Source organism: Streptomyces sp. NPDC058464 (assembly GCF_042721035.1).
In the GTDB taxonomy this organism is placed as follows: Bacteria; Actinomycetota; Actinomycetes; order Streptomycetales; family Streptomycetaceae; genus Streptomyces.
On record NZ_JBHXMA010000001.1, the window covers coordinates 170,424 to 268,249 of the forward strand.

Annotated in this window: 97 protein-coding genes and 1 pseudogene (1 of these 98 only partly in view); 51 read left to right on the forward strand and 47 right to left on the reverse strand. The window is 72.6% G+C overall.

The features are described from left to right. Together ACFWPQ_RS00765 and ACFWPQ_RS00770 are read right to left on the reverse strand one after the other, a co-directional pair. Nucleotides 1-376, reverse strand: partial view of a MoxR family ATPase gene (locus ACFWPQ_RS00765; RefSeq protein WP_361282118.1) — the start only. The gene continues 842 nt to the left of window position 1, outside the view; the window shows 376 of its 1,218 coding nt (coding positions 1-376); it begins with the start codon at nucleotides 374-376; the stop codon falls past the left edge of the window. Nucleotides 377-417: 41 nt separating this feature from the next. Then, the gene (locus tag ACFWPQ_RS00770; RefSeq protein WP_384028494.1) at nucleotides 418-1,977 is read right to left on the reverse strand and encodes a hypothetical protein; all 1,560 of its coding nucleotides are present in this window, start codon (nucleotides 1,975-1,977) and stop codon (nucleotides 418-420) included. 220 nt (nucleotides 1,978-2,197) lie between these two features. Between ACFWPQ_RS00770 and ACFWPQ_RS00775 the strand changes: the two genes are divergently transcribed. The 4 genes from ACFWPQ_RS00775 to ACFWPQ_RS00790 all read left to right on the forward strand — a co-directional run bounded on the left by ACFWPQ_RS00775 (nucleotide 2,198) and on the right by ACFWPQ_RS00790 (nucleotide 5,774). Then, on the forward strand, nucleotides 2,198-2,704 hold the full coding sequence (locus tag ACFWPQ_RS00775; RefSeq protein WP_384028496.1) for a SigE family RNA polymerase sigma factor: 507 nt from the start codon (nucleotides 2,198-2,200) through the stop codon (nucleotides 2,702-2,704). A gap of 10 nt (nucleotides 2,705-2,714) precedes the next feature. Beyond that, the gene (locus ACFWPQ_RS00780) at nucleotides 2,715-3,272 is read left to right on the forward strand and encodes a hypothetical protein (RefSeq protein WP_384028498.1); all 558 of its coding nucleotides are present in this window, start codon (nucleotides 2,715-2,717) and stop codon (nucleotides 3,270-3,272) included. Nucleotides 3,273-3,369: 97 nt separating this feature from the next. Then, nucleotides 3,370-4,521: a dolichyl-phosphate beta-glucosyltransferase gene (locus ACFWPQ_RS00785; RefSeq protein ID WP_384028500.1), complete on the forward strand. Its 1,152-nt coding sequence runs from the start codon at nucleotides 3,370-3,372 to the stop codon at nucleotides 4,519-4,521. Next, complete coding sequence (locus ACFWPQ_RS00790; protein ID WP_384028502.1) at nucleotides 4,518-5,774, forward strand: hypothetical protein; 1,257 nt, start codon at nucleotides 4,518-4,520, stop codon at nucleotides 5,772-5,774. The genes ACFWPQ_RS00785 and ACFWPQ_RS00790 overlap by 4 nt, the downstream gene beginning before the upstream one ends. 28 nt (nucleotides 5,775-5,802) lie before the next feature. Here the strand turns inward: ACFWPQ_RS00790 and ACFWPQ_RS00795 are convergent, their stop codons facing one another. Then, complete coding sequence (locus ACFWPQ_RS00795) at nucleotides 5,803-6,603, reverse strand: SAM-dependent methyltransferase (RefSeq protein WP_384028504.1); 801 nt, start codon at nucleotides 6,601-6,603, stop codon at nucleotides 5,803-5,805. A 221-nt stretch (nucleotides 6,604-6,824) separates the two neighbouring features. Here ACFWPQ_RS00795 and ACFWPQ_RS00800 point away from each other — a divergent pair, with 221 nt between their 5' ends. Continuing rightward, nucleotides 6,825-7,214, forward strand: a complete 390-nt coding sequence (locus tag ACFWPQ_RS00800; RefSeq protein WP_384028506.1) for a cold-shock protein — start codon at nucleotides 6,825-6,827, stop codon at nucleotides 7,212-7,214. Between the two features lie 62 nt (nucleotides 7,215-7,276). On the opposite strand, the gene ACFWPQ_RS00805 is transcribed toward ACFWPQ_RS00800, so the two are convergent. Next, nucleotides 7,277-7,402, reverse strand: a complete 126-nt coding sequence (locus tag ACFWPQ_RS00805; RefSeq protein WP_384028508.1) for a hypothetical protein — start codon at nucleotides 7,400-7,402, stop codon at nucleotides 7,277-7,279. Between the two features lie 475 nt (nucleotides 7,403-7,877). Between ACFWPQ_RS00805 and ACFWPQ_RS00810 the strand changes: the two genes are divergently transcribed. From ACFWPQ_RS00810 to ACFWPQ_RS00820, 3 genes are all read left to right on the forward strand, one after another. Further along, complete coding sequence (locus ACFWPQ_RS00810) at nucleotides 7,878-8,465, forward strand: hypothetical protein (RefSeq protein ID WP_384028510.1); 588 nt, start codon at nucleotides 7,878-7,880, stop codon at nucleotides 8,463-8,465. 143 nt (nucleotides 8,466-8,608) lie between these two features. Beyond that, the gene (locus ACFWPQ_RS00815; RefSeq protein WP_384028512.1) at nucleotides 8,609-9,970 is read left to right on the forward strand and encodes a carotenoid oxygenase family protein; all 1,362 of its coding nucleotides are present in this window, start codon (nucleotides 8,609-8,611) and stop codon (nucleotides 9,968-9,970) included. A 142-nt stretch (nucleotides 9,971-10,112) separates the two neighbouring features. Then, on the forward strand, nucleotides 10,113-11,084 hold the full coding sequence (locus ACFWPQ_RS00820; RefSeq protein WP_384028514.1) for an RNA polymerase sigma factor: 972 nt from the start codon (nucleotides 10,113-10,115) through the stop codon (nucleotides 11,082-11,084). A gap of 123 nt (nucleotides 11,085-11,207) precedes the next feature. On the opposite strand, the gene ACFWPQ_RS00825 is transcribed toward ACFWPQ_RS00820, so the two are convergent. Both ACFWPQ_RS00825 and ACFWPQ_RS00830 read right to left on the reverse strand, forming a co-directional pair. After that, nucleotides 11,208-11,705, reverse strand: a complete 498-nt coding sequence (locus tag ACFWPQ_RS00825) for a MarR family winged helix-turn-helix transcriptional regulator (RefSeq protein WP_384028516.1) — start codon at nucleotides 11,703-11,705, stop codon at nucleotides 11,208-11,210. 93 nt (nucleotides 11,706-11,798) lie between these two features. Then, on the reverse strand, nucleotides 11,799-12,689 hold the full coding sequence (locus tag ACFWPQ_RS00830; protein ID WP_384028518.1) for a DUF3152 domain-containing protein: 891 nt from the start codon (nucleotides 12,687-12,689) through the stop codon (nucleotides 11,799-11,801). Between the two features lie 139 nt (nucleotides 12,690-12,828). Here ACFWPQ_RS00830 and ACFWPQ_RS00835 point away from each other — a divergent pair, with 139 nt between their 5' ends. Genes ACFWPQ_RS00835 through ACFWPQ_RS00845 form a run of 3 tightly spaced genes read left to right on the forward strand, consistent with a single transcriptional unit; the run spans nucleotide 12,829 to nucleotide 15,592 of the window. Next, the gene (locus ACFWPQ_RS00835; RefSeq protein WP_361282090.1) at nucleotides 12,829-13,521 is read left to right on the forward strand and encodes a response regulator transcription factor; all 693 of its coding nucleotides are present in this window, start codon (nucleotides 12,829-12,831) and stop codon (nucleotides 13,519-13,521) included. Continuing rightward, the gene (locus ACFWPQ_RS00840; RefSeq protein WP_384028520.1) at nucleotides 13,518-15,005 is read left to right on the forward strand and encodes an ATP-binding protein; all 1,488 of its coding nucleotides are present in this window, start codon (nucleotides 13,518-13,520) and stop codon (nucleotides 15,003-15,005) included. Before ACFWPQ_RS00835 ends, ACFWPQ_RS00840 begins: the two co-directional genes overlap by 4 nt. Beyond that, the gene (locus ACFWPQ_RS00845) at nucleotides 15,002-15,592 is read left to right on the forward strand and encodes a hypothetical protein (protein ID WP_384028522.1); all 591 of its coding nucleotides are present in this window, start codon (nucleotides 15,002-15,004) and stop codon (nucleotides 15,590-15,592) included. The genes ACFWPQ_RS00840 and ACFWPQ_RS00845 overlap by 4 nt, the downstream gene beginning before the upstream one ends. Nucleotides 15,593-15,600: 8 nt before the next feature. Here the strand turns inward: ACFWPQ_RS00845 and ACFWPQ_RS00850 are convergent, their stop codons facing one another. Further along, nucleotides 15,601-17,091: a long-chain fatty acid--CoA ligase gene (locus ACFWPQ_RS00850; protein ID WP_384028524.1), complete on the reverse strand. Its 1,491-nt coding sequence runs from the start codon at nucleotides 17,089-17,091 to the stop codon at nucleotides 15,601-15,603. 140 nt (nucleotides 17,092-17,231) lie between these two features. Between ACFWPQ_RS00850 and ACFWPQ_RS00855 the strand changes: the two genes are divergently transcribed. Then, the gene (locus tag ACFWPQ_RS00855; protein WP_384028526.1) at nucleotides 17,232-18,494 is read left to right on the forward strand and encodes a PucR family transcriptional regulator; all 1,263 of its coding nucleotides are present in this window, start codon (nucleotides 17,232-17,234) and stop codon (nucleotides 18,492-18,494) included. Between the two features lie 62 nt (nucleotides 18,495-18,556). Here ACFWPQ_RS00855 and ACFWPQ_RS00860 read toward each other — a convergent pair whose 3' ends face one another. From ACFWPQ_RS00860 to ACFWPQ_RS00870, 3 genes are all read right to left on the reverse strand, one after another. After that, complete coding sequence (locus tag ACFWPQ_RS00860) at nucleotides 18,557-19,336, reverse strand: crotonase/enoyl-CoA hydratase family protein (protein WP_384028528.1); 780 nt, start codon at nucleotides 19,334-19,336, stop codon at nucleotides 18,557-18,559. A 68-nt stretch (nucleotides 19,337-19,404) separates the two neighbouring features. Next, nucleotides 19,405-20,622, reverse strand: coding sequence for a CaiB/BaiF CoA transferase family protein (locus ACFWPQ_RS00865; protein ID WP_384028530.1), 1,218 nt, complete (start codon nucleotides 20,620-20,622; stop codon nucleotides 19,405-19,407). 31 nt (nucleotides 20,623-20,653) lie between these two features. After that, nucleotides 20,654-21,931, reverse strand: coding sequence for an acyl-CoA dehydrogenase family protein (locus tag ACFWPQ_RS00870; protein ID WP_384028532.1), 1,278 nt, complete (start codon nucleotides 21,929-21,931; stop codon nucleotides 20,654-20,656). 447 nt (nucleotides 21,932-22,378) lie between these two features. Between ACFWPQ_RS00870 and ACFWPQ_RS00875 the strand changes: the two genes are divergently transcribed. Next, nucleotides 22,379-23,371, forward strand: a complete 993-nt coding sequence (locus ACFWPQ_RS00875; protein ID WP_384028534.1) for a 3-hydroxyacyl-CoA dehydrogenase NAD-binding domain-containing protein — start codon at nucleotides 22,379-22,381, stop codon at nucleotides 23,369-23,371. Then, a complete protein-coding gene (locus ACFWPQ_RS00880) occupies nucleotides 23,371-24,264 on the forward strand; it encodes a 3-hydroxyacyl-CoA dehydrogenase (RefSeq protein ID WP_384028536.1) in 894 nt (297 codons plus the stop codon). Before ACFWPQ_RS00875 ends, ACFWPQ_RS00880 begins: the two co-directional genes overlap by 1 nt. A gap of 64 nt (nucleotides 24,265-24,328) precedes the next feature. Here the strand turns inward: ACFWPQ_RS00880 and ACFWPQ_RS00885 are convergent, their stop codons facing one another. After that, nucleotides 24,329-24,955: an isochorismatase family protein gene (locus tag ACFWPQ_RS00885; protein ID WP_384028538.1), complete on the reverse strand. Its 627-nt coding sequence runs from the start codon at nucleotides 24,953-24,955 to the stop codon at nucleotides 24,329-24,331. 200 nt (nucleotides 24,956-25,155) lie between these two features. Between ACFWPQ_RS00885 and ACFWPQ_RS00890 the strand changes: the two genes are divergently transcribed. Continuing rightward, on the forward strand, nucleotides 25,156-25,626 hold the full coding sequence (locus ACFWPQ_RS00890) for a MarR family winged helix-turn-helix transcriptional regulator (protein WP_384028540.1): 471 nt from the start codon (nucleotides 25,156-25,158) through the stop codon (nucleotides 25,624-25,626). Between the two features lie 18 nt (nucleotides 25,627-25,644). Here ACFWPQ_RS00890 and ACFWPQ_RS00895 read toward each other — a convergent pair whose 3' ends face one another. The 8 genes from ACFWPQ_RS00895 to ACFWPQ_RS00930 form a co-directional block, all read right to left on the reverse strand. Beyond that, the gene (locus ACFWPQ_RS00895; RefSeq protein WP_384028542.1) at nucleotides 25,645-26,265 is read right to left on the reverse strand and encodes a hypothetical protein; all 621 of its coding nucleotides are present in this window, start codon (nucleotides 26,263-26,265) and stop codon (nucleotides 25,645-25,647) included. Continuing rightward, complete coding sequence (locus tag ACFWPQ_RS00900; RefSeq protein WP_384028544.1) at nucleotides 26,255-26,785, reverse strand: DUF6114 domain-containing protein; 531 nt, start codon at nucleotides 26,783-26,785, stop codon at nucleotides 26,255-26,257. The genes ACFWPQ_RS00895 and ACFWPQ_RS00900 overlap by 11 nt, the downstream gene beginning before the upstream one ends. 87 nt (nucleotides 26,786-26,872) lie before the next feature. Further along, a complete protein-coding gene (locus tag ACFWPQ_RS00905; protein WP_384028546.1) occupies nucleotides 26,873-27,496 on the reverse strand; it encodes a DUF6230 family protein in 624 nt (207 codons plus the stop codon). A gap of 231 nt (nucleotides 27,497-27,727) precedes the next feature. Further along, the gene (locus ACFWPQ_RS00910; protein ID WP_384029315.1) at nucleotides 27,728-28,870 is read right to left on the reverse strand and encodes an LLM class flavin-dependent oxidoreductase; all 1,143 of its coding nucleotides are present in this window, start codon (nucleotides 28,868-28,870) and stop codon (nucleotides 27,728-27,730) included. 63 nt (nucleotides 28,871-28,933) lie between these two features. Continuing rightward, nucleotides 28,934-30,118, reverse strand: coding sequence for an SfnB family sulfur acquisition oxidoreductase (locus tag ACFWPQ_RS00915; protein ID WP_384028548.1), 1,185 nt, complete (start codon nucleotides 30,116-30,118; stop codon nucleotides 28,934-28,936). A 4-nt stretch (nucleotides 30,119-30,122) separates the two neighbouring features. Then, complete coding sequence (gene ssuE / locus ACFWPQ_RS00920) at nucleotides 30,123-30,680, reverse strand: NADPH-dependent FMN reductase (RefSeq protein WP_384028550.1); 558 nt, start codon at nucleotides 30,678-30,680, stop codon at nucleotides 30,123-30,125. 56 nt (nucleotides 30,681-30,736) lie between these two features. Then, the gene (gene sfnG, locus ACFWPQ_RS00925) at nucleotides 30,737-31,858 is read right to left on the reverse strand and encodes a dimethylsulfone monooxygenase SfnG (RefSeq protein ID WP_384028552.1); all 1,122 of its coding nucleotides are present in this window, start codon (nucleotides 31,856-31,858) and stop codon (nucleotides 30,737-30,739) included. Between the two features lie 150 nt (nucleotides 31,859-32,008). Beyond that, nucleotides 32,009-32,092 (reverse strand): putative leader peptide, encoded by an 84-nt coding sequence (locus tag ACFWPQ_RS00930; protein ID WP_350966533.1) that lies wholly within the window; start codon nucleotides 32,090-32,092, stop codon nucleotides 32,009-32,011. 137 nt (nucleotides 32,093-32,229) lie between these two features. On the opposite strand from ACFWPQ_RS00930, the gene ACFWPQ_RS00935 reads away from it, so the two are divergent. Further along, complete coding sequence (locus tag ACFWPQ_RS00935; RefSeq protein WP_384028553.1) at nucleotides 32,230-33,141, forward strand: LysR family transcriptional regulator; 912 nt, start codon at nucleotides 32,230-32,232, stop codon at nucleotides 33,139-33,141. A gap of 100 nt (nucleotides 33,142-33,241) precedes the next feature. On the opposite strand, the gene ACFWPQ_RS00940 is transcribed toward ACFWPQ_RS00935, so the two are convergent. Then, nucleotides 33,242-33,712 (reverse strand): MarR family winged helix-turn-helix transcriptional regulator, encoded by a 471-nt coding sequence (locus tag ACFWPQ_RS00940; protein ID WP_384028555.1) that lies wholly within the window; start codon nucleotides 33,710-33,712, stop codon nucleotides 33,242-33,244. Nucleotides 33,713-33,793: 81 nt separating this feature from the next. On the opposite strand from ACFWPQ_RS00940, the gene ACFWPQ_RS00945 reads away from it, so the two are divergent. After that, on the forward strand, nucleotides 33,794-34,873 hold the full coding sequence (locus ACFWPQ_RS00945) for an LLM class flavin-dependent oxidoreductase (RefSeq protein ID WP_384028557.1): 1,080 nt from the start codon (nucleotides 33,794-33,796) through the stop codon (nucleotides 34,871-34,873). Nucleotides 34,874-34,892: 19 nt separating this feature from the next. Continuing rightward, a complete protein-coding gene (locus tag ACFWPQ_RS00950; RefSeq protein WP_384028559.1) occupies nucleotides 34,893-35,609 on the forward strand; it encodes an NADPH-dependent F420 reductase in 717 nt (238 codons plus the stop codon). 79 nt (nucleotides 35,610-35,688) lie between these two features. Here the strand turns inward: ACFWPQ_RS00950 and glpK are convergent, their stop codons facing one another. Then, complete coding sequence (glpK, locus tag ACFWPQ_RS00955) at nucleotides 35,689-37,209, reverse strand: glycerol kinase GlpK (RefSeq protein ID WP_384028561.1); 1,521 nt, start codon at nucleotides 37,207-37,209, stop codon at nucleotides 35,689-35,691. 52 nt (nucleotides 37,210-37,261) lie between these two features. Beyond that, nucleotides 37,262-38,029 carry an IclR family transcriptional regulator gene (locus tag ACFWPQ_RS00960; RefSeq protein WP_361282048.1) on the reverse strand — a complete coding sequence of 256 codons (768 nt, stop codon included), beginning with the start codon at nucleotides 38,027-38,029 and terminating at the stop codon, nucleotides 37,262-37,264. Between the two features lie 199 nt (nucleotides 38,030-38,228). On the opposite strand from ACFWPQ_RS00960, the gene ACFWPQ_RS00965 reads away from it, so the two are divergent. Next, nucleotides 38,229-38,654 (forward strand): ATP-binding protein, encoded by a 426-nt coding sequence (locus ACFWPQ_RS00965; RefSeq protein ID WP_384028564.1) that lies wholly within the window; start codon nucleotides 38,229-38,231, stop codon nucleotides 38,652-38,654. Between the two features lie 103 nt (nucleotides 38,655-38,757). Here ACFWPQ_RS00965 and ACFWPQ_RS00970 read toward each other — a convergent pair whose 3' ends face one another. The 3 genes from ACFWPQ_RS00970 to ACFWPQ_RS00980 all read right to left on the reverse strand — a co-directional run bounded on the left by ACFWPQ_RS00970 (nucleotide 38,758) and on the right by ACFWPQ_RS00980 (nucleotide 41,642). Continuing rightward, nucleotides 38,758-40,110, reverse strand: coding sequence for a PP2C family protein-serine/threonine phosphatase (locus ACFWPQ_RS00970; protein ID WP_384028566.1), 1,353 nt, complete (start codon nucleotides 40,108-40,110; stop codon nucleotides 38,758-38,760). A gap of 97 nt (nucleotides 40,111-40,207) precedes the next feature. Continuing rightward, complete coding sequence (locus ACFWPQ_RS00975) at nucleotides 40,208-40,966, reverse strand: IclR family transcriptional regulator C-terminal domain-containing protein (RefSeq protein WP_361282042.1); 759 nt, start codon at nucleotides 40,964-40,966, stop codon at nucleotides 40,208-40,210. A gap of 61 nt (nucleotides 40,967-41,027) precedes the next feature. After that, nucleotides 41,028-41,642 (reverse strand): TetR/AcrR family transcriptional regulator, encoded by a 615-nt coding sequence (locus ACFWPQ_RS00980; RefSeq protein WP_384028568.1) that lies wholly within the window; start codon nucleotides 41,640-41,642, stop codon nucleotides 41,028-41,030. A 135-nt stretch (nucleotides 41,643-41,777) separates the two neighbouring features. Between ACFWPQ_RS00980 and ACFWPQ_RS00985 the strand changes: the two genes are divergently transcribed. The 3 genes and pseudogenes from ACFWPQ_RS00985 to ACFWPQ_RS00995 all read left to right on the forward strand — a co-directional run bounded on the left by ACFWPQ_RS00985 (nucleotide 41,778) and on the right by ACFWPQ_RS00995 (nucleotide 44,544). Then, complete coding sequence (locus ACFWPQ_RS00985; protein ID WP_384028570.1) at nucleotides 41,778-42,575, forward strand: acetoacetate decarboxylase family protein; 798 nt, start codon at nucleotides 41,778-41,780, stop codon at nucleotides 42,573-42,575. Nucleotides 42,576-42,705: 130 nt separating this feature from the next. Further along, a pseudogene (locus tag ACFWPQ_RS00990) lies at nucleotides 42,706-43,002 on the forward strand (sugar phosphate isomerase/epimerase); the annotation flags it as partial. Nucleotides 43,003-43,176: 174 nt separating this feature from the next. Then, nucleotides 43,177-44,544, forward strand: coding sequence for an MFS transporter (locus ACFWPQ_RS00995; protein ID WP_384028572.1), 1,368 nt, complete (start codon nucleotides 43,177-43,179; stop codon nucleotides 44,542-44,544). A 37-nt stretch (nucleotides 44,545-44,581) separates the two neighbouring features. On the opposite strand, the gene ACFWPQ_RS01000 is transcribed toward ACFWPQ_RS00995, so the two are convergent. From ACFWPQ_RS01000 to lnt, 4 genes are all read right to left on the reverse strand, one after another. Then, nucleotides 44,582-46,561: a helix-turn-helix domain-containing protein gene (locus ACFWPQ_RS01000; protein WP_384028574.1), complete on the reverse strand. Its 1,980-nt coding sequence runs from the start codon at nucleotides 46,559-46,561 to the stop codon at nucleotides 44,582-44,584. A gap of 123 nt (nucleotides 46,562-46,684) precedes the next feature. Then, nucleotides 46,685-47,497, reverse strand: coding sequence for a 3-hydroxybutyrate dehydrogenase (locus ACFWPQ_RS01005; protein ID WP_384028576.1), 813 nt, complete (start codon nucleotides 47,495-47,497; stop codon nucleotides 46,685-46,687). A 54-nt stretch (nucleotides 47,498-47,551) separates the two neighbouring features. Further along, nucleotides 47,552-48,031 (reverse strand): NUDIX domain-containing protein, encoded by a 480-nt coding sequence (locus ACFWPQ_RS01010; protein WP_384028578.1) that lies wholly within the window; start codon nucleotides 48,029-48,031, stop codon nucleotides 47,552-47,554. A 67-nt stretch (nucleotides 48,032-48,098) separates the two neighbouring features. After that, nucleotides 48,099-49,712 (reverse strand): apolipoprotein N-acyltransferase, encoded by a 1,614-nt coding sequence (gene lnt, locus ACFWPQ_RS01015; protein WP_384028580.1) that lies wholly within the window; start codon nucleotides 49,710-49,712, stop codon nucleotides 48,099-48,101. A gap of 184 nt (nucleotides 49,713-49,896) precedes the next feature. Between lnt and ACFWPQ_RS01020 the strand changes: the two genes are divergently transcribed. Further along, nucleotides 49,897-50,934: an O-antigen ligase family protein gene (locus ACFWPQ_RS01020; protein WP_384028582.1), complete on the forward strand. Its 1,038-nt coding sequence runs from the start codon at nucleotides 49,897-49,899 to the stop codon at nucleotides 50,932-50,934. A gap of 85 nt (nucleotides 50,935-51,019) precedes the next feature. Here ACFWPQ_RS01020 and ACFWPQ_RS01025 read toward each other — a convergent pair whose 3' ends face one another. Together ACFWPQ_RS01025 and ACFWPQ_RS01030 are read right to left on the reverse strand one after the other, a co-directional pair. After that, the gene (locus ACFWPQ_RS01025; RefSeq protein WP_384028584.1) at nucleotides 51,020-51,577 is read right to left on the reverse strand and encodes a hypothetical protein; all 558 of its coding nucleotides are present in this window, start codon (nucleotides 51,575-51,577) and stop codon (nucleotides 51,020-51,022) included. Nucleotides 51,578-51,666: 89 nt separating this feature from the next. Further along, nucleotides 51,667-52,458, reverse strand: a complete 792-nt coding sequence (locus tag ACFWPQ_RS01030) for a glutamate racemase (RefSeq protein ID WP_384028586.1) — start codon at nucleotides 52,456-52,458, stop codon at nucleotides 51,667-51,669. Nucleotides 52,459-52,497: 39 nt separating this feature from the next. Here ACFWPQ_RS01030 and ACFWPQ_RS01035 point away from each other — a divergent pair, with 39 nt between their 5' ends. Next, nucleotides 52,498-53,691: a glycosyltransferase gene (locus tag ACFWPQ_RS01035; RefSeq protein WP_384028588.1), complete on the forward strand. Its 1,194-nt coding sequence runs from the start codon at nucleotides 52,498-52,500 to the stop codon at nucleotides 53,689-53,691. Between the two features lie 12 nt (nucleotides 53,692-53,703). On the opposite strand, the gene ACFWPQ_RS01040 is transcribed toward ACFWPQ_RS01035, so the two are convergent. After that, the gene (locus tag ACFWPQ_RS01040; RefSeq protein WP_384029317.1) at nucleotides 53,704-55,083 is read right to left on the reverse strand and encodes a TerD family protein; all 1,380 of its coding nucleotides are present in this window, start codon (nucleotides 55,081-55,083) and stop codon (nucleotides 53,704-53,706) included. Nucleotides 55,084-55,362: 279 nt separating this feature from the next. Here ACFWPQ_RS01040 and ACFWPQ_RS01045 point away from each other — a divergent pair, with 279 nt between their 5' ends. The 4 genes from ACFWPQ_RS01045 (at nucleotide 55,363) to ACFWPQ_RS01060 (ending at nucleotide 60,230) form a co-directional block, all read left to right on the forward strand. Next, nucleotides 55,363-55,827 carry a DUF6643 family protein gene (locus ACFWPQ_RS01045; RefSeq protein WP_384028590.1) on the forward strand — a complete coding sequence of 155 codons (465 nt, stop codon included), beginning with the start codon at nucleotides 55,363-55,365 and terminating at the stop codon, nucleotides 55,825-55,827. A gap of 42 nt (nucleotides 55,828-55,869) precedes the next feature. After that, entirely contained in the window at nucleotides 55,870-56,694 is an 825-nt protein-coding gene (locus ACFWPQ_RS01050) for an MOSC domain-containing protein (RefSeq protein ID WP_384028592.1), read from the forward strand. Nucleotides 56,695-57,011: 317 nt separating this feature from the next. Further along, the gene (locus tag ACFWPQ_RS01055) at nucleotides 57,012-57,617 is read left to right on the forward strand and encodes a hypothetical protein (protein WP_384028594.1); all 606 of its coding nucleotides are present in this window, start codon (nucleotides 57,012-57,014) and stop codon (nucleotides 57,615-57,617) included. Nucleotides 57,618-57,791: 174 nt separating this feature from the next. After that, nucleotides 57,792-60,230, forward strand: coding sequence for a right-handed parallel beta-helix repeat-containing protein (locus ACFWPQ_RS01060; RefSeq protein ID WP_384028596.1), 2,439 nt, complete (start codon nucleotides 57,792-57,794; stop codon nucleotides 60,228-60,230). On the opposite strand, the gene ACFWPQ_RS01065 is transcribed toward ACFWPQ_RS01060, so the two are convergent. After that, nucleotides 60,231-62,573 carry a hypothetical protein gene (locus ACFWPQ_RS01065; protein WP_384028598.1) on the reverse strand — a complete coding sequence of 781 codons (2,343 nt, stop codon included), beginning with the start codon at nucleotides 62,571-62,573 and terminating at the stop codon, nucleotides 60,231-60,233. A 293-nt stretch (nucleotides 62,574-62,866) separates the two neighbouring features. Here ACFWPQ_RS01065 and ACFWPQ_RS01070 point away from each other — a divergent pair, with 293 nt between their 5' ends. Together ACFWPQ_RS01070 and ACFWPQ_RS01075 are read left to right on the forward strand one after the other, a co-directional pair. Then, nucleotides 62,867-63,685: a DeoR/GlpR family DNA-binding transcription regulator gene (locus tag ACFWPQ_RS01070; RefSeq protein ID WP_384028600.1), complete on the forward strand. Its 819-nt coding sequence runs from the start codon at nucleotides 62,867-62,869 to the stop codon at nucleotides 63,683-63,685. Nucleotides 63,686-63,773: 88 nt separating this feature from the next. Further along, the gene (locus tag ACFWPQ_RS01075) at nucleotides 63,774-64,244 is read left to right on the forward strand and encodes an SRPBCC family protein (RefSeq protein ID WP_384028602.1); all 471 of its coding nucleotides are present in this window, start codon (nucleotides 63,774-63,776) and stop codon (nucleotides 64,242-64,244) included. 77 nt (nucleotides 64,245-64,321) lie between these two features. Here ACFWPQ_RS01075 and ACFWPQ_RS01080 read toward each other — a convergent pair whose 3' ends face one another. Then, nucleotides 64,322-65,446, reverse strand: a complete 1,125-nt coding sequence (locus ACFWPQ_RS01080; RefSeq protein WP_384028604.1) for a PLP-dependent cysteine synthase family protein — start codon at nucleotides 65,444-65,446, stop codon at nucleotides 64,322-64,324. Between the two features lie 368 nt (nucleotides 65,447-65,814). Between ACFWPQ_RS01080 and ACFWPQ_RS01085 the strand changes: the two genes are divergently transcribed. Both ACFWPQ_RS01085 and ACFWPQ_RS01090 read left to right on the forward strand, forming a co-directional pair. Beyond that, nucleotides 65,815-66,138, forward strand: coding sequence for a hypothetical protein (locus ACFWPQ_RS01085; protein WP_361281997.1), 324 nt, complete (start codon nucleotides 65,815-65,817; stop codon nucleotides 66,136-66,138). Nucleotides 66,139-66,352: 214 nt separating this feature from the next. Next, nucleotides 66,353-66,979: an ATP-binding protein gene (locus ACFWPQ_RS01090; RefSeq protein ID WP_384028606.1), complete on the forward strand. Its 627-nt coding sequence runs from the start codon at nucleotides 66,353-66,355 to the stop codon at nucleotides 66,977-66,979. A gap of 48 nt (nucleotides 66,980-67,027) precedes the next feature. On the opposite strand, the gene ACFWPQ_RS01095 is transcribed toward ACFWPQ_RS01090, so the two are convergent. Further along, nucleotides 67,028-67,318: an SHOCT domain-containing protein gene (locus ACFWPQ_RS01095; RefSeq protein ID WP_384028609.1), complete on the reverse strand. Its 291-nt coding sequence runs from the start codon at nucleotides 67,316-67,318 to the stop codon at nucleotides 67,028-67,030. A gap of 160 nt (nucleotides 67,319-67,478) precedes the next feature. On the opposite strand from ACFWPQ_RS01095, the gene ACFWPQ_RS01100 reads away from it, so the two are divergent. Genes ACFWPQ_RS01100 through ACFWPQ_RS01115 form a run of 4 tightly spaced genes read left to right on the forward strand, consistent with a single transcriptional unit; the run spans nucleotide 67,479 to nucleotide 69,961 of the window. After that, complete coding sequence (locus tag ACFWPQ_RS01100; protein ID WP_384028611.1) at nucleotides 67,479-68,048, forward strand: TetR/AcrR family transcriptional regulator; 570 nt, start codon at nucleotides 67,479-67,481, stop codon at nucleotides 68,046-68,048. Nucleotides 68,049-68,053: 5 nt separating this feature from the next. Beyond that, on the forward strand, nucleotides 68,054-68,443 hold the full coding sequence (locus ACFWPQ_RS01105) for a cupin domain-containing protein (protein WP_384028613.1): 390 nt from the start codon (nucleotides 68,054-68,056) through the stop codon (nucleotides 68,441-68,443). Nucleotides 68,444-68,459: 16 nt separating this feature from the next. Further along, entirely contained in the window at nucleotides 68,460-69,044 is a 585-nt protein-coding gene (locus tag ACFWPQ_RS01110; protein WP_384028614.1) for a DUF4865 family protein, read from the forward strand. Further along, nucleotides 69,038-69,961, forward strand: coding sequence for a phosphotriesterase (locus ACFWPQ_RS01115; protein ID WP_384028616.1), 924 nt, complete (start codon nucleotides 69,038-69,040; stop codon nucleotides 69,959-69,961). Before ACFWPQ_RS01110 ends, ACFWPQ_RS01115 begins: the two co-directional genes overlap by 7 nt. 5 nt (nucleotides 69,962-69,966) lie before the next feature. Here the strand turns inward: ACFWPQ_RS01115 and ACFWPQ_RS01120 are convergent, their stop codons facing one another. Then, nucleotides 69,967-71,439 (reverse strand): ketol-acid reductoisomerase, encoded by a 1,473-nt coding sequence (locus ACFWPQ_RS01120; protein ID WP_384028618.1) that lies wholly within the window; start codon nucleotides 71,437-71,439, stop codon nucleotides 69,967-69,969. An 88-nt stretch (nucleotides 71,440-71,527) separates the two neighbouring features. Between ACFWPQ_RS01120 and ilvY the strand changes: the two genes are divergently transcribed. Further along, nucleotides 71,528-72,382 (forward strand): HTH-type transcriptional activator IlvY, encoded by an 855-nt coding sequence (gene ilvY / locus ACFWPQ_RS01125; RefSeq protein WP_384028620.1) that lies wholly within the window; start codon nucleotides 71,528-71,530, stop codon nucleotides 72,380-72,382. A 105-nt stretch (nucleotides 72,383-72,487) separates the two neighbouring features. Here the strand turns inward: ilvY and ACFWPQ_RS01130 are convergent, their stop codons facing one another. Together ACFWPQ_RS01130 and ACFWPQ_RS01135 are read right to left on the reverse strand one after the other, a co-directional pair. Next, nucleotides 72,488-73,732 (reverse strand): ROK family protein, encoded by a 1,245-nt coding sequence (locus ACFWPQ_RS01130; protein ID WP_384028622.1) that lies wholly within the window; start codon nucleotides 73,730-73,732, stop codon nucleotides 72,488-72,490. A 137-nt stretch (nucleotides 73,733-73,869) separates the two neighbouring features. Continuing rightward, the gene (locus ACFWPQ_RS01135) at nucleotides 73,870-74,517 is read right to left on the reverse strand and encodes an alpha-ketoglutarate-dependent dioxygenase AlkB family protein (RefSeq protein WP_384028624.1); all 648 of its coding nucleotides are present in this window, start codon (nucleotides 74,515-74,517) and stop codon (nucleotides 73,870-73,872) included. A 67-nt stretch (nucleotides 74,518-74,584) separates the two neighbouring features. On the opposite strand from ACFWPQ_RS01135, the gene ACFWPQ_RS01140 reads away from it, so the two are divergent. Continuing rightward, nucleotides 74,585-75,715 (forward strand): methyltransferase, encoded by a 1,131-nt coding sequence (locus tag ACFWPQ_RS01140; RefSeq protein WP_384028626.1) that lies wholly within the window; start codon nucleotides 74,585-74,587, stop codon nucleotides 75,713-75,715. Here ACFWPQ_RS01140 and ACFWPQ_RS01145 read toward each other — a convergent pair. Beyond that, on the reverse strand, nucleotides 75,702-76,574 hold the full coding sequence (locus ACFWPQ_RS01145) for a ketose-bisphosphate aldolase (protein ID WP_384028628.1): 873 nt from the start codon (nucleotides 76,572-76,574) through the stop codon (nucleotides 75,702-75,704). The two genes, ACFWPQ_RS01140 and ACFWPQ_RS01145, sit on opposite strands and share 14 nt — an antisense overlap. A gap of 2 nt (nucleotides 76,575-76,576) precedes the next feature. Continuing rightward, entirely contained in the window at nucleotides 76,577-77,470 is an 894-nt protein-coding gene (locus ACFWPQ_RS01150; RefSeq protein ID WP_384028630.1) for an SIS domain-containing protein, read from the reverse strand. Between the two features lie 134 nt (nucleotides 77,471-77,604). On the opposite strand from ACFWPQ_RS01150, the gene ACFWPQ_RS01155 reads away from it, so the two are divergent. Continuing rightward, nucleotides 77,605-78,384, forward strand: a complete 780-nt coding sequence (locus tag ACFWPQ_RS01155; RefSeq protein WP_384028632.1) for a DeoR/GlpR family DNA-binding transcription regulator — start codon at nucleotides 77,605-77,607, stop codon at nucleotides 78,382-78,384. Between the two features lie 30 nt (nucleotides 78,385-78,414). Here ACFWPQ_RS01155 and ACFWPQ_RS01160 read toward each other — a convergent pair whose 3' ends face one another. The 3 genes from ACFWPQ_RS01160 to ACFWPQ_RS01170 form a co-directional block, all read right to left on the reverse strand. Further along, nucleotides 78,415-78,810 (reverse strand): luciferase family protein, encoded by a 396-nt coding sequence (locus tag ACFWPQ_RS01160; RefSeq protein ID WP_384028634.1) that lies wholly within the window; start codon nucleotides 78,808-78,810, stop codon nucleotides 78,415-78,417. Between the two features lie 204 nt (nucleotides 78,811-79,014). Further along, the gene (locus tag ACFWPQ_RS01165; protein WP_384028636.1) at nucleotides 79,015-79,944 is read right to left on the reverse strand and encodes a carbohydrate kinase family protein; all 930 of its coding nucleotides are present in this window, start codon (nucleotides 79,942-79,944) and stop codon (nucleotides 79,015-79,017) included. Then, a complete protein-coding gene (locus ACFWPQ_RS01170) occupies nucleotides 79,941-80,618 on the reverse strand; it encodes a class II aldolase/adducin family protein (protein ID WP_384028638.1) in 678 nt (225 codons plus the stop codon). Before ACFWPQ_RS01170 ends, ACFWPQ_RS01165 begins: the two co-directional genes overlap by 4 nt. 57 nt (nucleotides 80,619-80,675) lie before the next feature. Here ACFWPQ_RS01170 and ACFWPQ_RS01175 point away from each other — a divergent pair, with 57 nt between their 5' ends. Then, nucleotides 80,676-81,398, forward strand: coding sequence for a TetR family transcriptional regulator (locus tag ACFWPQ_RS01175; protein ID WP_384028640.1), 723 nt, complete (start codon nucleotides 80,676-80,678; stop codon nucleotides 81,396-81,398). On the opposite strand, the gene ACFWPQ_RS01180 is transcribed toward ACFWPQ_RS01175, so the two are convergent. Then, on the reverse strand, nucleotides 81,349-81,651 hold the full coding sequence (locus ACFWPQ_RS01180) for a cupin domain-containing protein (protein WP_384028642.1): 303 nt from the start codon (nucleotides 81,649-81,651) through the stop codon (nucleotides 81,349-81,351). The genes ACFWPQ_RS01175 and ACFWPQ_RS01180 overlap by 50 nt on opposite strands. Nucleotides 81,652-82,078: 427 nt before the next feature. Between ACFWPQ_RS01180 and ACFWPQ_RS01185 the strand changes: the two genes are divergently transcribed. From ACFWPQ_RS01185 to ACFWPQ_RS01220, 8 genes are all read left to right on the forward strand, one after another. Next, on the forward strand, nucleotides 82,079-83,107 hold the full coding sequence (locus ACFWPQ_RS01185; protein ID WP_384028644.1) for a LacI family DNA-binding transcriptional regulator: 1,029 nt from the start codon (nucleotides 82,079-82,081) through the stop codon (nucleotides 83,105-83,107). Between the two features lie 166 nt (nucleotides 83,108-83,273). Next, entirely contained in the window at nucleotides 83,274-84,503 is a 1,230-nt protein-coding gene (locus ACFWPQ_RS01190; RefSeq protein WP_384028646.1) for an extracellular solute-binding protein, read from the forward strand. Beyond that, nucleotides 84,496-85,467, forward strand: a complete 972-nt coding sequence (locus tag ACFWPQ_RS01195; protein WP_384028648.1) for a carbohydrate ABC transporter permease — start codon at nucleotides 84,496-84,498, stop codon at nucleotides 85,465-85,467. Before ACFWPQ_RS01190 ends, ACFWPQ_RS01195 begins: the two co-directional genes overlap by 8 nt. A gap of 7 nt (nucleotides 85,468-85,474) precedes the next feature. Then, nucleotides 85,475-86,341 carry a carbohydrate ABC transporter permease gene (locus ACFWPQ_RS01200; protein ID WP_384028650.1) on the forward strand — a complete coding sequence of 289 codons (867 nt, stop codon included), beginning with the start codon at nucleotides 85,475-85,477 and terminating at the stop codon, nucleotides 86,339-86,341. A 41-nt stretch (nucleotides 86,342-86,382) separates the two neighbouring features. Continuing rightward, the gene (locus ACFWPQ_RS01205; protein WP_384028652.1) at nucleotides 86,383-87,171 is read left to right on the forward strand and encodes a ThuA domain-containing protein; all 789 of its coding nucleotides are present in this window, start codon (nucleotides 86,383-86,385) and stop codon (nucleotides 87,169-87,171) included. Beyond that, nucleotides 87,168-88,289 (forward strand): Gfo/Idh/MocA family protein, encoded by a 1,122-nt coding sequence (locus tag ACFWPQ_RS01210; protein WP_384028654.1) that lies wholly within the window; start codon nucleotides 87,168-87,170, stop codon nucleotides 88,287-88,289. Before ACFWPQ_RS01205 ends, ACFWPQ_RS01210 begins: the two co-directional genes overlap by 4 nt. A gap of 102 nt (nucleotides 88,290-88,391) precedes the next feature. Next, nucleotides 88,392-89,537, forward strand: coding sequence for a Gfo/Idh/MocA family protein (locus ACFWPQ_RS01215; RefSeq protein ID WP_384029320.1), 1,146 nt, complete (start codon nucleotides 88,392-88,394; stop codon nucleotides 89,535-89,537). Between the two features lie 102 nt (nucleotides 89,538-89,639). Further along, the gene (locus ACFWPQ_RS01220; RefSeq protein ID WP_384028656.1) at nucleotides 89,640-90,806 is read left to right on the forward strand and encodes an MFS transporter; all 1,167 of its coding nucleotides are present in this window, start codon (nucleotides 89,640-89,642) and stop codon (nucleotides 90,804-90,806) included. A 38-nt stretch (nucleotides 90,807-90,844) separates the two neighbouring features. On the opposite strand, the gene ACFWPQ_RS01225 is transcribed toward ACFWPQ_RS01220, so the two are convergent. After that, complete coding sequence (locus ACFWPQ_RS01225) at nucleotides 90,845-91,873, reverse strand: threonine aldolase family protein (protein WP_384028658.1); 1,029 nt, start codon at nucleotides 91,871-91,873, stop codon at nucleotides 90,845-90,847. A 257-nt stretch (nucleotides 91,874-92,130) separates the two neighbouring features. After that, nucleotides 92,131-93,813, reverse strand: a complete 1,683-nt coding sequence (locus ACFWPQ_RS01230; RefSeq protein ID WP_384028660.1) for an alpha/beta hydrolase — start codon at nucleotides 93,811-93,813, stop codon at nucleotides 92,131-92,133. 309 nt (nucleotides 93,814-94,122) lie between these two features. Here ACFWPQ_RS01230 and ACFWPQ_RS01235 point away from each other — a divergent pair, with 309 nt between their 5' ends. Continuing rightward, nucleotides 94,123-94,839 (forward strand): CPBP family intramembrane glutamic endopeptidase, encoded by a 717-nt coding sequence (locus ACFWPQ_RS01235; RefSeq protein WP_384028662.1) that lies wholly within the window; start codon nucleotides 94,123-94,125, stop codon nucleotides 94,837-94,839. Nucleotides 94,840-94,877: 38 nt separating this feature from the next. Next, nucleotides 94,878-95,612: a maleylpyruvate isomerase family mycothiol-dependent enzyme gene (locus tag ACFWPQ_RS01240; protein ID WP_384028664.1), complete on the forward strand. Its 735-nt coding sequence runs from the start codon at nucleotides 94,878-94,880 to the stop codon at nucleotides 95,610-95,612. A 26-nt stretch (nucleotides 95,613-95,638) separates the two neighbouring features. Here the strand turns inward: ACFWPQ_RS01240 and ACFWPQ_RS01245 are convergent, their stop codons facing one another. Next, nucleotides 95,639-96,040 carry a MarR family winged helix-turn-helix transcriptional regulator gene (locus ACFWPQ_RS01245; RefSeq protein WP_384028666.1) on the reverse strand — a complete coding sequence of 134 codons (402 nt, stop codon included), beginning with the start codon at nucleotides 96,038-96,040 and terminating at the stop codon, nucleotides 95,639-95,641. 86 nt (nucleotides 96,041-96,126) lie between these two features. Between ACFWPQ_RS01245 and ACFWPQ_RS01250 the strand changes: the two genes are divergently transcribed. Beyond that, the gene (locus tag ACFWPQ_RS01250) at nucleotides 96,127-97,602 is read left to right on the forward strand and encodes an MFS transporter (RefSeq protein ID WP_361281927.1); all 1,476 of its coding nucleotides are present in this window, start codon (nucleotides 96,127-96,129) and stop codon (nucleotides 97,600-97,602) included. The last annotated feature ends 224 nt before the right edge of the window (nucleotides 97,603-97,826 follow it).

Consider the following 97,826-nt stretch of genomic DNA (forward strand, 5'->3'; position numbering starts at 1 on the left):
GCGCGGTGGACAGTTCGTCGAGGAACAGCAGGCCCCGGCCGGCCCGCACGAGCCGTACCGCCCAGTCCGGCGGGGCCATCGGGACGCCCTGGACGGCCGGGTCGTCGCCCACGACGGGCAGGCCGGAGAAGTCGGACGGCTCGTGCACGCTGGCGATCACCGTGGTCAGCGGCAGGTCGAGCGCCTCGGCCAGCCGGTTCAGGGCGGCGGTCTTGCCGATGCCGGGCTCGCCCCACAGGAGGACGGGCAGGTCGGCGGCGACGGCGAGGGTGAGCGCCTCCAGCTGGATGTCGGTCCGGGGTTCGGTGGCGGAGTCGCCGAGCAGCCCCGACAGGGTGTCGGCGACGGCGAGTTGGTCAGAGACGTGCAGAGGCATGAGAGATCACCTGGGGGTGTGAGAAGAAAAGTGGACGGGTGTCAGCGCCGGCCGGAAAGGCGCGGGCCGAGGCGCGGGTCGCGGACGGACCTGCGGCGCCGGGTGCGGACGGGGCCGGTGCGGGATCCGGTGAGGCCCGCCCGGTAGAGGCCGTAGGCGATCCGGCGTCGCGCGGCCGCCTCCAGTTCGTCCTTCAACGGGCCGTCGCGCAGGACCGCTTCGGGCCCCAGCAGTCCCTCGACGACGGCGAGCGCGCCGGCGATGTCCCCGTGGTCGAGGCGTTCACGGACGCCGGTGAGGCAGTCGGGGCGGCGGTGCGCCTCGTCGATGACCCGAAGACAGGGCAGCGGCGGGCCGCCCAGCGCCACCAGCAGCTCCTCGCGCCGCAGTTCGTCCGGGGAGTGGTCCAGCGGGGACAGCACCCCGCCGACCATGCCGATCCGGTGCCGGACGCCCCGGCACTCCACGAGGCGTGCCTGCCGGGCCGGGTCGGGGTACGGGTCCCGGGCGGCCGGTGCGTGCCCGGGGACGAGGGCGTCGGCGACCAGCGGATGCAGCCGCCCGGCATCGACCAACCCGGCGCGCAGCAGCTCCAGATCGGGGAGCGTCCAGGTCGCCGCGTCGGGCAGGACCAGCGGAGCGCCGGGGCCGAAGTCCCGGCCTGCGGTATCCCGCCCTCCGGTGTCCCGGCCGGTGGTGTCCCGGCCTGCTGTCTCCCGGCCTGCGGTCACGGTCCCGTCGGCCGCGAGGTGCAGCGCGAGCCGCTGCCGGCGGCCCAGGCGTACGACGACGGTCCCGCTGTCCCGCCCCTCGGCACCCAGCACGATCCGCGCCTCGTCCGCCCATCGCTCCGTGGCGCACAAGGGCCCTTCGTGGCCGGGGAGTTGCTCGGCGAACGTGAACCCGTGGGCGTACGCGAGCCATTCACCACCCACAGGCCCGTCACCACCCACAGGCCCGTCGCGATCCGCAGGCCCGTCGCCACCAGCAGGCCGGTCGCCGATCGCGCGCTCATCACCGCCCACACGCCATGCGCCGCCCGCGGGCCGGTCGGCGCCCGAGCGGGTCCGTAGTTCGCCGGCGGCGCCCGCGTCCCACAGATGGCGGTGCAGGTCGAAACGGAACCGGCGGCTGGGGCGCGGATGCGGATGGGGATGCGGATGCCCCCGGGCGCCGGGCTCGCCCAGCGTGCCGTCCCACACCGCGAGGCTGATCCGCTGCCCGCCGTCCGCCCAGGCGGGCGGCGTCCGGACCACGAGGCTCAGGGAGCCCTCCCCGGCGTCGTACCGAGCGAGCGGCATGGTCAGCCCCGGCCGCAGCAACCCGTCGGGCGCGATCCTGGGCAGATGCCAGCGCAGCAGGTCGGGCGCCAGCCGCCGCAGGTCGGCACGGATCCGGTCCCGGACGTCCCGGCCGCGGGCCCGGGCCAGTGCGCGCAGATCGAGGTCGAGGTCGAAACCGGCGGCGGCGCACGCCCCCGCCCAGTCGCCGGTGTTCCGGCGGGCGGTCGCGGTCTCGATCATGGCGGGCGGCACGGCGAACTCGCGCACGCGCCGCCACAGGGAGAGGTGGGTGCCCCCGTTCGCGAAGTGAGTGGCCATCAGCACTCACCTGACGCGGACGAGACCCCCGATCTGACAGCAGAATGAGTGGTCATCGCGGGGAGCATACGGCGCCGTCGCCGAGGTCCGCCAGGCAATTACGCACGGGCCCGCACGAGGCCCGCACGTGACGCGGATCACCCCGCCCGGGTGCAGCGTTCTGCCGCCCCCAGGGCCTTTTCCCAGGTGTAGGCAGCCGGGGAGAGCGGGGACCGTGGGAATGGAGCAGGCTCGGGCCGGTGAGTACGACGAGTTCGTGGCGGCCCGCTGGTCGGGGTTGTTCCATCTGGCCCGTCTGCTCACCGGTGGCGATCGGCATCGGGCCGAGGATCTTTTGCAGGAGTCCTTGGTCCGGTTGTGGTTCGTCTGGCCGAAGATCGCCGACGAGGCGCCGGAGGCGTACGTCCGCAAGGTCCTGGCGCGTGCGGCGGCCCGTTCGGCGCGGCGCCGGTGGTGGGGCGAGCGCCCCGTCGAGGAGCTGCCCGAGGTGGTGGCGGCCGGCGACGTGTCGGCGATCGTCGCCGAGCGTTCCCGGCTGGAGGCCGCGCTCGCGCTGCTGACCCCGCGTCAGCGGGCCGCGGTCGTCCTGCGCTACTACCAGGACCTGCCCGACCGGCAGGTCGCGGAGGTGCTGGGGTGCCCGGTGGGCACCGCCCGGTCGCACGCGGCGCGCGGGGTGGCCCGGCTGCGGGAGCTGCTGGCGGACGCCATCGAGCCGGTGGGGTGAGGGAGAGGCCATGGATCACTTCGAGCGGCAGTTGACGCAGTTGATGCACGGCGACCGGGAACCGGCGGCGTTCGAGCCCCGGCACCGGGCGCGGTTGCGGGCCGGTGTGCAGGCACGGCGGCGGGTCCGGGCGGCCCGGCGGGCGGCCGGCGGTGTCCTCGCGGCCGCGGGGCTCGGCCTCGGCCTGTTCCTGTGGCCCCACTCCGGTGTCCGTGACGAGCCGAGCGCACCGCACCCCTGGCCCGCGACCAGCCCCACCGACCGTACGGCCCCGACGCCGGGCCCCTCCCCCAGCGCGCCGCCCTCCGGCGCCACGACCTCGGCCCCGCCGCCCACCGACACCACCACGCCCCAGGACACCCCGTCCTCCACGAACGGGCCTACCGCCTCGTCCACGCCCACCTCGACCGCGACGGCGTCGTCCACCCCGGACGCGGGCACGACCCGGAGCGCGACGGAGGGCTCGTCGGGGAGTTCGACCGCCACCACGTCACCGCCGTCGGCGCCCGCGACCGAGAGTCCCGACCCGTCGAACGGCTCGTCGGCCGCGGCCGGCTCGGCCGGATAGCAGGCGGCCCGCGGGCCGCCCCCCTCTCCTCACCCACCCCACCACCGGGGGTGCCTTCGGCACGCCCCGAGAGCGAGAACGAATGCGAAAAAGCGTAATGAATCACCCTCTGGTCGCGCTCCCGGTCCCCGCGCCGCCGTCTCCGCCGCACCACGAGGAGCCGGTTCTCGACCTGGCCGTACCGGTGTTCAACGAGGAGACGGACCTGGAGCCGAGCGTGCGGCGGCTCCACGCCTACCTGCGGGAGACGTTCCCGTACCCCTTCCGGATCATCGTCGCCGACAACGCCAGCACCGACGCCACCCCCCTGATCGCGGCCCGGCTCGCCGCCGAGCTGCCCGAGGTGGAGTGGATACGGCTGGCCGAGAAGGGGCGCGGCCGGGCGCTGCGGGCCGTCTGGTCGGCGTCGTCGGCGCCCGTGGTCGGCTATCTCGACGTGGACCTGTCGACCGGGCTCGCGGCGCTGCTGCCCCTCGTCGCCCCGCTGCTGTCGGGCCACTCCGACGTGGCCATCGGCACCCGGCTGGCGCCCGGCGCCCGGGTGGTGCGCGGCCCGAAGCGGGAGGCCATCTCCCGCTGTTACAACATCCTGCTGCGCTGCACGCTGTCGGTGGGGTTCTCGGACGCGCAGTGCGGGTTCAAGGCCGTACGACGGGACGCCGCCGCACGGCTGCTGCCGCTGGTGCGGGACTCCGCGTGGTTCTTCGACACCGAGCTGCTGGTGCTCGCGGAGCGGGCCGGGCTGCGGATCCACGAGGTGCCGGTCGACTGGGTGGACGACCCCGACAGCCGGGTCGCGCTGCTGTCCACGGCGCTCGCCGACCTGCGCGGCATCGCGCGGGTCGCGCTGTCACCGGCCCGGGGCGCGCTGCCGCCGGGGCGGCCACCACGGCCGTACGCCGTCCCCGCGGCCGCCCTGGCTCTCGCCCATCTGCTCCTGTACGCGGCGCTGCGCCCGGCCGCCGCCGGGCAGGTGGCCAACGCGCTGTCCCTGCTGGCCTGCTGGACGCTCGCCGTACCGGTCCGCGGCCGCCTCCCGTGGCCCGCCCCGGGCGCCCCGCCCGCCCTGCCCGCCTTGGCCGCCCGTCTGGCGCTGACCGCCGGTGCGCTCGCCGTCCTGCGGCACACGGTCCCCGCCGCCGGACTCCGCGCGGAACTGGCCGCGCTCGCCGCCGCCCACGTGTCCCTCGTCGTCGCGCGGTCGGCCTTGCGCGGGTGGCGTCGCCGGACGGGGTCCGCGGCCTCATGACCACGCCTCTGAAGAGCACCGCGCCACCCCGCCCCGCCGTCTCCGGAATCGCCGCACCGGACCTCGGCCGGCGCCTGCGCGACACGGTCCGCCGCCATGGCCCGGTCCTCGCGCTGTACGGCGTGCTGAAGCTCGTCGGCTTCGGCTCCTTCATGTATCTGCTGGACTCGGCCGGGGACTTCCGCAGGAAGCATCCGCGGTTCGGGGGCGGTGCGCACACCTGGGACGTGCTGGGCACCTGGGACGGCTGGTGGTACCAGCAGATCGCCCTGCACGGCTACCACCCGGCGCTGGTCCCGGTCCCCGGCGCCACCGGCATGATCACCCTCCAGGGCAACTCGGCCGCGTTCTTCCCGCTCTACCCGGCGCTGATGCGGGTGGTCATGGAGGTCACCGGTCTCGGTCCGTTCGGGGCCGGGCTGCTGGTGTCGGTCGTGGCGTCGTTCGCGGCGGCGCTCGGGATCGCCGCCGTCGCCGCGTGGTTCGGCGGCCCGCGGGCGGGCCTGGCGGCGGCCGGGCTGTGGGCCGTGTGGCCCGGCTCCGGCGTGGAGTGGGCGGTCTACTCGGACTCGCTGTACGTGGCCCTGGCCGCCTGGGCCCTGTACGCCGTGCTGACCCGCCGCTGGCTGACGGCGGGGGTGCTGACCTTCGCGGCCGGTCTCAACCGGCCCACCGCCGCCGCCCTGGTCGCCGCGCTCGCCGTGGCCGCGCTCCTCGCGCTGCGCCGCCGCACGGACGGCGTCGCCCGTCCGCTGACCGCGATGCTCGTCGCTCCGCTGGGTCTGCTCGGCTACCTGGGCTGGGTGGGCCACCGCATGGGCGACTACGGCGGCTACTTCGCGCTCCAGTCGGGCGCGTGGGGGCACGAGTTCGACTACGGCAGGCAGACCCTGGACGTCCTGACGTCCGTCCCCGTCGGCCACTTCGGGTATCTCTTCGCGCTTCCCTTCGCGGACGTCATCGGGGTCGGGGTGGTCCTGCTGGACCTGGCGCTGCTGCCGCTGCTGTTCCGGCTGCGGCCGCCGGCGGTACTGGTCGTGCACACGGTGCTCACCCTTGCCCTGGTGCTGGGCAGCCAGCAGTACTTCGCGAACGTCTCGCGCTATCTGCTGCCCGCCTTCCCGCTGTTCGTCCCCCTGGCGGTCGCGCTGCGCCGGATCAGCCTGCCCTGCCTGTGTGTTCTGCTGGGCATCGCGGCACTGGCCTCCGGCTCGTACGCGGGCTACGCCCTGTTCGAGCTCGGAGTGCCCTGACGACGGCTCGGTCCCGTCGGACCACGGCTCAGGCCTTCTTGACGGCCACTCCGCCGTAGAAGCCGATCTCCTCGGAGCCGGCCGGCGGGGTGGTGTCCGGGCGCCAGAACGGGACCTGGGTCACGCCGGGTTCGACGAGCTCGAATCCGTCGAAGAACTGCTCGACCCGGGCCAGGGGGCGCAGGTTCATGGAGGCGGTCGCGTTGTTGTAGACGGCCTGGGCCTCGCTGCGGTCGTCGGCGAAGTCGTCGGTGGCGTGCGAGAGGACCAGGAAGCTGCCGGCCGGGAGCGCGTCGCGCAGGGTGGCCACGATCCGCTCGGGCTCCTCCGCGTCGCGGACGAAGTGGAGGATGGCGACCAGGAACAGGGCGACCGGCTGTCCGAAGTCGATGATCCGGCGCACCTCGGGGTGGTCGATGACGGACCGCGGGTCGCGCAGGTCGGCGAGGACGATGCTGGTGGTGCCGGCCCGGCTGAGCAGCGCGTCGCCGTGGGCCTTCACGATCGGGTCGTTGTCGACGTAGGCGACGCGGACGTCCGGTGCCAGCCCCTGGGCTATCTCGTGCACGTTCGGCGAGGTGGGCAGCCCGGTGCCGATGTCGAGGATCTGACGGACGCCGCTGTCGATGACGTGCCGGACCGCGCGCTGCAGGAAGCCGCGGTTGGCCCGTACGGAGATCCACACCTCGGGCGCGACGGCGGCGAGCTGGTCGCCTGCCTTGCGGTCCACCTCGTAGTTGTCCTTGCCGCCCAGCAGGTAGTCGTAGATCCGCGCCGGATGCGGCTTGCTGGTGTCGATCTCCACGGACCCGTTGCCGTCCTGCGTCACGTGCGCTCCTCTCAACGACCGTCCCAGCCCCCCTTGGCTCACCGACGGCTGGCGACAGCTTTCCATATCAACTTCGGTGTCGGCGCACCGAGTTCCCTCGCCCGCCGGCTTCTCCGCCCCCTCCGTCGCCCCTGCTGTCGACCGACCGGGCCGGACTTGACTACCATCGGGCCCAGGTGTCCGGGCAGGTGGCCCGGTTTGGTTTTGGTTGGGGGTTTCTCATGGTCAGTGGTCGTGTGGTGCGGTTCGACAGCTCGCGCGGGTACGGGTTCATCGCTCCGGACGGTGGCGGAGAGGACGTCTTCCTGCATGTGAACGACATGCAGATGTCGGAGTCGTACGTCCGCCCCGGCGTGGCCGTGGAGTTCGAGATCGAGGCCGGCGAGCGCGGTCCGAAGGCGTCCGGCGTCCGGCTCGCCCGGGGAGCCGAGGTGCGCACGCTCGGGCCGGACGACGACTCGCTGTGCGATCTGCTCAGCGCGGAGGAGTTCACCCGCGAAGTCACCGAGACGCTGCTGGCGTCGGCGCCCACGCTCACCGCGGAGGAGATCGTGCGGGTGCGGGGCGCACTGGCCCAGTTCGCGAAGAACCACGGCTGGATCGAGGGCTGACCCGCCCGCGGCGGACGGCCGGTTCACGCTTCGCGTTCACGAGTCGCCTTCCCGTGTCGCGTTCACGCGTCACGGGAGCGGAGCAGCCGGCCGCCCGCCGTGAGGGCGGCGACCGCCCAGAGGGCCAGGCCGGCCGTCATCGGCGCGAAGCCGATCGCGGTGCCCGAGTTCCGTACCGCGAGCGCCACTCCCGCAACACACCGGCGGCGACCGTGATTCCGGCTGCGGGCGGGCGCAGAAGCAGCGGCGGTAGTGCCGTTGCCGGGCAGAACAGCCCTATGAGCAGGGTGAGTTGCACGCGGCCGGTGCGGGAGGCGGCGTCCGCGAGCATCCGCGGGGCCGAGCCGTCGTCGGTGGCGAACTCGGCGAGGGACTCGGCGACGGCGAGGCGCCCGAGCAACACCGCCTAGACGTAAGGCCGTTGGGCGATCCGGCGGCGCGGCCGACACCAGGTGTCCCGCCATGTCCCCGTACGCATCGCGCCGGTCGGTATGACCGCGGGCCCGTCCGATCACCCAAACCTCATCGTGACGAGGGTCACACTCCCGCGGTCGAACTTTGGCGCCCGTCCCGCATCTAGTCCGCGTCGGTTCTCGAACGGCTGCGGAGCACCCCCCCTCCAGGGCCGTCCACTTGATTCTGCGATTCGGCAAGGAACATTCAATGGGTTTCATGGCTTATCTGCGCGGCTTCGTCCCCTGGATCGTCGCCGGCGTCGTGTCCGGCTTCGTCGACTGGCGTTGGGGCGCTGTCGCCGGTGTCGTCTCGGGGCTGGTGCTGCTCCTCCAGGACCGCCGTCGGGGGGTCGACCTCGACGCGCTGATCCTGGAGGCCAGCACCATCCTGTACTTCCTGGTGATCGGCGGCGTCTCCCTCAGCAACCCGGACTCGGGGCTTAAGGACCACACGGACGCCCTCTCGTTCGCCTGGCTGGCCGCCACCGCGTGGGGCTCCATGGCGATCCGCCATCCCTTCACGCTGGGCATCGCCAAGCGGCAGACGCCGCGCGAGTACTGGGACATGCCCGAGTTCCTCCAGGTCAACAACTACATCACCGGCTCCTGGGGCGCCGGCTTCACCTTCATCGCCGTCGTCCTGGCCGTCGGCAACGCGGTGGACGCCCCGTCCTGGGTGGGCATCACCGCCCACGTCATCGGCCTGGCCGCCCCGATCGTCTTCACGAAGGTCTACCCCGAGCGCGTGCAGCGGCGGCTGCTGGAGTCCCAGGGCCTGTCGTCCGCACCCCAGTGACCTGCCGCCTCGGCTCCGCACGGCGTCCGGGACTCCGAACGCCGTGCGGCGGGTCGCGCCTCTGCCCGGCCATCGACCGAACGCCCCGGAACTGATCCGCACGGGGCCGGCACCGCCCTGCCGGCCCGGACAAGGAATGCACCATGACCGAAGAGACCACCGTTCCCCTCTACCTCAAGGGCCGCTTCGCCCCGGTCGCCGAGGAGCACACCGCCTTCAACCTCACCGTGCGCGGCACCCTCCCGACCGAACTGGACGGCCGCTACCTGCGCAACGGCCCCAACCCGCTGCCCGACGAGGACAACGGCCACTGGTTCACCGGCCCCGGCATGCTCCACGGCCTTCGGCTGCGCGGCGGAAACGCCGAGTGGTACCGCAACCGGTGGATCCGCACCCGGGAGCGGGAGGGCCACCCGTTCGTCCGCGAGGACGGCACCTTCGACCTGACCGCGACGCCCGGCAACACCCATGTCATCCGGCACGCGGACACGGTGCTGGCGCTGTGCGAGGTCGGCTTCCCCTACTGGGTCACCCCGGCGCTGGAGACCGTCGGGCCGTACGACTTCGGCGGCAGGCTCACCACCGCGATGACCGCGCACCCCAAGGAGGATCCGGTCACCGGCGAACTCCACCTGTTCGGCACCGGGTTCGCCCCGCCGTACCTCACCTACCACCGGGTCACCGCGGAGGGGGAGCTGCTCGACAGCAGCCCGGTCGAGGTGCCGGGCCCGACGATGATGCACGACTTCGCGATCACCGAGCACCACATCGTCTGGATGGACCTGCCCGTCGTCTTCCGGCCCGAACTCGCCGGTCACGGCGGCATGCCCTACCAGTGGGACGACGGCTACGGCGCCCGGCTCGGCATCATGTCCCGCACGCCGGGCAGCACCGAGGTGCGCTGGTTCGACGTCGACCCCTGCTACGTCTTCCACGTCGGCAACGCCCACGAGGACGCGCAGGGGCGGATCGTCCTCGACGCGGTGCGCTACGACCACGACAGGTTCGAGCACGCCTGGGGCGACATCGGCGGGCCCACCGGCGTGGCCGTCGTGCCGGAGCCCGGCCTCGTGCAGGCGCCCGCGGTGCTGTACCGCTGGACGCTGGACCCGGCCACCGGCAAGGCCACCGAGCGGCAACTGGACGACCGGGACGCCGAGTTCCCCACCCACAACGAGACCCTCACCGGACGCGAGAACCGCTACCTGTACACGGTCTCCGGCGGCGGCATAGCCAAGCACGACCTCACGGGCGGGACCACCCGGGTCCATGCGACGCCCGGCGCCCGCTACGCGGGTGAGGCGGTGTTCGTCCCGGCCGCGAACGGCCGGAGCGAGGACGAGGGCTGGCTGCTGTCGCTCGTCTCCGACGACGACGGCAAGGCCGGTGAACTGCTCGTCCTCGACGCCACGGACCTTTCCGAGCAGGCGGTGGTGGAACTCCCCTACGCTGTCCCCGCGGGTTTCCACGGCAGCTGGCTGCCGGAACTCGGCGACGAGGACTAGCCGGAGCCCGCGAGAACAGAGAGGCCGAGACGATGCGGTTGCTCCGGTCCGGGCGCCGGAAGGACACACCAGCCGATGCCGGTTCGGCACCCGGTCCCGCAGCCGCATCCGTCTCCGCCCCCTCCTTCGCCGGTGCGGCCTCATGAGCCGGGTGACGGCCGAGACCGCGCGCGTCGAGGACGCGGTGCTCACCCGGGCCGCGCAGGCGGGCGAGGTCGTCGCCCTGGGGCTGCTGCTCGAACGCCACCGCGCGGGTATGCGCGCGGTGGCACTGAGCCTGCTGGGGCCGGGCCCGGACGCCGAGGACGTCCTGCAGGACGCGGCGCTGACCGCGCTGCGGCGGATCGGCGACGTCCGTGATCCGGGGGCGGTGGGCGCGTGGCTGCGGATGATCGTGCGCAACGCCGCGCGCTCCCTGCTGCGGGACGCGGTTCCCGTCCGGCCGGTGGAGGAGGGCCTGCACCTGCCGTCCACGGAGGCAGGTCCGGAGCAGTGGCTGGAACAGAGCGCGCTGCGGGACTGGATCTGGGCGGCGCTGGACGAGCTCTCCCCGACGCTGCGGCTGCCCCTGGTGCTGCGTCACTTCACCACGAGCGTCACCTCGTACGAGGGGATAGCCGGCGTCTGCGGGATCCCCGTCGGCACGGTCCGCAGCCGGCTCAGTCAGGGCCGGGCCAAGCTCGCGGCGGCCCTGGCCGGTACGGCGGACGCCGCGCACGGCGACACCGCGCGGCGCACCCGGGACAGCCGCACGCAGGCCCGGGAGACGCTCGCCGCCGCCGAGAGCGGGCACTTCGGCGCGCTGCTCACCGAACGCTGGTCCCCGGAGGTCGCCCTGTTCAGGGGCGGCGACCGGGTCGGGGGCGGGGACCTGCTGGTGCGTGCCATGGACGGCGACATCGCAGCCGGGGTGCGGCAGCACCTCGCGCATGCCGTCGCCGGACGGTCGCTGGCCGTGTGGGAGATGGACATCGTCAACCCGTCCGACGACCCCGGACACTGCCCGCCCAGCGTGGCCTGGCTGATGACGTTGGACGAGGCCGGCCGTGTGCACCGGCTGCGCCTGTTCCATCCGCGGCCGCTCCGGGCGATGGAGCTGCTCCCGGCGCTGTGACCCGTCGGGTACCGGACACGTCGGAAGCCGGAAAGGTCGGATGCCGGACACGCACGGCGCCGGGCCGCGAGCAGCAGGCACCGCTCACGCGGTCGCCTTAACGCTCAAGTCGTCGTGGCACGCTCAGCGCACCGGCGAGTCGATCCGTCCGAGGATGCGTTCGGCGTCCTGGCCGAGCCGGCGGAGGCGCTCGGCAGAGAGGTTGTCCACGACGAGGTGACGGACGTTGGCGACATGGGCGGGCGCGGCCGACTCCAGCTTGCGCATGCCGTCGGGCAGCAGGATGGCGTTGGTGAACCGCCCGTCGGCCGGATCCGGTTCACGGCGGACGTAACCGCGCTTCTCCAGCCGCTTCACCAGGTGCGACAGCCGGGACAGCGACGAGTTGGTCTCCTCGGCCAGCACGCTCATCCGCAGGGTCCGGTCGGGTGTCTCAGCCAGCATCGCCATGGCCATGTACTCGACCATGCTCAGGTCCGCGTCCCGCTGCAGCTGGGCGTCCAGGGCCCAGGGCAGCCGGGTGATCAGCCGGACCACCGACATCCACGAGGCCAGTTCGGCGGGCGTGAGCCACAGTCCGGTGTGCTCGTCGTCCGGTCGGGGCTGGTCGGGGGCGGTCACGCCGGGAGCGTATCAGCTCACTTGAGCCTTCACGTCATGTACGCCGGGCGCGCGCCGCACCGGCTGCCCGACGGCATGCGCAAGGCGGCCGGGTCAGGAGACGGCCGGTCCGGTGAGGTACCGCCCCTTCTCGTCGTACGGCCAGACGTTGGGCAGGCAGCCGTGCATGCCCTTGATCTGCTGCATCATCACGGGGGCCGGCCGCCCCGCGCCCGGGCAGCCGACATGGCCGTGGCCGAGGAAGTGGCCGACCTCGTGGTTGATGATCAGCGCCCGGTACTCCTTGACGCGCCGGGCGTAGACGGGGGTCGCGAGGAGCCAGCGCCTGAGGTTCACCATGACCTGGTCGGCAACGTTGCAGTTGACCTCGCCGCCGGTGTCCAGCCCGTACCGCCCGCAGATCCTGTCGACCGTCCCGGGTGTCGCGACCCGGACGACGAAGTCGGTCGGACCGCTCGACACCCGTTCGAACGCCGAGCGGCCGTCGGCGGTCCAGCCGCGCCGGTCGGCCAGGATCCGCTCGACCTGCCGGGCGACGTCCGCCGCGGACAGGTCGATGCCGTTCTCGACGTCGACCCGGTAGCGCAGGAGCGTGCCGGAGCCGACCCTGGTGCTGCCGCCGGCCGCGGTGACGAACGTGCCCGGTCCCTTGGCCGGGATCTCCGGCGTGGGCGAGATGCGGGGGGAGGGGGAGGCAGAGGTGGTGGCCGGTCCGGGCGACGGGGACCGGGTGCCGCGGGCCGGGCCGGTGGCGCCGAGCAGTCCCGACCGGGCGCGTTCGGTGGGCCCGCCCCGGGTGCCGGCGTGAGCCGCTCCCGTACCGGACGGACTCCCGTCGAGGGCCGCGAAGCCGGCGGCACCCAGGACCGCCAGCGCGGCCACCGCTCCCCAGACCGGCCCTCTCCCCTTCCGCCCGTGGGGGACGGCATGGGAGGGACCGTTACGGCGACGGCCACGGGAGGAACGTGCTGTGCGCGTGGTCATGACCGCCAGGCTGTGATCGGAATGTGATCGGACCTGGCGCAAGCGATAACGAAAAGATAACGGGCACAGCCCTGCGGGCTTATATGATCATCCCGTAACAAACGCACAGCTGTGCGGATGCGATGCGGATACTGAGCGCATGCCACGCGTTCTGCTGATCGAAGACGACCGTGCCGTGCGGGAGGGGGTGGCCCTCGCCCTGCGCCGCCAGGGCCACGAGCTCGCCGCCGTCGCGACCGGGGAGGACGGGCTGGAACGGGTGCGGTCCTTCCGGCCGGACGTCGTGGTGCTGGACCTCATGCTGCCCGGGATGCCCGGACTCGACGTGTGCCGCCGGATCCGCGCCCTCGACCAGACCCTGCCGATCGTCATGGCGACCGCGCGCGGCGACGACGAGGACATCGTGGTGGGCCTGGAGGCGGGCGCCGACGACTACGTGGTCAAACCCGTGCAGGCGCGGGTTCTGGAGGCCCGCCTGCGCGCGGTGCTGCGCCGGGCGGGCGGCCCGCCCGCCGAGGGCGGCATACCGAAGATCGACACCTACGGGGACCTGTCCGTCGACCGGGCCGGGCTCGCGGTCGCCCGCGACGGGGTGCCGATCCCGCTCGCCCCCTCCGAACTCCGGCTGCTGCTCACCCTGTCCGCGTCGCCCGGTCAGGTGTTCAGCCGGCAGCAGCTGCTGGAGGCGGTCTGGGAGCACAGCTACCACGGGGACGCGCGGCTGGTGGACGCCTGCGTGCGGCGGCTGCGCGCCAAGATGGGCGAACCGCCGCGCGAACCGCGCCACATCCAGACCGTGCGCGGCTTCGGCTACCGGTTCGCGGCCCGGTGAGGCGCCCGCGCCTCCCGCAGCTGCGCGGTCTGCGGATCCGCCTGGTGCTCGCCTTCACCCTGGTCGCCGCCGTCACCGCGGCCACCACCGGCGCCCTGACCTTCCGCGAGGCCCGTACCGGCGTGCTCCAGCAGAGCCAGGACGCCGTGATCCAGCAACTGCGCACCCAGGTCGGCCGCCTCGCCCCGGACCTCCTCTTCCCGCCGGACCGGGCCGCGCTGGCGCGGTTCGCGGCGGACGTGGCCCGCTCCGAGCCCTCCGGCACCTGGCGGGTGCTGGCCACCTACGGCAGCCTGAGCGCCACCTCCGCCGCCGGTGACCGCTTCGAGGAGCTGACGCCCGCCGTGCGCAAGGCCGTCGGCTCCAGCATGGCGACGGTCTTCCAGCGGGTGGCCGTCGGGGACCGCACCGCACTCGTCGTCGGCATGTCGGTCACCTTCGCCGAGGCGCCCGCGAAGGGCGTCTACACCTCCGGTGTCCATGTCTTCCTGACGGTGCCGCAGACCACCGAACGCGCCTACGTCGACGCCCTGGTCACCGCCGCCGAACGCGCCGCGGTGCCCGCGCTGACGCTCGCCGTGCTGCTGGCCCTGCTCGCCGCCCGCGGGGTGCTGCGCCCGGTCCGGGCCCTGCGCCACGCCACCCGCAGCATCGCCGAGGGGCACCTGGACACCCGGCTCGCCGTCGACGGGTCCGACGAACTCGCCGATCTCTCGCACACGTTCAACGAGACGGCCGCCGCGCTGGAGAAGTCGGTGGCCGAACTGCGCGGCATGGAGGCCCGGGCCCGCCGGTTCGCCGCGGACGTGTCGCACGAACTGCGCACCCCGCTCGCCGCCATGTCCGCCGTCACCGACGTCCTCGACGAGGACGCCGCCCGCCTGGACCCGGACACCGCCACCGCCGTCCGTCTGATCAGCGAGGAGACCGTGAAGCTGGCCCGGCTGGTGGACGACCTGATGGAGATCTCCCGTTTCGACGCGGGCGCCGCGGTGCTGCACCTGGACGAGATCGACCTCGCCGAGTCCCTGCGGCGCACCCTCGACGCCCGCGCCTGGACCGGCCTGGTGGACTGCGAGCTGCCGCCGCCAGGCACCCTGCGCGGCCGCGTCGACCCGCGCCGCCTCGACGTCGTCGTGGCCAACCTGGTCGGCAACGCGCTGCGGCACGGCGCCCGGCCCGTCGCCCTGCGCCTGTACGACGGCGGGGCGCCCGGCGGGGAGCGGCTCGCGGTGATCGAGGTGCTGGACAGCGGGCCCGGGATCCCGGACGACGTGCTGCCGCACGTCTTCGAGCGGTTCTACAAGTCGGACGCCGCCCGTACCCGCACCGAGGGCAGCGGCCTGGGCCTCGCGATCACCGCGGAGAACGTCCGGGTGCACGGGGGCACGGTCCGCGCCGCGAACCGGCCCGGGGGCGGTGCCGTCTTCACCGTACGGCTCCCGTTCCCGGCCGGTGAACCGCCCCGGGAGGACCGGTGGTGACCGCCGGGCGCCGGAGCCGCCTCGTGCTCGTGCTCCTCGTGTCCGCGGGGGTGTGCGTCCTGGCCTCCTGTGGCATACCCACCACCGGTGTGGTGCAGGCGGGCGGTCCCGCCAGTGGCGTCGTGCCGACGGCGCGGCTGTACTTCGTGCGGGGCGGCGCCCTGGTCGCCGTGCGGCGCGAGACCGACGCGCCGGGCGACGTCGAGTCGGCGCTGCGGGAACTGCTCCTGGGCCCGACCGGTGCGGAGCGGGACAAGGGGCTGACGACGCGGCTGCCCCCGCCCACGGGGATGCCGTCGGCGGTCCCCGCCGTCCCGGCGGCGGGCGGAGACGCCACCGCCGTAACCGAGGCGCCCGGCGGGGCGGGCTTGGTGCGGGTGACCCCTCACGAGGACCGGATCTCCGTCGAACTGTCCTCCAGCGCAGGCGAGTTGAGCGATCCCGGCCTCGCGGCCGCACAGCTCGCCTGTACGGCGGACGCGGCGCAGCGCACAGCCGACCCCGATGCCGAACCCGCGCCGGTGACGGTCACGCTCCCGGGCGGCCGGCGCATCGAGGGAGCCGCCACCGGGTGCCCCGGCGTCTGACACCCGGCTCATCGCCCGGCCGGCGGCACGATCTCCCTCTTGAGGATCTTCCCGGTGGGTCCCTTGGGAAGGCTGTCCGCGATCCACACCTTCCGCGGGTACTCGTAGGCGGCGACCTGGCCCTTGACGTACGCACGCAGTTCCTCGGCCGTCGTCCGCGCCCCCGGCCGGAGCACGACCGCCGCACCGATCTCCTCGCCGAGGTCGGGGTCGGGAAGCCCGATGACCGCGGCGTCGGCGACGGCCGGATGCTCGTAGAGCACGTCCTCGATCTCGCGGGGGTACACGTTGTACCCGCCCCGGATGATCACGTCCTTCTTCCGGCCCACGATCCACAGGTACCCGTCCTGGTCCAGCCGGCCGAGGCCACCGGTGTACAGCCAGCCGTCCCGGATCGTGGCGGCGGTCTCCTCGGGGCGCCGCCAGTATCCCTTCATCACGTTGTGCCCGCGCACCGCGATCTCGCCCGTCTCCCCCTGCGGCACCTCCCTGCCGTTGTCGACCACCCGCACCCGGACGCCCGGGATCGGGGTGCCGACGGAGCCGGGCCTGGGTCCGGCCCGCAGGGTGTTGACCGAGACGACGGGCGAGGTCTCCGACAGTCCGTAGCCTTCGAGCACGACGCAGTCGAACGCGGCCTGGAAGTCCTGGAGCACCTGGACGGGCAGTTCGGCGCCGCCGGCGAGGCACACGCGCAGCCGGGAGACGTCGTGGCTCTCCCTGCCGGGCTGCCGGACGAGCCTGCTGTACACGGTGGGCACCCCGGCGAAGACGGTCACCCCGTGCGCCTCGAGGATGTCGAGGGTCTGTGCCGCGTCGAAGCGCGGCAGCAGGGTGAGGCACGCACCGAAGGCCACGGCGGCGTTGAGGGTGCAGGTCTGCCCGAAGGCGTGGAACAGGGGCAGTCCGCCGAAGATCACGTCGTCGGCGGTGAGCTGGAACAGTTCGCCGGACGCGATCTCGCAGTTGCGGTCGAGGTTGGCGTGGGTCAGTTCGGCGCCCTTCGGCCGGCCGGTGGTCCCCGAGGTGTAGAGGATGACCGCCGTGTCGTCGTCGTGACGGTCCGTCACATCGTCCAGGGGCGAGGCGGGTTCCAGCAGTTCGTCGAGGGCGCCGGGACGGACGACGACCGCCTCCGCGTCCTCCTGCCGCGCACCGGCGTGCGCCTCGTCGGCGAAGTCCTGCCAGGCGAACAGCAGCCGGGCCCCGGAGTCCCCGAGGTAGAAGGCGACTTCACGGGACTTGAGCAGGGGGTTCATCGGGACGACGATGCCGCCGGCCCGGAGCACGCCGTAGTGGACGACGGCGAACTCGGGCACGTTGGGCAGCATCAGCGCGACCCGGTCGCCGGGCTTCACGCCACGGTCGCGGAGCAGTCCGGCCATGCGGGCGGTGCTCCGGTCGAGCGCGCGGTAGGAGACCGCGGTGTCCCCGAGGCGGAGCGCGGGGCGGTCCGGGTACGTCCGGGCACTGTCGGGCACATGGTGGGCGAGGTTCATGACGCGTCCTTCCCAAGCACTTCCCAAAGGCTCGAACGAGCAGAGGCTAGGCCCGGAACGCAGCGAAATCACTGGGCTCGCGATACGACCCCGGGGACCGAATTGGTGCCGCTGGACCATTCTGCGGTTAGCTTTGAGGCATGGCTGCGGAGCATCCAGAGGCCGTGAAACAACTGTCCGTGGTCGCGGAGAACGTAGGGTCACATCTTCCGGAGGTCGGCCGCGACATCGGGGACTACGTTCTTGCCGAGATACCGGAGCTCAGGGGCGACGCGACCATCGTGAAAATCCTCCGGGCGAGCATCTCGGAAAACGCCGGAACGCTGCTGCACGTCTTCGAGAACGACATTCCCCTGGAAAAGGTCGAGGGGCCCGCGGCCGCCCTCGAATACGCCCGGAGGCTGGCCCAGCGCGGAATTCCCCTGAGCGGGCTGATCAGGGCCTACCGGATCGGCCACTGGCGTTTTCTGCAGTGGTGTCTGGACGAGCTCAACCGGCAGGACGCATCCGAGGACCTGGCCGTCGCCACCAACCGGCGCATGCTGCACACGAGCTTCGGCTACATCGACCGGGTCACCGAGCACGTCATCGCGGAGTACCAGCACGAACGCGACAACTGGCTGCTCAGCCAGACCGCGGCGCGCGCCGCCCGGGTGCGCGACGTCCTCGCAGCGGGCGACGTCGACCTCGACCGGATCGAACCGGCCCTCGGTTACCGGCTGCGGCAGCATCACCTCGGGCTGGTGGCATGGCTGCCCGCACCGAAGGACGGGGGCGAGGGACTCTCCCGGCTGCACCGGATCACCGACGAGATCGCCCAGCGGCTCGACTGCCCCGGGCGGCCGCTGTTCGTCCCCCGGGACGCCATCGTGTCCTGGGCCTGGCTGCCGCTGGGCCCGAACAGCGACGTCCCCTGGCCCGAGATGTCGAACGTGCTGGAGCACAGCGATCCCTCCGTCCACATGTGCGCCGGGGGCGTCGGATACGACGTCGAGGGTTTCCGCGCCACCCACCGGCAGGCACTGCGCGTCCAGGAACTCGCGGCCGTGGCCGATCCGGTCCCCCGGTTCACGCAGTTCTCCACCGTGGCTCCCATCGCCCTGATGGCGACGAACATCGAGGACATACGCGCCTGGGTGTGGGACGTCCTCGGCCCGCTGGCCCTCGACGACGAGAACAGCGCACGTCTTCGGGAGACCGCGCAGATATTCCTGGACAACGGCTGCAGCTACACGGCCACCGCGAGCGCCCAGATCCTGCACAAGAACACCGTGCAGTACCGCATCCGCAAGGCCGAGGAGATCATGGGGCACCCGGTCCAGAAGGAGCACACCGATCTGGAGATCGCGCTGCGCGCCGTCCAGTACCTCGGCTCCACGCTGCTGCGCACGGACGCCGAATGAATCACGCCGAATGAATCACGGGGGACGCGAGACGTCTCGGCGCTCGTGCCGGCGTCCCGGGGTCAGCGGCCTTCCCAGTGCGGCCGGCGATGTTCCGCGAAGGCGTGGGCGCCCTCCTGGGCGTCCTGGGAGGCCAGTACCGGGTCGGCGATGAGGTCCTGGTCGGCGAAGGCGTCCTCGTCGCTGAAGGACCGCCGCTCGGTGACGACCCGTTTCACGGCCTCCACGGCCAGGGGTGCGTTGAGCGCGATGCTGCTCGCCAGCTCCAGCGCCCGCTGCAGCGCCTGGCCCGGTTCCGTGAGCTCGTTGACCAGGCCGAAGCGCTCGGCGCGCTCGGCCGGCAGGGTCCCGCCGGTGAGGAGCAGTTCGAGCGCGATGTTGTGCGGGATGCGCTCGGGCAGGCGCACCATGCCGCCCTCGGGCGGCACGATGCCGTAGCGGACCTCGGTCTGGCCGAAGGTGGCGTTCCGCGCGGCCACGATCATGTCGCAGGCGAGCGCCATCTCGGTGCCGCCGCCCAGCGCATAGCCCTCGACGGCGGCGATCAGCGGGGTCCTGATCCGGGCGCGGGTGATCCCCGCGAAGCCCCGTCCGTCGACGATGGGCTTGTCGCCGGCCGCGAAGGCCTTGAGGTCCATCCCCGCGCTGAAGACGCCGCCGGCCCCGGTGAGGATCCCGACCCTGAGGTCGTCACGGGACTCCAGCTGGTCGAGGGCTGCGGCGAGGGCCCGTGCGGTGGCCCCGTCGATGGCGTTGCGGGCCCGGGGCCGGTCGATGGTGATCACGAAGATGCCGTCGATCTCCTCGGTGCGTACGGTCGGTGCGTTGGTGGCCGTGGTCATGACGTGGTTCCCTTCTCTCCCTGGCGGCGGTCCCCCGCGCTCTTGCCTCGGGCCTTCGCCCGACGCCCTCAGGCGACGGCCTCGGCCTTGTGCAGTTCCTCGATCCCGGTGGCGTCGAAGCCGATGTCCCGGAGCACGGAGTCGGTGTGTTCGCCCAGGTCGGGGGCCGGACGCGGCCGGACCTTGGGCTCCTGCTCCAGCCGTACGGGGCTGTCGACGGTCAGATACCGGTCACTGCCGCCGTCCTCGATCGGTACGAGGATCCCGTTGGCCACGAGCTGCGGGTCGTGCGCGAACTCCTCGATCGTCTGCGCGACTCCGTAGGTGAGGCCCGCGGCGTCGAGCACCTGCCGCCACTCGGCCAGCGGACGGGCCGCGAACGTCTTGTCCAGCAGGCCGGCGATCTCACCGGCGTGGGCACGGCGGCTCTGCGAGTCGGCGTAGCGCGGGTTCTCGGCGGCCTCGGGGTGTCCGATCGCCTGGAGGAAGAGGGGGACCTGCTTGTCCTCGTTGGCGAAGGCCAGCAGCAGCCAGCGGTCGTCCGCGGTGCGGTAGGCGTTGGCGAGGGCGTTCGGCGGGTCGGTCCTGTCGACCGGGCGGGGGGCCTTCCCGCCGACCAGGACGGCCTGCAGCCACATGCCGGCCGCCCAGGCGCCCTCGGCGATCAGCGAGGCGGTGACGCGGGCGCCCTCGCCGGTCCTCTCCCGCCGGTACAGCGCGGTCATGATCCCGGCGAACAGGGTGATCGCCGTCGGGTGGTCGCCCGACCCGAACACGTTCATGGCCGGGGGTGCGTCGTGCTGGCGGGTGACGTCCATCAGGCCGCTGCGGGCCCAGAACGCGGTCACGTCGAACCCGGGCAGGTGCGCGTCCGGACCCTCCTCGCCGAAGCCGGTGACGTCGGCGTAGATCAGCCGGGGGTTCAGCGGGGTCAGGTCGTCGTAGTCCAGGCCCAGCTTGGCGCGGGTGTGCGGCGGGAAATTGGTCACCAGCACGTCCGCCCAGGTCACCAGCCGTTCGACCACGGCCCGGGCGCCGGGCGCCTTCAGGTTGAGCGCGATGCTGCGCTTGTTGCGGTTGTCCAGCTGCCAGGGGTAGTTGACCCCTTCGACGCGGGGGTTCGGCGGCATGCGGCTGAGCGAACGGTAGGCGTCGCCCACGCCCGGGGGTTCCACCTTGACGACGTCCGCGCCGAAGTCGCCGAGGATGGTGGCCGCGGCGGGCCCGGCGATGAAACTCGCGAGATCGACTACGTGCAGTCCCTCGAGGAGGGGCGTGCTGCTCATGACGACTCCTTGTCCTCGGTGGGGCGCCGGTTCAGTGGTGACTCGGCGCCGCGGGTACGAAGGCGCTGTAGCCGGTGATGTCACGGCCGACGATCAGCGCCTGCACGATGTCGGTGCCCTCGTAGGTGTCGATCGCCTCGATGTCGCACAGATGCCGGGCCACGTGGTAGTCGAGCAGGATCCCGTTGCCGCCGAGCATGTCGCGGGCGTCGGCGAGGATGGCGCGGGCCCGTTCGGTGTAGTGCATCTTGGCCAGCGCGACCCGGGGCATCGAGTACTCGCCCTCGTCGAGCAGCTGGCTCAGCCGGTACTGCATGCACAGCATGTCGGTGATGTCGGCGAGCATCCGGGAGAGCCGGTACTGGATGAGCTGGAAGGCGGCCAGCGGCATCCCGAACTGCTTGCGCTGCTTGGCATAGGCCAGAGCGGTCTCGTAGCCGGCGATCGCGGCGCCGATCGACTCCCAGGCGACGCAGAACCGCGAGGCCAGCAGGACCTTCTCGGTGTCGCGGAAGGTGTGGACGTTCGCCAGCCGGTTCTCGGCCGGCACCCGGACGTCGGTGAGGGAGATCTGCGCGTTCTGCACACAGCGCAGAGCCGTCTTGCCCTTGATGACCTCGGAGACGAATCCGGGTGTCCCCTTCTCGACGACATAGCCGCCCACGTGCCCGTCGTCGCCGCGGGCCCAGATGATCGAGTAGTCGGCGAAGGAGGCGTTGCCGATCCACCTCTTGTGACCGTTGAGGACATAGGAGTCGCCGTCCCGGTGCGCGGTCGTCTCCAGTTTGACCACGTCCGAGCCGTGCGTGGGCTCGGTCAGGCCGAAGGCGCCGAGCTTCTCCAGCCGCGCCATCGGCGGCAGGAAGCGCTGCTTCTGCTCCTCGGAGCCGAGCAGCGCGATCGATGTCATGGCGAGGGCGGAGTGGACCCCGGTGAACGTCGAGACGCTCAGGTCGCCCCGGGCCAGTTCGAGGATCACCAGGCCGGCCGTCACGTTGCTCATCCCCGGGCAGCCGTACCCGGAGATCTGGAAGCCCGCGATGTTCAGCCGCGCCAGCTTGGGCACCAGCTCGAAGGGGAACTCGGCCCGCTCCCAGTACGGGTTGATGACCGGGATGACCTCCTGGTCCATGAACTCGCGGACCTTCTTCTTGAGGGCCCGCTGCTCGTCGGTGAGCAGGTTGTCCAGAAGGAAGTAGTCGGAGAACTCCGGTCCGCCCAGTACGGGCGGCTCCACGCCGGACGAGTTCCCGTCGGGGCTCGCGAGGGCGTGTCCCTGATCGGCTGCCGCGCCGTGTGTCGCCTTCATCTGCCGTTCCTTCCGATCGGGATTCCGATGAGGAATCCGCTGGGGAATCCGGTGAGGAATCCGGTGGGGAATCCGGTGGGGTCAGTACGAACGACGCTAGGAGGCGGCGGAGCCACAGCCACTGGGCGCGGAACACCACGTTGCCGTCCGGTTTGGTGCTCCTGCACCAAACCGGGTGAGCCCACGGCACGGCGGATCCGGCGCCGGCACGTGCTGCCGGCCCTCAAGTACCGGAAGCGGCACCGGCGTTGCCGGTCCGGGAGTCCCGGGCAGCGCGGCGGACCGCGGGGCGCCGGGCGGCTCTGTACCGCGGTACCAAGAACCCGCCCGGTTCCTGGGCGCGCAGCCCGATGCGCCGGTGCTCTCCCGGGCCGAGGGTTGTCCCGTGGCCGCCGCACGACGCCTCCACGCACCCTCCGTGCCCACGATCAGGAGCAGTGATCAGCCATGACATCGCACAGGCCCGTCCACCGCGTGGCGATCGTCGGGACCGGCACCATCGGTGCCAGCTGGGCGACGCACTACCTCGTCCGTGGCTTCGACGTCACGGCGACCGACCCCGCGCCCACCGCGGAAACGGCCCTCAGGTCGTACGTGGCAGGCGCCTGGGACGCGGCCGCCGCGATCGGGCTCGCGCCCGGCGCCTCGCCCGACCGCCTCGGTTTCACCCCCGACATGCGGGCGGCCGTCGCGGACGCCGACTTCGTCCAGGAGAACGCGCCCGAACGCCCGGAGCTCAAGGTCAGACTGTTCGCCGACCTCGACGACGCCACACCACCGGATGCGATCATCGCGTCGAGTTCGTCGGGCATCACGATGACCGCCATCCAGGCCGACTGCCGGCACCCGGAGCGGACCGTCATCGGCCACCCCTTCAACCCGCCGCACGTCGTCCCCCTGGTGGAGGTCGTCGGCGGCACGAGGACCGCGCCGGACACGGTCCGGGACGCCATGGCGTTCTACGCGGCGATCGGCAAGAGACCGATCCACCTGAAGAAGGAGCTCCCCGGGCACGTCGCCAACCGCATCCAGGTCGCGCTGTACCGCGAGGTCGTGTACCTGATCCAGGAGGGTGTGCTCGACGTGGCCGACGCCGACGACGCGGTGTCCTGGGGGCCGGGGCTGCGCTGGGGCGTCATGGGACCGTCCCTGCTGTGGCACCTCGGCGGCGGCGAGGGCGGCATCCAGCACTTCATGGACACCCTCATGCCGCGCATGGCGGAGTCCTGGGGGCAGCTGGGCACCCCCGATTTCACGCCCGAACTCAGGGACACGATCGTGAGCGGTGTCCTCAAGGAGGCGGACGGCCACTCGATCGACGAGTTGTCCGCCCGCCGTGACGCCATGCTCGCGGCATTGCTCGCCGTGCGCGCGCAGAACGACCTGTCCGGACCGGCGGCCGGGACCCGGCCCGGGCCCGGCGCGAAGGAGGGAACGTGATGGGCGACCGGGACACACTGTTCGTGCTGGAGGCGAGCGGCGGCGGCCGCCTGTTCTCCGTGCTCCCCGACGGCTCCGGCAAGACGGTCCTCGTCACCGGGTGCCGGATCCCCGACGGTGTCGCCGTCGACGCCGGCGCCGGGTACGTCTACTGGACGAACATGGGCGTCCCGGCGGAGAACGACGGCTCCGTCGAGCGCGTGGACCTGGACGGCGGCAACCGGACGACGATCGTCCCCGACGGCGCCACCCACACCCCGAAGCAACTCCACCTCGAAGCGGCCGACCGGAAGCTGTACTGGAGCGACCGCGAGGGCATGCGCGTGATGCGCTGCGACCTGGACGGCTCGAACGTCGAGACCCTCGTCCGGACCGGCGAGGGCGAGGACGACCGCCGGGACGAGACCAGGTGGTGCGTGGGTGTGGCCGTCGATCCGGTGGGCGGGCATCTCTACTGGTCCCAGAAGGGTCCGAGCGACGCGGGACTCGGCAGGATCCTGCGCGCCGGCATCGCCCTGCCCGCCGGACGGACACCGGACCGGCGCGACGACGTGGAGGTGCTGTTCGAGGGCCTGCCAGAACCGATCGACCTCGAAATCGACCTCAAGGCACGCGCGTTGTACTGGACGGACCGCGGGGACCCGCCGAGGGGCAACACCGTCAACCGGGCCTCGCTGGACCCGCCGGACGGCCGCTGGACGTCCGAGATCCTCGTGACCCACCTCATGGAGGGCATCGGCATCGCCCTCGACCCGGAACGTGACCGCATGTACGTGACCGACCTGGCCGGGACCGTCTACGCGGCCGGACTCGACGGATCGGACCGGCGCGAGATCCTCGTCGCACAGGGCAACCTCACGGGCATCGCCCACGCCGTCCTGCACGAGGGGTGAGAACCGCGTCCGGAGACCTCGACGCGGCGTCCGTCGAGCACACTGCCGGGCGATCCGTTCCGGGCTAGGCCCGGTGCGCCGCCGAGATCTGGCCGACCAGGACGGCGAACGGCATGTCGAGCGCGGCGTAGAAGGCCGCGGCCTCGGGCAGTGCGTTGTCGGCCAGTGCCTCGACCAGGAGGGTGGCGTAGTCACCGAGAACGACGCCTGCCTGCTGCATGCGCAGCAGGCCCGCCTCGCGCTTGGCCTGGCTGAAGGTGCCGGAGGCGTCCACGGCCACATGGGCGTGGTACCCGGCGGCCGTCGCCGCGATCGCGGGCAGTGCCGCGCACACCTCCAGCGACACCCCGGCGAAGATCAGCTTCCGCCGGCCGGTGGCCTCCACGGCCTCGCGGACGCGGTCGTCGTGCCAGGCGTTGACCGTGCTGCGGTCGATGATCTTCTGTCCGGCCGGCAGCGCCTCGACCAGCTCGGGGGTGGTCGGTCCCCACATGCTGTCGGCCGCGGTGGTGGTGGCGATCACAGGGATGCCCAGCACCGCCGCCGCCCGCGCCATGGCCACCACGTTGTGCTTGAGCTCGCCGACCGTGATGTCCCGCACGCCGGACAACAGGCCCACCTGGTGGTCGACCAGCACCACAGCGGCGTTGTCCCGGGTGATCGGCTCCAGGAACTTGCTGTGCTCGCTCATGTTCCGCTCCTTCAGGATCGGCGGTGTCGCACCAAGCCTTTTTGGTCACCAATCTTGATAGTCAATTTCAGTGACCATTTGCATTCGACGCTATACCCGGGTCATCCGCACCGCAAGTGCGCCCCGGCCGGCTCTGTCGGGCCTCTAAAATCGCCGGTGATCCAGCGCGGCGCTGGGCGTCCGACGAGAGGAGCCGGGCGTTGACCGGGTACCGGACCACGCAACCGGACCTCGGCGTGCTCGCCGCCCGGATCCTCATGTCGGTCCAGCGCGAGCTGTTCACCGCGCTCGCCGAGCAGGGCTTCGACGACATCGCCCCCCGCACCGGCGCCGTCCTCGCCCACCTGCGCGCCGACGGCATCCGGGCCAGCGAGCTCGCCCGCGCCTCCGGCCAGCACAAGCAGGTCATCGGCTCCCTCGTCGACGACCTGGAACACCTGGGCTACGTCGAACGCAGGCCCGACCCCGCGGACCGCCGCGCCAAACTGGTCGTCCCCACCGAGCGCGGCCTGCTGCAGATGGCGGCGGCCGCAGCCGTCATGCGCTCGATCGAGGAACGCCACGCGCGGGCACTCGGCGAGGCGCAGTACGCCACCTTCAAGGCGGCCCTGCGCAGCGTGGCCGAACTCCCGCCCGAGTCCCCGCACGACACACCCGGCGACCGCGCCTGACGCCGCGCAGGCCCGGCGTCAGGCGCGGTGCGGACCGCGTGCCGTCGTCCGCAGCTGCGGGCCCTTGATGGACAGCCGGCCACCGAACTGGGTGATCTGGGATGCGGTCGCCCCGGCGAGGGTGATGGTGCGGGTGCGGGCGGCCGGGTGCGCGAGCCAGCGGGGTACGGCGTCGGGGGTGACGGAGACGGTGCGGTCCGCCGGGAGCGGGCTGCCGCCGAGGCCCGTGACCCTGCCGGTCAGCTTGCGGACGTACAGGGTCGCCAGCCCGCCGGCCCGCTGCGCCCTGAGCGTGGAGGTGGTCGCCGGCCTGGCCCGCAGGCGCATCGCCGCACGGCCCCGGCCCGCGGTGAGATCGAGGTTGACGGCGTCCAGCGACCGTACGGTGAACTTCAGGGCCCGGACGGTCCCGGCCCCGGTGCGCACCGAGACCACCCCGCGGAATCTCGCGCCGCGGAGCACGAGCCGGTCGGCACGGAGCACACAGGGGCCCTTCGCGGGGCGCACCGGGGGCGACGAGCCGAGCCGCGGGCCGGCCGCGCCGGCGGTCACCCGCGGTACGTCGAGGTGCAGGAGCACGGCCACGCCGACCACGGCCAGCGCGCCCGCCAGCGGCCGGGTCACACGGTCAGGAGCCACTTCGCCCCTCTCCCGCCGAAGCCGCAGCAGCCGCCTCAGCAGCCGTGGGCGCCGGGGCCGTCCGGTCGCCGGGCGCGGATGCCTGGTCGCCGGGCGCGGCCGTCTGGTCGTCGGCCGGGGGCGGCAGCCAGGCACAGGCCAGGGACCCGCCGACCAGGCCGCAGGCCACGCCGAGGAACAGGCCGCCGAAGTTCGCGACGGGAAAGGAGACGACGGCGAGCAGGAGGGTGGCGATCCCGGCGAACACACGGAGATGGGGGCGACAGCAGAGCGTGACGCCCAGCACCAGGAGCAGGGCTCCGATCACCAGCGACCCGGCACCGGACGTGGTCGACAGGGCGAGCGGAATCCCGCCCAGGTTCAGGTTCGCGTAGGGCCAGTAGAGGATGGGCAGACCGGCGGCGAAGGTGAACAGCCCGGCCCAGAAGGGGCGTTCGCCACGCCAGGTGCCGAACTCACGCCGGAACTCCGGTGCCCTGGCGAGCAGTTCACGTCCTCGGCCGAAGGGGTTGGTGATCACGCGTCCTGTCCTGATGAGTGGGGTTGCGGTCCCGCGAGGAGGCGGTGCGCCCGGGCGTGCGGCCCCCGTGCACCGTGGCCGTCCGGGTCAGAAGCATGCGTGGTTGCCGTGTTCGACCCGCAGTCGCAGGCCGGGGATGTTGAAGGTGCCGGCCGAGACCGCGACCGCGGTCACCCGCACGTCGTCCAGGGTGGTCGTCACCGACTGCTGGGCGACGCCGTCGGGGTCGAAGAAGCGCGAGTTCCGGTCCCCGGACCTGATCGGGCCCTTGGTGACGGCCCCCTGGGCGACGCCGATGTCGAGGCCGCCGAAGTTCGCCTCACCGACCGACTCGCTCGTCGCGTCGATGAACAGGTTCGAGGCCTCGGCCGGCCGATCGTCACCGCCGGTGAGCCGCAGCGTCTGTGTGCCGAGGACCGGGACGTCGACGACGACGGACTGGCACAGCCCGTCGACCGTGGCGTGCCGGAAACCGGAGACCACGACGGGCACGAGCTGGTGTTGCCTCGTCACGTCGACCATGCCGTAGAGGCTGAACCCGCGGGCGGTCAGTTTGTCGGCGGCGACCTGGAACTTCTGCCCGGAGATGAAGAAGGAGGCGGCGAGCACGCCCTGCGCCATGGCGATGCCCACGGTCGCACAGGCCGCGACACCCGGCACCAGAACGACCGCGAAGCGTCTCCAACGGGTTCTTCCGGCGCGGTGCGACATCCCGTCTCCTTCGGTCGTGAGGTGGACCCGACCATGCCGACAAGGCAGCGGATGCCCCGTTTGTCCGGTGATGGATCCTAGGCTCCCGGCTGCGGGAACCGACCGCACGCCAGGCCCGGCGGACGAGTGACGCAACTTCTGCTGCTCTCTTCGGGCGACGAGGCCCGCGCTACGGCCGTCGCATCCGCCCTGGCGGCACCCTGACGGGTGGCTGCCGCCGGGCCGCCCTCCTCAGGACGCGAACGGCACCTGCGCCGACGGCGCCGCGTCCTTCCCGGCGGGGTGGCGCCACACGCCCTCCGCGGCGAGCCGGGGCAGCACCCCTTCCCCGAACCAGTACGCCTCCTCCAGATGCGGGTATCCGGACAGCACGAACTCCTCGATGCCCAGCGCCGCGTACTCCCTGATCCGCTCGGCGACCTCGGCGTGCGAGCCGACCAGGGCGGTCCCGGCGCCGCCGCGCACCAGCCCGATGCCCGCCCACAGGTTGGGGTGGATCTCCAGCGCGTCCCGCCGGCCGCCGTGCAGGGCCAGCATCCGCTGCTGCCCCTCGGACTCGCTGCGGGCGAGCCCCGACTGCACCGACCGCACGGTCTCCGGGTCGAACCCGTCCAGCAGCCGGCCGGCCTCGGCCCACGCCTGCTCGGACGTGTCCCGGGTGATGACGTGCAGTCGGATCCCGAACCGCAGGGTGCGCCCCTGCTCGGCCGCGAGCCCCCTGATCCAGGCGATCTTCTCGGCGACCTGGGCGGGCGGCTCGCCCCAGGTCAGGTAGACGTCCACGTACCGGGCCGCGACCTCGCCCGCGACCGGGGAGGACCCGCCGAAGTACACCTCGGGCACCGGCTCCGGCAGCCGGGCCAGCCTGGCGTCCTCGACCCGGAGGTGCTCCCCGTCCAGATCGACCGTCCGGCCCTCCCACAGCCCCCGTACGACCTCCAGGAACTCACCGGTACGGCGGTACCGCGCGTCCTTGTCGAGGAAGTCCCCGTAGGCCCGCTGCTCGTGGCTCTCGCCGCCGGTCACCACGTTGAGCAGCAGCCGTCCGCCGGTCTGCCGCTGGAAGGTGGAGGCCATCTGCGCGGCGAGCGTCGGCGAGACGAACCCCGGCCGGAAGGCGACCAGGAACTTCAGCCGCTCGGTGTGCTGGCTGACCATCGCGGTGGTCAGCCACGCGTCCTCGCACCAGGCGCCGGTCGGGGTGAGCACCCCCACGAAGCCGAGGTCCTCGGCGGCCCTGGCGATCTGGCTCAGATAGGCGACCGTCGGCGGCCGGTCCCGTCCGGAGGCCGTCGCCGGGGTGCCGTGGCCGCCGCCGACGACATGCCGGCTGTCCCCGTTGGTGGGCAGGAACCAGTGGAAGGTGAGGGACACGAGGCGTTCTCCGATCACGAGTGTCCGTGTGTGTTGGGGGGCGCGAGGCGCGGGGCAGGGTGGCTAGAGCAGGCCGTGGCGGGGCGGCAGGATGCCGTTGAGGACGTACCGGCCGATGTGCTGGATCTTCCAGCGGGTCGGGTCGTGCAGGGTGTGGGTCCGGGCGTCGCGCCAGTGCCGGTGCAGATTCAGCGAGTTGAGCGCCGAGCGGGTGCCGGACAGCTCGAAGAGCGCCCCGGCGACGGTCACGGCCGTCTCGGCCGCCTGCACCTTCGCGGCGGCCACGGCGACGGACGCCTCGGCGGCCGACGCGTCGGTGAGGTCGGCGCCGGACGCGTCGACCGCACGGCCGGCCTCCCGCAGCAGGGCCTCGGACGCCCTTACCTGGACGGCGAGTTCACCGAACCGCTGGATCAGCAACGGGTCCTCGGCGGCGGACTCCACCCCGCTCTCGAACCACGGCCGGCTCCTGGTCCGCACGAACTCCGCGGCCTCGGCCAGCGCGCCGCCGGCGATCCCCACGTCTATGGCGGCATGCAGCAACTGGGCCACTGCGCCGTGCAGTTGGGGTCCCTGAAAGGTCAGGTGGTGCGGCAGTACGCGGTCGGCGGGCACGCGGACACCGTCCAGCCGGACGGTCCCGCTGGCGGTCGTACGCTGACCCATGCCGTCCCAGTCGTCGACGACGGTGAGGCCGGGCGCGTCCCGGGGGACGTACGCCACGTGCAGGTTGCCGTCCTCGGCGCGGGCCAGGACGGGGATCCAGTCGGCGAAGAGGGCGCCGGTGGAGTAGTGCTTGACCCCCGTCAGCAGATGACTGCCGTCGTCCTGGCGTGCCAGGCGGGTGCGGATGTCCTGGACGTGTTTCGTCCCCGCCTCGGACTGTGCGTTGCCGAAGCGGCTGCCGGCGAGCAGTTCGGCGAAGAAGAACTTCCGCTGTTCCGGGGTTCCCTGACGGCGGATCACGTTGATGTACACGAAGTGGCTCTGCGGGATCTGGGCGAGGCTGCCGTCGGCCGAGCCGAGGAGCCGGAAGATCTCCGCGAGGGTCAGGGCGGCGACGCCCGCACCGCCGTGCTCGGCGGGCACGGTGACACCCAGCAGCCCCGAGGCCGACAGCTGGTCCAGCTCGGCGCGGGGCAGCCTGCGTTCGGCGTCCCGTTCGGCGGCCCCGGCCCGGAACGCGTCGGCCAGGTCCCGCGCCACCGCGAGGGCCTCGGCGTCGTCGGCGATGACGTGGGCGGTCATCGGCTCAGCCGGCCGCGGCGAGGACGGGCGTGCGGCCGAGGAGCGCGGCCGAGAACCGGTCGACGACCGGGACGAGGGCCTCGGCGGCGGCCGGCGCCAGGACCAGGATGCCGTCCTCCCCCACGGTGATGTCCTTGTCGAGGGTGAACCAGCCCTGGACGATGTGGGCGGCGCCCATGGAGTTGAGGACCGGGCGCAGCGCGTAGTCGATGGCGAGGACGTGGGCGACGGAGCCGCCGGTGGCCAGCGGCAGCACGGTCTTGCCGGTGAGCGCGTACTGCGGGAGCAGGTCGAGGAGGGCCTTGAGGACGCCGGAGTACGACGCCTTGTAGACCGGGGTGCCGACCACGACCCCGTCGGCGCGGGCGAACAGCTCGGTCGCCTCGACGATCGCCGGGTGCCGGAAGTCCGCGCCGAGCAGGGCCTCGGCCGGGATGGTGCGGACGTCGAGCGGGACGACCTCGTGGCCCTGGGCGGTCAGCCGCTGGTCCAGGTGGCGCAGCAGGCGGCCGGTGCGGGAGGAGGCGGAGGGACTGCCGGAGACGGAGAGGACGGTGGCCATGGAGCTGCCTCTTTCTGGTGGCCGGGACGGCGCGGAACGCCTCGTCCGGGGGAGGGTCAGGCGTGGGCCCGGGCGGGCTCGGGCTCGCTGTCGGGGAGCTGGGCCTCCAGCTCGCGGACCAGGGGCAGTACGCGCCTGCCGAAGTACTCGACCTCCTCGTGGTAGTGCAGGAAGCCGAGCAGGAGGAGGTCGACGCCGAGCTTCCGGTAGGCGACGATCCGTTCGGCGACCTGCTCCGGGGTGCCGATGAGCCCGGTACGGAAGCCGTCGTTGTACTGGACGAGGTCCTCGAAGGTGGAGTCCTGCCACATGCCCTTGCCGTCGGCGGTGGACTGCCCGGCCTGCCTGACGGCGGCGCCGAAGCCCTCGACTGCCTCGCTGTCGGCCTTGGCGATGATCTCGCGGAGGGTGTCGCGGGCCTCGGCCTCGGTGTCGCGGGCGATGAGGAAGCCGTTGAGGCCGAACTTCGGTGCCGTACGCCCCACTTCGGCGGCGGACTTGCGGACGTCGGCGATCTGCTCGACGACGCCGTCGAAGTCCTTGCCGTTGGAGAAGTACCAGTCGGAGACGCGGCCCGCCATGGCGCGGGCGGCGGTGGAGTTGCCGCCCTGGAAGATCTCCGGGTGCGGGCGCTCGGGGGTGTTGAGCGGCTTGGGCTTGAGGGAGAAGTCCCGCAACCGGTAGAAGTCACCGGCGAGTTCGGTGTGGTCCTCGGTCCAGATCTGGCGCAGTGCCCGGATGAACTCCTCGGCGCGGCGGTACCGCTCGTCGTGCTCCAGCCAGGGCTCGCCGAGCGCGGTGAACTCCCCCTTGAACCAGCCGGAGACGACGTTCACGGCGAACCGGCCGTCCGAGAGGTGGTCGGCGGTGGCGCCGAGTTTGGCGAGGACACCGGGGTGCCACAGGCCGGGGTGGACGGCGGCGATGACCTTCAGGCGCTCGGTGGCGAGCAGCAGGGCGAGGCTGAAGCTGGTCGACTCGTGTTGGTACTCGGCGCCGTAGTTGGCCATGTAGCGGACCTGGCTGAGCGCGTACTCGAAGCCGTTGTTCTCGGCGAGGACGGCGAGTTCGCGGTTGTAGTCGTATCCCCAGTCGGTGCGTTGCTCGATCCTGCTGGTGACGAGTCCTCCGCTGACGTTGGGGACCCAGTAGGCGAATTTCACGGGCGCGGCGGGCATGCGGAACTCCTGTTGCGAGTTTTCGGGCACGCCGGAATTCAGGGGGGTCGGTGCGGTGCACGCGCGGGCACGGTGAATTCGGGCGGGAAAAGGAAGAAAGAGAAGGAGAAGAGGAGAGCGCGGCGGATCTTGGCGGGTGATGCGGGGTGATCAGGCCGCGGTGCAACAGGAGGCGCTGGAGACGCGCGCGAGGTCGACGTGGCGTCGCCGCGTGAGGTCCAGTCGCATCTTCATGCCGTCGATGGTCGCAGTCGGCGCCGACGGGCGTCAAGGAAAACCCGACCGTTCTCGTATCGCGGACCATTGGATTTCACGAACGTGTGACAGGGAAACCCTTGAACGCGCCCCGAATGGCGGCGCATTCTGCCGGGGTGCGGACCGAACAGCTGGAATACATAGCGGCCGTGACCCGGCTCGGCTCGCTGCGCCGGGCGGCCGACGAACTGCGCCTGTCGCAGCCCGCGTTGAGCGAGACCGTGCGGAACCTGGAGCGGGAGCTGGGCGTCGACCTGCTGGAGCGCAAGCGCACCGGCGCGACGATGAGCGCGGCGGGGCAGGAGTTGCTGCCGCACATCGTCCAGGTGCTGGAGGCGGTGGACCGGCTGCGGGTCGCGGCGGGCGAGCAGTACCGGATCAGCCGCATGGTGCGCGTCGGCACGGTCAACGCGGCGACCGTGCCGCTGCTCATCCCGGTGCTGCGGGAGTTCCGGGCCACGCATCCGGTCACCCAGGTCGAGGTGGTGGGCGCGCAGCAGACGGAGATCCACCGGGGGCTCGCCGAGGGCGGTTTCGACCTGGGGCTGGTGAACCATCTGGACGGCGACGACGTGCCCGCCGGTTTCGAGGCCACCGAACTGCTGCGCGGGCGGCCGGTGGTGTGCGTACGGCCGGACAGTCCGCTCGCCGGGCAGGCCGAGGTGTCGGCCGACGATCTGCTCACGGTGCCGTTGATCGCCATGCGCACCGGCTATGTGATGCACCGCTTTGTGCACCGGCTGCTGGCGGACCGCACCCCCGTCTTCCCGTACTCGACGGACGGTGCCGAGATGGGCAAGCTGATGGTCGCGGAGGGGCTGGGCGCGACGGTGCTGCCGGACTTCAGCGTGGTCGGGGACCCGCTGGAGCGCGGCGGGACGATCGTGTGCCGGCCGCTGGCCGGGGACGCCACCGAGGTGGTGCTGATGCTCCAGCGCCGACGGGCCGATTCGGTGCCGCGGGCCGCGCAGGACCTGTACGAGGCGTTCGTGCGGCGGGCGGCCGAACTGTGCGTGGCCGCCGGCTGAGCGCTCCGCTGGAAGTGCCACGACATGCCGTCTGGCGACCGCGGCGCCGTCGCGGCTGGTCGCGCAGTTCCCCGCGCCCCTTCGGAGCGCTACCCGACCCTCAGCTGTCGAGCCCGGTCAAGTGGTTCCGCAGCGCCGCGCTGATCCCTTCCGCCGCGGCGAGCTGGTCCGGAGTGAGGGCTGTCACGAACAGCTCCCGTACGGCGCGCAGATGAGGCAGGGACGCGTTCCGGAACGCCTCCGCGCCCTCCGCGGTGAGTACCACCTCGGCACCCCGGCTGTCGGTGGCGCACTCCTCGCGCCGGAGCAGCCCGCGCCGTTCCATCCGGCCGATCTGGTGCGAGAGCCTGCTGCGCTCCCAGCCGACGCGGGCCGCCAGTTCGGAGGAGCGCAGCCGCCGTCCGTCCGCCTCGCGCAGGGCGAGGAGCACGGCGTAGTCGCCCGGCGACAGGGAGCTCTCGTGCTGCATTCGCGACGCGAGCTCGGCTCGGAGCGCCTCCGTCGTCTCGATGAAGTCCCGCCAGATCCGCAGTTCCTCAGCGGTGGGGAATTCCTTCCGTCGCGCCGTCATCGTGGAGCCACTCCCTCTTGTTGACACGTCAATCATATGCGAGCGATGATTGACACGTCAACTACTCGAAGGAGTCCCGTCATGTCCGCCCCCGCGTCCGATTCCGCACCCGACCCCGTACCCGACCCCGTACCCGACCTCGTCTTCGGCCTCGACACCTTCGGCGACGTGCCGCAGGACGACTCGGGAGCCCCGGTGTCCGACGCGCGGGCCATCCGGCAGGTCCTCGACGAGGCCGTGCTCGCGGAGGAGACCGGCGTCGACGTCATCGCCCTCGGTGAGCACCACCGCGCGGAGTTCGCGATCTCGACCCCGGAGACCGTCCTCGCCGGTATCGCCACGCGCACCCGGCGGATCCGGCTGGCCTCCGGCGTGACCGTCCTGAGCTCCGACGACCCGGTCCGCGTCTTCCAGCGCTTCGCCACCGTGGACGCGCTCTCGAACGGCCGGGCCGAGGTCATCCTCGGACGCGGCTCCTTCACCGAGTCGTTCCCGCTCTTCGGGTACGACCTGAGCGACTACGACGTGCTGTTCGAAGAGAAGATCGAGCTGTTCGCCAAGCTGCTGGAGGAGAAGCCCGTCACCTGGAGCGGCACCAAGCGGGCACCTCTCGAAGCCGCCGACGTCTTCCCGAAGACCGAGTCGGGACACCTGACCACCTGGGTCGGCGTCGGCGGCACACCCCAGTCGGTCATCCGCACCGCCCGCTACGGCTTCCCGCTCATGATCGCCATCATCGGCGGCAACCCGGAGCGCTTCGCGCCGTACATCGACCTCTACCGGCGCGCCGCCGACCAGTTCGGCACGACTGCGCACCCGGTCGGGATGCACTCGCCGGGCTTCATCGCCGACACCGACGAGGAGGCCCGCGAACTGCACTGGCCGCACTACCGGGTCATCCGTGACCGCATCGGCGCGCTGCGGGGCTGGCCGCCGGTCCGCAAGGAGGAGTACCGGGCCGAGATCGAGCACGGCTCCCTCTACATCGGCTCTCCCGAGACGGTGGCCCGCAAGATGGCCCGCGCCATCGAGGCGCTCGGCGTCGGCCGGTTCGACCTCATCTACACCAGTGGGGCCCAGCCGATCAGCGCCCGCCTGCGCGCCGTAGAGCTCTACGGCAGCAAGGTGGTCCCGATGGTCCGCGACCTCCTCGCGGGCTGACGCCGTGAACGGAGAAGGCATGGAGACCACCGGCGTACGCACCGTCGGCATCCTGGGGGCGGGGAAGGTCGGCACCGTGCTGGCACGGCTCGCGGTGGCCGCCGGCTACCGCGTGCTCATCGCCGGATCCGGCGATCCCGCCGGGATCGCCCTCACCGTCGAGGTGCTCACCCCCGGCGCCGTCCCGGTCGCCGCCGCGCAGGCCGCGGCGGATGCGGACGTGGTCGTCCTGGCGCTGCCGCTCGGCAAGTACCGGGGCATTCCCGCCGAGGCGCTGCGGGGCAGGCTCGTCGTCGACGCGATGAACTACTGGTGGGAGGTGGACGGCGACCGCGAGGACCTTACCGACCCGCTGACCTCCTCCAGCCAGACCGTGCAGGCGTACCTGCCCGGAGCTCGGGTGATCAAGGCGTTCAACCACATGGGCTACCACGACCTGGAGGACGGGGCGCGGCCCGCGGGGACGCCGGGGCGCAGGGCGATCGCGATCGCCGGCGACGATCCGGACGGCCTCGCCGCGGTGGCAGACCTCGTCGACGCGCTCGGCTTCGACCCCGTCGTGGCCGGCCCGCTCGCCGAAGGGGTCCGGCTGGAGCCGGGCACCGAGCCGTTCGGCGCGAACGTCGACGCCGGGGAACTGCGGGCCATGCTGGACCGTTTCCCGGAATCCGACCGCGGACGCGCCGTCATCGCCGCCCGGGCGGCCGCCACGGCACCGGCCGAACCCGCCGCCTGAACACACGTACCGGGCACCGGCCGTCCCGATCGTGCGGTGCGGGCAACGTTCGTCCGCCTCGCCCCACCCCGGCCGGTGCTCAGGGAGAGCCGGGCCGTCTTATCCAGCCCAGCGACCGTTCGACGGCCCGTTGCCAGTTGTCGTACTCCGCCTCCCGGTGGCCGGGGTCCATCGCCGGCAGCCATCGGGCGGCCGGGTGCCAGTTGCGGCGCAGGACCTCGAGGTCGGGCCAGTACCCTGCGGCGAGCCCGGCGGCGTACCCCGCCCCCAGGGAGACCGTCTCGGAGACCATGGGCCGGACGACGGGCACGTCGAGGACATCGGCGACGAACTGCATGAGGAGGTTGTCCGCCGTCATGCCGCCGTCCACCTTCAGCTCCTTCAGCGGCACCGAGGAGTCGGCGTTCATGGCGTCGACGACCTCACGTGTCTGCCAGCCCGTGGCCTCCAGGACGGCCCGGGCCAGGTGCCCGCTGGTGATGTAGGAGGTGAGGCCGACGATGACGCCGCGTGCGTCGCTGCGCCAGCGGGGGGCGAACAGGCCGGAGAAGGCGGGGACGATGTAGCAGCCGCCGTTGTCGTCGACGGTCCGCGCGAGTGTCTCGATCTCCGGCGCGCTGTTGATCAGTCCCAGCCGGTCGCGGAACCACTGGACCAGTGCGCCGGTGACGGCTATCGACCCCTCCAGGGCGTAGACGGGTGCCCGGTCCCCGATCTTGTAGGCGACCGTGGTGAGCAGTCCGTGCCGGGACCGGATGACGTCGTTGCCGGTGTTGAGCAGCAGAAAGCTGCCCGTGCCGTAGGTGCACTTGGCCTCGCCCGGGGAGAAGCAGGTCTGGCCGAAGAGCGCCGCCTGCTGGTCGCCGAGTGCGGCGGTGATGGGCACGCCGGGCAGCAGCGAACGGGCGTCTCCGTACGTCTCCGCGTTGGACCGGATCTCGGGCAGCATCGGCCGGGGGACGCCGAAGAACGCCAGGAGTTCCTCGTCCCAGGTGAGGGTGCGGATGTTCATCAGCATCGTGCGGCTGGCGTTGGTGGCGTCGGTCATGTGCAGACCGCCGTCGGCTCCCCCGGTGAGGTTCCAGATCAGCCAGCTCTCCATCGTGCCGAACAGCACCTCGCCGTCCTTCGCTCGCTGTTCCAGGCCCTTGACGTGGTCGAACAGCCAGCGGAGCCGCAGCGCCGAGAAATAGGTGGAGGGCGGCAGCCCGCACCGGTCGAGGAAGAACTCCTCTCCGGGCCGTTCCCTCAGCTCCTCGACCAGCGACGCCGTACGCGTGTCCTGCCAGACGAGCGCCCGGCCCAGCGGGCTGCCGGTACGGCGGTCCCAGAGCACCGTCGTCTCCCGCTGGTTGGCCAGGCCGATGGCGGCGACCTGCGCCACGTCGACGGCCATGCCGGCTCCGGACAGGGCCTCGGACACCACCCGTCGCAGGTTCTGCCATATCTCGACGGCGTCGTGCTCGACCCAGCCGGGCCTGGGGAAGTGCTGCTGGTGCTCGCGCTGCGCGACGGACACCAGCCGACCGCCCCGGTCGAACAGGATGCATCGTGTGGAATTGGTGCCCTGATCGATGGACATCACATACCGTTCCACCATGATCGGGTCCGCCTTCCGATGGGTCGCGGAGTGAGCGCGGGAGCCAGGGGGTCTACCAGCGGGCGGCGCCCAGGTCTCTGGAGATCGCCCGTGCGGCCTCCCGGATCAGCGTGATCAGGGTGGGCCGGGGGTGGCCCTGGCTGTCACAGACCCGCTCGACCGGGCCGGACAGTCCGATGGCACCGACGACCAGGCCGCCGTGCCCGCGGATCGGCACGGCGAGCCCGGCCTCGCCCATGCTCATTTCCTGTATCTCGGCGGCCCAGCCCACCTCCCGGACCTCGGCGAGCGCCCGGGTGAGCTGCTCCCGGGTGACCAGGGTGTGCCTGGTGTACGCCTCCAGGCCCGAGTCCAGGGCGGACTCGAGGGGCGCGGTGCCGTACGCCAGCAGCACCTTGCCCAGTGAGGAGGCGTGCAGCGGCAGCAGCGAGCCCACGTCCAGGGTCTGGAGCGTGTCGTCGGGCCGGAACACATGGTGGACGACCAGGACCATGCCTTCCAGGGGGGTGCCCAGGCGCACCGCCTCGCCGCTGCGGGCGGCCAGGGCGTCGGCCCAGTTGATGGACCGGGACCGCAGCTCGTTGACGTCGAGATAGCTCGTGCCCAGATGCAGCAGGGCGGCTCCGAGCTGGTACTTTCCGGTCGCCGCGTCCTGCTCCACGAAATCCACGTGCTGGAGCGTGCGCAGAATGCCGTGGGCGGTGCCCTTGGCCAGCCCGAGGGAGGCCGCCACCTCTCCGAGCCCGAGTCGGCGGGGCCCTCCGGCGAGCAGGCGCAGGATCGCGGCCGCCCGTTCGATGGACTGGACCGGACCGGTCATGAATCGAGCCTATTACCGTCTCGGAAGGTCTGCCGTACGTGCGGAGGGCGCCTCGGCGCCCGAGCGGGAAGCCCCGTTCGGTAATGCCGACCCACGTTCATTGACCGACCCGCCCCGGCTCCTTAGCGTGCTAACAAGCCCGGCAAAGTGCCGAGGCTCGTGAGGCGGGGCCTGTGGCCCTCACCCCTGGAGACACGAGATGGCGGTACAGCTCAACACGCGGGTGCGGGGGGCAAGCGAATACGTCTTCCCGATGGCGCCCGTCGCCGGTGCCGTCCCGGACGTGCGTCGGCGGGCGGCCGCGGTCCTGGCCGCCTGGAAGGTGTCCCCGGACGTCGTCGAGGACGCACTGCTGGTGGTGTCGGAACTGCTCACCAACGCGATCGTGCATGCCCTGCCCCCGGCGGTGCTGCGGCTTTCGTGGATGCGGGACGCCGGGCTCGGCACCCTGCGCATCGAGGTCACCGACTCGGGTCCCGCGCGTACGGCGGGAGAGCCGCCCGCGGGGATCGACCCGGACGAGCACGGCCGGGGCGAGGGGATCGTGCACGCGCTGGCCACTCGTTACGGCATCCATGTGCATCCCGGCGCGGTCACCCGGTGGGCGGATCTCGTCGCGGTGTGACCACCCGGGGGCCGATCTCGGCTCCCTTCCCGTCGACAAGGTTCCCTTCCGGTCCCGTCGACAAGGTTCCCTTCCGGTCCCGTCGACGAGGGCTCCCTTCCGGTCAGCGGCCGGGTCCCGAGGAGAACGCCGCGCCCGTCCGCTGCGCCGACCAGCGCCTTCCACCGTCCGACCCCACGGTCGCGGACCGGCTGCGCGACACCACGGAGACGGGCCCGCGGCCGTCGTACTCCTCCGGTCCACGTCCGGGTCCGGGTTCCGATGCCGATTCCGGGACGGTCGTCCCCTGTGCCTCCGATGCGGACGAATCCGGTTCGCCCACGGCCTGCATCTGGAGCAGGAGCAGTGCCGCGTCGTCGTGCAGCCGGCCGCCCACGTGCGCCAGCAGTTCGTCATGGACCGCGGAGAGGATGTGCTCCGGCTCGTCGGACACATGACGGGCGACCCTCTCGGCCAGCGGGTAGAACTCGCGGGCGCGGTCACGGGCCTCGATGACCCCGTCGGTGTAGAGCAGCAGCTGATCTCCGTCGGAGAACGGCAGGACCTCCAGGCAGGGGGGCTCGCCGACCAGGGCGAGCAGGCCGAGGGGCGGAGCCGGGCGGCCGGCCTCGACCGCGACGACGCCTCCTGACGCGGGTATGAGCAGCGGCGAGGCGTGTCCGCAGTTCACCATCTCGAGCTCCCCGGCGCGCGGGTGTCCGACGACCACCGCGGTGACGAAGTCGTCGGGCCCGAGGTTGCGGGCCAGGCTCCGCTCGATCCTGCCGACGACGGCGAGGAGATCGGGCTCGTCATAGGCGGCCTCGCGAAAGACACCGAGGACCAGCGCGGCGATCTCCACGGCCGGCAGCCCCTTGCCACGTACGTCGCCGACGATCAGCCGCACCCCGTGCGGGGTCTGCACCAGGGCGTAGAGGTCACCGCCGATGCGGGCCTCCGCCGCCGCCGCGCTGTAGCGGACCGCGACCCGGAACGGTCCGACGGTCTCCGGGATGGGCTTGAGAACGGCGTGCTGGGCGGCCTCCGCGACCGAGCGGACGGCGGCGAGCACGCGTTCCCGGCGGCCGCGCAGGGCGCTGGCCAGGGCGCTCGCCAGGGTGACGGCGAGCAGTGCCGAGAGCACGGCCGTCAGTTCATGCCCCGGACCGGCCTCGCTGACCCCCAGGGACGCGCCCAGCACCGCGGCGAGGAGTCCCACGAACAGGACGCCTCGGGGACCGTTGGTGCTGGCGGCCAGCGCCGGCCCGGCCGCCAGCAGCGGCAGCCAGAACATCCCCGATCCGGCGAAGACGTCGACGAGCGCGATGCCGGAGACGATCAGAACCGGGACCACGGGCATGCCGGCGGCCAGCTGTGCGGCGGCGCGCCTGGGGACCGGCGCCCCGAAACCGGTCACCGGCTTCCGGAGCGGCCGCAACGGCCAGTGGTTGCCACCATGGTCTCGCGCCTGCCTCATGTCTCTTCCGCAATCCTCACCCGTACGAGCCTTAAGCCCGACTTATCCGTTTCATCCAGGAAAGAGGTTCGGCCTACAAGCCACAAGGAGCGGGATTTCAGATAGTGAGCGACAGGCCTCTGGTCACCCGGTCCGCGACCGGGATCAGCCGGGCCCGGACCTCCGGGAGCCGGGAGAGCCGTTCCGCCGGGAGGGAGACGCCGAGCGAGCCGAGGACGTCGCCCCGGTAGATGGGCACGGCGACGCACACCGTGCCGAGGGAGTACTCCTCGAGATCCGTGACGGCCGGGGCCAGGGGCGAGGCGTCGAGGTTCCGGAGCAGCTCCGGGAGGGTGGTGATGGTCCGGGGCGTCAGGTCGGCGAGGTCGTGCCGGGAGAGGTAGTCGCGGCGGGACTCCTCGTCCAGTTCGCGCAGTACGGACTTGCCGAGGGCGGTGGCGTGCCCCGCGTCCTCGAATCCCACCCAGAGGTCGACCCGGGGCGCACGGGGCCCGTCGACGATCTCGGCGACGCTGATCTCGCCCTCCTCGTAGAACGTGAGGTAGGTGGCGGTGACCAGCTCGTCACGGAGCGCGGCGAGCGTCGGACGGACCCGGGTGAGCAACGCCTGGGTGTGCCCCGCGGTGTGCAGCGTCTCCAGCTTGTCGCCGAGAACGAAGCCGCCGTCGACCAGCTTCCGCAGGTACCCGTCGTGGACCATGGTCCGCAGCAGGTGGTAGGCGGTGGCCAGCGGCAGCCCCGTCTCACGCGCCAGCTGCTTCGCGGGCGCGCCGTTCTCGTGCGCGCTCACCGCCTCCAGCAGCCGGAAGGCACGCTGCACGGACATGATGAGCGTGGGGCTCTCATGAACGCTCATGCCACCAGCGTGCGCCCGCCACCCGGTACGGGCAAGACGCGGGGTTCTCGCGGACACCGGCTCAGGCGTCCCGGCGGCCGTCCCCGCCGCTTCGCCGCCCCGGCGCGTCGGTGACGAGGCGGACGAGGTGTTCCGCGAGGTCCGCGTCGAGGGGGGAACCGGTCATGAGCCGCCGGTAGAGGATGGTGCCGGCCCAGATGTCCTGGACCAGGTCGGTGTCGAGGTCGTCGGGCAGATCACCCCGCGCCACGGCGCGGCGCAGCGCGACGGCGATGTTCTCGCGCTTGCGGAACAGGAAGGCTTCGCGGAACCGGGTCATGAGTTCGGGGTGGGGAAGCAGACCGGCGGCGAGTGCGGGCAGCGAGGCGGCGATGTCCTCGTTCGCGTAGTTGTCGATGGTCATGTCGACGGCGTAGCGGAGCTCCGCACGGGTGTCGCCCAGGTCGGGAATGTCGTCGGCGCGGAAGACCTCGGCGAGCGCGTCGGCCACGAGCGCCTCCTTGTTGGGCCACCACCGGTAGATGGTGGACTTGCCGACGCCCGCGGCCGCCGCGACGGCTTCGATGGTCAGCGCCGGATATCCGTGTTCCGACAGGACACCCCGTGCCGCGTCGAGGATCTTCGCGAGAGAGCGCGGCCCGCCGGCCGCCTGGGGCGAGGAGAAGACAGAAGCCATGGATCGAACGATACGTATCGTTTCATTCAGAGGTCAAGGCGTGCTACGGTCGTGGACGTCAATGAAACGATACGTATCGTTTCCTACTGTCCCCTCCCCTCCCCCTCCCCCTCCCTCCTCCCCCAAGGACGTGACATGAAGGGCTACACCGTCCCCCTCTCTCCCCGTGGCATCGCGAACCTGGCGCCCGCTCCGCCGTGGCACTACGCCGGCACCGTGGTGGGCGTGGAGTTCTTCGCCGACCCGGCAGCGGCCGCGGCGACCCTGCCCGAGGGCCTGACCCCCGATCCCGAGTCCGCCGGCCGCGGCGTCGCCATGTTCATCGACTGGCAGTACTCCGCCACGGACCTGGAGTACCTGGACCCGGCACGCTCGCAGTACCGCGAGTTCCTGGTCACCCTGGACGCCCGCCACCACGGCACGCCGGTGGCGTGGTGCCCGTACATCTACGTGGACAACGACTCCGCCATGGCCCGGGGCTGGGTCCAGGGCTTCCCCAAGAAGCTCGGCACCGTCCACCAGACGCGCGCCTACTCCGTCGGCGGACCCGGCACCCCCGTCCTCGGCCCGGGCGGACGGTTCGGCGCCACCGCGTCCTCCGCCGGGCAGCGCATCGCCGAGGCCGAGATCACCCTCGAGCAGGCGGTCCCCGACCCCACCGCCCTGATGAACCGCCCCGTGGTCAACCTGCGGCACTTCCCCAGCCTGGCCGCCGGACTGCACGACCGGCCCGCCGTCCACGAACTGGTCATGTCCGTCCTGGACGACACCGCGATCAGCGACGCCTGGGTCGGCACCGCCGAGCTCGAGTTCCTCCCCGCCCGCGGCGAGGAACTCGCCGACCTGGCCGTCCAGCGCGTCGGCAGGGGATTCCACTTCGACCTCGCCTACGCCGTGACCGACCTCAGGACCCTCGCCGACCACGGCAACTGACCACGGGCCCCTTGCCACCGCGCCCCCGTCAGCGCCCTCGCGTGCCGGGCAGCAGCTGGGGATCGCTGATCACACGGTCGACGATGTGGGTGGCGGCGCCGCGGGCCGCGGCGGCGAAGCCCAGGTCGGAGACGGTGAGTTCGCCCGCTCCCGGGGCCGCAACGGCCGCCTGGGATCCCACCTGCCCTGGGGCGATCCGCGGCGCGGCTGGGACTTCGTCTCCACCGGACACGGCGCCGTGCCCTGGGATGCCTGCTTCCGGATGCTCAACTCGATCGGATACGCCGGACCGATCCCCGTGGAGTGGGAGGACGCCGGCATGGACCGGCTGGTCGGCGCCCCCGACGCGCCGGCCCGGATCCGGGAGCTCACCCGTATCGAGCCTCCCGCCGACTCCTTCGACTCGGCGTTCAGCCAGAAGTCCTGAAGTCCTGAAGTCCTGAAGTGACATACGCCGCGGAGGCCCGCCCCCCTCCCCATGGTTGCCGCACGCACTCCTGCGCCCAGAAGTATGGTGGCTCACCACATACGCCTGTGAACTGCATCTTCCTACGGTGTGGCGACACGCAACGTCCCCGTCGACCACCAGGAAGTGGTGCCGATGTCGTCACCAGCAAGCACCCCGCCCGCTCCGTCGAACCTCCCCCGCATCGTCGCCGCCGGCCTCATCGGCACCACCATCGAGTGGTACGACTTCTTCCTCTACGGCTCCGCGGCCGCCCTCGTCTTCAACAAGCTGTTCTTCCCGGACTCCGACCCGCTCGTCGGCACGCTGCTGTCGTTCCTGACCTACGCCGTCGGGTTCGCCGCCCGGCCGCTCGGGGCCCTGGTGTTCGGGCACTACGGGGACCGGCTCGGGCGCAAACGGCTGCTCGTGCTGAGTCTGCTGCTGATGGGCGGGGCGACGTTCGCGATCGGGCTGCTGCCGACGCATGCGACGGTCGGCGGCGCGGCGCCCGTCCTGCTGACGCTCCTGAGGCTGGTCCAGGGGTTCGCGCTGGGCGGCGAGTGGGGCGGAGCCGTCCTGCTCGTCTCGGAGCACGGGGACGCGCGCCGGCGCGGCTTCTGGGCGTCGTGGCCGCAGACCGGGGCCCCGGCCGGCCAGCTGCTGGCCACCGGCGTGCTGTCGCTGCTCACGTCCGTCCTGCCGGACGGCGCCTTCGCGAGCTGGGGCTGGCGGATCCCGTTCCTGCTCTCCGGTGTGCTGGTCGCCGTCGGTCTGTGGATCCGGCTCTCCGTCGACGAATCCCCCGTGTTCCGGGCGGCGCTGGCACGGTCCGAGGCCCGGCGGAGTGCCGGGAGGGCGGAACAGCCGCCGCTGGTCGCCGTGTTGCGGCACCACTGGCGTGACGTGCTCGTCGCGATGGGCGCGCGGATGGCGGAGAACATCAGCTACTACGTCATCACGGCCTTCGTCCTCGTCTATGCCACCACCTCCGTCGGCGTCTCCCAACAGACCGCCCTGAACGCCGTGCTCATCGGCTCCGCCGTGCACTTCGCCGTCATCCCGGCGTGGGGCGCGCTCTCGGACCGGGTCGGGCGGCGCCCCGTCTACCTGCTGGGCGCGGCCGGGATCGGGCTGTGGATGTTCCCGTTCTTCGCCCTCGCCGACACCGGTCGATTCGGTTACCTGGTGCTGGCGGTGACCGTCGGACTGGTGCTGCACGGCGCCATGTACGCGCCCCAGGCCGCCTTCTTCGCCGAGATGTTCGCGACCCGGATGCGCTACTCCGGCGCTTCCGTCGGCGCCCAGTTCGCCTCCGTCGCCGCCGGTGCGCCCGCCCCGCTGATCGCCACCGCGCTGCTGGCCGACTACGGCAGTTCGACGCCGATCGCCCTGTACGTGATCGCGGCGTCCCTGCTCACCCTGGTCGCGGTGGGCGTGGCGAAGGAGACCCGGCGGCGCGACCTGGCCGACGACGGCACCGCGAGCGTCACGCCACGCGCCGAGGACGTATCCGCCCGCTGAGCCCGCGCCGCTGGTCCCCCGGCCCTCGGCCCCGGGATCAGCGGCGCTCCGGCGGCGTCCCCAACCGCTGCAGGCGCAGGGCCAGTTGGATCTCCAGGGCGCGGGCCGGCCGCTGCCAGTCGTCACCGAGGAGGCGGGCCACCCGCTCCAGCCGCTGGGCCACCGTGTTCACGTGGACGTGGAGTTCGTCCTTGGTGCGGGCCGGGCTCATCCCGCACGCGAAGTACGCGTCGAGAGTGCGCAGCAGTTCCGTGCCGCGCCGCGTGTCGTAGGCGACGACCGGGCCGATGGTGCGCATGACGAACGCCGTGACGTCCCGTTCGCCGGCGAGGAGCAGACCGAGGAAGCCGAAGTCCTCGGCGGCGGCACCGTCGCCGCCCCGGCCGAGGAGGTTCAGCGCGTCGAGACAGCGGCGGCCCTCGGCGTAGGCGGCGGCCACCGTGTCGGGGCGGGAGGCGAGGTCGGCGACGGGGGCGGAGGCGCCGACGGTCACCGGCTGCCGGACGGCGGCGCCGAGCTGCCGGGCGGTGCGCCGCGCCAGGTCGGTGGCGGTCTCATCGGGGCCGAGGGGCAGCAGCAGGACGGTGCCGCCGTCGCGGGCGGCGGCCAGGCCGTGCCGGGTGGTGGCGAGGTGGGAGGCTGCCGACCACAGCCGGCGGCGCGCTGCCGCCGCCTCCTCGGCGTCCGCGGCCGGGCCGTCGAGGCGGGCGGCCAGCACGACCTGGGTGGCGTCGAGGTCGGCGCGCAACCGGGCGGCGCGGTCGCGTAGTTGGCGCGGTTCGCGGGCGCGGGCGTCGAGGAGGTCGTCCAGCAGCTCGCCGCGCACCCGCTGTTCGGCCTCGGCGGCGGAGCGGCGGGCCAGCAGAAGCAGTGAGGTGACCGTCGCGGCGCGCTCCAGGGTGCGCTGGTCGACGGGGTCGAGGCCCGGATGGCCGCGCAGCACCAGCGCGCCGAGGAGCTGGCCGCCCGCGGCGACCGCGGCGATCCAGTCGTCGCCGTGCCGTACCGCGTGGCCCTCCGTGCGCGACGTCTCCAGTGACCGGGCGAGCGACCGGGCGTCGGCCGTGTCGGTGAACTCGACCGTGCCGCCCAGGACCTGGGAGACGGCGGCGGCCACGTCACGGACCTGGCCGCCGCGCAGCACGAGCTCGGCGAGCCGGTCGTGGACGTCCGAGGCTCGCTCGATGACCGCGCTGCGGTCCTTGATGATCTCGTTGGCCCGCTCCAGGCCTGCCATGGCCGAACGAGTCTCGGTGAGCAGGTTCGCCGTGTCGATGGCGGCCGCGGCGAGCGCGGCGAAGGAGCCGAGCAGGGCGATCTGCTCCCGCTCGAAGACGCGGGCCCGCCGGTCCGCGGCGAACAGCACCCCGATGACGTGCGGTCCCAGCATGAGCGGGACACCGAGGATGGCGACCAGGCCCTCGTCGCGCACGCCCGCGTCGATGGTCAGCGTGTGCTGGAAGCGGTCGTCCTTGAAGTAGTCGTCGGTGACGTACGGCCGCGCGGTCTGCGCGACGAGACCGCCGAGCCCCTCCCCCATGCCGAGCCGCAGCTGCTGGAAGCGGGCCGCGACCGAGCCCTCGGTGACCCGCATGTAGGTGTCGCCGCGTACCGGGTCGTTCAGGCTCAGGTAGGCGACGTCCGTGCCGAGCAGGGAGCGGGCACGCTGGACGATCGCCTGGAGCACGGCGTCCACGTCCCGCAGTCCCGCCAGGTCGTGCGCGGTCTCGAACAGGGCGGACAGCTCGGCCTCGCGTCGCCGTCTGCCCTCCAGCTCGCCGCGGACCCGCAGCGCGAGCAGCTTGGCCCGCTCCAGGGCGACGATCCGCTCCGGCGGCCGGTTCTCTGCGCGGGCGAGCAGCACCGGCTGCTCGTACGCCTCCGCCGAGGCGCCCCTGGCCAGCAGTTCGAGGTACACCGGCTCGACGCCCCCGGGCGCTTCGACGCCCGGGTCGAGGACACCGGCCGCCGGGGCCGGGGCAGGCCGCCGGGCGGACTGCACGTGATTGCGAGACATGTTCACAGGATTCCGCATCGCCGCTCCGGCCCGTCGGGCCTGTGGAAAACTCGCGGGCCGACGGGCCGACGGGCCGACCGGCCGACTGGGGCCCGCCCTGTCGGCCGGTGGGAGCCCGTCCCGTCAGTGGGCCGTCCAGCCGCCGTCGAGCACCAGCGAGGTGCCCGTGACGAAGGATGCCTGGGGGGCGCAGAGATAGGCCACGGCCTCGGCGACCTCCTCCGGTTCGACGAGCCGCTTGACGGCGCTGTCGGTCAGGAGCACCTCGGACAGCACCCGCTCCTCGGGGATGCCGTGCGCCCGGGCCTGGTCGGCGAGCTGTTTCTCGACCAGTGGGGTGCGCACATAGCCGGGGTTCACACAGTTCGAGGTCACCCCATGGGGTGCGCCCTCCAGAGCGGCCGTCTTCGACAGACCCTCGAGACCGTGTTTGGCGGCCACATAGGCGGACTTGTAGGCGGAGGCGCGCAGCCCGTGGACGGAGGACACGTTCACGATCCGCCCCCAGCCCTGCGTGTACATGTGCGGCAGCGCGCCCCGGATCAGCCGGAACGGCGCCTCCAGCATCACGGTCAGTACGGTGTGGAACACGTCCGGCGGGAACTCCTCCATGGGGCGCACCAGTTGGAGACCCGCGTTGTTGACGAGGACATCGGTGCCGGCGGCGGCACGTTCGGCCGCGTCCAGGTCGGTGAGGTCGAGGACGTACGGCTCGACCGCCCCGCCGCCCGCCGCCCCCAGGGCCCGCCCCGCGACGTCCACGAGCTCGGCCAGCCCGGCGGTGTCCCGGTCGACGGCTCTGACCCGGGCGCCGGCCGCCGCGAGACGCAGGGTGCAGGCACGGCCGATGCCCCCGGCGGCGCCGGTGACCAGGGCGGTGCGGCCGTGCAGGTCGAGGCCGGTGCCGGGGCCGGTGCGGATGCTGGGCGAGCTCATGGGTCGACCCTAGGCGGCGTCCCCGCGCTCCCACATAGCGTCAGCACACATACTTCAGCCCAAGGCCGTAGGGTCGAACCATGTGGGTGCATCCGACAGGGCCTGCTTGATCCGGAACACGCCGAACTCGTTCAGCTCCGGCAGGGCGTCCACGTCGAACCAGGCCACTTCCAGCGACTCGTCGTCGTTCACCCGGGCCTCGCCGCCGACGGCCCGGCAGCGGAAGGTGATGTCCATGTACTGGCAGACGTCGCTGTTCGGGTAGGTGACGGGCTCCAGCGCCTGGACGAGGACCACCCGCTCGGCGACACAGCGCACCGCCGTCTCCTCGAAGACCTCACGCACGGCGCAGGCCGCGGGCTGCTCCCCCGGCTCGGGAATGCCACCGATGACCGACCATCTGCGGGTGTCGGTGCGGCGGCCCAGGAGCACTCTGCCCTCGTCGTCGAAGACGATGGCGGTGATCCCGGGCAGCCAGAGCAGCTGGTGGCCCGCGGAGGCGCGGATCGTGCGGATGAAGTCAGGAGTAGCCATGAGGCGACCCTAACCGCCCGCCTCCGCGCACCCGGCCGGAAGCACGGGGCGTACAGCGCGTGTACGGCTACGCGTCACCGGCGCGCCGACCGCGCATTCCGGCCCCAATGGCCCAGCCGACCCCACCCGCGGCGACCAGCACCAACGCGATCTCGGGCAGGATGCCCAGCCTGGTCGCGGGGGTCTCGGAGGTGCGCAGCGGCACCTTCTGGACCAGGTAGGCGGGCACGAACATGCCGGTCTTCTGGGTGATCTTCCCGTCCGGCATGATGATCGCGCTAACGCCGCTGGTCACCGGCACGGTGACGGTCCGGCTGTGCTCGACCGCGCGGATCCGGGACATGGCGAGCTGCTGGTAGGTCATCTCGCTGCGGTCGAAGGTGGCGTTGTTGCTCGGCACGGAGATCATCTCGGCGCCGTGCGTGACGGTGTCCCGCACGTCCCAGTCGAAGGCGGCCTCGTAGCAGGTCGCTAGGCCGACCTTGGTGCCGTCGATGTCGAACACACCGGGCTTCGTGCCCCGGCTGAAGTCCTGGCGGACCATGCTGGTCCAGTCCTTGTTGACGGCGCCGACCAGACCGCGCAGCGGGAGGTACTCGCCGAAGGGCTGGATCTGCCGCTTGTCGTACGTCGACGTCGGGCCCTTGACCGGGTCCCACAGGATCTGCTCGTTGAGCAGCTTGCCGTCCCGCTCGACGACCCCGCCGACGGAGATGGGCACGCCCATCGCCTTGGCCGCCTCGTCGATCACGGCGGCCGCGTCGGCGTCGGAGAACGGGTCGACGTCGGAGGAGTTCTCCGGCCACAGCACGAAGTCCGGTTTGGCGACCTTGCCCGCCTTGACGTCGGCGGCCAGCTTGAGCGTCTCCTTCACGTGGTAGTCGAGCACCGCCTGCCGCTGCGACGCGAAGTCCAGGCCGGCGCGCGGCACGTTGCCCTGGATGACCGCGACGGTGACGGAGCCGTTCTCGGCCTTGTCGCTCACCAGCGTCCGCGCCGCGACCGCGCCCACCACGGGAACGGCCACGCTCAGCAGGGCCGCGGCCGCCGCCCCGCGCCGGAGCTCGCGGGTGCGCCGGCCCTCGACGGCCAGCCGCCCCGCCTCGTACAGACCGAACCCGCACAGGACGACGGCGAAGCCGAGCACCGGGGTGCCGCCCAGCGCGGCGAGCGGGAGGAAGACGCCGTCCGCCTGGCCGAAGGCGATCTTGCCCCAGGGGAAGCCGCGGAAGGGCACACGCGCGCGTGCCGCCTCGCCCGCGATCCATATGGCGGCCGCCCACACCGGCCAGACCGGGAGCTTGGAGACGGCGGCCACCCCCACACCGACCAGGGCGATGAAGATCGCCTCGATGGCCACCAGTGCGAGCCACGGCCCGGGACCGACCTCGACGCCGGTCCACACCAGCAGCGGCAGCAGGAAGCCGAGCCCGAAGACGTAGCCGAGACCGAGGGCCGCCTTCCACGAGCGGCCGCGCAGCACCCACGCGAATCCGGCGAAGGCGGGCAGGGCCAGCCACCACAGGGTGCGCGGCGGGAAGCTGACGTACAGCAGCACTCCGCTGAGGGCGGAGGCGGCGGCCGGGACCAGGCGGCGGAGCAGCCGGAGGGCGCGTGCGCGGGGGGCGGGACGTGGCGTGAGCTGGTCCGACTGGTCCACGGAAGTTGCGGTGACGGTCACCCGGGGAGTGTACGGCGGTTGACCTTGCGGCCGACAGCACGGTCTCGGCATGCAGGAACCCCACCGTTCCCGCGCAAGTCATCCACAAAGCGGGCATCGCCGGTTACGGTGTGCGAGGCGGGCGGCGGGGCCTGCCACAGGTCGGGGGACCGGGGTACGGGGGGCGACGGTGGGGTCGACCGGGATGACGTCCGCTGCCGAGGCGCACGCGGACAATGACAGACGAAACGTTTCTGATGTGGTGGGCGTCGTGGTGCTCGGGGCCTGCGCCGTGTGGCCGCTGATCTCGGCGACCGGGCGCGACGCACGGCCCGAGGGCGTGCTGCTGGCGGTGCTCGCGGTGGCCGCGGGCTATGCCGCGGGCCGGATGTCCGGGTCGCTGCTGCCGGTCGCCGCGCCGTGTGCGGGCGCACTGGCGGGGCTGGCGCTCGCGGTGGCGATGCCCCAGGTGGCCCCGGGCCCTCAGTTCACGACCCCGCTCGGCCATGCCGGCGCCGTCGCGGCACTGCTGGTGCTCGCGACGGGCGGCGCGTGCTGTGCCGCTTGGGCGACGCCGGTTCCGGCGCTGCGGTTCGCACTGCGGATGCTGGCCGCCGGCATCGCGGTGGCCGGGGCGGCCGTGGGCTCGACGGCCGGCTGCGCGGCCAGCGCCGTCGTCCTGCTGTGCTCCCTCGCCGCCGGCCGGATGCGCCGGCGGGGACCGGGCATCGCCGGGCTGGCCCTGGCGGCCGCGCTGGCGACCGGCACGGTCTGGGCGATCGCGGCGAACGTCCTGCCGGCCGGCCTCACCTCCGCCCTGACGGGCCCCCTCGCCGAGCACCGGGTGCAGCTGTGGCGGGACGCCGCGCGTCTCGCGCACCGGAACACCGCCCTGGGCGTCGGACCGGGGCGCTTCGCCGAGCTGAGCGGCACCGCGTCCGAGTCCCTGCTGCCCGACGGCAAACCGCACTCCGCACCGCTCCAGCAGGCCGCAGAGCAGGGCCTGGTCGGCGGTCTGCTGCTGGCCACCGCGTTCTGCTGGATCCTCTACGCCCTGTGGCGGTCGCCCCGCTCCACACCGGTCACCCTCACCGCGGGCGCGGCACTCACCGCCCTGGCCGCGATCGCCGCGGTGGGCAACGCGCTGAGCTTCACGACGGTGTCGGCGGGGGCGGGCCTGCTGGCGGGCCTGGCGACGGCACGCCCCTGGGTGGCAGGGGTGGCGGCGGCACCGGGCGGTTGAGCCGTACGGGTGTATGGCCCGGACCTCTGTGTTCCAGCCACATGTGATTCGGCCCCACAGGGGCCGGCCCCGGGTGCGACCTGCGTCAGTGAGCCGTACCCGGCGTGATCGTCCGCAGGCGTTCCCTGATGACCCGTACCGCGGACTCGGCGTTGTCCACGGTGATGGTGAAGGTGTGGCCGTCCCACAGGCGCAGCACGATGCCCTCGCCTCGGCGGACGACGACGGCCGTGCCCTTCTCCGGGCGCCAGCGGTAGCCCCAGCCGCCCCAGTGGCGCGGGGTGATCTGCGGGGAGAAGTCGGCGCCGACCACCTGGGAGAGCGGAATACGCCGGCGCGGTACTCCTATGTGACCGCAGCGGATTTCGAGGCACTCCCGGTCGAGTCTCAGGTCGACGTGCACGAAGGCGAGGGTGCCGAAGAGGACCAGCAGCCCGGCCGCGATGCAGCCCACGACCGACATCACCAGCGGGGCGACGCCCGCGTTCCAGGCGGAGTCCACGGCCAGTTCGATACCGAGCGCCATGCAGGCCGCGCCGACCAGAGCCAGCAGCCACTGGACCCGGTTCGTGGCGCGCCCGGTCCAGACATCCGGGTGCGGGGCGTCCTCGTCCGGAGAGCGGTCGCGGGGGTGGTCCCTCATGTCTACGAGATTACTCACGTTTCGCTGCGCGGGTACCGCGTTGCGGAGGGTGACTGCTCACATCGGCGGTATCCCGGGCCGCGGGAAGTTCACTGGGACCCGGCAGGACTGGCCGCGCGCAGCAGGCGGGCCTCGGCGTAGCTCAGCGCGGCCTCGGGCAGCTCGCCCTCCCGGCCGTTGAGCAGCACCGTCACCGTACCCGTGGCCGGTGCGTCGGGGGCCGGCCGCGCACCGATCCGGCGCAGTGCCTGGGCTGCCACCGCACCGGCGGAGCCGTGCAGGGCGAGGGGCGCGGCGCCGGGGCGCTGGACGGCGGCGCGGATACGTTCCGCCAGGAGTTCGTAGTGGGTGCAGCCCAGGACGACGGTCGTCACGTCGTCGGGGGTGAGCTCGGCCGCCGCGGCAACCGCGGCGTCGACGGCGGCCTGGTCGGCGTGCTCCACGGCCTCGGCCAGTCCCCAGCAGGGCACCTCGGTGACCGGTACACCGCCGGCGAACTCCTCGATCAGGCCCCGCTGGTAGGCGCTGCCCGTGGTCGCGGGGGTCGCCCAGATGGCGACGGGGCCGCCGCCGGCGGCGGCCGGCTTGATCGCCGGGACCGTGCCGATGACCGCGATGCCGGGCTCCAGGCGGGTGCGCAGCGCCGACAGGGAGTTCACGGTCGCCGTGTTGCAGCCGATGATCAGCGCGTCGGGCCGGCGGGCGGCGGCGGCCTCGGCGACGGCCATGGCGCGCTCGGTGATGCCCTCGGGGGTGCGCGGTCCCCAGGGCATGCCCTCGGGGTCGAAGGAGAGGACGAGATCGGCGTCGGGGCGCAGCCGCCGTACCGCTGCGGTGGCCGCCAGCAGGCCGATTCCGGAGTCGATGAGCGCGATCTTCACCCGGCCACGATAGACGATGGGCCGTTGGGAGCAGGTCCGATGGGGCAGACTGCGCGGGTGAGCGCCTTCACATGGATCGCCGCCGTGTCCCTCGCCTCCTGGTTGTGGCTGCTGCTCTGCCAGGGCTTCTTCTGGCGCACCGACGTCCGGCTGCCGCCCCGGCGCGAGCCCGCCGAGTGGCCGGACGTGTGCGTGGTGGTCCCGGCCCGGGACGAGGCCGCGGTGCTGCCCCTGAGTCTGCCGTCGCTGCTGGCGCAGGACTATCCGGGGCGTGCGGAGGTGTTCCTGGTCGACGACGGCAGTACGGACGGCACCGGGGAGCTGGCCCGGGAGCTGGCCGCGCGCCACGGCGGGCTGGGACTGACCGTGGCCTCGCCCGGTGAGCCGCCGGCGGGCTGGACGGGCAAGCTGTGGGCGGTACGGCACGGCATCGCGCTGGCACGCGCGCGTGGCCCCGAGTACCTGCTGCTGACGGACGCCGACATCGCGCACGAGCCGGACAGCCTGCGGCTGCTGGTGGCGGCCGCCGGCACCGGGGGCTTCGACGCGGTCTCGCAGATGGCCCGGCTGCGGGTGGCGAGTGTGTGGGAACGGCTCGTGGTGCCCGCCTTCGTCTACTTCTTCGCGCAGCTGTACCCGTTCCGCCGGATCGGCCGGAAGGGCTCGCGCACGGCGGCAGCGGCGGGCGGCTGCGTCCTGCTGCGCGCCGACGCGGCGGAGCGGGCACGCATCCCGGATGCCATCCGGCATGCCGTGATCGACGACGTGGCGCTCGCCCGGGCGGTGAAGGGCACCGGAGGGCACATCTGGCTGGGGCTCGCCGACCGGGTGGACAGCGTGCGCCCCTACCCGCGCCTGCACGACCTGTGGCGGATGGTCTCCCGCAGCGCGTACGCGCAGCTGCGGCACAACCCGCTGCTGCTCCTCGGTACGGTCGCCGGTCTCGCGCTGGTGTATCTGGTGCCGCCGGCGGCGGTGCTGGCGGGGGCGGTCGGCGGCAGCACGGCGGCGCTGCTCCTCGGCGCCGCGGCCTGGCTGGTGATGACCGCGACGTACGTACCGATGCTCCGCTACTACCGCCAGCCGTTGTGGCTCGCCCCGCTGCTGCCGTTCACCGCGTTCCTCTACCTCCTCATGACGGCCGACTCGGCGGTGCAGCACTACCGGGGGCGCGGGGCGGCCTGGAAGGGCCGTACGTACGCGCGTCCCGACACGGTCGCCGACGAAGGCTGACCGCCTTTCGCGTCACTTGCGGCCGGGCGTCCAGTTCATGCCCCAGCCGTAGGCGCGGTCGACGGTCCGCTGCGGGCTCACCCCGCGCTCCGGGACGAGGTAGCGCGCCTCCCGCTGTACGACCAGGTCGCCGCCGGTGTTGGTGAGCAGGGCGAGCGCGCACACGGTCGAGGGAACCGTGCACTCGTCCAGCGAGAAGTCGACCGGGGCGCCGTGCTGGGGCTGGAGGGTGACCGTGGCGTGCAGGTCGGCGAAGGACCTGGCGCCCTGGTAGATCGTCACGAAGATCAGGATCCGCCGGAAGTCCTGCCTGTGGTCGAGGTTGACGGTGAGGTTCTCCCCGCTCGACACGGCGCCGGTGCGGTCGTCGCCGTCGAGGTGGATGTACGGCGGCCGGTTCACGGAGCCGAAGGCGTTGCCCAGCGCCTGGACGACGCCCTTGCGGCCGTCGGCGAGCTCGTACAGGGCGCACAGGTCGAGGTCGAGGTCGCCCGCACCGCCGCGCAGACCGCCCCAGCCGGGGAGCTGTTTGCGGACCTGCCAGTTGAGGTTGACCCGCAGCGCGCCCGAGGTGCCGCCCTGTTTGGCCAGGGAGACGGAGGGGGCCGCCTTGGTGAGCGTCACCTTGGACAGCCGTACGGGCGCGGTCGGCGTGGTCGGCGCTGTCGGCGGACGCGGCGGGACGGGCAGACCGGCGGAGGTCGGCGCCGGGTGCTGCGGGAAGGGCGGGGTGACGGGCCGCGGCGGGGTGAGGGGACCGGTGACGGGACCAGGGACCGGGGCCGGGGCCGGTGGGGTGACCGGACCGGCGACCGGCGGGGTGACCTGCGGCGTGGGCGGCTGCACCGGGTGCTGCGGCTCGTCCACCGTGATCCCGAAGTCGGTGGCGAGCCCTTCCAGCCCGCTGCTGTACCCCTGCCCCACCGCCCGGAACTTCCAGCCGCCCTGGCGGCGGTACAACTCACCGAGCACGAAAGCGGTTTCCACCGTGGCGCCCGTGCTGTCGAACCGGGCGGCCACGGTCCCGTCCGCCGCGTTCCGGACCTCGACATAGAGGCCGGGGACCTGCCCGAACGTTCCGCCGTCGGCCGAGGCCGCGAGGACGATCCGCTCGATCGGGGCCTCCACGCGCGCGAGGTCGACGTGAAGGGTGTCGGTGACCAGGTCGCCGGAGCGCCGCTTGCCCTCGTGCCGGACCGCGCCCGAGGCGTGCGTCGCCTGGTTGTAGAAGACGAAGTCGCCGTCGGAGCGCACTTTCCCGGCGACCAGCAGCAGCGCCGAGGCGTCCGCGTCAGGGGCACCTGGACCGGAGCGCCAGCCCAATTCGACCCGCAGTGCCGTGGTCGGCACCGGCGTATTCGATCCTTTCGGCATTGACATGTCCGCCCCCATCATGTGTCGGCATCCCGGGCGCGCCCCGGCGGCCCCAGGTCATCCCTACCCTCACAACCTATTCCCGGGGACAGGGATCTCCCATGAGCGGCACAGGAAGATCCCTGGCCAACTGCGGGTAACCGGCTCGGAACTCGGCCTTTACACGATCAGAACGCTGATTGCCGTCCTTTTTTGCCGAGTTCGCTCGGATTGGGGATCCGGCGTCACTGCCGACACGGAAAACAACCCTCTTATCGGTCTCCCCAACCAGCACATCGTGGGCTTAACTTATGTGCCATGACCTCCCCCCGCTCCACCTATGGCGGCGGCTACTACTCCGCCTCCTTCCCGGACACCCCGATCTACGACTCGCTCGTGGCCGAACGGGGCACCCCGCAGATCGCCCCGATCCGGGTCCCTCCCGCCTACGACGCGCCCAGCAGCTTCGGCAGCAACCTGCCCGCGCTGCCGTCGGCACTGCCCGCCCTCCCGGCGGGTCCCTCCCAGCCCGGCCCGGGCTACGGCTACCCGCAGCAGATGCAGCAGCCCGCCCCGTTGCAGCAGGCGCCCACGGCGTACATCCCCCAGCAGGCGACGGGACCGCGCGGCTACCCCGCGCAGCAGCAGCCGCAGCCGCCCCGTCCGATGATGGGTGGCACGGGTTACGAGGCGATGCGCCCGGCGGCTCCCCGCCCCGCGCCGGCGGCTCCGTACCAGGACCCGTACAACAACCAGCAACAGCAGCAGTACCGCGGCTACTGATCGGCGCCCCCCGATGTCCGTGCGGCCTGGCACGATGGCGTCATGGGGACGGCCGAACTGCAGTCGATTCACGTTCACCCGGTCAAGGCGCTCCGGGGCTTCTCGCCCCGGGAGGCCGTCGTGGAGCCCTGGGGGCTGGCCGGTGACCGACGCTGGGTTCTGATCGACGACGGGGGAAAGGTCGTCACCCAGCGTGTACAACCGCGCCTCGCGCTCGCCGCTGCCGAGCTGCTGCCCGGTGGTGGCGTACGTCTGTCCGCGCCCGGGCGCACGCCCCTGACGGTGCCGGTGCCGGAACCGGGGGTCACGGTGCCGGTGGACATCTTCGGTACGAAGGTGGAGGCGGTTCTCGCCGCGGAGGCGGCCCATGCGTGGTGCGGCGCGTATCTGGAGGCCGATGTCCGCCTCGCCCACATGGACGCCCCCGCGACACGCCGCCCGATCGACCCGGACCACGCGCTGCCGGGCGAGACCGTGAGCTTCGCCGACGGCTATCCCCTGCTGGTCACCACGCAGGCCTCGCTGGACGCCCTCAACTCCCTGATCGCGCAGGGCGAGCATGCCGACGAGGGCCCACTGCCCATGAACCGGTTCCGGCCGAACGTGGTCGTGCGCGGTACGCGGGCCTGGGCCGAGGACGGCTGGAGACGGATCGCCATCGGCGAGGTCGAGTTCCGGGTCGCGAAGATGTGCGGGCGGTGCGTGGTGACCACGACCGACCAGGTCACCGCCGAACGCGGCAGGGAGCCGCTGCGGACGCTGGCACGGCACCGCAGGTTCGGCAACCAGCTGGTCTTCGGCCAGAACCTGGTACCGCACTCCCCCGGCACGATCCGGGTGGGGGACCCGGTCCGGGTCCTCGACTGACGTCCGCCCCCCGAGCCGACGCCTCGCACCGATCCGCGCATCCGCCCACCGTCCATCCGCCGATCCGCCGATCCGCCCGCGGCGGAGCCGCCCGTGACCGAGCCTCCCGCGGCCGAGCCGTGCTCAGTCGAGCCGGCCGCGGCCGGAACTCAAGTGATCTCCGCCTCGGCGGGAACCCAAGCCCGCGGCCCGGTCGTTGAGGTCGTGAGAAGTTCATGAGAGTCCCGGCCCGAGGTGATTTCGCTCTCTCTTCGGCCCGGGTCCCGGGTGAACGGACCGGGCGGGGGTTATCACGGAGCGGGAGGGGGTGGTGGTCGGTGCGAGCGATCCGCGGCCTGTGGCGGTGGCGGCGCAATCCGCTGCGCCGCGCGACCGACCTGGTCGAGGCCTGGGTGGCCCTGGTGGCGCTGGTGCTGATCGTGGTGGCCGCACCGGTGCTCGGCTCGTTCGTCGGCGCCGCCGCCCAGGGCACCCTGCAGCGGTCGGTCCGGCAGCAGCAGCACGACCGGCATCTCGTGATGGCCACGGTGGTGCGCAAGCTGGGCAGCGCCCCCGTCGAGCCCGACCCCGACGCCACCAGCGCCCACGACAACCGCAGCCGCGTCCTCGCCGACTGGACCGCACCGGACGGCACCCGGCGGCACGGCTCGGTCCTGACGACTCTCAAGTCCCCGCACAAGGGCGACCACTTCGACGTCTGGACGGACCAGCACGGCCTCATAACGGCCCGCCCGCTGGACGCCGTGACGGCGACGACCCACGCGGTGCTGGCCGGGTTCGGCGCGGCCCTGCTCACCGCGGGTCTCGTCGACAGCGTCCGGCGCATGATCGTCTGGCGTATGGTCCGTCGCAGGTACGCACGTTGGGACCAGGCCTGGGACCGGGCGGGCCCGGACTGGGGAAAGGCCGGCACGGGCAGCTGACGGCCTCCCGTCTCTGGTCAACCCACCACCTCGGCGCACGCTACGGTGGACCGGCCGAAGCGCATTCGGCATCGACCCGCGCGCGAGCGAACCACAGGGGCCGGGCACCGTCCGCGGTACCGCCCCGAAGGCGAGCGAGCGATCTGTACGACGAGGTGGGGGCACGGCAACGCCATGGCACAGGGCACGGTCCAGGTGACGCACACCGGCACATCGAGGTGGCGGCGCCGCACGGGTGAGTACGCTTCGCTCGCCGCCGCCCTGGAGGCCGCCGCCGACGGCGACGTCCTCACGGTCGCGCCCGGCACCTACCGGGAGAACCTCGTCGTCCAGCGCGCGGTGACGCTGCGCGGGCCGGAGGGCTCGCCCGGCTCGGTGCGCATCGCTCCCGCGGACGGGGTCCCGCTGACCGTGCGCGCCTCGGCGGTCGTCCAGGACCTGCACGTCGAGGGCCAGGACGCGGCCGCGCCCGCACTGCTGGTCGAGGAGGGCACTCCCGAGCTGCTGGACGTGCGGATCGTCACCCGGTCCGCCGCCGGGATCGAGGTGCGCGGCGGAGCCCGGCCGACCGTACGCCGGTGCACCGTGGACAACCCTGCGGGCATCGGCATCGCCGTACTCGACGGCGGCGGCGGGGTGTTCGAGGAGTGCGAGGTCGTGGCGGCCGGACAGGCGGGCGTAGCGGTGCGCGGCGGCGGCCACCCGCGTCTCGACCGCTGCCGGGTGCACCACGCCTCCGGCACGGGCATGACGGCGACCGGGGAGAACTCCGCGCTGGAAGCGGTGGGTTGCGAGATCTACGAGGTCCGCGGCTCCGGCGTGCAGGTCACCTCGCGGGCGACGGCGCACCTCACCGACTGCGACGTGCACCGCACCACCGCCGACGGGATCACGCTGGACACCGACGCGGTGCTGACCCTCGCGGACTGCCGTATCCACGACATCCCGGAGAACGCGGTCGACCTGCGCTCGCGTTCGGTGCTGACGCTGACGCGGACGACCGTGCGTCAGTTCGGGCGCAACGGGCTGTCGGTGTGGGACCCGGGCACCCGGGTGGACGCCAACCAGTGCGAGATCTTCGACAGCACGGGCGACTATCCGGCGGTGTGGGTCAGCGACGGCGCCACCGTGGTCCTGGACTCCTGCCGGGTGCACGACGTGCCGGACGCCCTGTTCGTGCTGGACCGCGGCTCCCGCGCGGACGTCGTCGACAGCGACCTCTCCCAGGTGCGCAACACGGCGGTGTCGGTGAGCGACGGCGCCACCGCGCAGCTCGACGACTGCCGGATCCGGGACGCGGCCACCGGCGCCTGGTTCCGCGACCACGGCAGCGGCGGCACCCTCAACAACTGCACGGTCGACGGCACCCAGACCGGTGTGATCGTCACCAAGGGCGCCGACCCCACCATCGAGCGCTGCACGGTCGACTCCCCGGCCGAGGCGGGCTTCTACGTGTCGGCGGGCGGTCGCGGCACCTTCCAGAACTGCCGGGTCACCGGCAGCGGCGGCTACGGCTTCCACGTGATCGACGGCTGCCGTACGACACTGCGCAAGTGCCGCACGGAACGGTGCGCGCGCGGGGGCTACGAGTTCGCGGACGGCGGTCCGGACGCGGGCTCGGGCACCGGGCCGGTGGTGGAGGACTGCACCAGCGACGAGAGCGGCAGTCTGCGGCCGCCCGAGGCGCGCGAGACGGCCGTACAGACCTCGTACCAGTCCCCCGGTCTGCTCGGCGCGATCCCCGGCCAGCGCAGCACCGAGCAGGAGCCCCTCCTCGCTCCCGTCACGCCCGAGGAGCCGGTACGGACCTCGAAGGCCGTGCTCGGCGAGCTCGACGCACTGGTCGGCCTGGACAGCGTCAAGCGCGAGGTGCGCGCGCTGACCGACATGATCGAGGTCGGCCGGCGCCGCCAGCAGGCCGGCCTGAAGGCCGCCTCCGTCAAGCGGCACCTGGTGTTCACGGGCTCCCCCGGCACCGGCAAGACGACGGTCGCCCGCCTCTACGGCGAGATCCTCGCCTCCCTCGGGGTGCTGGAGAAGGGCCATCTGGTCGAGGTGTCCCGGGTCGACCTGGTCGGCGAGCACATCGGCTCCACGGCGATCCGCACCCAGGAGGCCTTCCAGCGGGCGCACGGCGGGGTGCTGTTCATCGACGAGGCGTACGCGCTGTCGCCGGAGGACGCCGGGCGGGACTTCGGCAAGGAGGCCATCGACACGCTGGTGAAGCTGATGGAGGACCAGCGGGACGCGGTCGTGGTGATCGTCGCGGGGTACACGGAGGAGATGGAGCGCTTCCTTTCGGTCAACCCGGGTGTGGCGTCGCGTTTCTCGCGGACCATCACCTTCAGCGACTACGGCCCGGACGAACTGCTGCGGATCGTGGAGCAGCAGGCCGACGAGCACGAGTACCGGCTGGCGCCGGGCACGTCCGAGGCGCTGCTGACGTACTTCACGGTGCTCCCGAAGGGCCCCGCGTTCGGCAACGGCCGTACCGCCCGCCAGACGTTCGAGGCGATGGTGGAGCGGCACGCGAGCCGGGTCGCCCAGCTCGCCGACCCGACCACCGACGACCTGACGCTGCTGTACGCGCAGGACCTCCCCGAAGTCGCCTGATCAGCCGTCCGGTTGCGGCCGCTGCCCGGGCAGCTCCGGGCGCAGCCGGGCCAGCAGCCGCTCCCGTTCCTCGGCGAAGACCGGGTCCGCCTGGTAGTCGGAGTGGCCCAGGATCGGCGCGGGGAGCGGGTGGCCCGGGGTGCGCCCGTAGGCGAGCGGGTCCTTCAGGGGTGTGTGGTCGACCTGCGGGCCGTCGCCGCCGGTGATCCGTACGGGGCCGCCGATGGGGTCGGTGAGGCGGTAGAGGTTGCGCCAGCAGGCGACGTCGCGGTGCAGGGAGCCGAGTTCGGCGGGACCGAAGTGGGCCGGGAACCAGCGGCCGTACAGCCGTTCCAGCGGGGAGCCGTACGTCAGCAGGGCGACCCGTCTGCGGACCGCCGGGGTCAGCTGCCAGGCCGCGGCGGCCGCGAGGACACTGCCCTGGGAGTGGCCGGAGATGACCAGCCGGCCGCCGGTGCGGCGGGTCCAGGTGTCCATCCGCCAGGTCAGGTCGGGGACCGCGCGCTCGGCGTAGCAGGGCGGGGCGAAGGGGTGCGCGGCGCGCGGCCAGAAGGTGCCGACGTCCCAGAGGATGCCGATGGTGCGCCGCGCGGCGGCGTCCTTGTAGGCGCGCCGGCCCCAGGTGACGAAGAGTATGAAGCCGAGCCCGACCAGCCAGGAGCCGAGCGCCTGGGAGGTCTCGGCCGCGCCGTGCACCAGGGCGTGGGTCCGCTCTGCCGCCGCGTCCGGGGTCTCCCCGGTGGCCAGCGCGCCCGCCAGCGCCCCGGCGCCCAGCACCAGCGTGGCGGCGCCCAGCACGGTGACGACCAGCGGCGCCCGGTCGGTGAGGACGGCCATGGCCCGGACCCGGGCGATACGGCGGCTGCGGGCCGCGTCCTCCGGCTCGCCGGGGTGGCCGAGGGCGACGGCGGTGCGTTCCGCGCGGCTGAGCCGCGAGGTGTGCCAGGACAGCCAGGCGACCGCGGCGAGCAGCACGACGAGAACCGGCGGGATCACCGACGCCTGCCAGGTCAGCAGTACCGGCGGTCCGGCGATGGAAGTGCCGGTGCCGTCCAGCCAGTCGGAGACGCGCTGGGCGACCCCGCCCGAGATCACCCCGCCCAGCGCGCAGGCGAGCAGCGCGACCGCCGGTCCGCCGAGGCCGCGGATCGCGGCGCGCGGATCGGGCTGCCGGCGGTACAGGTCGTGGGCGACCGTAGCGAGGACGATCACCAACACGCCCTGGGCCAGCGCCAGACCGCCGAAGGTGGTGTCCCCGGCGAGCCGGCCCACGGAGTGCCACCCCGGGCGGGACCAGCCGGCGTACACCACCGCGAGCAGCAGCAGGGACAGCGCGCCGAGCGGCAGGCGTCGTACAAGACGCCGGTCGAGTGCCCGGTCGAGGCGGTTCTCGCTGCGGCCCCGGCGGCAGACCACCCACACCGCGGCGAGGGCCCCGGCGGTCAGCGCACCGGTCAGCAGCCACCCGATCGTGTCCAGTACGGCGGCTCCGCCCCGTCTGCGGTCGAAGGAGGCCGCCGGTGCGAGGACCGCGGCGGCGACGGTGAGCAGGCCCGCCGCGGTGTGGGCGGCGCGCAGCCGGGCGACCAGCCGGCGCCCGTACCAGAAGCCGGGGCTGCCGAGGGCGGTGTGGCCGGGCTCAGGGTCGAGGTCCGGCGGCCTGGTGGACTCGTAGGCGCTCCAGGTCCGGTGCGAGAGGTACCAGAGAAGGCCGGTCAGGGCGGTGGGCACCAGGGCGGCCAGCGCGAGCCGGCGTCCGGGTGCGCTCCACCAGCCGCCGTCGGGGCCGGTGGGTGACAGGAACCCGAGCCAGGAGTGCCGGCCGGCGCAGGCGGTGACGCCCGCGCACTGCCAGGCGGCGAGGTCCAGGGCGACCTCGCAGGCGGCGGCGACCAGCAGCACCGTGAGGGTGAGCCCGGCGAGCCGGACCAGCAGGCCGTAGCAGCGCACGGTGCGCGGCCGGTCCTGGGCGGCGGGGCGCATCCAGTGGGCGAGGTTGACCACCATGAACGGCAGGAGCAGCAGCCACAGCGCGCGGGAGGCGTTGCCGGAGGTGAGGTTGCACCAGACGTACGCCTCGGGCACCGGCCGGTCGCGGTAGTCGCCGGGCCGGGACTCGGCGTCGACGTCCTCGGCCCGGCGGAAGACGGCCGCGGTGTCGTCGCCGGTGATCCGGACCGTGCGCGGATCGTCGAGCATCTTCCCGGGCGTGGTGCCGCCGACGCCGTGGACCAGGAGCTCCAGGTCGATCTCCGGTACGGCGGGCCGCTCGGCCGGGTCCGGCTTCGCGATCGTGGTGCGGTCGGCGGGACCGCCGGCGGTGCGTTCCTGCGCGCGTTCCACTCTTCTCGCACTTCCCCCGTGACGCGCCGATGGTCTGTGTCCGTGCGGGTTCCAGGATCGCCGATTCCGATGTGACGCACACCACTCGCCACCGAATCTCCCCGTTGTGTGTGAAACCCAGTGCAACACGCGGTGACCAAATGACGTGTGTGCACCGACACAGGGAGTGGCGCAACCTGTGTGGTCCCGTGAAAGGATGGGGCGCCCGCGCACCGAAGCCGGATGGAATGTCCTGGTCGGGGCTGGTACGCAGGGCGTGTCGGACGGCTTGAGGCGAGAGGACCGGAGCGTACGTGAGCGAGAACCAGAACCTCCTCGCGGAGCAGCGCCGCGCCCTGATCCTGGACGAGGTCCGGCGCCGGGGCGGCGTACGCGTCAACGAGCTGACCCGCAAGCTCGGCGTGTCGGACATGACCGTACGCCGGGACCTGGACGCACTGGCCCGGCAGGGCGTGCTGGAGAAGGTGCACGGCGGCGCGGTGCCGGTGGTCGAGGCGAGCACGCACGAGCCGGGGTTCGAGGCCAAGTCGGGGCTGGAGCTGACCGCCAAGGAGGACATCGCGCGGGCCGCCGCCGAACTCGTCGTACCGGGCACGGCGATAGCGCTGTCCGGCGGTACGACGACGTACGCGCTGGCCCATCATCTCCTGGAGGTCCCCGACCTGACCGTGGTGACGAACTCGGTGCGGGTCGCGGACGTCTTCCACGCGGCGCAGCGTGTCTCCGGGCAGCGCCAGGGCGCGGCGACGGTGGTGCTGACCGGTGGGGTGCGCACCCCGTCCGACTCCCTCGTGGGCCCGGTGGCCGACCAGGCGATCGCGGCGCTCCACTTCGACCTGCTCTTCCTCGGCGTCCACGGCATATCGGTCGAGGCCGGCCTGTCCACCCCGAACCTCGCGGAGGCGGAGACCAACCGCCGCCTGGTGCAGTCGGCCCGGCGGGTCGTGGTGGTCGCCGACCACACCAAGTGGGGCACGGTGGGCCTGAGTTCGTTCGCCAAGCTGGAGCAGGTCGACACGCTGGTCACGGACGCCGGCCTGCCGGCCGCGGCCCGTGCGGAGATCTCGGAGCATCTGCGCAGGCTGGTGGTGGCGGGCGAGACGGAGGTCTGACCGCGACGGCGGTACAGACATCTGACGGACCGCCAGTTATCGTGGCGGAGCCGGTCAACCGCCTTCTCGGCCAAGGGGGTTCTCGTCCATGACGCGCCGTCTGCGCCCCGTGGGGCTCGACTTCGTCGAGACCGCGCCCGTACGTCTGGTCTTCGCGAGGGAGATGTCCGCGCCACCCGAGCGGGTCTTCCACGCGCTCAACGACGACGTACCCGGCTGGGCGGAGTGGTTCGCCGCGGTGACCCGCGCCGAGTTGGTCGACGACGGCGCCGGGCGCGACATCCGGCTCAAGGGCGGCGGGCGTTTCCGGGAGACGATCATCGCGGCCAAGGAGCCCGAGGTGTACGCCTACCGGGTCGACCTGACCAACGCGCCCGGCGCGCACGCCATCGCCGAGGAGTGGCGGCTCGTGCCGTCCGGCGGCGGCACCCGCGTGCAGTGGACCTTCGCCGTGGACGGCACGGCGCCGTTCCGTCTCGCCGTGAAGGTGGCACGCGCGGGGTTGGGCCGGGCCTTCCGGGGCGCGGTCGCCGAACTGGACCGGCGCCTGTCGCGGTAGCGGCTCGGCCGAACCAGGTCGACACCGCTCGCGGAAGCGCCTCAGCCGAACCAGGCCGATGCTCTCGCCGAAGCGCCTCAGCCGCGCCAGACCCCCGTCTCCAGCAGCGACTCGATCGCCGCGGTGTACGGCGCGATGTCCAGGCCCTGCCCGGTGAGCCAGGTGTCCGAGTAGTACTTGTCGAGGTAGCGGTCGCCGGGGTCGCACAGAAGGGTCACCACGCTCCCCTGCCGTCCCTCGGCGACCATCTCGGAGACGATCTTCAGGGCGCTCCACAGCCCGGTCCCGGTGGACCCTCCCGCCTTGCGCCCGATCGCCCGCTCCAGCGCCCGCACCGCGGCCACGCTCGCCGCGTCCGGCACCTTCATCATGCGGTCGACGGCCCCGGGCACGAAGCTCGGCTCCATCCGCGGCCGCCCGATGCCCTCGATCCGGGACCCGCAGTCGCACGTGACGTCCGGATCGCCGGTGGTCCAGCCCTCGAAGAAACAGGAGTTCTCGGGGTCGGCGACACAGATCCGGGTGTCGCGCTGGGTGTAGTGCACATAGCGCGCGAGCGTCGCGGACGTACCGCCGGTCCCTGCCGTGGCGACGATCCAGGCCGGTTCCGGGAACCGCTCCAACTCCAGCTGGCGGAAGATGGATTCGGCGATGTTGTTGTTGCCGCGCCAGTCCGTGGCCCGTTCGGCGTAGGTGAACTGGTCCATGTAGTGGCCGCCGGTCTCCACCGCGAGACGCGCGGACTCCTCGTACATTTTCCGGGAGTCGTCGACGAAGTGGCACTGCCCGCCGTGGAATTCGATGAGGCGGCACTTCTCGGCGCTCGTCGTGCGCGGCATGACGGCGACGAACGGCACGCCGATCAGCTTGGCGAAGTACGCCTCGGAGACGGCCGTCGAACCGCTGGACGCCTCGATCACCGGGCGCTCAGGCCGGATCCAGCCATTGCACAGGCCGTAGAGGAAGAGTGAGCGGGCCAGCCGGTGCTTGAGGCTTCCGGTCGGATGTGTCGACTCGTCCTTGAGGTAGAGGTCGATGCCCCAGGCCTCGGGCAACGGGAAGCGCAGCAGGTGGGTGTCCGCCGAGCGGTGGGCGTCCGCCTGGACCTTCCCGACGGCTTCTTTGAGCCAGTCGCGGTAGGCGGTGTCGCTGTGGTCGACGTCGAGGGTGGCGCCGGTCCGGATCTGCGGGGTGGTGCTCACGGCGGGACTCCTTACGCTTCGCGCCGGCGGCGTCCGAACGTGGCCGACGCACCGATCATAAGCACCTTCCGCACGCTTCTCACCTGCATAAACGCATCTTTGAGCGTCTCAAAGGCACCCCTGGGGAACGGCGCCGAACAGTGGCGCGAACGCTTCGGGGGCGCACTGCGGCGAGTGCTCCGAGCGCCCCCCGACCGGCGGTCCGTGCGTACTGGTGCTCCGCGCCGAGGGCGGGCAGACTGCCACCGGACGGGACGAACGTCTCGAACGGGGGCGCACACTGGAGCTCGACACGAGCCGGAGCGCGCCGGCCGGGGCCACAAGCTTCCGGACCGGTGCCCGAGGTACTCGAAAAGGGGCGGGGCAGGATGGCGGAGCCGGAGTTCACGGCGACGGGCGTGCGGATCGACAAGCGGCTGCGTTCGCTCACCCGGGCCGGGCAGGTCCGGATAAGGGACGGCAGGCTGCAGCTGCTGACGAGCTACGGCAGCGAGATCGACAGCGCACCCGTGCAGGCGGTACGGGCCTCGAAGCCCTGGTTCGCGTCGGAGGACCGGGCCCTGGCCGACCTCAACGGCCAGCGCTACTCACTCACCCTGGGTGACCACGATCCGGCACCGGGCGAGCCCGGACCGCCGGCGGCGCGCCGCTTCATCGAGGCGGTGCAGCGGGCCGCCGGGCGAGGCCGCTGAGCCGCCCGGACCTGCGGGGCGTGACCGCCGGGCCACGGCGAGTTGCGGGACCGTACGCACTGGGTCACGCTTGTCTCACGTCACTCTGGGTTTACCGGCGATAACGCTGCGAACCAGCCCGCCGGCCACGACAGCAGGCGGCCCCGTGGACGGCGGCACCCTGCTGGATCCGTTCTCCGTGTTCTTCCGGACCTCACGTCGGGGAGTCGCAGCCGTGATCAAACACCCAAGCAGACACTGCTCGGTGGAGCTCCAAGCATTGCCCTCGCGGATCGGCCAGGTCCGCAGAATCGTATCTGCGCAATTGCGCTACTGGCATCTCGACCCGTTGATCGACCGGGCGGCGCTCGGCGTGACGGAGTTGCTCACCAACGTCCACCGCCACGCCCAGCCCGACAAGAACTGCACCGTGGAGATAGAGCTCCAGCTCGACCGTCTCACGGTGTCGGTACGCGACCACGATCCGCGCCTGCCGGTGGTCGAGGACGGCACGGAGATCGCGCCGATGGCCACCTGCGGCCGGGGGCTCGCGATGGTGGCCGCGGTCAGCGAGAGCTGGGGAGTGCGGCCGCACGACGACGGCAAGGTCGTGTGGTTCACCCTGCCCGCGCCGACGGCCACGCCGAAGACGGCCCGCCCGCAGCGCCGGGTCGCCGAACCGGCATCCCGCCTGATCGCCGAACCGGAACCCGCGTCCGCCGGTGCGCCCACGCCCGCACATGTGGCCTCCGGCGCCCCCGCCACCGCACATGCGGCCTCCGGCGCCCCGGCCACCGCGCACACGACCGCCGCCGTCCCCGGTGCCGCACACGCTCCCGCCCGCTCGGCTGTGGCCAGTTGAGGCGGGCGGTGAGTCTCCTCGCCGAGTCTGTCCGCCGGCACTAGTGCCTCATGCCGCACCACCCTTGCCGATGCGGCCGAAGTGCTCCTCCAGGACGGACAGCCGGCGCCAGTACTCGTCCTCGTCGATCTCGCCGGTGGCGAAGCGACGGCCGAGGACCGCGAGCGGCGAGTCGCCGGACGGACGCCTCACGTCCGCCGGACGCCAGGGTCCGCCGCGTCCGCGCCATGCGGTGCGGCGCAGGAACGTGCCGACGCCGAGTACGACGGCCGCCCAGATCAGCGGGAAGAACAGGATCCACGGGCCTGGCCCGCCGTCCCAGTTCGCCAGGGTCTGCATGTCGGTTCAACTCCCCAGGGTCTCGTTGTGATGCATCGAGACTGACCGCCGGGAGGGGTCCGGGTCGTCGTGCGGCCGACGGCAGTGGCCGTACCTCCCGGGGAGTACCCGGCGGCGGTCGACGTGCTCCCGAAAGGACTGGCGTTCTGTAACTACTAGTATGTACAGTCGATCCATGAGCACGTCGGAGCGATTGATCGAGTCCACCCGTGAGCTGCTGTGGGAGCGCGGTTACGTCGGCACCAGCCCCAAGGCCATCCTGGAGCGCGCGGGCGCCGGCCAGGGCAGCATGTACCACCACTTCACGGGCAAGCAGGAGCTGGCGCTGACCGCGATCCGGCGGACCGCCGAGGAACTGCGGGCCACCGCCGAGGCCGTGCTCACCGGGCCCGGCACACCGTACGAGCGGATCGAGGCGTATCTGCGGCGCGAGCGCGACGTCCTGCGCGGCTGCCCGGTCGGCCGGCTGACGATGGACCCGGACATCATCGCGAACGACGAACTGCGCGCGCCGGTCGACGAGACGCTCGACCGGATCCTGGAACTGATCGCCGGGATCGTCGAAGAGGGCAAGGAGCAGGGGGAGTTCGGGCCCCGGGTGGACGGCGAGGAGATCGCCGCGACCGTGCTCGCGACAGTCCAGGGCGGCTATGTGCTCGCCCGGGCGTCCGGTTCCCCGGCCGCGTTCGACGCCGGCGTGCGCGGACTGCTGTCCCTGCTGAGGAGTTGACGTACGTGCACATCACCAGGAAGCGCCCGGACACCCTGCGGGGCCCGGCGGAGAACTTCACCGGCACGGTGTGGCTGGACGAGATCGCCGCGCCCGCCGCACCGTCCCGGCTGCGCATGTTCAGCGTCCATTTCGCGCCCGGCGCCCACACCGCCTGGCACCGGCATCCGCACGGCCAGGTGCTGCACGTCCTGGAGGGCGAGGGGCTGGTGCGGCGCAGGGGCGGCGAGGCGGAGGTGATCCGAGCGGGTGACACGGTGTGGATCGAGCCGGGCGAATGGCACTGGCACGGTGCCGCGCCGCGCAGCTTCATGACGCATCTCGCGGTCGTGGAGGCCGCCGAGGACGGCACGACCACCGAGTGGCATGAGCACGTGACCGACTACCCGGCCTGAGAGGGGACCTGGCGCCATGCACGCCATGCAGTACGAGTTCACCCTGCCCGCGGACTACGACATGGATGTCATCCGCGCCCGCGTCGCCCGCGTCGGGCATCTGCTGGACGACTGGGAGGGCCTGGGCGTCAAGACCTACCTCATACGCGAACGGGGCCTGCACGGCTCGCCGGTGAACCAGTACGGGCCGTTCTACCTCTGGAACACCCTGGCAGGCATGAACGCATTCCTCTGGGGAGGCGCCTTCCAGGGGCCGGTCGACGACTTCGGGCGGCCGCGGATACGGCAGTGGACGGGCCTGGCCTTCGAGGAGGGCACCGCCGCCGGCTCCCCTGCCGCGTTCGCGGTGCGCCGGCGGCAACCGGTGCCGGACGGTGTCGAGCTGGTCGCCTTCATGGCGGACGCGGCGGCCGAGACCGGGCGGCTGGCCACCGCGGACGGTGCCGTGCTGGCCGCGTCCGCCGTGGACACGGACGCCTGGGAACTGGTCCACTTCTCGCTCTGGGAGCACGACGCACCCAAGGCCGAGGGGGATGTCTTCCAGGTGCTGCACCTGTCGGAGCCGGGGCGCGGGGCGCTCCCGCGCGGGCGGCAGTGGTGAGCGCAGGGGCGCCCGGCGTCCGTACGGTCCTCGGTGACATCCGGCCCGCGGACCTGGGTGTCTGTGACGCGCACGACCACCTCTTCCTCCGCAGTCCCCGGCTGCCGGGGCAGGAACTGAACGACGCGAGTGCCGCCCGGGCCGAACTGGCGGCGTTCCGGGCCGCGGGCGGGGCGGCCGTCGTGCAGTGGACGCCGTACGGGATGGGACGGCGGGCCGCCGATCTGCCGCTGCTGTCCCGGGCCTCCGGTGTGCACGTGATCTGCGCGACGGGACTGCACCAGGCGGCGCACTACGCCCCGGAGTCGCTCGACGGGCTGCGCGGGCGGCTCGCCGAGGTCTTCGTCTCCGAACTGACCGAGGGCATCGGCACGTCCGGGGTGCGCGCCGGTCTGGTCAAGGTGGCGGGCGGCTTCCACCACCTCGACGCGCACGCCCGCTGGACGATGGCGGCGGCGGCCGAGGCCCACCACGCGACGGGCGCGCCGATCGCCGTCCACCTGGAGCTGGGCACCGGCGCGCTCGACGTACTCGACCTGCTCTGCGGCGAGTTGGGCGTCCCCGGCGACCGGGTGATCCTCGGCCATCTCAACCGCTCCCCCGACCTCGTCGTCCATCGGCAGGCCGCCGCCTCCGGCTGCTGGCTGGCCTTCGACGGGCCGTCCCGGGCCAACCACGCCACCGACTGGCGGATGCCCGAGGCCGTACGGGCCCTGGCCGAGGCCGGGTTCGGGGACCGGCTGCTGCTCGGCGGGGACACCGTGGTGGCGGAGGCGCGGTCGGTGGACGGCGGCCCCGGGATGCCGTACCTGCTGCGGCGGGTGCGGCCGCGGCTGGCGGCCGAGCTGGGTGCGGAGCACGTCGACCGCATCCTCACCGGCAACCCGGCCCGGGCCTTCGCCGCCGACTGGCGCTGACCGCCTCAGACCACCGAGATGTCCACCGACGGGCGGAGCTTCGCCGCGGCGGCCAGCGCCTCGTGCGCCGGGTGGGTGTCGAAGGCGCCCAACAAATCTTGGTCCGCCGGGAGTTCGGCCGCCGGGTAGGCGATCTGCTCGAAGGAAGCCAGGAAGCGCGGGCCCCACCGGCGGGTGCCGAGACGCGCCGTACGGGAGCAGTTGTCGACCATGTACGCCACGTCCCGGGCGTGCATGTAGGGCAGCAGCGAGTCCACCGCCTCGATGACGGACTCGTTGACGATCTCCGACCAGGGGTGACCGCGCTCGGCGAACTCGTCGATCTGCGCCATCATCGTGGCGACGAACACACCGGCGGTGAACGGCTCGACGGACAGCTCCCGTTCGGCCCGCCGGGCCCGCACCCGCTCCCCCGCCGCCCACATCGGCGAGCCGCCGATCCTGCTCATCTCCCGCTTCCCGAGCCGCCGTTCGGCCAGGATCACACTGCGGAGCTCGGTGCCGTCGGCGACCTCGTCGTAGATCTCGGCGACGAGCTCGCGGGCGGGCCCGTACGTCGCCGTGTACGCCCGGTCGAAGACCTCGCGCCCGGCCGGGTCGAGGTCCTGCCGGACGGCCCGCAGCCCCGCCCGGGAGATGGTTCGGGCGATGGGCCCGGTCACGTTCTCGCAGGACCGCTCGTACGCCGTCACCTCGTCGTCCCCGCCGAGCCGGTAGTGGCCGTACAGGCTCTCCACGATGCCGTGCACGGCGCCGAGCAGGATGGCGCGTTCGCCGACGATGTCGGAGCGGTACTCGCTCGCCAGCGTGGTGCGGAAGGTGTACGGCGTGCCGAGCGCGACCGACCAGCCGAGGGCGAGGTCGGTGGCGCGGCCGTCCGGATCGACCGCCACGGCGAAACTGCTGTTGATCCCGGCGCCGTTGATCTCGGCGCCCTGTTCGTAGAGGCGGCGCACGGAGTCGCCCATGCCCTTGGGGCAGACGGCGATCACGCCGTGGCCGGCCGGGAAGTCGCCGCCGGCCTCGCGGAGATGGCCCAGCAGGAAGCCGTGCGAGAGGCCGATGACCGCACCGGGCTTGAGGGCCGCGAAGATCTCCCGGTAGTGGGCGGCGAGGGCGGCGTCGGCGATCAGCAGGAGGAGCAGGTCGCTGTCGGCGGCGACGGCGAGCCAGTCGCCGAGGGTGCCGTTCTCCTCGGTGAATCCGTGCGCGCGGGCGTCGGCGGCCGAGGCGGAGCCGGGGCGCAGGCCGACGGTGACCGTGATGCCGGTGCCGGCGAGGGAGTCGCGCAGGTTGCGGGCCTGGGCGCGGCCCTGCGGGCCCCAGCCGAGGACACCGATCCGGGCGACTCCGGCGAACGCCTGGGGCAGCAGGGGGAAGAGGTGCCGTCCGCCGCGCAGGATGGTCTCCGTGCCGCCGGGCACGTCCATGGTTTCGAGTGCGAAGACACGGGAGGTGTAGGTGGTCGTCGAGGTCATGGTCGAGTTGTAGGCTCCGGGCGGGTGTTGCGACAAGCGCAACTTCCGCAGCGGTCTGTTGCGGATCGTGAAAGGGCCTGGTCGCGGCGTGCGGGACGATCACCGGGGGTTGCGGCTCTTCCTCCATCTCGCCCAGTCCCTGAACTTCGGGCGGACCAGCCTGGACTGCCATGTCAGCCCGGCGACGCTGACCCGGACCGTACAGCGGCTGGAGGCGGAACTGGGGCATCGGCTGTTCGACCGGGGACCGCGCGGGGTGTCCCTGACGGCGGAGGGCCAGCGCTTCCGCGAATACGCCTTACAGGCGCTGGAGTTGTGGCAGGCGTATCGCGACGAACGCCCCGACCCGGCCGAACTCACCGGCCGGCTCTCGGTGTTCGCCACCGTGACCGCCTGCCAGGCCCTGCTGCCCGAGCTGTTGGCGCCGTTCCGTACGGCACACCCCCAGGTACGGCTGGATCTGCGCACCGGGGACGCGGCGGCCGCGCTGGCCCGGCTCGACGAGGGCGAGGCCGACGTGGCCGTGGCCGGGATCCCCGCACGGCTGCCGGAACCGCTGGTCGGCCGGACGGTCACGGTCACCGATCTGGTCCTGGTCACCGCGCACGACCGCCCGGATCCCGGCCTGGACGGCCCGTTCGTCCTCCCCCAGCGCGGTCTGGTGCGCGAGGCGGCCGACCGCTGGTTCCGGGCGCGCGGGCGGCCCGTGCACGTCGCCTGCGAACCGGACGGCCACGAGGCCCTGTTGGCCCTGGTCGCCCTGGGCTGCGGCACGGGCGTGGTCCCCCGGCTGGTCCTGGAACACAGCGCGGTGCGGGACCGGGTCGCGGTGCTCCCGGCCGACCCCGTGCCGGAGCCGTTCCCGATCGGTCTGTGCGTACGCCGGTCGGACCTCAGGCGGCCGCTGGTGGCGGCGCTGTGGAGCCTGACGGCGTGGTGGTAGGCGGGCGGCGCGGTGACAGGCGGGCGGCGGCGGGCCGTTGCGGTGGCCGGCCAGGTGGGTGGCCAGGTGGGTGGCCAGGTGGGTGGCCAGGTGGGTGGTCGGTGGCTACCGCAGTGCCCCCAGCGGGTCGTCCAGCACCGGCTGCCAGGCCAACTCGGCCGCTCCCACCAGGCTGTTGTGGCTCAGCGTGCACGGCAGGATCGGCACGCTGCCGCTCTGGCCCCACAGGCTGCGGTCGGCGACGACGGCACGCAGCCGCTCGGGGTCGGCGTCCAGGAGGGTGCGGTGCAGGCCGCCGAGGATGATGCGGTCGGGGTTGAGGATGTTGACGAGCCCCGCCAGGCCGAGGCCGAGCCGGTCGATCAGGGCCTCGGTGGCCCTGCGGACGGTCGGGTCGGCGTAGTGGTCTCGGACCAGGTCCTCGGCCTGCCGGAGCAGCGACACCTCGGGGCCGGGCTCGCGGCCCGCCTCGATCAGCAGGGCCAGCGGATCAGCCTCCACGTCCAGGCAGCCCCGGCTGCCGCAGTGGCAGGGGCGGCCCTCGGGGTTCACAGCGAGGTGGCCGACCTCCAGGGCGAGGCCCGAACTCCCGGTGTGCAGGCGGCCGTCCAGGACGAGAGCGCCGCCGACGCCGCGGTGCCCGGTGGCCACGCACAGCAGGTCCCGGGCGCCCCGGCCGGCGCCGTGCCGGTGCTCGGCCAGCGCGGCCAGGTTCACGTCGTTGCCCGCGAACGCCGGTCCGGTGATCCCGGCCGCGCGCACGCACTCCGCGAAGATCCGGCGCACGGGCGCCCCCACCGGCCAGGCCAGGTGGAGGGGGTTGAGGGCCAGGCCCTCCGGTTCCGCGACGGCGGACGGCACGGCGAGGCCGGCGCCGACGCAGTGGAGGCCGGTGGTGCGCAGAAGGTCGGCGCCCGCCTCGACCACCGAGCCGAGCACCTTCGCGGGGTCTGCGTCGACCGCCTCGCAGCCGGGCGCGGTCGCGACGATCCGGCCGCCGAGCCCGACCAGCGCCGCGCGGAACCCGTCGGCGTGGACCTGCGCGGCGAGCGCGACGGGGCCGTTCTCGGCGACCTCGAGCCGGTGCGAGGGGCGGCCCTGCGACCCGGCCGCGGCGCCCGGGTGGGCGTCGACCCTGATCAGGCCGAGCGCCTCCAGTTCGGCGGCGACGGCACCTGCCGTGGCCCGGGTGACGCCGAGCTCCGCGGTGAGCACCGCGCGGGTGGGGGCGCGGCCGGTGTGCACGAGTTCCAAGGCGGGGCCGAGTGCGCCACGTCCTCGGTCCAACCGTGTCTTCGAGGTCCCCGAGGTCCCTTCCCCCGCCGGGCGGGGGGACGCCTTGCCGCTCATGAGAGGGAGTCTGCCATGATCCGTAGCAAGGGCAGTAGCGAAGGTGCGGCGCCGTTGGGGCTGGTCGCGCCCACGCGGCAGAGCCGCACATCGATTCAGCCCCGTGCCCCTTTGGGGCGCGCTCCGGCTGGAGCTGGTCAAAAGCCACCCACCCTCAGAGTGACGTTCAGACGACCGGTCAGGCCCAGCTCCGGGGGTGCCGTTCCCGGGTACACCCTCGGCACCCCGTGATAGGCGAGCCGTGAATCTCCCCCGAACACGAAGAGATCACCCGACCGCAGCTCCACGTCCGTGTACGGCTTGCCTCTGCTCTCCGTGTTGCCGAAGCGGAACACGCACGCGTCCCCCAGGCTCAGCGACACCACCGGTGCGTCCGACTTCTCGTCGGCGTCGCGGTGCATGCCCATGCGGGCGTCCGCGTCGTAGAAGTTGATCAGTGCGATGTCGTACGACAATCCGCCGGCCGCCGGGCCCAGCGCGTCGGTCACCGCGCGGCGGCCCAGTTCGTCGAGCCAGGCAGGGAACGGCTTCACCGGGCTGCCGTCGCCGTCGACGGCTGTGCGGGCATAGGTGTACGGGTGCCAGTGCCAGCCCAGGCAGACCTGGCGGGCGGTCATCGTGCCGCCCCCGGGCGTGCGGACCGTGCGCAGGCCCGCCGGGGGCCGGGCCCAGTCGCGGCAGGCGGCGAGCAGCGCGCGCTGGCGGTCCGCGTCGAGCCAGTCGGGGACGTGCACGGCGCCCGGCGCGATGCGGGCGCGCGCCCTCGGGAACAGCTCCTCCTCCATGCCCCCATCCTGCCCGACCGGGTCTGAGCTGCGGTTCGGCTAGCCTGGACGCACGATGAGCGACCGTATGACGACTGCCTGGGGCGAGTTCGAGCTGTCCCGCTTCCCGGAGGATCCGCGCGACCGGCTGCGTGCCTGGGACGCCTCCGACGCGTACCTGTTGCGGCATCTCGACCGGGAGCGGATCGGGCTGTCCGGCACGGTCGTGGTGCTGGGCGACCGCTGGGGGGCGCTGGTCACGGCGCTGGCGGAGCACCGGCCGGTGCAGATCACCGATTCGTACCTGAGTCAGGAGGCGACCCGTGCGAACCTGGCGCGCGCGGGTGTCGAGCCGGGCGCGGTGCAGTTGCTGACCACGCAGGATCCGCCGCCGGAGCGGGTGGACGTGCTGCTGGTGCGGGTGCCGAAGAGCCTTGCGCTCCTCGAGGACCAGCTGCTGCGGCTGGCGCCCGCCGTGCACGCCGGTACGGTCGTGATCGGCACCGGCATGGTCAAGGAGATCCACACGTCGACGCTCCGGTTGTTCGAGCGGATCATCGGGCCGACCCGGACCTCGCTGGCCGAGCAGAAGGCCCGGCTGATCCACTGCACACCGGATCCGGCGCTGGAGCGCCCGGAGAATCCGTGGCCGTACAGCTACGCGCTCCCCGACGGCATCGGTGCGGTCTCCGGACGTACGGTCGTCAACCACGCAGGGGTCTTCTGCGCCGACCGGCTCGACATCGGTACCCGGTTCTTCCTGGCGCATCTGCCCGAGGGCGGGCGGCGGATCGTGGACCTGGGGTGCGGGAACGGGGTCGTGGGTACGGCGGTGGCGCTGGCCGATCCGACGGCCGAGGTGCTGTTCGTGGACGAGTCGTTCCAGGCGGTCGCCTCGGCGGAGGCCACCTACAAGGCCAACGGGGTTCCCGGGCATGCCGAGTTCCGGGTCGGTGACGGGCTGGCCGGGGTCGCGGCCGGGAGCGTGGACGTGGTGCTGAACAACCCGCCGTTCCACTCCCACCAGGCGACCACCGACGCGACGGCGTGGCGGATGTTCAGCGGGGCCAAGCGGGCGCTGCGGCCGGGCGGCGAGCTGTGGGTGATCGGCAACCGGCACCTGGGCTACCACGTGACGCTGCGCCGCCTGTTCGGCAACAGTCAACTGGTCGCGAGCGACCCGAAGTTCGTGGTGCTGAAAGCGGTCAGGCGCGGGTAGTCCCGACGGCGCCGGCCAGCACGCCGATGATCCTCGTCACCTCCCGGGCCATCGCCTCCCGGCCGGCGCCGAGGTAGGTGCGGGAGTCGACGGCCTCGGGGCGGTCCGCGAGGAAGCGGCGGACGGACGCGGTCATCGCCATGTTGAGCGCCGTGCCGACGTTGACCTTGGCGATGCCGTCGGCCACCGCGGCGACCAGGCCCTCGTCCGGGACCCCGGAGGAGCCGTGCAGGACGAGCGGGACCGGCACCGCGGCCGCGAGGCGTCGGAGCAGGTCGTGGTCGAGGGCGGCGGTGCGGGTGGTCATGGCGTGCGCGCTGCCGATCGCCACGGCCAGCGCGTCGACACCGGTGCCGGCGACGAAGTCCCGCGCCTCGGCGGGGTCGGTACGCGCCCCGGGTGCGTGCGGGTCCGGCGCCGGCCGGCCGTCCTTGCCTCCGACCTCACCCAACTCGGCCTCGATCCAGAGGCCTTGGGCGTGCGCCCAGTCGACGGCGGCCGCGGTGGCGGCGAGGTTCTCGGCGTACGGCAGCCGGGACGCGTCGTACATCACCGAGCTGAACCCGGCGGCGGGGGCCTCTCGGAGCAGGTCGTCGCTCCGGACGTGGTCGAGGTGCAACGCGACGGGTACGTGGGCGCGTTCGGCGGCCGCGGTGGCGGCGCGGGCCAGCGGGAGGAGCCGTCCGTGGCGGAACTTGACGGCGTTCTCGCTGACTTGGAGGACGACGGGCGAGCCGGCGGCCTCGGCGCCCGCGATGACGGCCTCCACGTGTTCCAGGCCGATGACGTTGAACGCGGCGACTGCGGACCGGACCTCGGCGGCCCTGGTCAGCAGTGCGCCGGTGGCTGCGAGGGGCATGCTCACTCCTCGCCGGACGGGGTGAGGATCACCGAGCGGGTGAGATGGCGCGGCCGGTCGGGGTCGAGTCCCCGGGCGGCGGCGACGGCGACCGCGAGGCGCTGGGCGCGGACGAGTTCGGCGAGCGGGTCGAGGGTGCCCTGTATCCACAACCCCCCGGTGGCGCCGACCTGTTCGGCGAGTCCGGCGGGGGCCCGGCCGAACATCCAGGTGGCGGTGGTGCGGGTGGTGATGCTGATCGGGCCGTGCCGGTACTCCATCGCCGGGTAGGCCTCGGTCCAGGACAGTGAGGCCTCGCGCATCTTGAGTCCGGCCTCGCTCGCGAGCCCGACGGTCCAGCCGCGCCCGAGGAAGGTGAACTGGGTGCAGTCGACCAGCCCGGGTGGCAGGGGAGCCGACAGCGCGGTGCGGGCGTCGGCGACCACGGCGTCGGTGTGCAGTCCGAGGTGGGCGCGGAGCAGGGTGAGCGCACTGGTCGCGAACCGGGTCTGGACGACGGAGCGTTCGTCGGCGAAGTCCAGGACGACGAGGTCGTCGGCGGCCTCCGCGACCGGGGTGCCGGGGTCGGCGGTGATCGCGGCGGTGCGCACGCGTCCCTTCAACTCGCCCAGGAGGTCCAGCACTTCGGTGGTGGTGCCGGACCGGGTGAGGGCCAGGACCCGGTCGTAGGACCGCCCGTGCGGGAACTCCGAGGCGGCGAAGGCGTCCGTCTCGCCTTGCCCCGCGGACTCGCGCAGTACGGCGGCGGCCTGGGCCATGAAGTACGAGGTGCCGCAGCCGACGATCGCCACCCGCTCGCCGGGGGCGGGGAGCGCGTGGGCGTGGCGGGTGGCCTCGGTGGCGGCTTGTGTCCAGCAGTCCGGCTGGCTGTTCAGCTCTTCGGTGGTATGTGACATACCACTACCCCTCCCCTGGGTGCCCTGTCGTGATTGCTCTTGCAAGATAGAGCCATCTTTCAATCACAATCAAGCATCCCGCCCAAAGTCAGGTGCGCTAAGGTCACCGGAAGATCGAGGAACGGAGGCGGCGGATGTCGCGCGACGCCCGCTGGAAGGCACTGCTCGAACTGCTGGTCGAGCGCGGTCGCCTCGAGGTCGAGGAGGCGGCGGCCGAGCTCGCGGTCTCGGCGGCCACCATCCGCCGGGACCTCGACCAGCTCGCCGAGCAGCAGATGCTGGTGCGCACCCGCGGCGGTGCGGTGGTCCACGGGGTGTCGTACGAGCTGCCGTTGCGCTACAAGACGGCCCGGCAGGCCTCGGAGAAGCAGCGGATCGCCAAGGCGGTCGCCGACCTGGTCGCGCCGGGCGAGGCGGTGGGGCTGACGGGCGGCACCACCACCACGGAGGTGGCCCGCGCCCTGGCGGTGCGGGGCGACCTGGCCACCGGTGCGCCGGCGCTGACGGTCGTCACGAACGCGCTCAACATCGCCAACGAGCTGGTGGTGCGGCCCCAGTTCAAGATCGTGGTGACGGGCGGGGTGGCGCGCCCGCAGTCGTACGAGCTCATCGGGCCGCTCGCGGACGGGGTGCTGAGTCAGATCACCCTGGACATGGCGGTGCTCGGGGTGGTCGGTTTCGACGTCACGCACGGGGCGGCCGCTCACGACGAGGCGGAGGCCGCGGTCAACCGGCTGCTGTGCGAGCGTGCGGCCCGGGTGGTCGTCGCCGCCGACTCCAGCAAGCTGGGCGGGCGGGCGTTCGCCCGGATCTGCGCGGCGGAACTGGTGGACACGCTGGTGACGGACACGGCGGCGGCGCCGGAGGCGGTACGCCGGTTCGAGGAGGCGGGGATCCGGGTGCTGACCGTGTGACGCGGCAGGCCCCTGCGGCCCCGTTCCCGGTCACATCCCGCTGGTGTCCGCGCTGACGAATCCCGCGCCCCGCTGGTCGTTGCAGCCGAACACGGGCCGGTCGGCCGGGTCGGGCCAGCTCTGCTGGGCCTGGAGGGCGACGCTCACCAGGGTGAGCAGCAGGTCGACGTCGCTCGCGGCGTCGAGGCGTATGGTCACCCACTGCGAGCCCGGGACGATCCGGATCGCCCCCGTGCCCCTGAGGTCCTTGGCGAAGTGCCGGATGGCATGGGCGGTGAGACGCAGGTCCACATCGCGGTCGGAGTGGAAGTGCGCGATCTCGCCCTCCGACGAACTCACGGCCTGGCCCAGACCGCAGCTCGGTACGGCCTGGGTCAGGTCGGGCCAGGTCGCCAGTTGCGCCAGAGCGCGCGAGGCCAACGTCATGGGGCCATCATGGCCCGCTCACTCTCCGGTAACCAACCAGCGAGCAGTTATTAACCGAGCTGTTGCCGGACTCTGTCCGAACACAGACGCCCGGGGCGAGTGAATATCCGCAGGATTTCAGTGGTTCGAGGGACGGAAGGTACCTCTCGGGCGTCCGGGGCGAACGTGGCCGACGTCACGTTCTACGCAGGGCCTGCATCTGTCCTACGCGCGCCTGGGGGCCGTCGCCGCGAACGCGTCGGCGGCCGCGAGGTCGAAGTCCCCGTGGTCGCTGCCGAGGCCCTGGGCGACCAGTGCCGCCACGGCGTTGCCGAGGACGGCGGAGTCGTGCGGGGTGCGGCCCAGCCCGATGCCGTAGACGAATCCGGCCGAGAAGGCGTCGCCGCAGCCGGTGGTGTCCACGACGTCGATCTCGAAGGCGGGCACCGGCTCGGCGCCCTCCGCGGTGACCAGCAGCGCGCCGTCGCCGCCCCGGGTGACCGCGACCAGCCCGGCGCCGGCGCCGACCAGCTTCTTCGCGCCGGCCACCAGGTCGTCCTCGCCGGAGAAGCCCAGTACCTGGTCGTCGTTGGGGAGGAGGTGGTCGACGTACGGCAGCGCCGCCGCGATCTGCTCGAAGCTGCCGAGGACTCCGGGCGCGAGCAGGTCCACGGAGGTCGTGACGCCGTGCTCCTTGGCGAAGTGCAGGATGCGCGCGGCGACGTCGACGCCGATCAACTCCGGGCCGCCGAGGTGGAGATGGGTGGCTTCGGCGAGGGCGTCCCAGGGCACGTCGTCGACGCCGTAGGTGATGTTGGCGCCGAGCAGGTGCAGGGAGGGCCGGTCGCCGTTGGGGCGGATGGGCAGCACGCTCGCCGAGGTGGCGGTGTCCGTGCGCCGGACGAGGAAGCCGGTGTCGATCCCGGCCCTGCCGAGCAGCTGCACCAGCATGTCGCCGGTCGCGTCGGCGCCGATGGCCCCGGCGCTGCGGACGGTGGCGCCGAGCTTGGCGAGGCTGAGCGCGGTCCCGCCGGCGGTACCGGCCGCGGTCATCCTGATGTCCTCGACCAGGGTGGCGCCCTGCCCCTCGGGTATCGCGTCCACCGGCCGGACCAGCACGTCCAGCACATGGACGCCCATCGTGACGACTCTCATGGCTTGCCCTCCTGCAGGGTGTGGGTGGTGCCGTAGTTCCGGGCGATCGCGGCTTCGATGACCGCGAGTTGCTGCCGCTCGTCCAGGACGCGGGGCGTCCCGAGGGCGGCCGCGTGCTGGTAGACACCGCAGGCCCATTCGAGCAACAGGGCGTTCTCGACGGCCTTGTCGAGGGTCGGGCCGACGGTGACCGAGCCGTGGTTGGCCAGCAGGGCGGCGCTGCGGCCGTCGAGCGCGGCGAGCACCGACTCGGCGAGTTCCGGGGTGCCGAAGGTGGCGTACGGCGCCACCCGCACGGTGCCGCCGAGGGCCAGCAACTGGTAGTGGATGCACGGCAGTTCATCGAGGACGCAGGAGAGTGCGGTGGCCATCGGGGCGTGCGTGTGGACGACCGCGCCGGCGCCGTAGCGGCGGTAGACCCCGAGGTGGAGGTCGAGTTCGGAGGTCGGCTGGAGGGTGCCGGCGACGACCTTGCCGTCCAGGTCGACCACCGTCACCTGGCCCGCGGTGAGCTGGGCGAGCACCGCACCGGTGGCGGTGACCGCGACCCGGTCCCCCACCCGCACGCTGACGTTGCCCGCCGTACCGATGAGCAGGCCCGCGGCTCCCAGGCGACGGCAGACGTCCGCCACCGCGGCCCGTTCCTGAACCAGCGCGGAGCTTGAGTCCGTCATGGCCGCGACGCTAACGTAAACCTGAAACAAAGTCACGTTCAGATTCAGGAGCCGCGGGTGACCGAGCCGACCGCCGAGGAGACCGGGGCCGTACTGCGCCGGACTCCCCAACAGGCCCGCAGCAAGGCCCGATTGGCGCGGGTGCTGAAGGCGGCTGAGCGCGTGCTGATCGCGGAGGGCGTGCCGGCCCTGACCACGACCCGGGTCGCGGCGGAGGCCGGGGTGTCGGTCGGCTCGCTGTACCAGTACCTGCCCGACCGGGACGCGATCATCGACGCGCTGGCGGCCACGTACTTCTCCCAGCTCGAAGCGGTGATGGAGGAGTTCGTGCGCAGCGCGGCGGCCGAGCGCTGGTCCGACCCGGTCGGCGTGCTGATCGACACCTATGCCGGGCTCTACCGCACCGAACAGGGCTTCCGCGCCCTGTGGTTCGGCAGCGGCCTGACCGACCGGACCCGGGCGGCCGACCGGGAGCACAAGCGCCGGATGGCCGACGGGGTGCGCCGGGTGCTGCTCGCGCTCGGCATCGCCGGCGACGCGGAGGGGCTCGGCCGGGCCTGCCATGCCGCCGTCCTCGCCGCCGACGCGCTCGCCCAGGAGGCATTCCGCCGCGACGCCGAGGGCGACGCGGGCCTCCTCGACGAGGCGAAGGTCATGCTGCGCGGCTACCTCACGGCCCTCGCCGCGAGGCCGGCGCAGCAGAACAGCGGTGCGGTGGGCACCGCTCCGGTCAGCGGGCCCGTTCCCAGACCGGCTGGACGCCCGGAGGCAGCGCGGTGAAGTCGGGCAGCTCCCGCAGGGCCGGCTCGGCGCCGCCCGGTGTGCAGACCGCGATGACGCGCAGCTGCCGCCAGCCGGTGTTGAAGGTGGAGTGCGGCGTTCCCCTGGGCACGTGGACGAAGTCCCCCGCCGCCACCGGGAACTCCCCCGAGTCACCGACGGTCTGAACGCCCTCGCCGTCGATGAAGTAGCGCATCTCGTCGGAGCCCGGGTGCGTGTGCAGCTCGTGCCCCTTGGCGGGATTGATGATCACCTCGCCGGCGGTGAGGGGCGCCTCGGGGCACCCTCAGTCCCGTTTCGCCGCCGCGGCCCGGCTCCTCGCCACCCTCCAGGACACCCGTTCCCCGTGACGGACCGCGTCCGGAAGACCTCGACCGCCAGTTACTGCCAACCGCACCGTCGTACCAGCGCGGTGCCCCTGCTCCCCGCCTTCCGGCAGGTTGCCCCGGGGGCAAGTGGGCCGCGCAGCGCTGTCTCCTTCGTCAAATCCGTGAGGGGATCCGGGTGTTGGTTGCTCGCGGTGACCGACCGGCGGGTCCATCCGCCCCGGTGGATTTTTTTGACGCACGGCCCTTGCCGTTGTTCGTGGGCGATCCCTACAGTCTCGTCGCAGCCAGTCGATACGCATCGACAGTGGTCGGCCGCGAGTCGGACCGATCGAGGCCGAAGGAGGGGTTCGCATGGTGACGAGCCGGGATGTGGCCCGGTTGGCCGGCGTGTCCCAGAGCACCGTCTCCTATGTCATGAGCGGACGCCGTTCGATCTCGCCCGAGACCCGGCGTCGGGTCGAGGAGGCGATCGAGGAGCTGGGGTTCCAGCCCAACGCGGGTGCGCGCGCACTGGCCAGCCAGCGCAGCCAGGTGATCGGCCTGGTCGTGCCCTTCGCACCGGGGGCCGACATGACGGGGGTGCTGCCCTTCATCGAGACGATCACCAAGTGCGCCCGCGAAGAGGACCACAACGTCATCCTGGCCACCGAGGACGAGGGTGCCGAGGGCCTGACCCGGCTGAGTGACCAGTCGCTGTGCGACGCGATCGTGCTGATGGAGGTGGGGGCGAAGGACCCGCGCATTCCGGTGGCGGCCGGCCTGAGCGTGCCCGTCATCCTGATCGGGGTGCCGGACGACCCTGCGGGCCTGTACTGCGTCGACCTGGACTACACCCTGGCCGGGCGCATGGCCGTGGACGAGCTGGCCGCGTCCGGGCACGACCGCGTCGTCCTCCTCGGCTACCCGCGTGACGTGATGGCGCGCGACGTCAACTTCGTCCGGCGCTTCCTGCGCGGAGCCGAGGACTCGGCCGCCGCCCACGGCATCGCCTACGCCGAGGTGAGCCCGCCGGACATCAGCCGCGCCGGCGCCGAGGCCGCCCTGGACGTGGCGCTCGCGGAGCCGGGGCCCGGCGCCGGCGGCAGGCTCGGTCTTGTCGTCCCCGACCCCCAGCTGATCCAGCCGACGTTGCAGAGCCTGCTCGACCGCGGTCTGGTTCCGGGCCGCGACCTGTCCGTCATCGGACTGTGCACGGACCGCACGGCCGAGACCTCCACACCCCCCGTCACCAACCTCTCGCTGGAACCCAGGGACGTCTCACGCCGTGCGATGCGGATCCTGTTCCGGCTCCTGAACCGCGAGAGCGTGCCCGCCCAGTCGCCCGTCGAGCTGGTGACCCCACGGCTGACCCGGCGCCGGACCACCCTGCCCGCCCCCTGACCCCCGCGGCCCGAGTCCCGGGGGACGACATGTCATCGCTGTCGATGCGTATCGAATCCGGTACGCGTCGGGCGTCGAGCTGCACCCTCTGTCGATACGTATCGACACCCCCGCGCGGTCCTCCCGAGACAGCGCCGGTCGAGGAGAGAACGAGGAGAGGACGAACATGGCTCAACGACGAGCATTCCTCAGGAGAACGACGCTCGCGACGGCCCTGGCGCTGCTGGCACCGCTCTCCCTGGGCGCCTGCGGGTCGAGCGCCGGATCGTCCGGCGGCGCCGACACGCTGCGGGTGATGGACTACTACACCGACCAGCCCGACAAGGGGATCTACGCGAAGGTCCTGGACGCGTGCGGACGGCAGAACGGGGTGAAGATCGAGCGGGAGGCCGTGGCCGGCCCCGCCCTGATACCCAAGGTGCTGCAACAGGCCTCCTCGCGGACCCTGCCCGACGTCCTGATGCTCGACAACCCAGACCTGCAGCAGATCGCCGCCAGCGGCGCCCTCGCCCCGATCGGCGACTTCGGCCTGTCGGCGGACGGATACGCCAAGGGCGTGGTGGACGCCTCGACCTACCAGGGCAAGCTCTACGGCCTGCAGCCGGTCACCAACACGATCGGTCTCTTCTACGACAAGGACATGCTCGACAAGGCGGGGATCGAGCCGCCCACCACCTGGGCGGAGCTCAAGTCGGCCGCGAAGAAGCTCACTTCGGGCAGGAGATACGGCATCGCCTTCGCCGCACCGGCCACCTACGAGGGCACCTGGCAGTTCCTGCCCTTCATGTGGTCCAACGGCGGCGACGAGAAGGACATCGCGACACCCGAGGTCGCGCAGGCCCTTCAGCTGTGGGTGGACCTGGTCGGGAGCGGATCCGCGTCGAAGTCGGTGGTCAACTGGAGCCAGGCCGACGTCGACGACCAGTTCGCGGCGGGCAACGCGGCCATGATGGTCAACGGCCCCTGGCAGTTCCCGGTCCTGGACAAGGACAAGAGCCTGCACTACGGCGTCGTGCAGATCCCGGTGCCCGAGGCCGGCGACACCCCGGTCGTCCCGCTGGGCGGCGAGACCTGGACCATCCCGCAGACCGGCAACGCACAGCGCCAGGCCGAGGCGGCCAAGGTCGTCGCCTGCCTCAACTCCGACAAGAACCAACTGGCGCTGGCCGAGCAGCGCCAGACCGTGCCGACCAAGACCGCGCTGATGGACAAGTTCGCCGCAGAACAGCCGAGGATGCGGGCGTTCACCGAGCAGGTGCGCAACGCCCGTGCTCGCACAGGTGAGTTGGGCAAGGACTGGCCGAAGGCCGCCACCAGGATCTACACCGCGATACAGACCGCGCTCACCCAGGGGGCGACCCCGGCGAAAGCACTGAAGCAGGCCCAGGATGGCTGACGTGATGCGGCGGGCGGCGGGGGCCGTGGACGGTCCCGGCGCCAGTGCCCCCTCGGACAGGAGGATCGGCGGACTCGGCAGACGCGGCCGACGGCACCAGTCCCACCTGCCGTTCCTGCTTCCCGCCCTGGCCTACATGGTCGCCTTCTTCGGCTACCCGGTGGTGAAGAACGTCGTCATGGGGTTCCAGCACTACACCACGACCACCTTCTACACCGGACGGGCGCCCTGGGCCGGGCTCGCCAACTACCGGGCCGTCGTGTCCTCCTCCGTTTTCGACAAGGCGCTCCTCAACACGGCGCTGTTCACCGTGGGTTCGATCGCCGGGCAGTTCCTCACCGGCCTGGCGATCGCCGTGTTCTTCCGCCGCAGGTTCCCCCTGAACGGCGTGCTGCGGTCCCTGCTCCTGCTGCCGTGGCTGGTGCCGCTGATCGTCTCCAGCACGGTGTGGCGCTGGATCCTCGACCAGGACAACGGGGTACTCAACCGGTTCCTCGGTGACCTGCACCTCGTACAGGACCGTCCCGGGTGGCTGACCAGCACCTCGCTGGCGCTGATCGCGGTGATCGGCGTCAACATCTGGATCGGGATCCCCTTCAACGTCGCGATCCTCTACGGCGGACTCCAGGACATCCCCGAGGAGTTATACGAGGCGGCGGCCCTCGACGGCGCGACGGGGTGGCGGGCGTTCCGGTACGTGACCTGGCCGCTGCTGCGCCCCGTGGTCGCCGTGGTGCTCGTGCTCGGCGTCGTCTACACGGTCAAGGTGCTCGACGTCATCCTGGGGCTCACGGGCGGCGGACCGGCGAACGCGACGCAGACCATCGCCAGCCAGTCCTACCAACTGTCCTTCCAGCAGTTCGACTTCGGGCAGGGTGCCGCGCTCGGCAACATTCTCATCGCCGTCTCGCTGGTCTTCGCCGTCCTCTACCTGCGCGCGAACCGCCGCGCCGTCGAGCTGTGAGGCCGTCATGACACCGATCACGCACACCACCGGCCGACCGGTCACGCACCCACCCGTCCACGGGCGGCGCTCCCGGCGGCCGTGGGGGTACACCGCGGTCGGGGCGCTGATCCTGGCCGTGATGCTGTTCCCGGTCTACTGGATGGTCAACGTCTCCCTGCAGCCGGGCAACGCCGCCGTGGGCACCTCCTGGTTCCCCACCCGCCTGGACCTCGACGGCTACGCCACCGCGCTGAGCCAGCAAGGGCCCAACCTCGTGACCAGCCTGATCGTCGCCGTGGGGAGCGTGGCGTTCAGCCTGGCCGTCGCGAGCCCGGCCGCGTACGCGCTCGCCCACGTCCACGCGCGCTGGGTCGGCCCGGCGCTGCTCGGGATCCTGATCAGCCAGATGGTCCCCGGCATCGTCGTGGCCAACGCCCTCTACAGCGCCTACAACGACCTCGGCCTGCTCAACTCGATCCCCGGCCTGATCCTGGCCGACTCCACGGCGGGCGTCCCCTTCGCGATCCTGATCCTGCGGGCCTTCATGGGCAACATCCCGCCCTCGGTGATCGAGGCGGCCCGGGTGGACGGGGCGGGCCGGCTGCGGGCGTTCGTCTCGATCGTCCTGCCGATGAGCAGGAACGCCCTCATCACGGCAGGGCTGTTCACCTTCCTGTTCACCTGGAGCGACTTCCTCTTCGCGCTGACCCTGACCACGACCGAGGACGTCCGCCCCGTCACGCTCGGCCTCTACCAGTACCTCGGCGCCCATGTGAGCGACTGGAACGCGGTGATGGCCACCGCGACCCTCGCCTCGGTCCCGGCTCTCGTCCTGCTCCTCGTGGCACAGCGCCACATCGCCACCGGCGTGACCGGTGGAGCCGTCAAATGACCTGCTCTTCGGGCGACTTCGGAGAAAGGCAGCACACCACTGTGACCACGTCTTCCGCATCCCCCACGCCCCCGCTCCAGGTGACCGTGTGGGGCGAGAACCGCCACGAGAAGCTCGAGGAGCATGTGGCCAGGATCTATCCGCAGGGCATGCACACGACGATCGCGGAGGGCATCAGGGAGAACCTCGGTGACGCCTGCACCGTACGCACGGCGACGCTGGACGACCCCGAACACGGCCTGACCGAGGAGGTGCTCGCCGGCACCGACGTCCTCACCTGGTGGGGACACGCCGCCCACGCCGAGGTGTCCGACGAGGTCGTGGAACGGGTGCACCGGCACGTGCTGTCGGGCATGGGCCTGGTGGTGCTGCACTCCGGCCACTGGTCGAAGATCTTCGTGAAACTCATGGGCACCAGCTGCACCCTGCGCTGGCGCAACGAGCACGATCGCGAGCTGGTGTGGACGGTCGATCCCACCCACCCGATCGCCCGCGGAGTGCCCCATCCGATCGTCGTCGAAGAGGACGAGATGTACGGGGAGTTCTTCGACATCCCCGCCCCGGACGAGCTGGTCTTCGTCAGCTCGTTCACGGGCGGCGAGGTGATCCGCGGCGGCTGCACCTTCCGCCGCGGCCACGGGAGGATCTTCTACTTCAGCCCCGGCGACCAGGACTACCCGGTCTACCACCACAAGGACATCCGCCGGGTGATCGCCAACGGCGTCCAGTGGGCGCGTACGGACCGGCCCGAGCGCGGCCACCCGGAGCTGCTGCGCTACGACACCGACGACTTCTTCAACGGCACGTCCTACTCCGGGCCGCTGCGATGACCCACCGAACCCACCGAATCATCGGTTGCGGGCCGGAGAACCCCCTGCGCGTCGTGGTGGTCGGCGCCGGCTCCATGGGCCGGCAGTGGCTGACCACCGTCACCACCTCGTCCGAGACCGAGCTCGTCGGCATCGTCGACCTCGACCTGGCCGCTGCCCGGCGGGCCGCGGCGGACCTCGGCCGGCCCGGCCTCCCGGTAGGCTCCGACGCGGTCGCGCTCGCGGCCGGCACCGGTGCCCAGGCGGTCGTCAACGTGACGGTTCCGGAGGCGCACCACCCCGTCACCACCGCCGCGTTGTGCGCCGGGCTGCCGGTCCTCGGCGAGAAGCCGATCGCCGACACCCTGGCCCGCGCCCTGTCCCTGGCGGCCGCGGCCGAGGTGAGCGGCGAACTGTTCATGGTGAGCCAGTCCCGGCGCTGGAACCCCCAGCTGTTCGCCCTGCGCGGGATGCTCCGGGAACTCGGTGCGATCGGCACCCTGACGACCGAGTTCTTCAAGGCCCCGCGCTTCGGCGGTTTCCGCGAGGAGATGGCCTACCCGCTGCTGGTCGACATGGCGATCCACGCCTTCGACGCGGCCCGTTTCCTGCTCGGCGCGGATCCGGTCGCCGCCTACTGCCAGGCGTACAACCCGTCGTGGAGCTGGTACCAAGGCGACGCCGCGGCCAGTGCCGTCTTCGAGATGGCCGGCGGGGCACGCTACGCGTACAACGGCAGCTGGTGCAGTCCGGGCGCCGAGACGTCGTGGAACGGGACCTGGCGGGCGAGCGGCGAGAAGGGCTCGGCGCTGTGGGACGGCGACAACGAGCCCGTGCTCGTCGCCGACGTACAACCCGCCGAGCGCCCCCGCTCCCCGTACTCCGACATCGCCGGAGCGCTCCAGGTCTTCGTCGAGTCGCTGCGGACCGGCGGCGTACCCATGGGTGAGGTGCACGAGAACGCCATGAGCCTGGCGATGGTCGAGGCCGCGGTGCTGTCGGCCCGGACCGGACGGCGGGTGCTCGTCGACGACGTGCTCGACCAGGCGTACGCGGCGGCTCTGCGCGACGAGAACCACCCGGACGTACGTGCCGCCCTCGCCGGCTGGCCGTCGGTCCGCGGCGCCCTCGTCCCGTAGCGCCGCCGCTCCCCCACACCCTGTCGAATCCACCGAGACGGAGACCCCGTGCCCCGCCCTTCTCCCGCTCCTGTTCCCGGCCGCCCCCGCCTCGGGGTGGCGATGATCGGTCACTCGTTCATGGGAGCCGTGCACTCCCAGGCCTGGCGCACCGCTCCCCGGATGTTCGAGCTGCCCTTCGACGTCGGCATGACCGTCGTCTGCGGCCGTGACCCGGAACGTGCGGCCCGGGCGGCCGAGCGGCTGGGGTGGGGTGACTGGGCGGACGACTGGCAGCAGGCGGTACGGCGTGCCGACGTGGACGTCGTCGACATCTGCACGCCCGGCGACTCCCACGCCGACATCGCGATCGCCGCCCTGGCCGCCGGCAAGCACGTGCTGTGCGAGAAGCCCCTCGCCAACACGGCCGACGAGGCCGAACGCATGGCCGCCGCCGCGCGGGTCGCGGCAGAGTCCGGCGTCCGGTCGATGGTCGGCTTCAACTACCGCCGGGTGCCGGCACTGGCGCACGCCGCGTGGCTGGTCGCCGAGGGCGTGATCGGCGAGGTGCGGCACGTCAGGGCCCAGTACCTGCAGGACTGGATCGTCGACCCGGAGTTCCCGCTGGTGTGGCGGCTGCGCCGGGAACGGGCCGGCTCCGGCGCGCTGGGGGACCTCGGGTCGCACCTGGTCGACCTGCTCCAGCACCTGACCGGAGAGCGGCTCACCGGGGTGTCGGCGACGCAGGCGACGTTCGTCGCCGAGCGACCGCTGCCGGAAGAGTCCAGCGGGCTGGCGGCGCGGGCCGGGACCCGGCGTGGGCAGGTGACCGTCGACGACGCGACCGCGTTCACCGGCCGGCTGGAAGGAGGCGGACTCGTCGTGGTCGAGGCGACGCGTTTCGCCACCGGGCGCAAGAACGCGATGCGGATCGAGGTGAACGGATCACGGGCGTCGCTCGCCTTCGACTTCGAGTCGATGAACGAGCTCCACCTGTACGACGCTGCCGACCCGGAGACGGAGGCGGGATTCCGCCGGATCCTGGAGACCGAGCCCGAACACCCGTACCTGAGCGCCTGGTGGCCGCCCGGTCACGGACTGGGCTACGAGCACGCGTTCGTCCACCAGGTCCACGACTTCCTGACGGCGCTGGCGGACGACGCAAGCGACCTGCGCCCGTCGTTCGCCGACGGCCTGCAGGTCCAGTACGTCCTGGAGGCCGTCGAGCGCAGCGCCGCGGACGCCTCCCGCTGGACGAGCATCGGCTGACCCCTGGGGGCTCGCCCCGAGGCGACGCCCTTGTCCGAGTCGCCGGTATTCGCCTAGCCTGAGTTTGTGCCGCTAATAAACAAACTCCGGTCGCACACCGCCGTGCCCGGAAACGCCCTCACCCGACTCCGTATCGCCCTGACCGTCTTCTTCGCCATGGACGGCTTCGTCTTCGCCGGATGGGTCGTCCGCATCCCGGCCATCAAGGAACAGACCGGCGCCTCGGCCAGCGCCCTGGGCCTCGCCCTGCTCGGTGTCTCGGCCGGCGCCGTGATCACGATGATGTTCACCGGACGGCTGTGCCGCCGCTACGGCGCCCACCCCGTGACCGTCGTCTGCGCCGTCCTGCTCTCCCTGAGCGTCGCCCTGCCCCCGCTCACCCACTCGGTCCTGGCCCTCGGCGCCGTACTGCTGGTGTTCGGCGGTGCCTACGGCTCCATCAACGTGGCCTTCAACAGCGCCGCGGTCGACCTGGTGCGAGCCCTGCGCCGCCCGGTCATGCCCAGCTTCCACGCCGCCTTCAGCCTGGGCGGCATGACCGGCGCCGGTCTGGGTTCACTGATCGCCGGGGTGCTGACCCCCACGCAGCACCTGCTCTGCCTCACCGTGATCGGCCTGGCGGTCACCTTCTTCGCGGGCCGCACCCTGCTCCGCACTCCCCCTCCCACCACGCCCGAGGACGACGCACCGCGGGCGGCATCCGCACCGCACCGCCCGGCACCCCGCACCCGTCTGCTCGTCGTCACGTTCGGTCTGATCGCCCTGTGCACGGCCTACGGCGAGGGGGCCATGGCCGACTGGAGCGCCCTGCACCTGGAGCAGGACCTCGGCGCCGCACCCGGTGCGGCCGCCATCGGCTACTCCTGCTTCGCCCTCGCCATGACCGTCGGCCGGCTCAGCGGCACCAGGCTGCTCGAGGTCCTGGGGCAGACCCGGACCCTGGTGTTCGGCGGCGCGACCGCCGCGATCGGGATGCTGTTCGGCGCACTCGCCCCGGCCCTGTGGGCGGCCCTCCTCGGATTCGCGATCACCGGACTCGGCCTCGCCAACCTCTTCCCCGTCGCCGTCGAACGCGCGGGCAGGCTGGCCGGTCCCGACGGGGTCGCCATCGCCTCCACCTTCGGCTACGGAGGCATGCTCCTGGGACCACCCGCCATCGGCTTCATGGCGGACTGGTTCTCCCTCCCCACCGCCCTCACCACCGTCGCGGCCCTCGCCGCCACCGCCGCGGCCATCGCGCTCCTGACCCGGCGCACGGCAGGACACTGACCGAAGCCCGCGTCCGGCCCGCCGAACGCACTCCCGCCTCAGCCGGACGGCGGGAACGCGTCGACGGCCCGCAGGATGTCGCGGCGTGTCACGTCGCAGTGCGTGACCATGCGCACGGCGGCGGCCGCGGGCACCGCGAGGACTCCCCGGGTGGCGAGTACGCGGACAGTGGCGGGCGGGTCGTCGACGGGCACCATGACGATGTTGGTCTGCGGTGCGACCGCCTTCCGCCCCCGCTCGGCCAGACCGGCCGCGAGCAGCCGGGCGTGGTCATGGTCGGTGGCGAGTCGGTCCACGCGTTCCAGGGCCACCAGACCGGCGGCGGCGAGCACCCCGCCCTGCCGGACACCGCCCCCGAGCATCTTGCGGACCCGGCGCGCCGCCCGCACGAACTCCGTGTCTCCGGCCAGCACCGAGCCCACCGGTGCACCGAGTCCCTTGCTCAGACAGACCTGCACGGTGTCGGCACCCGCGACCAGGTCGGCCGGCCGCACCCCCAGGGCGACCGCGGCGTTCCACAGCCGGGCGCCGTCGAGGTGCACCGACAGGCCGGCCTCGTGGGCGGCGCCGGTCAGCCCGCGGTGCTGCTCGGGTGTGGTGACCGTGCCGCCCGCCGCGTTGTGGGTGTTCTCCAGGCACAGCAGCCGGTCCCGCAGCGTGAAGTAGGGTCCGCCGCGGGTGACGGTCCGGCCGATGTCGGACGGGCTCGGCACACCGGGGCCGGCCGTCCAGGGCAGCGGGCGGGGCATGCCTCCGGCCAGCCAGGCGGCCGTGCCGAGCTCCATGTCGAGGATGTGCGCGCGGTCCGGGGCGAGGAAACGGTCGCCGCGGTCGAGGTGGACGAACAGTGCGATCAGGTTGCCCATCGAACCGCTGGGCACCCACAGCGCGGCCTCGGTGCCGAGCAGTGCGGCGACCTTCGCCTCCAGCGCCCGCATGGTGGGGTCGCCGTCCAGGACGTCGTCGCCGACCTCGGCGCGGGCCATGGCCTCGCGCATCCGTGCGTCGGGCCGCGTGACGGTGTCGGACCGCAGGTCGACGGGCGGTCCGTCCGCGGGTGCCGTCATGAATGCCTCCGGAAGGGAATGCCGGCCGGCACCGGAGTCCGGCCGCGGCAACTACGGCCAGCGTGACACGTCGTGACGGGTCATCAGCAAGGTTGCCGGCACGCCGAATCGGGACGCGTGGCGACGGAGACGTCAGGTTCGCTCTCGGCGGCAGGCAGGAGATCGCCACCGGAACTCGGCCCGTGGCGACGGCCCGTGGCGACCGCTCGCGGCAACGGCTCGTCGAGAAGGCCGACCCCTCAGTCCAGCAGCCCCGGTCAGTCCAGCAGGCCCGGCTCCCGTACCGACTCCAGCACCCCGGCGAGTCTTGCCGTGTCGGCGGCCGTCCACTCCGGTGGACTCGTGATCTCCGCCCAGGCGCTCGTGGGCAGGGTCCCGTATCGGTGGCCGAAGCCGTCCGGGACGCTGTCGGCGCCGGCCAGGTCGCATGCCACCTGCCAGAACGTCAGCAGCGGATACCACTGCATCGCCGGTGAGACGTCCCGGGCCCGCGGCCGGTCCAGCCAGTCCGGCTTGCGGAAGGCGAGGTCGGGCGACCACCAGACGACCGGGTCGGAGCCGTTCTGGAGGTAGACCGCGCGCGGTTCGCCCCAGGGCGCGGCCGGGATGCCGTAGTCGGCCGGCACCTGCGCGAAGCGCACATGTGCCCCGTCGTCGACCACCGGCCGCCATTCGGGGCTGCCCGGCTGCCGCTGGGCGGTGACCGTCCTCCACAGCGGGTTGTCGTAGGTCGGCCCGACGAACAGCGCGCCGCCGGTCTTCGCGACGAGCGTGGACACCGAGCCGTCCAGGGCGGACTCCATGGAGAAGGAGCCGAGGCTCTCCCCGTAGACGAGGAGCCGGGGGCGGGAGCCGGCGGGGAGCGTCCGCCACTTGGCGTAGACGGCGTCGAAGAGTGCGCGTCCGGTGTCGGCGGCCTCGTCCTCGGTGAGCGCGGAGACCCAGCTGGGGAGGTAGGAGTACTGCATGGCGACCTGAGCGGTGTCGCCGCCCCACATGTACTCCAGGGGATTGCTGCCCTGGCCGTTGATCCAGCCGGTGCCCGTGGTGCCCATGACGGCGAGGACGCTGCGGGAGAAGCCGCCGGTGCGTTCGAGTTCGCGTACGGCGAGGGCGGCGCGTTCGTCGAGGCTGTCGGCGGAGCGCAGGCCGACGTAGACCCGTACCGGATCCACCGCCGGGCGGCCGGTGAAGGCCGCGATGTCGGCGCGCGGCGTGGCCGTGCCGACGAAGTCGCGGCCCTTGGCGCCCAGCGTGTCCCAGGGCGCGGCGGAGTCCGGGCTGCCGGAGAGGGTGGGCAGGCCGGGCCGGTGGACGCCCTTGGCGGTGCCCTGGTCGGCGAGGGAGGCGGCGCTCTCGATCGCGTCCAGTGCCGCGCGCAGCAGGAAGCCCTGGACGACTCCGACGATCACGAACGCGGCGAGGGCCACCCCGGTGGCGTACGCGAAGGGGCGCGGCAGGTGGGCGCCGAACGCGCGGGCGACGACGCGGGTGCCGAGCCGTACCGTACGGCCGGCCAGGAGCAGCAGCGTCCCGACGAGCGCGGCCACCACCGGGACGAGCGCCCACTGCCACCAGAGGATGTGCGGGGGCAGGGTGACCGCACGGCGGACCTGGCCCTGCCAGCGGACGCTCCAGGCGGTGACGATGACCACCGCGGCGGCGCCGAGCACGCCCAGGGCGGCCCAGAGGGCACGGCGGACCCGCGGGCGGATGCGGGCGCCGGCCCAGCGGAGCAGCAGCCGGGCGAGGGTCTCCAGTACCGCGCCGACGGCGTAGCCGAACGCGGCCGAGACGCCGGCCGCGAGTCCCTGGAGCCACCAGGCGCGCGGGAGCAGCGACGGGGTGAGGGACAGGCAGTAGCACAGGACCGCCACCCCGGTGCCGCCCCAGCACGGCCGCCGCCGGACCACCCGGCCGGGGCCCGCGTACCCGCGCACCCGCTCCGCCGCCCGCCGACTCCATTCCTTCGTACGATTCAGAGCCCTGCCCGCACCACTCACTTGGCCACCTCGGGACCACGATCGGCCACCGCACCCGCGGCCGCATCCGGAAGATCCTTCAGGACCGCGCTCCCTTCCGGGAAAAGGTGCAGAGCCTCGCGGGGTGTCCCATCGTGGTGGGCATGGCCCAGGCCCGGACGACCGAGAACCCCCGCTCCATGCCGCCCGCGGCCGGGCCGACGCCGCCCACGCGGACCGGCACCGTGCCGCCGCGCGTCCCGGCCGGGCGCTGACACCCCGCCCGGCATGCCGCTCCTCCCCCGGCTCCCCCGGCTCCCCACCCGTACCGCCGTCGCGGCGGTGGTGACCGTCCTGGTGCTCGCGAATCTGCTCGACAACCGCTGGGCCGGATCCTGGATCCTGCTCACCGCGACCGTCGCCTCGGCCGTCCTGGTGGGGCTGCTGTTCTGGGCCGGGGGCAGCTGGTCGGAGCTGGGGCTGGGCCGGAACACCCTTGCGGACGGGGTGCGTTGGGCGGCGGCCCTGATCGGGATCGTCGCGGCGGTCTATCTGTGTGCGGCCCTGCTGCCGGTCACCCGGGGGCTGTTCGCGGACCAGCGGACGGACGCGCTGAACGGCTCGGAGATCGCCTTCAAGGCGCTGGTCGCGGTGCCCGTGGGGACGGTGCTGCTGGAGGAGACGGCCTTCCGCGGGGTGCTGTTCGCGCTGCTCTGCCGCCTGCGCACGGCCACGACGGCGGCCGTCCTCTCCTCCGTGCTCTTCGGCCTCTGGCACATCCTGCCCTCGCTGAACCTCAACAAGGACAAGCCGACCCTGGGTTCGCTCTTCGGGCACTCGGTCGCGGGGGCGGTCCTGGTGGACATCGGCGCCGTGCTGTTCACGGCCGTGGCGGGCTGTCTGCTGTGCTGGCTGCGTGATCGCAGCGGCTCCCTGCTGGCGCCGATGGCCCTGCACTGGGCGGTCAACGCCCTGGGCTACGCGGTGGGGTTCCTGCTGCGCTGACGGCCCTCTCCGCGCCGCGTATCCGGCAGACTCACGGCATGGAGACTGCCGAGTTCCTCGAGATCCTCGACCGGGAGGGCCGGTTGCTGGCCGCGGCCGCCCTGGAGGCGGGGCTCGACGCCCCGGTGCCCACCTGCCCTGACTGGCGGGTGCGCGACCTGCTGCGGCACACCGGCACCATCCACCGGTGGGCCGCCGGTGTCGTCGCCGACGCGGAGACCTCGCCCCGCCCGATCCCGGACCCGCCGGGCATCGACGGCACCGAACTGACCGCCTGGTACCGGGAGGGCCACCGCCGGCTCGTCGACACCCTCGGCGGCGCACCGCAGGACGTGACGTGCTGGACCTTCCACCCCGCCCCGGTCCCCTCGCCGCTGGCCTTCTGGCTCCGCAGGCAGGCGCATGAGACGACCGTCCACCGGTACGACGCCGAGGCCGCACGGGGCGGTCCGGCGTCCCCGGTCGGCACGGACTTCGCGGTCGACGGCATCGACGAACTGCTGCGCGGCTTCCACGCCCGCGCCCGCAGCCGGGTCCGCAGCGAACACCCGCGGGTGCTGCGGGTGCGCACGGCAGACGCGGCCGGGGCATGGACGGTACGGCTGTCGGCGCGACCGCCGGTCACGGAACCCGGTACGCTCCCCGGCGCCACGGCCGAACTCTCCGGTCCCGCCGACCAGTTGTACCTGGCCCTGTGGAACCGGGTGCCGGTGCCCACGGTGACCGGCGACCCGGAACTCGCCGAGCTCTGGCTGACGAACTCCGGTATCTGACCGCCCGATTGGGCAACCGGCCGGGCTCAGCCTGACTCGGCGGTCAGCATCCTGGTGAGCACCGCGCGCTGCACCGGCAGCACCTCGCCGTGCAGTGCGCGCCCCTTGCCGGTGAGCGCCACCCGCACGCCCCGCCGGTCCTCCGGGCACATGGCCCGCTCGACCAGGCCGTCCTTCTCCAGGCGGGCGATCAGCCGGGACAGCGCGCTCTGGCTGAGGTGCACCCGCTCGGCGATCTCCTGTACGCGGAAGCTGCAGGCGCCGTCCGGCGCCGGGCCGTCGGAGAGCAGGTCGAGGACCTCGAAGTCACTGGCGCACAGGCCGTGGCCGTGCAGGACACGGTCGAGCTCGCACTGGGTGCGGGCGTGCAGGGCCAGGATGTCCCGCCATTGCTCCACGAGCGCCTGCTCGGGCTTCGTCGCCGCCATCCGGGCACCGTAGCAGAGAAACCAGATTGTTGCATCGTAATTAAATGCGTTTGCATTCGATGCATGTGCATGTACTGTCTGGGTTCATGACCTCTCCGCTCACCGCCCCCGCTTCCGAGGGACGCTGGACCCCCCGGCTCTGGGGCACGCTGCTGGTGCTCTGCGCCGCCATGTTCCTGGACGCGCTGGATGTGTCGATGGTCGGCGTCGCCCTGCCGTCGATCGGCTCCGACCTGCATCTCTCCACCTCGACGCTGCAATGGATCGTCAGCGGCTACATCCTGGGCTACGGCGGCCTGCTCCTGCTCGGCGGCCGCACCGCCGACCTGCTCGGCCGGCGCCAGGTGTTCCTCGTGGCCCTCGGCGTCTTCGCGCTCGCCTCGCTCCTCGGCGGGCTGGTCGACTCGGGCCCGCTGCTGATCGCCAGCCGCTTCATCAAGGGACTCAGCGCGGCCTTCACCGCGCCGGCCGGCCTCTCGATCATCACGACCACGTTCCCGGAGGGTCCGCTGCGCAACCGCGCCCTCTCCATCTACACCACCTGCGCGGCCACCGGCTTCTCCATGGGCCTGGTGCTGTCCGGCCTGCTCACCGAGGCGAGCTGGCGCTTCACCATGCTGCTGCCCGCCCCCATCGCCCTGATCGCGCTCCTCGCCGGCCTCAGGCTGCTGCCGCGCAGCTCCCGCGAACGCGACCACAACGGATACGACATCCCCGGCGCGGTCCTCGGCACCGCCTCGATGCTGCTCCTGGTGTTCACCGTCGTGGAGGCCCCGCAGGTCGGCTGGGCGTCGGCCCGCACCCTGCTCTCCTTCCTCGCGGTCGCCGTCCTGCTCACCGTCTTCGTCCGGGTCGAACGCCGCTCCCCCGGCCCGCTCATCCGCCTCGCCGTGCTGCGTTCGGGCAACCAGGTCCGCGCCCAGCTCGGCGCGATCGCCTTCTTCGGCTCGTACGTCGGCTTCCAGTTCCTGACCACCCTCTACATGCAGTCCGTACTCGGTTGGTCGGCGCTGCACACCGCCCTGGCCTTCCTGCCCGCGGGCGCGCTGGTGGCGGTGTCGTCGACCAAGGTAGGGGCGGTCGTGGACCGCTTCGGCACCCCGCGGCTGATAGCGGCCGGCTTCGCGTTCATGGCCCTCGGATACGCCCTGTTCCTGCGTGTCGACCTGGACCCGGTCTACGCGGCGGTCATCCTGCCGTCGATGCTGCTGATCGGCGCGGCCTGCGCCCTGGTCTTCCCCTCCCTCAACATCCAGGCCACCAACGGCGTCGACGACCACGAGCAGGGCATGGTCTCCGGGCTCCTCAACACCTCGGTGCAGGTGGGCGGTGCGATCTTCCTGGCGATCGTCACGGCCGTGGTCACCGCGGGCGCACCCGCCCACGCGACCCCGCAGGCGGTGCTCGACAGCTACCGTCCCGGCTTCGTGGTGGTCACGGGTGTGGCCCTCGCCGGACTGCTGATCACGCTCACGGGGCTGCGGGCCCGACGCCCGCAGGAGACCGTCGTGATCGCCAAGTCCACCTCCCTGGAGGCGGAGCGCGTGTCCGCGCGCGACTGAACGGGGACGCCTCCGAACCGTGGGGCCGGCGGGGGGGGGTGGGCGCCCGGGGCGCCGCGGGGGGGGAGCCGGGGGGTCGTTGCACCGGGGGGGGGCCAGTAAGGGCCGGGGGGGGGCGGGGGGCCGGGCGGGGGCGCGGGGGGCGGCCGGGCGGGGGGGGGGGGCCGGAGAGCAGGGGGAGGCTGGGGTAGCGCGTCAGGGGGGTGCGGCGGATGGCCGAGGGG

What these genes read in the sequence shown, in the direction of transcription:
- ACFWPQ_RS00770 (WP_384028494.1), bottom strand. Translation starts at nt 1,977, where the DNA reads ATGGCCACTCACTTCGCGAACGGGGGCACCCACCTCTCCCTGTGGCGG.
- ACFWPQ_RS00775 (WP_384028496.1), top strand. Translation starts at nt 2,198, where the DNA reads ATGGAGCAGGCTCGGGCCGGTGAGTACGACGAGTTCGTGGCGGCCCGC.
- ACFWPQ_RS00780 (WP_384028498.1), top strand. Translation starts at nt 2,715, where the DNA reads ATGGATCACTTCGAGCGGCAGTTGACGCAGTTGATGCACGGCGACCGG.
- ACFWPQ_RS00785 (WP_384028500.1), top strand. Translation starts at nt 3,370, where the DNA reads ATGAATCACCCTCTGGTCGCGCTCCCGGTCCCCGCGCCGCCGTCTCCG.
- ACFWPQ_RS00790 (WP_384028502.1), top strand. Translation starts at nt 4,518, where the DNA reads ATGACCACGCCTCTGAAGAGCACCGCGCCACCCCGCCCCGCCGTCTCC.
- ACFWPQ_RS00800 (WP_384028506.1), top strand. Translation starts at nt 6,825, where the DNA reads ATGGTCAGTGGTCGTGTGGTGCGGTTCGACAGCTCGCGCGGGTACGGG.
- ACFWPQ_RS00810 (WP_384028510.1), top strand. Translation starts at nt 7,878, where the DNA reads ATGGGTTTCATGGCTTATCTGCGCGGCTTCGTCCCCTGGATCGTCGCC.
- ACFWPQ_RS00815 (WP_384028512.1), top strand. Translation starts at nt 8,609, where the DNA reads ATGACCGAAGAGACCACCGTTCCCCTCTACCTCAAGGGCCGCTTCGCC.
- ACFWPQ_RS00820 (WP_384028514.1), top strand. Translation starts at nt 10,113, where the DNA reads ATGAGCCGGGTGACGGCCGAGACCGCGCGCGTCGAGGACGCGGTGCTC.
- ACFWPQ_RS00830 (WP_384028518.1), bottom strand. Translation starts at nt 12,689, where the DNA reads ATGACCACGCGCACAGCACGTTCCTCCCGTGGCCGTCGCCGTAACGGT.
- ACFWPQ_RS00835 (WP_361282090.1), top strand. Translation starts at nt 12,829, where the DNA reads ATGCCACGCGTTCTGCTGATCGAAGACGACCGTGCCGTGCGGGAGGGG.
- ACFWPQ_RS00850 (WP_384028524.1), bottom strand. Translation starts at nt 17,091, where the DNA reads ATGAACCTCGCCCACCATGTGCCCGACAGTGCCCGGACGTACCCGGAC.
- ACFWPQ_RS00855 (WP_384028526.1), top strand. Translation starts at nt 17,232, where the DNA reads ATGGCTGCGGAGCATCCAGAGGCCGTGAAACAACTGTCCGTGGTCGCG.
- ACFWPQ_RS00860 (WP_384028528.1), bottom strand. Translation starts at nt 19,336, where the DNA reads ATGACCACGGCCACCAACGCACCGACCGTACGCACCGAGGAGATCGAC.
- ACFWPQ_RS00865 (WP_384028530.1), bottom strand. Translation starts at nt 20,622, where the DNA reads ATGAGCAGCACGCCCCTCCTCGAGGGACTGCACGTAGTCGATCTCGCG.
- ACFWPQ_RS00870 (WP_384028532.1), bottom strand. Translation starts at nt 21,931, where the DNA reads ATGAAGGCGACACACGGCGCGGCAGCCGATCAGGGACACGCCCTCGCG.
- ACFWPQ_RS00875 (WP_384028534.1), top strand. Translation starts at nt 22,379, where the DNA reads ATGACATCGCACAGGCCCGTCCACCGCGTGGCGATCGTCGGGACCGGC.
- ACFWPQ_RS00880 (WP_384028536.1), top strand. Translation starts at nt 23,371, where the DNA reads ATGGGCGACCGGGACACACTGTTCGTGCTGGAGGCGAGCGGCGGCGGC.
- ACFWPQ_RS00885 (WP_384028538.1), bottom strand. Translation starts at nt 24,955, where the DNA reads ATGAGCGAGCACAGCAAGTTCCTGGAGCCGATCACCCGGGACAACGCC.
- ACFWPQ_RS00905 (WP_384028546.1), bottom strand. Translation starts at nt 27,496, where the DNA reads ATGTCGCACCGCGCCGGAAGAACCCGTTGGAGACGCTTCGCGGTCGTT.
- ACFWPQ_RS00915 (WP_384028548.1), bottom strand. Translation starts at nt 30,118, where the DNA reads ATGACCGCCCACGTCATCGCCGACGACGCCGAGGCCCTCGCGGTGGCG.
- ssuE (WP_384028550.1), bottom strand. Translation starts at nt 30,680, where the DNA reads ATGGCCACCGTCCTCTCCGTCTCCGGCAGTCCCTCCGCCTCCTCCCGC.
- sfnG (WP_384028552.1), bottom strand. Translation starts at nt 31,858, where the DNA reads ATGCCCGCCGCGCCCGTGAAATTCGCCTACTGGGTCCCCAACGTCAGC.
- ACFWPQ_RS00930 (WP_350966533.1), bottom strand. Translation starts at nt 32,092, where the DNA reads ATGAAGATGCGACTGGACCTCACGCGGCGACGCCACGTCGACCTCGCG.
- ACFWPQ_RS00940 (WP_384028555.1), bottom strand. Translation starts at nt 33,712, where the DNA reads ATGACGGCGCGACGGAAGGAATTCCCCACCGCTGAGGAACTGCGGATC.
- ACFWPQ_RS00945 (WP_384028557.1), top strand. Translation starts at nt 33,794, where the DNA reads ATGTCCGCCCCCGCGTCCGATTCCGCACCCGACCCCGTACCCGACCCC.
- ACFWPQ_RS00950 (WP_384028559.1), top strand. Translation starts at nt 34,893, where the DNA reads ATGGAGACCACCGGCGTACGCACCGTCGGCATCCTGGGGGCGGGGAAG.
- glpK (WP_384028561.1), bottom strand. Translation starts at nt 37,209, where the DNA reads ATGGTGGAACGGTATGTGATGTCCATCGATCAGGGCACCAATTCCACA.
- ACFWPQ_RS00960 (WP_361282048.1), bottom strand. Translation starts at nt 38,029, where the DNA reads ATGACCGGTCCGGTCCAGTCCATCGAACGGGCGGCCGCGATCCTGCGC.
- ACFWPQ_RS00965 (WP_384028564.1), top strand. Translation starts at nt 38,229, where the DNA reads ATGGCGGTACAGCTCAACACGCGGGTGCGGGGGGCAAGCGAATACGTC.
- ACFWPQ_RS00970 (WP_384028566.1), bottom strand. Translation starts at nt 40,110, where the DNA reads ATGAGGCAGGCGCGAGACCATGGTGGCAACCACTGGCCGTTGCGGCCG.
- ACFWPQ_RS00975 (WP_361282042.1), bottom strand. Translation starts at nt 40,966, where the DNA reads ATGAGCGTTCATGAGAGCCCCACGCTCATCATGTCCGTGCAGCGTGCC.
- ACFWPQ_RS00980 (WP_384028568.1), bottom strand. Translation starts at nt 41,642, where the DNA reads ATGGCTTCTGTCTTCTCCTCGCCCCAGGCGGCCGGCGGGCCGCGCTCT.
- ACFWPQ_RS00985 (WP_384028570.1), top strand. Translation starts at nt 41,778, where the DNA reads ATGAAGGGCTACACCGTCCCCCTCTCTCCCCGTGGCATCGCGAACCTG.
- ACFWPQ_RS00995 (WP_384028572.1), top strand. Translation starts at nt 43,177, where the DNA reads ATGTCGTCACCAGCAAGCACCCCGCCCGCTCCGTCGAACCTCCCCCGC.
- ACFWPQ_RS01000 (WP_384028574.1), bottom strand. Translation starts at nt 46,561, where the DNA reads ATGTCTCGCAATCACGTGCAGTCCGCCCGGCGGCCTGCCCCGGCCCCG.
- ACFWPQ_RS01005 (WP_384028576.1), bottom strand. Translation starts at nt 47,497, where the DNA reads ATGAGCTCGCCCAGCATCCGCACCGGCCCCGGCACCGGCCTCGACCTG.
- ACFWPQ_RS01010 (WP_384028578.1), bottom strand. Translation starts at nt 48,031, where the DNA reads ATGGCTACTCCTGACTTCATCCGCACGATCCGCGCCTCCGCGGGCCAC.
- ACFWPQ_RS01020 (WP_384028582.1), top strand. Translation starts at nt 49,897, where the DNA reads ATGACGTCCGCTGCCGAGGCGCACGCGGACAATGACAGACGAAACGTT.
- ACFWPQ_RS01025 (WP_384028584.1), bottom strand. Translation starts at nt 51,577, where the DNA reads ATGAGGGACCACCCCCGCGACCGCTCTCCGGACGAGGACGCCCCGCAC.
- ACFWPQ_RS01035 (WP_384028588.1), top strand. Translation starts at nt 52,498, where the DNA reads ATGGGGCAGACTGCGCGGGTGAGCGCCTTCACATGGATCGCCGCCGTG.
- ACFWPQ_RS01040 (WP_384029317.1), bottom strand. Translation starts at nt 55,083, where the DNA reads ATGGGGGCGGACATGTCAATGCCGAAAGGATCGAATACGCCGGTGCCG.
- ACFWPQ_RS01045 (WP_384028590.1), top strand. Translation starts at nt 55,363, where the DNA reads ATGACCTCCCCCCGCTCCACCTATGGCGGCGGCTACTACTCCGCCTCC.
- ACFWPQ_RS01050 (WP_384028592.1), top strand. Translation starts at nt 55,870, where the DNA reads ATGGGGACGGCCGAACTGCAGTCGATTCACGTTCACCCGGTCAAGGCG.
- ACFWPQ_RS01060 (WP_384028596.1), top strand. Translation starts at nt 57,792, where the DNA reads ATGGCACAGGGCACGGTCCAGGTGACGCACACCGGCACATCGAGGTGG.
- ACFWPQ_RS01075 (WP_384028602.1), top strand. Translation starts at nt 63,774, where the DNA reads ATGACGCGCCGTCTGCGCCCCGTGGGGCTCGACTTCGTCGAGACCGCG.
- ACFWPQ_RS01085 (WP_361281997.1), top strand. Translation starts at nt 65,815, where the DNA reads ATGGCGGAGCCGGAGTTCACGGCGACGGGCGTGCGGATCGACAAGCGG.
- ACFWPQ_RS01095 (WP_384028609.1), bottom strand. Translation starts at nt 67,318, where the DNA reads ATGCAGACCCTGGCGAACTGGGACGGCGGGCCAGGCCCGTGGATCCTG.
- ACFWPQ_RS01100 (WP_384028611.1), top strand. Translation starts at nt 67,479, where the DNA reads ATGTACAGTCGATCCATGAGCACGTCGGAGCGATTGATCGAGTCCACC.
- ACFWPQ_RS01110 (WP_384028614.1), top strand. Translation starts at nt 68,460, where the DNA reads ATGCACGCCATGCAGTACGAGTTCACCCTGCCCGCGGACTACGACATG.
- ACFWPQ_RS01120 (WP_384028618.1), bottom strand. Translation starts at nt 71,439, where the DNA reads ATGACCTCGACGACCACCTACACCTCCCGTGTCTTCGCACTCGAAACC.
- ACFWPQ_RS01130 (WP_384028622.1), bottom strand. Translation starts at nt 73,732, where the DNA reads ATGAGCGGCAAGGCGTCCCCCCGCCCGGCGGGGGAAGGGACCTCGGGG.
- ACFWPQ_RS01135 (WP_384028624.1), bottom strand. Translation starts at nt 74,517, where the DNA reads ATGGAGGAGGAGCTGTTCCCGAGGGCGCGCGCCCGCATCGCGCCGGGC.
- ACFWPQ_RS01140 (WP_384028626.1), top strand. Translation starts at nt 74,585, where the DNA reads ATGACGACTGCCTGGGGCGAGTTCGAGCTGTCCCGCTTCCCGGAGGAT.
- ACFWPQ_RS01145 (WP_384028628.1), bottom strand. Translation starts at nt 76,574, where the DNA reads ATGCCCCTCGCAGCCACCGGCGCACTGCTGACCAGGGCCGCCGAGGTC.
- ACFWPQ_RS01150 (WP_384028630.1), bottom strand. Translation starts at nt 77,470, where the DNA reads ATGTCACATACCACCGAAGAGCTGAACAGCCAGCCGGACTGCTGGACA.
- ACFWPQ_RS01155 (WP_384028632.1), top strand. Translation starts at nt 77,605, where the DNA reads ATGTCGCGCGACGCCCGCTGGAAGGCACTGCTCGAACTGCTGGTCGAG.
- ACFWPQ_RS01160 (WP_384028634.1), bottom strand. Translation starts at nt 78,810, where the DNA reads ATGACGTTGGCCTCGCGCGCTCTGGCGCAACTGGCGACCTGGCCCGAC.
- ACFWPQ_RS01165 (WP_384028636.1), bottom strand. Translation starts at nt 79,944, where the DNA reads ATGAGAGTCGTCACGATGGGCGTCCATGTGCTGGACGTGCTGGTCCGG.
- ACFWPQ_RS01170 (WP_384028638.1), bottom strand. Translation starts at nt 80,618, where the DNA reads ATGACGGACTCAAGCTCCGCGCTGGTTCAGGAACGGGCCGCGGTGGCG.
- ACFWPQ_RS01185 (WP_384028644.1), top strand. Translation starts at nt 82,079, where the DNA reads ATGGTGACGAGCCGGGATGTGGCCCGGTTGGCCGGCGTGTCCCAGAGC.
- ACFWPQ_RS01190 (WP_384028646.1), top strand. Translation starts at nt 83,274, where the DNA reads ATGGCTCAACGACGAGCATTCCTCAGGAGAACGACGCTCGCGACGGCC.
- ACFWPQ_RS01195 (WP_384028648.1), top strand. Translation starts at nt 84,496, where the DNA reads ATGGCTGACGTGATGCGGCGGGCGGCGGGGGCCGTGGACGGTCCCGGC.
- ACFWPQ_RS01200 (WP_384028650.1), top strand. Translation starts at nt 85,475, where the DNA reads ATGACACCGATCACGCACACCACCGGCCGACCGGTCACGCACCCACCC.
- ACFWPQ_RS01210 (WP_384028654.1), top strand. Translation starts at nt 87,168, where the DNA reads ATGACCCACCGAACCCACCGAATCATCGGTTGCGGGCCGGAGAACCCC.
- ACFWPQ_RS01215 (WP_384029320.1), top strand. Translation starts at nt 88,392, where the DNA reads ATGATCGGTCACTCGTTCATGGGAGCCGTGCACTCCCAGGCCTGGCGC.
- ACFWPQ_RS01225 (WP_384028658.1), bottom strand. Translation starts at nt 91,873, where the DNA reads ATGACGGCACCCGCGGACGGACCGCCCGTCGACCTGCGGTCCGACACC.
- ACFWPQ_RS01235 (WP_384028662.1), top strand. Translation starts at nt 94,123, where the DNA reads ATGCCGCTCCTCCCCCGGCTCCCCCGGCTCCCCACCCGTACCGCCGTC.
- ACFWPQ_RS01240 (WP_384028664.1), top strand. Translation starts at nt 94,878, where the DNA reads ATGGAGACTGCCGAGTTCCTCGAGATCCTCGACCGGGAGGGCCGGTTG.
- ACFWPQ_RS01245 (WP_384028666.1), bottom strand. Translation starts at nt 96,040, where the DNA reads ATGGCGGCGACGAAGCCCGAGCAGGCGCTCGTGGAGCAATGGCGGGAC.
- ACFWPQ_RS01250 (WP_361281927.1), top strand. Translation starts at nt 96,127, where the DNA reads ATGACCTCTCCGCTCACCGCCCCCGCTTCCGAGGGACGCTGGACCCCC.